Genomic DNA, 115,343 nt, shown 5'->3' with positions numbered 1-115,343 from the left:
CCGCCGGACCACAGCCGGTGGAGGTGCTGGACCTGCTCACCGCGCTCGGCGACCGGGCCTGCTGGGTGGGCGGCAACGGCGAGCGCGAGCTGGTCGAGGCGCGGTCCGGCCGACCCTCCCCGCACGACGTCTCGAACTGGGCGGCGGCGCAGCTCCGCGACGACCAGGTGGCCCGGCTGGCCGCGCTGCCGCTCACCGTCACCCTGCCGGTCGCGGGCCTGGGCGAGGTGCTGTTCTGCCACGCCACGCCCCGGGACGACGAGGAGGTGGTGCTGGTCGACTCCCGGCCGGCCCGCTGGGCGGAGGTCTTCGCCGGGCTGCCGGCCGAGGTCGGCACGGTGGTTTGCGGGCACACCCACATGCCGTTCACCCGGCTCGTCGACCGCCGCCTGGTGGTCAACCCGGGCAGCGTCGGCATGCCGTACGGCGGGGCGGGTGCCTGGTGGGCGCTGCTCGGCCCCGGCGTCCAGCTCCGCCGGACCGGGTACGACGTGGACGCCGCCTGCGCCCGGGTGGCGGCCGAGTCGGCGTTCCCGGACGCCGCCGAGTGGGCTGACGAGTACCTGCGTTCCCGACACAGCGACGCCGACGCCCTCGCCGTGTTCGGCCCGCGTGACGGCCGCTGACCGAGGGCAGTGCCGGGTTGCCGGCCCAACTCCGACCGGACGTGCCCTGCCGGCGGCCGCCGGCCAGCACCCGGACGGTTGGTGGCGGAGCCCATTGGAGCTGAATCGTCTGTGACATCAGCTCCAGAGCGAGCTTCACCTTCTACCACCGGCGCTACCAACCCTGAAAAAGTCAGTCTTGACTGTTTGTTTCGCGCGCGGCACGCTGTCCCCGTGCCCGCCGCATCGACCCGTGTCCCTCAGCAGGAGCGCAGCCGCGCCACCCAGGCCCGGCTGCTGGAGGCGACCGTCGAGTGCCTGGTCGAGCACGGCTGGTCCGGCACCACCACCACCGTCGTCGCGGCCCGGGCGGGCGTCTCCCGGGGCGCCCAGCTGCACCACTACCCGACCAAGGCGGCCCTGGTCACCGCCGCCGTCGCCCATCTCGCCGAGCGCCGGGCCGAGGAGCTGCGCATCGAGGCCGAGGCCCTGCCGGCCGGCCCGCGCCGGCTCGACCGGGTGATCGACCTGCTGGCCGCCGCGTTCACCGGCCCGCTCTTCGTCGCCGCGCTCGAACTCTGGGTCGCCGCCCGCACCGACGCCGAACTACGCGGCGCGCTGGTGCCGCTGGAGGCCCGGGTCGGCCGCGAGATGCACCGGCTCACCGTCGCGCTGCTCGGCGTGGACGAGCGCCGCCCGGGCGTCCGGGAGGCCGTGCAGGCCACCCTCGACCTGCTCCGTGGGCTCGGCGTGGCCAACCTGCTCAACGACGACTCGGCCCGCCGGACCGCCCTGCTGCACACCTGGAAACGCCAGCTCGCCGCGCTGCTCACTCCGGAGACCGACCCGCCGGACCGCGGCACCCCGCAGGCCGGGGCGCCGGGACCCGACCGGCCCTGACCCGCCCACCCTGACCGGCCCACCCGCCCGGAGGCACCATGGTCGACCCGACCGCACTGCTCGCGGATCTCGCCGCCGAGTCCGACCAGCTCGACGCCCTCGTCGCGCCGCTGTCCCCGGGGGACTGGGCGCGACCGACCCCGGCGCCCGGGTGGACGGTCGCCTACCAGATCGCCCACCTGGCCTGGACCGACCACGTGGCCCGGCTCGCCGCCACCGACCCGGCGGCGTTCTTCGCCTCGGTCACCGGCGCGCCCGACCCGGCCCGGTTGGTCGACGACGGGGCCGAGTCGTTCCTCGCCCCGCCCGCCGAGCTGCTGGCCCGCTGGCGGGACGGCCGGACGGCGCTCGCGACGGCCCTCGCCGCCGTGCCGCCCGGGGAGAAGCTGCCCTGGTACGGCACCCGGATGTCGCCCGCGTCCATGGTCACCGCGCGGATCATGGAGACCTGGGCGCACGGCGAGGACGTCGCCGACGCGCTCGGCGTCCTCCGCCCGGCCACCGACCGCCTGCGGCACGTCGCCCACCTCGGCTTCCGTACCCTCGGACACGGCTTCGCCGCCCACGGCCGCCCGGTGCCGACGGCGCCGGTGCGAGTCGAGCTGGCCGCACCCCACGGTGCCACCTGGGTCTTCGGGCCGGCGGACGCCGCCGACCGGGTGACCGGGCCCGCGCGCGACTTCTGCCTGCTGGTCACCCAGCGCCGGCACCGCGCCGACCTGGCCCTGGTCGCCACCGGGTCCACCGCCGACGAGTGGCTCGACGTCGCCCAGGCCTTCGCGGGACCCCCCGGGGCCGGCCGCGAGCCGGCGACCACACCGGCCACCGCCCGCCCGGCCGAGCCGGGCGGGGACGACCACGCCGGCGTGCCGGCATGACCGGCGTACTGCGGGTCGGCAACGCCTCCGGCTTCTACGGTGACCGGTTCGGGGCCTGGCGGGAGATGCTCGACGGCGGCGAGCTGGACGTGCTCACCGGCGACTACCTGGCCGAGCTGACCATGCTGATCCTCGGCCGGGACCGGCTGCGCGACCCCGACCTCGGGTACGCGAAGACCTTCCTCCGCCAGCTCGAAGGCTGCCTCGGCACCGCCCTCGACCGGGGCGTCCGGATCGTCACCAACGCCGGCGGGCTGAACCCGGCCGGCCTGGCCGCGGCGATCGGCGCGCTCGCCGACCGGCTCGGCCTCACCGTCCGGGTCGGATACGTCGAGGGCGACGCGATCCAGCGGCCCGACGCGCTCACCGCGAACGCGTACCTCGGGGCGTTCGGCATCGCCGCCTGCCTCGACGGCGGGGCCGACGTGGTGGTCACCGGCCGGGTCACCGACGCCTCCCTGGTGGTGGGGCCGGCGATCGCCCGCTTCGGCTGGGGGCGGGACGACCTGGACGCGCTGGCCGGGGCGACCGTCGCCGGGCACCTGATCGAGTGCGGGGCGCAGGTCACCGGCGGCAACTTCAGCTTCTTCACCGAGCTGCCCGACGGCGGCCACCGGCCCGGCTTCCCGATCGCGGAGCTCCACTCGGACGGTTCGGCGGTGCTCACCAAGCACCCGGGCACCGGCGGCGCGGTCACCGTCGAGACGGTCACCGCCCAGCTGTTGTACGAGGTGGGCGGGCCGGCGTACCTGGGGCCGGACGTGGTGACCCGACTGGACACGGTCACCCTGGCCGCCGACGGTCCGGACCGGGTACGCGTCTGCGGGGTTCGGGGCACGCCGCCGCCGGACACCCTGAAGCTCGGCGTCAACAACCTGGGCGGCTTCCGGAACTCGATGACGTTCGTGCTCTGCGGGCTCAACATTTCGGCCAAGGCGGCCCTGGTCCGGGGGCAGATCGAGGAGGCGGTCGGCAAGGAAGGGCTGGAGTTCACCCTGGCCCGCACCGACCACCCGGACGCCACCGACACCGAGGCGGCGAGCGCGCTGCTGCACGTACACCTGCGGGACCGGGACAAGGCCCGGGCCGGACGGGCCTTCTCGGCGGCCGCGGTGGAACTGGCGCTGGCCTCCTACCCGGGCTGCACGCTGACCACTCTGCCCGGCGACGCCACCCCGTACGGCGTCTTCACCGCCGACGCCGTGCCGCAGGACGCGGTCGCGCACGTCGCCGTGCTGCCCGACGGGACGCGGGCGCCGATCCCCCCGCCGCTGCGGACGACGGCCGCGCAGGCCGTCGGGGGCGATCCGGAGCCGGCAGCGCTGACCGGGCGGTCGCGCGACACCGGCCCGACCCGCCGCGGTCCGCTCGGCGAACTGGTCGGGGCGCGGTCCGGGGACAAGGGCGGGGACGCGAACCTGGGCGTCTGGGCCCGCACCGACGGGACCTGGTCCTGGCTGCGGGACTGGCTCACCGTCGACCGGCTGGTCGAGCTGCTGCCGGAGACCGCCCCGCTGACCGTGCAGCGGTACGAGCTGCCCAACCTGCGCGCGGTCAACTTCGTGATCCGCGGGCTGCTCGGGCAGGGAGTGGCCGCCTCCACCCGGTTCGACCCGCAGGCCAAGGCGCTCGGCGAACTGCTCCGCTCCCGCGTCGTCGACCTGCCCGAGGAGGAGTGACCGATGACCATCGTGGACAGCCCCGAACGGCGCCAGCTCCGCGAGCTGACCCGGGCCTTCGTGACGCGCGAGGTGCTGCCGCACCTGGACGACTGGGAGCGGGCCGGTGAGGTGCCCCGGTCGCTGCACGAGACCGCCGCGAAGATTGGGCTGCTCGGCATCGGCTTTCCCGAGTCGGTCGGTGGCAGCGGCGGTGACCTGCTCGACTCGATCGTGGTCACCGAGGAGATCATCCGCTCGGGCGGCTCGTCCGGGCTGGTCGCGGCGCTCTTCACGCACGGCATCGCGCTGCCGCACATGGTCGCCGCCGGGAACGACGACCTGATCGACCGGTACGTCCGGCCGACGCTGGCCGGGACGATGATCGGCGCGCTGGCGATCACCGAGCCGGACGGCGGCTCCGACGTGGCGGGCATCCGCACCTTCGCCCTCCTCGACGGCGACCACTACGTGGTGAACGGATCGAAGACCTACATCACCAGCGGGCTCCGGGCCGACTTCGTGACCACCGCCGTCTGCACCGTCCTCCCGGGCTCCGGCGCGCTCAGCCTGCTGGTGATCGAGAAGGGCACCCCCGGCTTCACGGTCGGCCGGCGGCTGGAGAAGCTGGGCTGGCACTGCTCGGACACCGCCGAGCTGTCCTTCGTCGACGTGCGGGTGCCGGTGGCGAACCGGATCGGCCCGGAGGACACCGGCTTCCTGGCGATCATGCAGCAGTTCGCCACCGAGCGGCTCTCCCTGGCCACCCAGGCGTACGCGACCGCGCAGCGCTGCGTGGAGCTGACCACCCGCTGGTGCCGGGACCGGTCCACCTTCGGCCGGCCACTGGCCAGCCGGCAGCTCGTCCAGCACCGGCTGGCCGAGATGCACACCCGGGCCGAGGCCGCCCGGGCGTACGTGCACGACGTGGCCGCCCGGGTCGCTCGACCACTCCAGCTCGGCGCGTCCACCGCCGCGCCACGACCTGGAGCCGTCGCCGGCCAGCCGGTGGTGACCGAGGTGGCGATGGCGAAGAACGTCGCGGTGGCCGCCTGCGACTGGGTGGTCGATCAGGCGTTGCAGTTGCACGGCGGCTTCGGCTACCTGCGCGACGCCGAGGTGGAACGGCACTACCGGGACGCCCGGATCCTCGGCATCGGCGGCGGCACCACCGAGATCATGAACGCGATCATCGCGAAGGGCATGGGCCTGTGACCACACTGGACAGCTCGCTCGACCCGTCCTCGCCGGCCTACCGCGCCAATCGCGAGGCGCTGCTGGACCGCCTCGTCGAGCTGGACGCCGCGCTCGACCGGGCGCGCGCCGGCGGCGGTGAGAAGTACGTGACCCGGCACCACAAGCGGGGCAAGCTGCTGCCCCGGGAGCGGATCGAGCTGCTGCTCGATCCGGACAGCCCGTTCCTGGAGCTGTCCCCGGTGGCCGCGTACGGGACGGACTTCCCGGTTGGGGCCAGCGTGGTCACCGGGATCGGGGTGGTCGAGGGCGTGGAGTGCCTGGTCGTCGCCAACGACCCGACCGTACGCGGCGGCGCGGTCAACCCCTGGTCCCTCGCCAAGACCCGGCGGGCCGGTGAGATCGCCCTGGCCAACCGGCTGCCGATGGTCAACCTGGTCGAGTCGGCCGGCGCGGACCTGCCCACCCAGGCGGAGATCTTCATCCCGGGCGGCCGGGTGTTCCGCGACCTGACCCGGCTCTCCGCGGCGAAGATCCCCACGGTCAGCGTGGTCTTCGGCAACGCCACCGCCGGCGGCGCGTACGTGCCGGGGATGTCCGACTTCACCATCATGATCCGCGAGCGGTCGCAGGTGTACCTGGCCGGCCCGCCGCTGGTGAAGATGGCCACCGGCGAGGTCACCGACGACGAGTCGCTGGGCGGGGCGGCCATGCACGCCACGAGGTCCGGCCTGGCCGACTTCCTGGCCTCGGACGAACGGGACGGCATCCGGCTGGCGCGGCAGTGCGTCCGCCGGCTCAACTGGCGCAAGCAGGGCCCGCCGCCCCGCAACCCGGTCCCGCAGCCCCCCAAGTACGACCCGGAGGAACTGCTCGGCATCGCCAGCGCCGACCTCAAGGTGCCGTTCGACCCGCGCGAGGTGCTGGCCCGGGTGCTGGACGGCAGCGAGTTCGACGAGTTCAAGCCGGGCTACGGCACCGCGCTGGTCACCGGCTGGGGCGAGCTGCACGGCTATCCGGTCGGCGTCCTCGCCAACGCCCGGGGTGTGCTGTTCAGCGAGGAGGCACAGAAGGCGACCCAGTTCATCCAGCTCGCCAACGCCGCCGACACCCCGCTGGTCTTCCTGCAGAACACCACCGGCTACATGGTCGGCACCGAGTACGAGCAGCGCGGCATCATCAAGCACGGCGCCCTGATGATCAACGCGGTGTCGAACTCGACCGTGCCGCACCTGACGGTCAACCTGGGCGCCTCGTACGGCGCCGGCAACTACGGCATGTGCGGCCGGGCGTACGAGCCGAGGTTCCTGTTCACCTGGCCGAACGCCAAGTCGGCGGTGATGGGCCCGGCGCAGCTGGCCGGGGTGCTGTCGATCGTGGCCCGGCAGGCCGCCGCCGCCCGGGGGCGGGATTACGACGAGGACTCCGACGCCGCGATGCGGATGATGGTCGAGCAGCAGATCGAGTCCCAGTCGGGGGCGCTCTTCCTCTCCGGCCGGCTCTACGACGACGGGGTGATCGACCCCCGGGACACCCGTACCGTCCTCGGGCTCTGCCTGTCGGCGATCCACAACGGACCGGTGCAGGGCGCCGACCGCTTCGGCGTCTTCCGGATGTAGCCCGTGAGCGCGAGGAACGCAGCGAAGCGGAGTCCCGCAGTCGCGAACGAAAGGCAGGCTCAGCGTTGATTCGAAAGCTTCTGGTGGCGAACCGGGGGGAGATCGCCCGCCGGGTCTTCGCCACCTGCCGGGCGCTCGGCGTCGAGACGGTGGCCGTGCACTCCGACGCGGACGCCGACGCGCCCTTCGTCGCCGAGGCCGACCAGGCGGTGCGGCTGCCGGGAAACACGCCGGCCGAGACGTACCTGCGGATCGACCTGCTTTTGGGCGCGGCCCGCAAGGCCGGCGCGGACGCCGTCCACCCGGGCTACGGCTTCCTCGCCGAGAACGCCGAGTTCGCCGCGGCGGTGACCGACGCCGGCCTGACCTGGGTCGGCCCGCCGGCCAAGGCGATCGCCGCGATGGGCGACAAGATGGCGGCGAAGGCGCTGCTCGCCGACGCGGGCGTGCCGATGCTGCCCACCTGGACCGACAACTACCAGGTCACCGACTTCCCGGTGCTGGTCAAGGCGTCCGCCGGCGGTGGCGGGCGGGGCATGCGGACCGTCCGGGACGCGGCCGGCCTGGCCGAGGCCGTCGCCTCCGCGCGCCGCGAGGCGGCCGCGGCGTTCGGCGACGGCACGGTCTTCATCGAGCGGTACGTCGAGCGCGGCCGGCACATCGAGGTGCAGATCTTCGGCGACACCCACGGCACCGTGGTGGCCCTCGGCGAGCGAGACTGCTCGATCCAGCGCCGGCACCAGAAGATCGTCGAGGAGGCACCGGCGGTCCTCGACCCGGAGCTGCGGCAGCGGCTGCACGCGGCGGCGGTCGCCGCCGGCCGGGCCGTCGACTACGTGGGCGCGGGGACGGTGGAGTTCCTGCTCGCCCCGACCGGGGAGTTCTTCTTCCTGGAGATGAACACCCGGCTCCAGGTGGAACATCCGGTCACCGAGGCGGTCACCGGCCTGGACCTGGTCCGGCTGCAACTGCTGGTCGCCGAGGGCCAGCCGCTGCCGTCGGCGGCGGCCCCGCCGGCCGACGGGCACGCGATTGAGGTACGCCTCTGCGCCGAGGACCCGGGTCAGGATTTCCGCCCGGCCACCGGCACGCTGCACCGGTTCGCGGTCCCCGGGGTGGTGGGCGCCTTCGCCCCGACGAAGGGGCTGCGACTGGACTCGGGCGTGGTGGACGGCTCGGTGGTGGGCGTGCACTACGACTCGATGCTGGCCAAGGTGATCGCCTGGGCGCCGACCAGGGCCGAGGCCGCCCGGGCCCTCGCGGGCGCGCTGGCCCGGGCCGAGTTCCACGGCGTCACCACCAACCGGGACCTGCTGGTCCGGGTGCTGCGCAGCCGGGAGTTCGCCGCGGTCGAGATGGACACCGGCTTCCTGGAGCGGCACGACGAGGTCTTCGCTCCGCTGTTGCCGGCCGACCAGCTCCCCCTCGCGGCGCTGGCCGCCGGGCTCGCCTCGGCCACCGGCCGTCGCGCCGAGGCGACCGTGCTCGCCGGACTCCCCTCCGGTTGGCGGAACGTGCCGGCGTTCTCGCAGGTCACCCGCTACGCCGGCCCGACGGGCGAGGAAATCGAGGTCCGCTACCGGCTGGACCGGACGGGCGGGCTCGCCGAGTGGTCGGTGACACCGCTCGCCGGTGAAGTCGCGACGGCCGGGGATGCCGGCACCGACGGCGCCGCCGAGTCCCCGACCGTGACCCTGGTCGAGGCGTCCCCGGACCGCGTGGTGCTCGAGGTCGACGGGGTGCGGCGGGTGTTCCGCGTACACCGGGCGGGGTCGGCGGTCTTCGTGGACGGCCCGGACGGGGCGGCGAGCCTGGCGGAGCTGCCGCGTTTCCCGCTGCCCACCGCGGAGCTGGCCGCCGGGTCCCTGCTCGCGCCACTGCCCGGCGCGGTGACCCGGGTGCACGTCGAGGTCGGGCAGCGGGTCGCCGCCGGCGAGCTGCTGCTGACCCTGGAAGCGATGAAGCTGGAACACCCCGTGCTCGCCCCGACCGACGGCGTGGTGGCCGAGCTGCCGGTGCCGGCCGGCGGCCAGGTCGAGACGGGCGCCGTGCTGGCCGTTATCGACAACTCCAGCTCGGCGCGTCTTACGCCGCGCCGCGACCTGGAGCCGTCGAACCCCGAGGAGGCCCCGCAGTGAACTTTGACCTCACCCCTGAGCAGGACCAGCTCCGCGACGCCGTCCGGGCGCTGGGCCGCAGGTACGGCCACGGCTACTTCGTCGAGAAGGCCAAGGCCGGCGAGCACACCACCGAGCTGTGGCACGAGGCCGGCCGGCTCGGCTACCTCGGCGTCAACATCCCGACCGAGTACGGCGGCGGAGGCGGCGGCATCACCGAGCTGGCCCTGGTCTGCGAGGAGCTGGCCGCGGCCGGCTGCCCGCTGCTGCTGCTGGTGGTCTCCCCGGCCATCGCCGCCACCGTGATCGCCCGGCACGGCACGGACGAGCAGCGCAAGCGCCACCTGCCCGGGCTCGCCGACGGCTCCCAGAAGATCGTCTTCGCGATCACCGAGCCGGAGGCGGGCTCGAACTTCCACCGGCTCGGCACGGTGGCCCGGCGCGACGGCGACGACTGGCTGCTGTCCGGCCGCAAGTGCTACATCTCCGGCGTCGACGAGGCGAACCAGGTGCTGGTCGTGGCGCGTACCGAGGACTCGGCGACCGGCAAGCTGAAGCCCGCGCTGTTCATCGTGCCGACCGACGCGCCGGGCCTGACCCGGTCCAAGCTGGACATGGAGATCCTCTCCCCGGAGAACCAGTTCCTGCTCTACCTGGACGACGTGCGGCTGCCCGCCGAAGCCCTGGTCGGCGAGTCGCTGGACGCCGGCCTGCCGGCGCTGTTCGCCGGGCTCAACCCGGAACGGATCACGGTCGCCGCGATGGGCGCCGGCACCGGCCGGTACGCGATCGAGCGAGCGTCGGAGTACACCGCCACCCGCAAGGTCTGGGGCGGCCGGAGCATCGGCTCACACCAGGGCGTCGCCCACCCGCTCGCGCACGCGGCGGTGCAGGTCGAGCTGGCCCGGCTGATGATCCACAAGGCGGCCACCCTGTACGACGCCGGCCGGGACCTGGAGGCCGGCATTTCCGGCAACATGGCCAAGTACGCGGCCGGCGAGGCCGCCGCGCTCGCCGTGGACACCGCGGTGCAGGCCCTCGGCGGGGCCGGCATGACCACCGAGTACGGGGTGGCCACCCTGCTCGGCGCGGTCCGCGCCGGCCGGATCGCCCCGGTCAGCCGGGAGATGATCCTCAACTTCGTCGCCCAGCACGTCCTCGGCCAGGACAAGTCCTACTGAGGTGGGCGGCTGAGGGAGCCTGCTCCTCACAGCGGCCGGTTCAGTCCGACGTGGAGGTGGCCGGCCCATCGGGTCGGCGTCGCCGGGAACTCGTCGCGTACCGCTCGGACCGTGTCGGTGAGCACCCGGGCCGCTGCGGCGGTGTCCGGCGGCTGGGTGCCGCCGTTCGTCAGCCCGGCGTAGAAGGCCTGGGCGATCCGGGCGCTGTCCGTGGTACGCCACATCGTGCCGATCACGCCGCGAAAGCCGGCGAGCTGGAACGCCGCGGCCAAATGCAGCGGTTCGTCGGTGAACCTCGGGTGCGTCTCGGCGGTTCCGCACGCGGAGAGGAAGGCCAGCTCGGCCCGTTGCAGCTGGTAGGAGCCCACCATATGCGGGCTGAGCGAGCCACCTCCGCCGAGGCGCAGGCCGCCGGTCAGCATCGCGGCGATGCCGGCGTCCCCCTCGGCGTGGCAGGCGAAGTGCGCGATCGGGTGCGCCCGCAGCGCTTCCTCGACCGCGGTCGGCGCCACCTCGGTCCCGGTGAGCACGGTCGAGCCGGGGATCAGCCGGGCGACGTGCTCGACCTCGACGCGTACCTGGGACAGCGCCGGCAGGTCCCCTGCGATCGGTACGCCGACGACGGTGGCCGTGGCCGTCGCCGGTGGTCGCGGCCGGTCCGCCGCGGCGTGCGCCAGGGCGGTGAGGGTCGGCGTGTAGGACGACACCGCGCGGTCGAAGACCGTACGCCGGCGGCCCGGCTCGCGGTGATGACCGGCGGCGTGCAGCGGGAGGCGGGCCAGCGCGCCGACCGGGGCCCACCAGATCCGGCGAGCCGGACCGTCGATCGGAGCGATCCGGTCGAGCACCGGCCCGGTGACGGCGTCCCACAGCCAGACCAGCACGCCGTGCAGCTCCTCCTGGGCAGCGGCGCGCCGGTCGAACGGCACCGAGGGGTCGGTCGCGTCGGACACCGCCGCGTACCACCGGGTGACGTGCCGCTGGACGGCGGTCCCGGACAGGTCGGGCAGCCGGACCACCTGCACGGGGCGCTCCTGGTCCGCCGGTACGACCAGCGCGTCGCCCCGGTCGCCGTGGGTGTTGACGACGACCACCGGCATGCCCGCGAGCCGCTGGCGAAGCAGCGGCACCGACGGTGGCCGCAGGAAGTCGACGAACCCGGGCAGCGCACGGATCCGCTCGATCACCCGGTCCCGTTCGGCCGCCAACTTCCGGGTACGGGGAACCCAGACGGCTCGGGGATCCCATTCCGTCGTCGAGCTGTTCACCAGCTCGCCGGCCGCCGTCCGGCGCTCCACCTCGATGGTGAAGGTCCGGACGTGCGTGTACGCGTCCGCCTCCGCCAGCTCCCGGTCGACCCGGTCGAGGTCTGCGGCGAGCCCGGGGCTGACGGTCCGCAGCTCCGCCCGTCCGCCGCGGATGCCCAGGGCCTCATGGAACAGCAGGCCACGACCGCGTTCCAGGAGCTCGACGGCGAGGTCGGGGTGGTCCGCCGCGATCGCGGCCGCCGCGGCCTCCGCCGCCAACCCGCCCAGTTCGGCGACGGCGCCGAGCCGGCGGCGGCCGGCCGACGACCGGCTGATCGAGGTCGGCATCCGCTCCACCGCCCGCTCCAGGGCGGCCAGTCGGGCGGCCGGGTCGCCAGCCTCACGGGCCAGCTCGGCCTGCTGTCGTTCGGCCTTGATCCTGGTCTGCGCGTCCGCCCTCGGCGAGGCGGCGATCGCGGCGTACGTGGCGATCGCTTCGGCCCGGGCCTGGTCGGCGTCCGGCCCTCCCGATCTCGCCAGCTTGGCGGCCGCCCGGGCCAGCAGTCCGGCCCGCAGCGGCCACCAGTGGTGCTCGGGCGGGGTCTCCTCGACCGCCTGCCGGGCCAGCTTCACGGCGTCGGCCAGCACGTCGAGGTCGCCGCCGAGCCGATATCGCTGGTACCGAGTGTCGGCGATAGAGCTGCGGATCCGCGGCTGGTCGGGGTGATCCGGCGGCACCAGGGCGAGCGCCTCCCGGTAGGTGAGTTCGGCCGCGAGCAGGCCGGCCTCGTCCTTCTGCCGGATGGCCTGGACGGTCAGGCTGCTGGCGTGGTTGTACAGGAACCCGACGCGGCGGGGATCCTCCTCGGGCAGAACCTCGGCGGCGCGACCGCTGGCCGCCACGGCTTCGGCGAGGAGCGCGTCATCGGGCACCAGGTCGTCCCGATGGGTCAGCATGGTCGAGAGCCGCATGAGCCGCAACGCGTACGACTCGTGCCCAGCGGGCGTCAGGCTCAGCGCCTCCCGCTGGTGCCGCAGCGCCTCGTTCACGAGGTCGGGATCGCGGGTCAGCGAACCGGCGTCGGCCAACGCACCGGCGAGGACGACGAGTTGGTGAGGACGCTCCTCCGGCTGCTCGTCGGCCAGGTCGAGCGCCGCGCGGGCGGCGGCAACCGCGACCTCGACCAGGTTCTCGTCCCGCCCGTGCAGTCCCGCGTGGGCGGCCGCGCCCGCCAACAGGTTCAACGCGTCCCGCCGCAGCGGATGCGACGGGCCGGTGGCGTCCAGGGCCACCTGCGCCCAGGTCGTCGCCCGCGCCGCACCGTCCAGCTCACCGCCGTGTTGCCACCGGTCGAGCTCGGCCCGGCCGAGCAGGAGCAGCGCCCGCGGCCGAGCCCGATGGAAGCCGGGCACCACGGCGAACAGCAGGACGGCCGACTCGTACCGGTCGGCCAGGGCCGGTGGTGAGGCGTCCACCGCGATCCGGTCGGCGAGTTCCTCGGTCCGCCACAGGAACTGGTCGATCACCTCGGCTCGGCTGGCCGCGGTGGCGATGGTGAGCGCCAGGTCGGGGCCGACCTCCTGGGCCAACAGGTTGGCGACCGTGTTGAGCCGCTCCAGCGCCGAGGCCATCGCGGGCCCGTCCTGCGCGGCGGCGTGGACCGCGTCGCGCCAGGCGGCGGTCGCCTCGAGCAGGACCCTGACCGACGCCAGCTCCGGGATGTCGTGCAGCCGGCACAACGCCGCGCCGAGCCGCGCCACCACCTGCGGATCGGTGGGCTGCCGCTGCCAGCTGAGCTGGGCCGCCCGGCGGTACTCCCCGATGGCCAGTTCGAGCGCCTTCGGGCCGGCGCCCCGGTCGAAGTAGAGCTCCAGCAGGCGGCCGCGGTCGACGAGCCGGTGGAGCCGGTGCGGGTCCCGGTCCGAGGTGGCCGACAGGGCTGCCGAGGCGGCGTCCAGCGCCTCGTCGTACGTCGGCCCCTCTCCGGTCTCCTCCGCCAACGTCACCAGCGCCTCGGCGAGATCGGTCAGCAGGGCGGCACGCAGTAGGACGGTGGCGTCGTCGCGCTCCCCGGCCAGCTGTGGAAGCCATTCCTGGTACAGCTTGACGAGCATCCGGAGGGCCTTCTCGGAACCCGCCCGGTGCCGCTGCCGGAGCCCCGCGATCCGGTCGGCCTGCTGCTGGCTGAGCAGGACGTCGGAGAGTCGCGGCGAACTCGGCCGGTGGGTCTCCCGGCATTCGTCCCGGATCGGCTCGGGCACCAGGTCCGGTTCCCGGCGGCAGCCGCGCCGGAACAGCTCGACCGCCGCCCGACGCTCCCGCAGACCGTCCAGTCCGGACAGATTGAGGTAGCGGTACCAGTGCAGCCGAGCCAGCGCCTGCGCCGCCGTCCGTCCGGTGCCGCGCTCACCGGCCGCAGCGGCGAGGATCTGCTGTTCGCCGGAGAGGTCCGTGCCGAACAGGACGCTCGGCGCGCCCGTGCGTTCGTACTCGGCGGTCACCGCCGTGACCTGCTGCACGGCGCCGGTGGTCCGTTTCGACATCGCTTCTCGATTCCGGTGCGCTGGCGTCGGGCGGCGATCCCCTTGTCCCGTAACGATCCTGCCCGGTCGGGACCGGTCCACGAAAGCGGAAATCCGACCCGCGTCCGGGGACGGGGTGGTGGCTTGCCCGGGTCGCTACTGTGGCAGCGGAAGCGGCCATCCGGTGCACGGGGAGCGACCTTGGAACTCGTTGCGGAGCGCATCGGCCGGCTGTGCAGCCAGGCCGCCGGGGGGCAGCTGCGCGAGCACGCCGAGCGGTACGGCGTCGCCGAGGTGCTCGACCGGATCGTCGACGCGGTCGCCCAGGGACGGCGGGATCGGCCGCTGGCGGAGGACCTCGACCTGCTCGACGCCGCGTTCGCCCGCCACGGCATCGACGGGCTCACCACCGGCGTACGCGGTTTCGAGCCGTGGCTCGGCGGGGGCGGACGTCCGACGGTCGCCGCCTGGGCCTGTCCAGGTCCCGGACCGTGTCCCCGGAAGGTCCCGGTCGACGACGGCGACCCGCCGGTGTGCGGGCTGACCGGTGCGCCCCTCGTGGAGAGCCGGATCACGTTGTGAACGCGTTCCTCGCCGAGCTGGGCAAGCAGCTGGTGACCCGGTGGACGGTCGCGCTGATGCTGCCGGGGGCGCTGTTCGCCGCGGCGGTGGTCCTGGCCCACGTGCTCGGTCAGGGCCACGCCGTGGACCTTGCGGCCCTGCCGGCCTGGCTGGACCGGGTGACCGCCACCCCGGCCGGCGGCCGCGGCGCCACGCTGCTGATCACCGTGGCCGCGTTCCTACTCGGCGCGGCGGCGGCCGGGCTGGTCGCGCAGTCGGTGGGGGTGTTCGTCGCGTGGACCTGGAGCCTGACCGGATCCGCGCCGGTGCTGCGGGGGCTCGCCGGCCGGCGCCGTCGACGGTGGGAGCGGGCGGACGCCGAGGCGGCGGACGCGGAGCGCGAGTTCCTCGCGGACACCGCCGATCCCGCCCGTCGGGCCCGGTCGCGCCGGGCCATCGCCCGTCGCGCGGCGATCTGCCTGGTGGAGCCGGAGCGGCCGACCTGGACCGGTGACCGGCTGCACGCCGCCGACGTGCGGGTACACCGGAGTTACGGCATCGACCTCGCGCCGGTGTGGCCGCGGCTGTGGCTGGTCCTCCCCGAGGAGGTGCGCGGCGAGCTGACCGCCGTGCAGGACCGCTGCGCCGCGGCGGCGCGCCTGGCCGGCTGGGGCGTCCTCTACGCCGTCCTCGGGGCGTTCTGGTGGCCGGCCCTGGTCGTCGGCGTCGCGATCCTGCTCACCGCCCGGTACCGGTCCCGCCTGGCCGTCGCCGTCTACGCCGACCTGGTCGAGGCCGCCGTGGACCTGTACGGCCGAGAGCTGGCGGTCCGGTTGGGACTGGCCTGTCCGGGCCGGCTGACCGGGGAAGTCGGGGAGCAGATCAGCGTGATCATCCGCAAGGACGGCACCGTCCCCCGCGCCCGGCGGGCCGGGTCCGCGCCGCGGCCCCGCGCCTGACGCACCGACCCGGGGTCGTCACGGCGTCCAGGACGGGTTGTGCAGAATGGCCAGGTTCTGCCGGGCGTTGACCGCCAGGGTGTGGCTCCGGTAGCCGTCCGGCAGCGCGTCGAGGACCTCCCAGTACAGCTCGATCGCCCGCTCCCGGTAGCCGGCGAGCGCCAGGGTGGCGGCCAGGTTGTTGCGCCGGCCGATCGTCTCGATGCTGTCCCGCCCGTGGTTCCGCTCGGTGTGCCGGATGTTCTGCTCGTGCAGCTCGATGGCCTGGGCGTACTGGCCGGCGTGCTGGTAGGCGATGGCCAGGTTGTTGCGGACGACCAGGGTGAGTGCGCCGTCGACGCCGTGCAGGTGCTCGGCCACGGCCACGACCTCGCGCAGCACGTCCAGCCCGTCGTCGACCTGCCCGGCATCGAGGTACGCCTGGCCGAGCGCGTTACGGACCTTCAGCGTGTCCTCGTCGACCGGGCCGAAGGCCTGGGCCGCCCCGGCGGCGAGCGGCTCGAGCAGGGCGATCGCCTCGCCGTACCGTCCACACCGGCGGTGGTCCTCGGCGAGGCTCAGCCGGTACGCCAGCGTGCCGCGGTCGGGCAGGGACTCCCGCCCGAGGCCGCCCGCTCGCCACAGGTCGAGGGACATTCGGACCACGTCGAGCGGCCCGCTCGACGCGCGCGGTGGCGGCGGGGGCATCGCCGGCAGCGGCGCGGGCGGGCCCACCGTGTCCCCCACCCACGACGCGAGCCGCTCCCGCAGGTCCGGTGCGGGGACGCCGTGGACGTGGAAGCGGCACACCCCGCGGTCCAGGTGCAGGTGCAGGGACGAGCCGTCGTCGTAGGCCGGAAGGAAGCTGATCGCCAGGCTGAGGAAGCCCGGCGTCCGCACCTCCAGCCCGCGCAGCGCGGCCCAGTCGAAGGTGAGGAACCGGCGGAACGGCCGGCGGAGCAGGATGCCGGAGCGGTCGACGACGGCGGTGAGGCCCCGTGTCTCGTCCGCCCGGTCCGGATGCCCGCCGAGATAGGTCACCTGGGGTATCGACAGCGACGACATGTCGTCATCGTTCCAGCCGGACGCCCGGCTGAGAATGCCCGCGCCGGGCCCGGGGTGCGGCGGGTGCCCGATCACCGCCGCACCCCGGGGGTCCGTCAGCGGACCGTCAGAGTGCCGACCACCGGCAGCGGCGCCACGACCGGCGGGAGCCGCTTCGGCTCACCCCGGCCCGGCTCGCCGGCCCGAGCTAGGGCGCTCTTCGACGCCTCCGCCCGCTCGGCCGCAGGCACCTCGACGAACGGCTGCGCGTCACCGGTGCAGACGGTGCCCGTCGCCGGCAGCGCCACCGTCAGCAGGTACGCGTCGACCGCGCCGGTCACGCAGGCCGAGGTGCCGTACGCGGTGTGCCCCCAGCTGTCGCTGCTGAGCAGCCGGCTGTTCGGCAGCAGCGCCGCCGAGCTGACCGCGCCGTGGTAGTTGGTCGCCGGGTCCCAGTAGTTGCCGACGACCAGCACCGGGGCGCTGGTCCGCTTGTTGAAGGGGCCGGTGTAGGCATCCTCGTCCCGCACCGTCCAGGTGTTGCGGGCGCAGGGCGCGGCGCCCCAGGCCCAGGCCCGACCGAAGTACGGGGCCCGCTTGTCCTCCTTGGCGCTCAGCACCGACCAGGCATCGGCGCTCTTCGGGTGGTACGCGTCGGTGCAGTCCACCGTCAGGAACGTCTCCAGCCCGTTGTCGTACGGGAAGTCGTAGCCGCGCTGCTGGCGGGCCTTCGCGGCGCGGGCGACGACGGCGGTGCGGGCCTCGGCCCGGCGGGCGGCCGACACCGACGCCGGGTCGGTGAGCACCAGCAGCTCGCTGGTCAGGCCGACGACGTCCCGCCAGCCGTACGGGTCGTAGAGCGCGCCGAGGGTGGCGCCGACGAAGTCCGCGTAGCTGACGGTGAACTGGCCCAGCTCGGGATCGTCGACCACCAGCGGCTTCTTCCGCAGCCGCTTCGCCACCAGCTCGTACGCCGCGACCGGGTCACCGGCGGCCAGCGGGCAGGCCTCCTCGCCGGCCTTCGCGCAGCGGACCAGGATCTCGTGCAGCGCCCGGTACGCGCCGTCGGCGCTGCGCAGCCGGCTCTCCTGAAGCTGGTTGCGGGCCTTGCCCTGGCCGACCCAGGCATTCGGGTTGAGCACGCCGTCCACGACGAGGGCGCGGACCCGATCCGGGAACATGTTGGCGTAGTAGTGGCCCAGCGCGGTGCCGTAGCTGAAGCCCAGGTAGCTGAGCTTCTGGTCGCCCACCGCGCGGCGCAGCACGTCCATGTCCCGGGCCACCTCGGCGGTGGACGCCGCCCCGGTCAGCGGCTTGCCGCTGGTCGAGCAGGCCCTCCCGACCGCCTTCGACGACGCGACGTACGCCTTCTCCTCGGCCTTCGTCCACGGGAACGCGACGTTCAGCCCGGCGTACGCCTTCGTCTGGTCCTTCACCGACGGGAAGCACTTGATGTTCTCGCTGGCGGCGACGCCGCGCGGGTCGACGCCGACGATGTCGAACCGGTCGAGCAGGTCGTCGCCGAGGAAGTACGGCGCGGCGAGCGCGATGCTGGTGCCGGAACCACCCGGGCCGCCCGGGTTGAGGAAGAGGCTGCCGATCTTGTGCTGCTGGTCCCGGGCCTTGACCCGGAGCACGGCGACCTCGGTGGTGGCGCCCTTCGGGTTGTCGTAGTCAAGCGGAAGCCGGGCGGTGGCGCACTCGGCGTAGTCGTAGCAGGCGTACCAGTCGAGCTTCGGGGCCGGCACGCGGTCGACCCGGCGGGCCTCGACGGGACTCGTCCGGTCCGAGGTGGACGGCTGGGGCGTCAGCCTCGGCGCCGCGGCGGCGGGCGCGACCGCCGATCCGGCGAGGACGATGCCGGCGATCCCTGTTGCGGTCAGGGACCGCATTGCACCTGGCATGTGGCTGCCTTCCGGTGGGGAACGGGGTCAGTCGAGCAGAGCTCGACCTTCGTCACTCTAGGGATCAGCAGCCACAAAGGCCGCCCGTCAAACGCCCATGAGACCGACAAATTGCCGATTGATGTAACGAATAATTCATGATCGACGCTATTTTGTGCCGCGTGTTGCGGCCAACCGGCCCGCCCGGGAACCGGTGACCAGGTCCCGCGGTTGACACGCGGGTGAGCTGGGCCATGCTTGTCGGGTGAGGTTGTTCCCGAAGCCCGATCCGCGGGTGAACGCGGTCGCCGCGTCGCTGGCCGCGGCCGCTCCCTTGGTGATGCTGGTGATCTGGCGGCCGGAGGGCGTTGTCGCCGTGTTACTGGCGCTGCTCTGCGTGCTGCTCGGGATGGTGGCCGGCGTGGCGGTCACCGCCGCGCGGCAGTCCGGCGGCACCCCGGCTCCGGCCGCGCGGCCGCCGGCCCAGCCCGTCCCCGCCGGCTACGGCGTGGACGCGGACACGCTGGAGGCGCTGGACAGCCGGGCGGTACGCGACAGCCGCGCGCTGTACGCGGACACGCTGGAGGCGCTGGACAGCCGGGCGGTGCAGGGCAGCCGCGCCGCGAACGGGATCAGCGACCGGTGAGCGTCGGCGCGGCCAGCGCGTCCACGCCCCGGCCGGCCAGGCAGCGGTAGGTGCGGTCCGGGCCCGCCTCGGCCGGCGGCAGCACCTCCAGGTTCCACCCGGCCTGGGATCGGATGCCGCTGGTGAGCCGGAACGTGCGGGCGTTGCAGACGCCGCGGACGACCGGGTCGGCGCTGATCGCCGCGTGCCCGACCCCGACCAGGGCGGCCGGCAGGTCTCCCACGGCGTAGGTCTCCCAGGTGTGCCGGCCGTCGCAGGGGATCCGGGTTGCCTCCGCCCGGGTGCCGCGCAGCCGCACCGGCCCGAAACACTCCAACTCGGACGCGCAACGGCCACCTGCGGCCAGTTCCACGCCCGCCGAGCCGATCCGGCAGCCCGGCAGCACCTCCGACCCGCCGCCACCCACGCTGACCCCGGTCGCCACGGGGGTCGGCGGCACCACGGCCGGCGCACCCCCGGCCAGCCACGCGCCGACGCCGGCGGAGGCGCCCAGCGCGAGGACCCCGGCCCCACCGAGGAACCACCGCCGCCACCGCCGCCCCGGCGTCGGCACCGTCGGCTGCGCGTCCTCCGCCGGCGGCCGCTGGGCCGGCTGCCCCGTCCGGCCGACGGTGTACGGGCCGGTGGCGCCGCCACTGACCGGGATGCCCGAGACCGGGGCGCCGGAGACCGGGGCGGCGCCCGGGTCTAGCCGAACCGCGGCGAGCATGCCGCGCAGCTCGACCGCGGACGGGCGCTCCCCCGGATCGTTGGCCATCCCGGCCCGGAGCACGTCGACAAGTTCCTCCGGCACCCCGGGAAGCCCGGGAATGGGCTGGTGGAACATCTCCAGCACGGTGACCAGACTCGGGTTGCGCTCGGACTGCCAGCGCGGCGGCCGGCCGTGCATCACCGCGTAGAGGGTCGCGCAGAGCGCGTACACGTCGACCGCCGGTGAGGGTGGGCTGTGGCTGAACATCTCCGGCGGCGCGTACGCCGGGGTGAGCACCTCCAGGGTGACCGAGGCGTCCCGCACCTCGGCCAGCACCGCCAGCCCGAAGTCGGCCAGCACCGCCGGGTTGAAGTGCGAGTAGAGGATGTTGGCCGGCTTGACGTCCCGGTGCAGCACCCCGGCCGCGTGCGAGTGGGCGAGCGCGTCGGCGATCTTCACACCCAGGTCACGCGTCTCGGCCGGACCGAGCGGCGAGGTCCGCATCCGCTCCGCGTACGACCCGTCGCAGAGCTCCATGATCAGGTACGGGTGCTGGTCGACGGTGACCCCGACGTCGAAGAGGTCGACCACGTGCGGGTGAGACGACATCTTGCCGGCCGCCCGCGCCTCGCGCAGGAAGCGTGCCTGGTCCCGCTCGCTGTCCAGGGTGCGGTTCTCCACCTTGACCGCGACCTCGCGTCCCACCGAGATCTGGGTGGCCCGGTAGACGGTGGCGTAGCCACCCCGCGCGAAGACCTCCAGATCGGTCAGACCGGGCACGATGGGCAGCCGGCGGGCACCGGGCGGGGTGTCGGTCACGGCTCGAAAATACCTGTCTCCACCGTCGGCTCAGTGGACCGGACCAGCCGCCGGGGCGCTACCTGCGGCGTCGTCCGCCGCGACCGAGCCGGCCGGGGCGTCGGCGGCGGTCGTCCCGGCCCGGTCAACCGGATCGATGTCGTCGGCCACCGGCGCGGCACGGCGGGCGTCCCACCAGAGGCCGGCCGCCGTGGCGAGCGCGCCCAGGCCTTCCCAGGCGGCGACCCCGAAGAACCGGTCCGGAGCGATGTCGGAGAGCACCGCGATGCTGAAGACGGTGAACGTGACCAGGCGGAACACCACGGTGAACCGGTAGAACGGCCGCCACTCCGTCGCGGTGGCGAGCAGGTAGTAGACCCCCATGTTGAACGACGCCATCGAGGAGGCGGTGAGGAACGTGCCGGTGTAGTCACCGGGCGCCCGGGTGGCCGGCACCTCGAAGCCGAGCAGCCGCAGCTGCACCTCCGGCCAGATCAGCCCGAGCGCGCCCAGCAGCAGCGCGAGGACGCCGAAGACGGCCATCGTCCAGCCGGCGCCGGAACGCGGCAGCCTCATCCGGTCCTCCCCTACCCGCGGCCACCACCGTGGGCGGCCGTCTCGACCAGACACACGCTAGCCCCCACCCCCGACGCTCACATCCCCGAAACCGCCAGACCTCCCGGTCCCGCGATCTTGGGCGAACCCGGCCCCGAGGGGGCCGTTTCCTCCCGGGATCGCGAGGAGGGGCTGGGCCGGCGAGGGACCGGTCAGGAGAGGGCGAGGCGGGCGCGGAGTGCGTCGGCGACGGCCCGTTCGCTGCGCTGCTCCGTGGCGTACGCCAGCCGTACCGCCTCGTCGGCGCTGGCCAGCGCGTCGGCGGGACGACCACAGGCGGCCAGCGTCTCGGCCAGCACCATCGCGGCGATGACCTGGCTGCGGACGTCCTCGGCCGGGGCGGCGACCGCCCGTTGTGCCCAGTCCAGCGCCTGCTCCCGCTGGCCGTGCGCGAGCAGCGCGGAGGCGTACCGGGCCATCGTCTGGCGGCGGGAGATGAGCAGCGACGGGGTGCTCGCGGCGGTGGTGGCGACGGGGGCGAGCAGCCCCACCGCGGTGGCCGGGTCGCCGGCGGCGAGCCGCGCCATGGCGAGCAGCACCCGGGGCGCGACCTGGGCGGGCGCCTGCGGATTGTGCGGCTCGACGTTGGTCAGCACCGCGCGCGCGTCCCGCTCCGCGATCTCGCAGTCGCCCATGTCCAGCGCGACGAAGCCGCGCAGCGTGCCGGCCATCCCGGTGAGCAGCGGGTGGGACGTCCGGTCGGCGTACGCGAGCGCGTCGGTGAACAGGTCGGCGGCGTGTTCCGGCTCGCCGAGCCCGCGCGCCACCACGCCCCGGACGACCAGGGCGAAGCCCTGCCCCCAGTCGTCGGAGACCTCGGCGAACTCCCGGTACGCCTGCCGCGCCGCCCGGTCCGCCTCGGCCAACTCGCCCAGCTCGGCGGTGGCGTACGCCTCCACCGCGCGCAGCGTGCCGACCGCCCACGCCTCGCCGACCCGCTCCCCGAACGGCAGGAAGACCCGCGCCATCCGGCAGGCTTCCCGCAACCGGCCGGCGAGGAGCCGGGCGAACGCGGTGGTGCCGCGCAGCCAGGCCCGCCCGTACGGGTCCTTCAGCTCGGCGAAGAGCCGGGCGGCCCGGCCGAGCACCGCGTCGGTCCCGGCGAAGTCGCCCCGGGTGGTGGTCACCCAGGCCAGGTTCTGCAGCGACCAGGCCTGCCCGCGCGGGTCCTTCGCGGCGAGGCTGACCTGGTAGGAGGCGGCGAGCCGGCTGCTCGCCTGGCCGAGGCGGCCGGCGATGAAGTCGGCCATGCCCAGCCGACGCATCGCCGAGGCGCGCATCGTCGGCAGCTCACCCGCGGTGGCCACCTGCAACGCCTCCTGCCAGCTGCCCTCCGCCCGGCTCTGGTCGCCGAGGGTCTGGTGCGCCTGCCCGGCGAGCAGCAGCGCGCTGGTCCGGGTGCCGGCGTCGCCGGCGTTGGCGGCGATCTTCTCGGCGAAGGCCAGCGCGTCGGTCGGGCGGCCGATCTGGAGCAGCGCCCGGGCGTGCACCACCCGGTCGGCCAGCGGCACGCCGTCGCGAGCCAGCTCGGCGGCGCGTTCGGCGTACTCGACGGCGAGCATCGGCTCCCCGGCCTGCAACGACCGGCGGGCGGCCCGGCCCAGCGCGGCCACGCCGAGCGGGAGCACCGCGCGGGCCGGCGCGTCCGGACGCAGCTTCACCGCGTCGGCGAGGGCGGCGGCCCGTTCCACGTGCTCGGCGACGAAGTCGTCCCGGGCGGCCTCGGTGAAGCCGCCCGGCGCGCCACCACCCGACGTCCCGGGCGCGGCCCAGCGGGCCAGCGCGGCGTGCCGCTCGGCCAGCTCGGCCTTGCTCACCCCGGCGTACGCGGCCTCCCGCATCAGCGGGGTGGCGAAGGCGTACCCGGCGCGGGTGCGGTGCAGCATCCGGCGTTGCAGCAGCTCCTCCACGGCCCGCTCCAGCTCGACGGCGACCACCGCCGCGGGCCGGCCGTCCCGCCCGGCGCGCTGCTCGCGCAGCGCCTCCAGCGCGCCGATCGGCACGGTGTCGCCGACGACCGCCGCGTCGCGCAGCACGGAGCGGGCGTCCGCCGGCAGCGCGTCGATGCGCGCCGCGAGCACGGCGGCCAGGTCCCGGGAGAGCAACCGGCTGCCCAGCGAGCCGGGGACCAGTCGCCACCCGGCGGGGGTGGCGCGGTCCGCGCCGGCGGTCAGCGCGCCCCGCTCCATCAGCAGGGTGACCAGCTCGGCCAGGTAGAACGGGTTGCCCTGGGCGGTGGCGAGCAGCCGGTCCGCGTCGGGCTGCGGGAGCTTCCCGCCGTTGAGGTAGGTGGTGAGCAGCCGGGCCGCGTCGGCGCCCCGCAGCGGGGGCAGCGCGTGCACCTCGGCGTCCGCGACCCGGGTCAGCGCCCCGGCGGTACGGACCAGCTCGGGCCGGCCGAGCAGCAGCACCAGCACCGGGCCGGTGAGCCGGGACAGGGTCACCCCGAGCGCGTTGATCGTCTCGGCGGTGGCGTCGTGCAGGTCGTCCACGACGATCACCAGCGGCGCCTCGACGGCCAGGGCGCTGAGCAGCCCGGCGACCGCGTTCGGCACCGCCTCGGCGTCCTGCGGCGGGGCGGCGGCGCTCCACTCGCCGTTGTCGGCGCCGGGCAGCTCGGCGTAACCGAGCAGGGCGAGCAGCTGGTCGGTGGCGAGCGGGGGCGGATCACCGGGGAGCCGGCCGAGCCGCTGGCCGAGCCGGCGCAGCCGCTCCTCCACCGCGGGCCGGGTGAGCGCCGTGGCCGCGTCGTTGGGCAGGCCGACCGCCGCCCGGACCAGGTCGGCGAGGGGGGCGAGCCGGCGTCGTTCGCCGAACGCGGCGCACCGCACCGAGAGCACCCGCGCGCCGGTGTGCGCGGCGTACCGGCCGGCGCCGACATCGTAGCCGGCGGCGAGGCGTTCCACCTCGGCGGCGAACCGGGACTTGCCGATCCCGGCCTCGGCGGTCATCAGCAGCACCCGGGGCTCGCCCCGGTCGATCACCTCGGCGAGCCGGCCGGCGACCCGGCCGATCTCGGTCTCCCGGCCGACGAAGGGCGCCTCGTCGCCGAGGCCGGACCGGGTGCCCGGCGCGTCCAGCAGACCCAGCAGCTCGTACGCCTCGACCGGCTCGCGCTTGCCCTTGAGCCGCAGCGGGCGCAGCGCCCGCCAGGAGGCGACGTGCCGGGTGGCGGCGGAGGTGCGGGCGCCGGCGTAGACCGCGCCGACGGCGGCGGCGTCGGCGAGCCGGGCGGCGGTGTTCACCGTGTCGCCGATGACCGTGTACTCGATGGCGGCCTGGATGCCGGCGATCACGTCACCGGTGTTGAGGCCGACCCGCAGGCCGAGCGGAGCACCGCCGCCGCGCTCGTCGTCGAGCACCCGGCGGACCGCCCGCTGCATGGACAGCGCGGCGCGGACGGCGCGCTCGGCGTCGTCCTCGTGGGCGACCGGCGCGCCGAAGACGGCCATGATCCCGTCGCCGGTGAGCTTGTCGACATGGCCGCCGAAGGTCTTGACCGCGCCCGCGAGGGCGGCGAGCACCCGGTCGGTGACCGCGCCGACCCGCTCCGGGTCGAGGTCCTCGGACCAGGAGGTGAAGTCGGAGAGGTCGCCGAAGAGCACGGTGACCACCCGTCGCTCGGCGGCGGGCAGGGTGGCGGCTGCCGGCAGGGCCGCCCCGCAGTTGTGGCAGAACCGCGCGCCGGGCACGGCGACGGTTCCACACACGGGGCAGGTCACGGTTGCTCCAACTCCGCGCCCCCCGCGCCGGATTCCCGGGTGGCGACCCCGAGGTACTCCAACTGGGCCCGGACCGACCATTCGGCGGCCCACCACAGCGACCGGTCGACGTCCGCGTACACCCGCTCGACCACCTCGGGTGCGGTGGTGGCGCCGGCCGCGACCGCGGCCCGGACCTGGTCGAGCCGGGCCCGGCGGTGGGCGAGGTAGAACTCGGCGGCGGCGCCGCAGTCGGCGAGCGCCGGGCCGTGGCCGGGCAGCGCCGGGATTCCCCGGTACGTCGAGAGCAGTTCCAGGCTGGTCAGGTAGTCGCCGAGGTGGCCGTCCGGGTGGGCGACCACGGTGGTGCCGCGCCCGAGGATCGTGTCGCCGGTCAGCACCACCCGCTCGCCAGCGTGCTCCACCAGGAAGCAGACCGAGTCGGCGGTGTGCCCTGGGGTGTCCAACAGGCGGATCTCCAGGCCGAAGCCGCCGAAGTGCTCGCCCGGCTCCGTCAGCGGCTCGCCGCCGATGGTGTGTGCCGGGTCGGCGGCGAGGACGTGCACCCCGCCCAGCCGCTCGCTCAGGCGCGGCGCGCCCTCGGTGTGGTCCGGGTGCCCGTGGGTGATCAGCACCAGCCCGATCGGCGCGTGCGCGGCGATCGCCGCCAGGTGCTCCTCGTCGGCCGGGCCGGGGTCGACGACGACCGCGTGCTCCGCCCCGGGCGCGCGCAGCACCCAGGTGTTGGTGCCGTCGAGGGTCATCGGCCCCGGGTTCGGCGCCCGCAGCAGCGTCACCCATCCCGGGAGCTCGTCGGCGAGTGCCGCCGCCGCCCCCGTCACACGCCCGGTCATGGCTGCGATCGTACGACCCCGCCCGCCGGGTCCCGCGATCTTGCAGTTTCGGCCCCTGATTCGTGCCCGTTCGGGGCTTTCGCCAGGGCACCAAGTGCAAGATCGCGGGTACGGGAGGGGCAGGGGGTCAGGCGACCTCGACGATTACCTCGACCTCTACGGGGGCGTCCAGGGGGAGTTCGGCTACGCCTACCGCGCTGCGGGCGTGGCGGCCGGCCTCGCCGAAGACCGTGCCGAAGAGGTCGGAGGCGCCGTTGATGACACCGGGCTGGCCGGTGAAGCCCGACGCGCTCGCGACGAAGCCGGTCAGCTTCACGATCTTGACGACGTTCTCCAGGCCGACCAGCGAGTCGATCGCGGCCAGGGCGTTCAGCGCGCACCGCTCGGCCAGGTCCTTGGCCTGCTCGGCGGAGACGCCGGCACCCACCTTGCCGGTGGCGAGCAGCTTGCCCTCGGCCATCGGCAGCTGGCCGGAGACATAGACGTGCTGCCCCGACTGGACGGCCGGCACGTAGCTGGCCACCGGCGGCACCACCTCGGGCAGGGTCAGGCCGAGCTCCGCGAGTTTCGCGTGCGGTCCGTTGCTCATGGCCATCAGCCCTTCGGGCGCTTCAGGTAGGCGACGAGCTGCTCCGGGTTCGGGCCGGGAACCACGGAGACCAGCTCCCAGCCGTCCTCGCCCCAGTTGTCGAGGATCTGCTTGGTCGCGTGGACCAGCAGCGGGACCGTGGCGTATTCCCACTTCTGCATCGGGTGAAGGCTCCCTTGCCTGGCATGGACACTTCCAGGCACAGACTACGGTCAGGACGGCGACCTGGGTGCGGGACGCTGCTCGGGCGCCACGGGCAGCTCACCGCAGGGCCCCTCGTGGTCGTAGCGCTGGGGGCACCGGCTCCGGTCGGGCAGCAGCAGGTCGCAGAAGACCCGGTGCCGGTTGTTCTGGTCGTCGGCCGTGGAGACCGTCGTCTCGCCGGCGTCCAGCTCACTGAGGAAGCCCAGCGACGTGGCCACGGTGCCGGCCAGCGCGGTGGCCGCCGCCAGGTCGGGAACCCGGACCGGCAGGTGGATGACGTACCCGGGCTCGTCCTCGTCCCGGCACCGCTCGCCGGGGCGGACCAGCGTGCGGATCACCTCGGCCGGCTCGGCGCAACGGCGGTACGACCGCTCGTTCAACGGCAGGCCGGGAGGCTCGACCTCACCGGGCCGCCGGGCCCGGTCACCCTGTGGAAACTGAGCTCGAGGAATGTTCTCCGCGTCGCGCATGCGCTGCCTCCGGGCGTCGTACCTGATCTGGGTCACCACCGTCGGGCTCGGACTGCTGCCCGGTCCGGCCCCCGCATCGCGACGAACGTAGGGCCGATCGGCAGTCCCGGCAACGGGACGCGCACGGATGATCACCGGCCGTCACATATGCGACACATCGCCGGGTCCAGGTGGTCGACGCCCGGCTCACGTCCGGGATGGTGCGGCGCCGCCGGGCCACGCGGGGCTGGCAAGTCGCCGATCGACCGCTACCCTTCCGGTCGGACGGGCGACCCGCGCTCGCCCGCACGCTCGATCACGCGTCGTCGCCTGGGGCGGCGTCGGCGCCGCACCCCGGGGGAACGACATGACCCAACCACCCATCGGTGGCGCCACCGGCGGCATGCCCGACGGCCCGTACCGCGAGGGGCCGCTGGCCGGGGCCGCGCCGACCCCCGGCACGTTCCCGCCGCCGGGCCCCGGCCCGTTCCCGCCGCCGGCCACCGGCAGCTTCCCGCCGCCGGCTCCCGGCCCGTTCCCGCCGCCGGGCCCCGGCTCCTTCCCACCGCCGGCCCCCGGCACCTTCCCGCCGCCGCCGGGCGCGGGCCACCCGCCGTACCAGAGCCCGCCCCCGCCGAAGAAGCGGCGCGGCCTGCTGATCGCCTCGATCGTGCTGGCCGCGGCCATCCTGCTCTGCGGCGGCGGTGGCACGGCCGCCTTCCTGACCCTGCGGGACACCGAGGAGGGCCAGGGCGCCAAGGAGCCGGCCGTCGCGGTGGACGACTTCCTCACCGCGGTCTACCAGGACCGGGACGCGAAGAAGGCGGCCACCTTCGTCTGCTCCGCCTCCCGGGACGACAAGAAGATCGCCGGCAAGGTCGCCGAGGTGCAGAAGTACGCCACGGAGTACCAGAACCCGCGGTTCCGGTGGACCACCCCGAAGGTGGACAACCAGACCGGCGAGCGGGCCACTGTCACCACCAAGGTCACCATGACCACCTCCGACGAGAAGGTGGCCGACCAGGAGCTGCGCTTCACCGTGGTGCAGAAGTCGGGTTGGTGGGTCTGCGAGGTCGCCTGAGTCGGGCGGCTGGATAGGCTCGACGGGTGCGAGCAGCTGAGCAACGGTCCGACACCTGGCCGGCCCGCCTTCACGTGGTGACCGGCAAGGGCGGCACGGGCAAGACCAGCGTGGCCGCGGCGCTGGCCCTCGGCCTGGCCGCCGGTGGCCGGCGCACGCTGCTGGTCGAGGTCGAGGGGCGGCAGGGCATCGCCCAGCTCTTCGGCACCGAGCCGCTGCCGTACGAGGAGCGGCGGCTCGCCGAGGCCCCCGGCGGCGGCGAGGTGCGGGCCCTGGCCGTGGACGCCGAGGAGGCCCTGCTCGAGTACCTGGACATGTTCTACAAGCTCGGCGCGGCCGGCCGGGCGCTGCGCAAGCTCGGCGCGATCGACTTCGCCACCACCATCGCCCCGGGCCTGCGGGACGTGCTGCTCACCGGCAAGGCGAAGGAGGCGACCACCCGCACCAGCGGGCAGCGCCGGACGTACGACGCGGTGGTCCTGGACGCGCCGCCGACCGGGCGAATCGGCCGCTTCCTCAACGTCACCGCGGAGACCGCCCGGCTGGCCAAGGTCGGCCCGATCAAGACCCAGAGCGAGGGGGTCTCCGCGCTGCTGCGTTCCCCGATGACCGCGGTGCACGTGGTGACCCTGCTCGAGGAGATGCCGGTGCAGGAGACGGTGGACGCGATCGCCGAGCTGACCCAGCTCGGCTTCCCGGTCGGTCGGGTGATCATCAACGGCGCCCGGCCCCCGGTGCCCGCCGGGCGGGTGCTGAGCCAGGCCGAGCTGAAGCGGGGGCTGGTCGCCGCCGGCCTACCGGCCGATCGGGACACCGTGGCCGGGCTGGCCGGGGAGGCCCGGGACCAGCAGGTACGCCGGGAGCTGGAGGATTCGCTCCGGGCCGACCTGATGGAGCTGGACCGGCCGTTGACCGAGTTGCCGCTGTTGCCCGGCGGGGTGGACCGGGCCGGGCTGGAGACGCTGGCCAGCCTGCTCGTCCAGGCGGATTGACTCACACCTGCGGCCGGCACGGAGCAGAGACACCCCTCGGCCCGATACGCTCGATTGGTGCCTTCCGAAGACGCGGCGCCACCGCTGGACGTCGACCAGATCCTCGCCGACCCCGGCGTACGGATCGTGGTCTGCTGCGGGGCGGGCGGAGTGGGCAAGACGACCACCGCGGCGGCGCTGGCGCTGCGCGCGGCCGAGCGGCACGGCCGGCGGACGGTGGTGCTCACCATCGACCCTGCCCGGCGGCTGGCCCAGTCGCTCGGCCTGACCGAGCTGAACAACACCCCACGCCAGGTCAAGGGCATCGACATCGAGGCCAGCGGCGGTGAGCTGCACGCCATGATGCTGGACATGAAGCGCACCTTCGACGACGTGGTGCTCCAGCACACCGACCCGGCGAAGGCGGCGGAGATCTTCGCCAACCCCTTCTACCAGGCGATGAGCTCGACCTTCGCCGGCACGCAGGAATACATGGCGATGGAGAAGCTCGGGCAGCTGCACGCCCGGGGCGAGTGGGACCTGATCGTGGTGGACACCCCGCCGTCCCGCTCGGCGCTGGACTTCCTCGACGCGCCGGCCCGGCTCTCCCGCTTCCTGGACGGGCGGATGCTGCGGCTGCTGCTGGCCCCGGCTCGTAGCGGGGGGCGGAGCATGTTCAGCCTGGTGACCGCCAGCTTCGGGATGTTCTCCAAGGTCGTGCAGAAGGTGATCGGCGCGCAGCTGCTGACCGACCTCTCCGGCTTCGTGGCCGCGCTGGACTCGATGTTCGGCGGCTTCCGCCAGCGGGCCGAGCAGACGTACCGGATCCTGCAGGCGCGGGAGACGGCGTTCCTGTTGGTCGCGACGCCGGAGTCGGACGCGGTCCGGGAGGCGGCCTACTTCGCGGGGCGGCTGCGGCAGGAGCGGATGCCGCTGGCCGGCCTGGTGCTCAACCGGGTGCACCGGCCGGCGGTGACGTCGCTGGACGCGGCGGAGAGCCTGGCGGCCGCGGAGCGGCTGGCCGCCCTCGGCGGCCACGAGGGCACCGTCGACGTGCTGCGGGCACACGCCGCGCTGGCCCAGCTGGCGGTCCGGGAGCAGGACGTGGCGGCCCGGTTCACCGCGGAGTTCCCGGCGGTGCCGGCGGTGTCGGTGACGGCGCAGCCCGCCGACGTGCACGACGTCGACGGGCTGCGGACGATCGGCGAGGCGATCAGCCAGCCGTGAGACCGGCGGTCAGCCGGCGGCGGTGACCAGGACCTTGTCCTTGCCGGCCTTGTCCTTGGCGTTCTTCTTCATGGCCGCCTCGAACATCTTGCGCCAGCTCGTCACCTGCGGGTGGCGGCGCAGCAGCGCCCGCCGTTCGCGTTCGGTCATGCCACCCCACACTCCGAACTCGATCCGGTTGTCGAGCGCGTCGGCCAGGCACTCGTACCGAACTGGGCAACTCCGGCAGATCCTCTTCGCCACGTTCTGTTCGGCGCCCTGTACGAACAACGCGTCCGGGTCCCCGTTCTGACATGCCGCCAGCGACGGCCAGTCAGTGATCATGCCCATGTGTACACGTCCCCCCTTGCAGTACCTACCGACTTCGTGCGACCAGCCGTCGAATTTCCCCCCGGTCGTCCGGCCCGTTCCTTCCCCAAGGAGGCACGGACGACGTGTGGCTCTGTCGCGCCACCATCATGCTCTGTAGTCGCCTGATTACGCAACGTTGTCGGCGAAATCCATCATTCCGGACACACCCGGCTTCCCGGGCCTCGGCCCGCCGTCTACCCGGCCGGAGTCGGTGAAAACGCTGCGCGGGTCCCCCGTTCGGAGGAGACTCATCGGCGGGTTCACGCAACCTCGCACCAGGGTTCGTGCGTTTAGCACAACGAGGTCGGCGCGCGCAGGAAATGGGGAAAGAACGCCCCGGCGCCCCTCGTTCCCTACTCGCGTACCCTGTCGAGGTGACCTGGATGCGGAAACGTGACCACAATGTGCTGACCAACGCCGCATCGCTACTCATCTGTGGCCTGTTGGCCGGCGTGGTGGTCGCGGCGGCGGCCTTCCCCGCAGTGGCGATGTCCGGACTGGCCGCCAAGGCCGGAGCCGAGACCTTCGGTGCACTGCCCACGGAACTGACGGTGGCCCGGTCCCCGCAGATCAGCTACCTGCTGGCTTCCGACGGCAAGACGCCGCTCGCCACGATGTACGACGAGAACCGCAAGGACGTCAAGCTCAAGGACATCTCGCCCTTGATGCAGAAGGCGATCATCGCGGCCGAGGACCACGACTTCTACAAGCACAACGGGGTCGACCTCAACGGCGTCGCCCGGGCGTTCGTCAACAACCAGGCCGGGGCCTCCCGGCAGGGCGCCTCGACCCTGACGATGCAGTACGTCCGGCTGGCCATCTCCTACTCGGCCACCCACCCGGCCGACGTGGTCGCGGCGACCGAGGACACCAGCGCCCGCAAGCTGCGCGAGATGCGCTACGCGCTCCAGATCGACAAGGAACTCAGCAAGGACGAGATCCTGGAGCGCTACCTCAACATCGCCGCCTTCGGCAACGGTGCGTACGGCATCTACGCCGCCAGCCAGGTCTACTTCGGCAAGCTGCCGAGCAAGCTCGACATCCAGGAGTCGGCCTTGCTGGCCGGCATGGTGAAGGCGCCGACCGCGTTCGACCCCACCACCCCGGGCGGCTACCCCCAGGCGGTCGACCGGCGCGACTACGTCATCGACAACATGGTGCTGACCGGGGCGATCACCCAGGCGGAAGCCGACCAGGCCAAGAAGATCAAGCTCCAGGTCAAGGACAAGCGCACCCCGAACGGCTGCGTCGCCACCAACCAGCGGACCTGGGGCTTCTTCTGCGACTACTTCTACCGCTGGTGGATGCAGCAGGAGACGTTCGGTTCGACCTCGTACGACCGGGAGCGCCGGCTCAAGAGCGGCGGCTACACCATCACCACCACGCTCGACGTGCAGGCCCAGAAGGGCGCCGACAGCGCCGTCCGCCGCGGCATAAAAAATGCCGAGAGCTACAAGGCGGCCCGGATGGTGGCGGCGATCGAGCCGGGCACCGGCCGGGTGCGGGCCATCGCGGTGAACCGGAACTTCAAGATCGACGACCCGAAGAATCCGCAGAACAAGATCGCCACCGACCCGAAGAAGGCCAAGAAGAACATCCGGGGCAACTACCCGAACACGGTCAACCCGCTGGTCACCGGCGGCGGCGGCATCACCGGGTACCAGGCCGGCTCGACCTTCAAGATGTTCGCCATGGTGGCGGCGCTGGAGAAGGGCATCCCGCTCAGCTACACCATCAACTCGCAGCCGTTCTTCAGGTCGGAATACGTCATCCAGCCCGGCCCCGCGGCCTGCCCGGGCACGCACTTCTACTGCCCGAAGAACGCCAGCGCCAGCATGACCGGCGTGCACAACATGTGGAGCGCGTTCGGCAAGTCGGTGAACACCTACTTCATCCCGCTCCAGCAGCAGGTCGGCGCGGAGAACGTGGTGAAGGTCGCCCAGCGGCTCGGCATCACCTTCCGCGCGCCGAAGGACGCCGAGTTCGCCGCCACCAAGGAGGCGGCGCACGACTGGGGCGCGTTCAGCCTCGGCGTCTCCCAGACGACCCCGCTGGAGCTGGCCAACGCGTACGCCACGCTGGCGGCCGACGGCAAGTACTGCGAGCCCATCCCGGTCCAGGAGATCCGCGGCCCGGACGGCGACAAGCTGGACATCGCCAACCCGCACTGCGAGCAGCGGTTCAGCACCGAGGTGGCCCGGGCCGCCGTGGACGCAGCCCGCTGCCCGGTCGGTGACCGGTCGAGCACCTCCAAGTGCACCGGCGCCACCGCCGGCAACGTCCGCGGCATCGTGAAGGCGCCGGTCGCCGGCAAGTCCGGCACCACCGACTCGGACAAGACCTCCGCCCTGGTCGCGATGACCAAGCAGTACGCGGTGGCGGGCATCATGGCCGACCCGGACTGGCCACAGACCAACCAGAAGATGGGCCACGACGTCCCGAACGGCATCAACCCGGCGGTCTACCAAACGCTCCGCGACGCGATGAAGGGCAAGGACCGCAAGGACTTCACCCCGCCCAGCGGGAAGATCATCTTGGGTGACCAGCGCTCCATTCCCGACGTGAAGTGCCAGACGATCGACGCCGCCAAGTCGCGGCTGCGCGGCGCCGGGTTCGACCCGGTCGTCTCCACCAGCAAGGTCCCATCGAGCTGCCCGAAGGACACCGCCGCCGGCACCAGCCCGGACGGCCGCACCATCAAGGGCGGCGTGGTCACCATCGAGGTCAGCAGCGGTGGCGGCACCCCGCCAAGCGGCGACGCCACCCCGCCCGGCGGGGTCACACCGACCCGCCCCGGGCGACCACGCGGCTGACCCGTGACACGGACGGGCGGGCACCCCACGAGGGGGTGCCCGCCCGTTTCGCGTACGCCCGACGGGAGCCGGAACGGTCAGAGGCCGAGCTGCCGGCGTACCTCGGCGGCGACCCGGCCACCCTCGGCCTGGCCGGCCACCGCGGCCTGAGCCGCCTTCATGGCCGGGCCCATCTGCGCCTTGCCGGTGAAGCCGCCCGCGGCGAGCGCCCCCGCGACCAGCTCGGTCAACTCCGCCTCGGAGAGCTGCTTCGGCAGGTAGCGCTCCAGCACCTCACCCTCGGCGGTCTCCTTGGTGGCCTGCTCGGCGCGGCCGGCGTCGGCGAAGGCGGTGGCGGCCTCGCGCCGCTTCTTCGCCTCCTTGGTCAGCACCGCGAGCACCTCGTCGTCGGTGAGCTCGCGCTTGGCCTTGCCGGCGACCTCGGCGTTGCCGACGGCCGCGAGGGCCATCCGCAGCGTGGAGGTGGTCAGCTCGTCGCGCGCCTTCAGGGCGGCGCGCATGTCTGCGGTGAGGCGGTCCTTCAGCGTGCTCATGGACGGTCAAACTACCCTGAACGCCATGCGAAAGCGCACACTATTCCGGCTCGCCGCCGGGACCGTCGCCGCGGGCACGGCCACCCTGGCGTACGCGTCGCTCGTCGAACGCAACATGTTCACCCTGCGCCGGTACGACGTGCCGGTGCTTCCGGCCGACGCCGAGCCGCTGCGCGTGCTGCACCTGTCGGACCTGCACATGATGCCCCGCCAGCGGCGCAAGCAGGACTGGGTGGCCTCGCTGGCCGCCCTCGACCCCGACCTGGTGGTGGTCACCGGGGACAACATGGCCCACCCCGACGCCGTCCCCGGCGTGCTGCGGGCCCTGCAACCACTGCTCGACTTCCCCGGCGCCTTCGTCTTCGGCTCCAACGACTACACCGGGCCGGTCTGGAAGAACCCGTTCACCTACTTCCTGCCCGACCGGGAGTACACCGAGGGCGTCGCGCTGCCCTACGAGGAGCTGCGGGACGTCTTCACCGGCGCCGGTTGGGCCGACCTGAACAACGCCCGGACCACCCTCAAGGCCGGCGGCCGCGAGGTCGAACTGGTCGGCGTCGACGACCCGCACATCGAGCGGGACGACTACGCCGCGGTGGCCGGCCCGGCGTCGGCCTCGGCGGACCTCGCCATCGCCCTGGCCCACTCGCCGGAGCCGCCCGTCCTCGACCAGATGGCCGCCGACGGCTTCGGGCTGCTGCTCGCCGGGCACACCCACGGCGGCCAGGTCTGCGTGCCGGGCTACGGCGCGCTGGTGACCAATTGCGGGCTGCCCCGCTCGATGGCGCGTGGGTTGCACCGCTGGCCCGGCTCCGACGCCTGGCTGCACGTTTCCGCCGGGCTGGGCACCCACCCCACCGCCCCGGTGCGCTTCGCCTGCCCGCCGGAGGCGAGCGTCCTCACCCTGATCCCGCGCTGAACGACCCCTCCTCGGGGGGTACCCAGTTTGACCATCGGAGCGGGTGGGCTACTATTTGTCGGCACGCCTCGGGGTGTGGCGCAGCTTGGTAGCGCGCTTCGTTCGGGACGAAGAGGTCGTCGGTTCGAATCCGGCCACCCCGACCAGAGGTAACAGCAGGTCAAGGCCCCTCCACCGAGGGGCCTTGATTCGTTTCCGGCGATCACTGCTCTTCCCAAGGCAGCGAGAAGGCAGCGAACGACGCAAGCACTCTGCGATACCGGCGCGCGGCCCGCTCGCCAGCCACCCGCGATCTTCTTCTAACCCCAGGCCTCGGCCGTGCCCGTGCGTGCCCGTCGGCCGGCGCCGATGGGTGGCTGCTCTGCCGCAGCTGATCTTGACCCCCTGACCCAAGCCGACGCCAACAACGGCCCTCGTCTGAACGCCGGTCACGACCTGGCGGCGAGGCGATTCGGGGGCTGGCGGACACCGGACGCTTCCACGGATCACATGGCTGGCGGGCCATGGATGGGCCACAATCCGGGGTCAACCTAGGCCGCCTTGGACCGAGCCACGCAGCGGAAACGCCGCACCTCGAAGCCAGTCGGGGACCGTGCCGTGTCAGCGGGCAACCGGAACGCCTGTGTGCGTTCGGAGCCACGCAGACGGGGTAACCGCCGACGGCTCCCGAGCGCGTCGGGACCTCAAGGGAAGGGCGGCAATGACCAGAATCGGCATCATCATCGGCAGCACCCGTCCCGGGCGTAACGGCGAAACCGTGGCCCGCTGGGTGCACGACATCGCCAGCAAGCGCGTCGACGCCGAGTACGAACTCGTCGACCTCAAGGACTTCAACCTGCCGCACCTGGACGAAATGACACCCCCGTCGATGGGCCAGTACACCCAGCCACACACCCTGCGGTGGGCCGAAAAGATCGCCTCGTTCGACGGGTACGTCTTCGTGACACCGGAGTACAACCACTCCACATCCGGGGCGCTGAAGAACGCGATCGACTTTATCTACGCCGAGTGGAACAACAAGGCGGCCGGGTTCGTCAGCTACGGCAGCGTCGGCGGCACCCGTGCGGTGGAGCACCTGCGCCTGGTGGTGGCCGAGTTGCAGATCGCGGACGTACGGGCACAGGTGGCACTCTCGCTCTTCACCGACTTCGAGAACTTCAGCGTCTTCAAGCCCGGCCCTCACCAGGTGGATGCCGTGAACACGATGCTCGACCAGTTGGCGGCGTGGAGCGGCGCGTTGGCAACCCTACGGACTGGCACGACGATGGCGACGCCCCAGTCCGGTACGTAGTGGAGCCAAGCGCCGGGCTGTCGGCCCCACACGCCATTCCTCAGCGTGAAGCTGGTTCGGCGAGCTTCCCGCATACCGCGTGATCCCGCCGCGTACGGGGCAGCGGAACTGATGGCCGACTGCCTAAGCTCTGCGCCGTGTCTGCCACCACCGTCTTCGCCGTACCCACGAAGAACCGCCTCGACCACTACCCGGAACTGCGCCCATTGCGCCAGGCCCTGCTGTCGCGGGACTGGCCTGCGGTGACCCGGTTCTTCGCCGAACTCCCCGCCGACCAGGACCCGAGCGTGGCGGTGACGGTGGTCGCTGAGCTGCGGGGCGTGGAGACGTTCCTCGAGGGCGCTGCGGCGTCCTCGACCCTGGCGGCCACCCTGCTCGGCGCCCGCTGGGTGGTGATGGGCTGGGAGGTGCGTACGGCCCTCTACGCGAGCGAGGTGAGCCGGAAGCAGTTCGCGCAGTTCCACGCGTTCCTGGCCCGGGCCGACAACCTGCTCGGCGACGTGGTGATGGCGGAACCGGGCAATGTCGCAGCGTGGACGACGCGGGTACGCATCGCGCGCGGCCTGCAGGTGGGGCTCACCGAGGCGTGGCGGCGCTACAACCAGGCAGCCGAGGCTCAGCCACACCCGTTCACCGCCCAACTCGACCTCGCCCAGCAGCTCTGTCCGAAGTGGGGCGGCTCCTTCCCGCAGCTGCACGCCTTCGCCCAGGTGTGCGCCGCGGAGGCGCCACCCGGCGCGCTGAACGCCGCCGTGGTGGCCGAGGCGCACATCGAACAGGCCCGCGCGGAGCCGTCGGCCTCGCGGTACATGCGGCAGCCGGAGGTACGCGAGCAACTTCGTGACGCGGCGGCCCGGTCGGTGGGCCACCCTGCCTACCGGCCGGTCTACGGTTGGGTGCAGGCGCAGAGCAGCTTCGCGTACGCCTGGTCGCTGGCCGGGGACCGTCGCAGCGCCGCCCCCCACTTCGCCGCCCTCGGCAACCGGTTCACCTCATACCCGTGGGAGTACTACCAGGGCACCGGCGGGGTGACGTACAAGGCTCGGCAGCTCGCCGCGCTGATGACGCGAGGGCACCGCACCCGCGGGTGAGCGCGCCGCGGCTTGCCGAAGGTGTTCACCTCGACCGTCACCGGCCCGTCGACCCGGTCTATGACTATCGGTTCGGTTTGCGTGGGTGGCCACAGTAGACGGTGGAGCCGGGCCGGCGCTGCCCCGCTCGACGAGGTGGCGTCGCTGTCGGGGTGGGAGTTGGCCTGCGGCGCGTGGGCATGACGGCGAGGCCATGATCCGCTACCTCTCCTGGCCGGCGGACCAGTCGGCTCGCCGTCAGGACGAGCTTCCCCGCCGCCCGCCGTGACTAGCATTCGGGGCGATGGAGCTGCTGGAGCGGGCCGGTCCACTCGACGCCCTGGACGAGCTGCTGACGGCCAGTGCCGCCGGTGGCCGCATCGCGCTCGTCGCCGGCGAGGCGGGCGCCGGCAAGTCCGCCCTGCTGAGCGCGTTCACGGCGGCGGTCGGGGCCCGGGCCCGGGTGCTCCAGGGCGGCTGCGACCCGCTGCTCACCCCACGCGCTCTCGGCCCGCTGCACGACATCGGCCGGCAGGTTGGCGGCGCGCTCGCCGCGCGGCTCGCCGACAGCCGGGCCGGCGACGGGCGGGAGGGCGAACGCCGGGGCGCGCTCTTCGACGCCCTCCTCGACGAGCTGGCCGGCCCCCGGCAACGCCGCCGACCGGTGCTGGTGATCGAGGACGCGCACTGGGCGGACGAGGCCACCCTCGACCTGACCGCGTTCCTCGGCCGCCGGCTGGCCGGCTGCTGCGCCCTGCTGGTGCTCACCTACCGCGACGACGAGGTGGGTCCGGAGCACCCCCTGCACGCGGTCCTCGCCGGGCTGCCCCGCGCGCTGGTGCGCCGGCTGCCGCTGCCACCGCTCTCCACCGCCGCCGTCGAGGAACTGGCCCGCCGGGCCGGGCGCTCCCCCGCCGGCCTCTACCAGGCCACCGGGGGCAACCCGCTGCTGGTCACCGAGGTGCTGGCCGCCGCCGGGCCGGGCGTCCCGCCGACCGTACGCGACCTGGTCGCCGCCCGGCTCGCCGCGCTCAGCCCGGCCGCGCGGGAGGCGGCCCGGCTGGTGTCGGTGGTGCCGTCCCGGACCGAGTCGCACCTGCTCGGCGGGGAGCCGCCAGCGGCCGTCGAGGAGTGCCTGGCCGGCGGGCTGCTGGTGCCGGCGGCGGAGGGCGTGCGGTTCCGTCACGAACTGCTCGGCCGGGCGGTCCGGGACGGCCTCTCCCCGATACGCCGCGCGGCCCTGCATGCGGCGGTGCTGGCCCGGCTCGCCGGCCGGTCCGACGTGGACGCCGCCCGGCTGGTGCACCACGCGCACCACGCCGACGACGCGGCGGCCGTGCTGCGGTGGGCACCGCTGGCCGCGCGCCGGGCCGCGGCGGTCGGCGCGCACCGGCAGGCCGTCGCCCACTACGCGGTGGCCCTGCCGCGCGCGGCCGGACTGCCGCCGGCGCGCCGGGCGGAACTCCTGGAGGCGTACTCGTCGGCCGCCTACCTCGCCGGGCTCGGCACGGAGGCCCTCGCCGCCCGACGGGAGGCACTCGCGCTGCGGGAGGCCGACGGCGACACCGTCCCGATCGGCGAGAACCTGCGTTGGCTGTCCCGGCTCTGCTGGTGGAACGGCGACAGCGCGGCCGCCCGCGCGGCGGCCACCCGGGCGGTCCAGGTGCTGGAGTCGGCGCCGGCCGGCCGGGAACTGGCCATGGCGTACAGCGGGATGGCGCAGCTGCTGATGCTGGCCAACCGGGACGACGAGGCGATCGACTGGGGCGGCCGGGCGCTCGCGCTGGCGGCCCGCATCGGGGACCGGGACACCGAGGCGCACGCGCTGGTCAACGTCGGGTCGGCGCGGCTGCAACGCGGCGACCCGGACGGCGTCGAGCTGCTGGAGCAGGCGCACGTCCGGGCCGCGCTCGACGGCCTCGACGACCATGCCGCGCGGGCCCTGGTCAACCTGGCCACCATGTCCGTCGAGCGGTACGACCTGGACGCGGCCGGCGCCCGACTGGACCGCGCGCTGCAGTTCACCACCGGGCGGGACCTCGACGGGTACGCCCGCCACCTGCTGGGCCACCGGGCCGGGCTGCGGCTGCTCCAGGGCGACTGGACCGGCGCGCTGACCGACGCCGAGACCGCTCTCGCCGGCTCCGGGCAGCCCGGCGGCAGCCTGGTGCCGGCGCTGCTCGTCCGCGGCCTGCTCCGCTCCCGGTACGGCGACCCGACCGCGGCGGACGAGCTGGCCAAGGTGGCCGGGTGGGCGTACGGCACGGGCGAGCTCCAGTTCGTCGGCCCCGCGGCGGCGGCCCTCGCCGAGCACCACTGGCTCGACGGCGAGCCGGAGCGGGCGGCCGCCGAGGCCCGGCGCGGCTACGAGCTGGCCGTCGCGGCGGGACAACCGTGGTCCGCCGGGGAGCTGGCGTACTGGCGGTGGCGGGCCGGGGAGCTGACGTCGGCGCCGGCGGTGGCCGCGTCGCCGTACCGGCGGTTGCTCGCCGGCGACTGGGCCGGCGCGGCCGACGAGTGGCGGCGCCTCGGCTGCCCGTACCGCCGGGCGGAGGCCCTGGCCTGCGGGGACGCCCAGGCGGCGGGCGAGGCGCTGCGGATCCTGGACGCCCTGGGCGCGGTGCGGACGGCCCGGCGGCTCCGGGCCGAGCTGCACGGGCGCGGTCTGGCCCGGGTGCCGCGCGGCCCGCGGCCGGCGACGACGGCCAACCGGCCCGGGCTGACCGCCCGGCAGCTGGAGGTGCTGGCGCTGCTCGCCGACGGGCTCAGCGACGCCGAGATCGCCGGGCGGCTGTCGCTCTCGGCGCGCACGGTCGGGCACCACGTCTCCGCGGTCCTCGGCAAGCTGGCCGTGCCCAACCGGGGGCAGGCCGCCGCGGTCGCGCGACGGCAGGGGCTGGTGCCGCCAACATAGGTGGTTTTCCCGATGTCCGGCCGCCGCCGCAGCCCTAGCGTCACCGGCAACCGAACGGAAGGCACTGTCATGACCAGCACGATTGATCTGGCCGCCGTCAAGGCGCGGCAACAGCAGACCTGGGCCAGCGGCGACTACGGCGCCGTCGCCGCCCGCATCCACCTCATCTCCGAGCTGCTCGTCGAGGCGGCCGACCTCGCCGCCGGAGCGACCGTCCTGGACGTGGCGACCGGCACCGGCAACGCCGCGATCGCGGCGGCCCGCTGCGGCTGCCGGGTGACCGGTGTCGACTATGTACCGGAGCTGCTGGAACGCGCGCACGCGCGGGCCGGCGCGGAGCGGCTGCCGGTGACCTTCGCGACCGGTGACGCCGAGCGGCTGGCCTACCCGGACGCCTCGTTCGACGCGGTGCTCTCCTGCGTCGGGGTGATGTTCGCGCCGGACCAGGAGCGGGCGGCCGCCGAGCTGGTCCGGGTCTGCCGGCCCGGCGGCACGGTCGCGCTGGCCGCCTGGACGCCGGAGGGCTTCATCGGCGACCTGTTCCGCACGGTCGGCCGGCACGTCCCGCCGCCCGCAGGGCTGCGCGGGCCGGTCGAGTGGGGTCGCGAGGAGCGGCTGGCCGAGCTCTTCGGCGCGACGCTGCGCGACCTGCGGGCCACCCGGCGGACCTTCGTCTTCCGCTTCACCACCCGGGACGAGTTCGCCGACTTCTTCCGGGTCAACTACGGGCCGACACTGAAGGCGTTCGAGACGCTCGACGAGCCGCGGCGGCCGGCGCTGCACGCCGATCTGGTCGAGCTGGCCCGCCGGTACGACCGCTCCACCGACGGCACCGTCCGCATCCCGGCGGAGTACCTGGAGGTGGTGGCGACTCGGGCCTGACGCCCGGCCGGCCGCCGCGCGACGCCGGCTCAGTCGTGCGGCTCGGTGCGGGCGACCTCGACGAACGCGCTGGCGAGCGGGACCAGCAGCACGTGCGGGTCCACGTCGGGCCGCACAGCGACCTGAGCGGTCATTCCAGCGCGAACGATCCGGTGACCAACTCGCCCGCCGGCTGGTACGTCCCGATCACGACGCCGGTGGTGGAGACCTTGCTGTCGACGAGCTTCAGCGCGGCCGGGACGGCGCCCGCCGAGAACAGGCGCTTGCCCGATCCGAGGACGACGGGGAAGACCCACAGGCGGTACTCGTCGACGAGGTCGTGCCGCAGCAGCGTCTGGATCAGGTTCGCGCTGCCGTGCACCTGCAGCTCCGGCCCGTCCTGCTGCTTGAGCGCCGCGATGCCGTCGGCCGCGTCGCCCTCGATCAGGACCGAGTTGCGCCACTCCAGTGCCGGGCGGCTCCGCGACGCGACGTACTTGGTGGCGTCGTTGAGCGGCTTGGCGGCGTCCTCTTCGGTGGCGCGGGGCCAGTGTGCGGCGAAGATGTCGTAGGTCCGGCGGCCGAGGACGAGGTCGAACGGCTTGCTCATCGCCGCGCCCATGACCTGACCCATCATCTCGTCCCAGTAGTTCACCGACCAGCCGCCGTGCGCGAAGCCGCCGTCGTCGTCCTCGCCGGGTCCGCCCGGGCCCTGCATGACCCCGTCGAGGGTCAGGAACGTGCTCACGATCAGTTTTCTCATCTCGGGTCCTCTCGTCAGCGTGCGACGTCGGCCAACGGTTCGTCGGTCTGCTCCCTGGCCTGAATCCTGTCTCAGTCTCCGGCCCGGATCTGCTCGACACGACCGGCACCACGGCGCCATTCGCCCGGTACGACGACGAGGGCACATCCGGATCGACCGGATGTGCCCGCCACGCACTGGCCGCCACGCGGCGACGGTCGGGCCAACCGGGTGCGCTCACCTGGTGCCCCGCAGGTCGAGCACGAAGCGGTCGTGCTCGGGGCAATCGCACCGTGCGTTCGGCTGTCCGCGGACCTGCCGCTCCAACTCCGGCTAGCCGTCTCCTCTGGGGCGAACGTGTAGGGCGGGTGCCACATCCGTGCCGGCGACCACGGTGACCGGCTCGGCCTCCACCAGCGGATTCGGCGCGAGTCGCACCACGTACGCACCCGGGAAGGCGGGCACGTAGCCGAACTCGCTCTTCGGCACGAAGGTCCCCGCAATCACCAGCGGATACGACGTTCTGGTGTTGGCCGGCAAAGAGGCCCACCCGCGGTGGATCCGCCAGGACTGGCGTACGTAGTCCCGAATGAACTGGAACTCGCGACCGTAGGCGGCGCCGGCGACCTGGTACGTCACCTGCATGGTGGCCCTCAACCGGTTCTTCCCGGGAACGAGTTCCTTGATCTTCAGGTGCTTCGGCGGGGTGTAGTCCTCGTGCTTCAGCGTGCGGTCGTCCAGCAGTACCGTCTCGGTGTCCTCGTCCGGGCCACGGACGAGATACGACCGCGCCTCGTCGGCGTCCCGGTCGGCCAGCGCCTCGAAGTACCGGTACACCACCTGCTCGGGCGTCAACGGATCGCGGAGCACGGCCCAGCTCCCGCCGCCGCAGCACATCGCCACGACGACGATCCCCGCCCACCAGCGCCACGTACGGCCGAAGAACCCCGCAAGCGGGCCGAAGGAGGGAAGCTGGCGGATGGCGCCCGAAGCCGGACTGGCACCGCAGACGGGACAGGAAGACTCTCCGCTCGCTAGCGGTGTCTGGCAGTTGGCGCAGTGCACGAGCGGCCTCCCGGACGTAGCGAAGGGATCGTCGGAGTATCCACCGTGATCGACTTCGCCGCTGCCCCGCGTGCCGGTGCGCCGCCCTACCCGGGGACGAAGGTGAACTCCGGCCCTTGTGCCGCCGGCGTTGTCGCTCTCCCCACGCCGCGTCGCGCCCGCGTCGCCGGTGGGTCAGTCGTGCAGCTCGGTGCGGGCCACCTCGGCGAACGCGGCGGTCAGGTAGCCCTCCAGCGGCCGGCCGGTGACCGCCAGCAGATGGGCGACGAGCAGCGGGGCGTGCCGGGCGATCGCCGCCGGGCCGGGTGGGGCGTCGTCGTCGCCGGGGTCGTAGACGCCGAGGGAACTGGCCAGCAGGACCAGCAGCACATGGGGGTCCACCTCCGCCTGCCACGGCGCCGCGTTTCGCACGCAGCCCTCCAGCACCTGGCGCACGTCGTCGCCGTCCAGCCCGTTTGGGTGGGTCTCCTCCAGCAGCAGCCGGACCACCCCGCCGAGCACCAGGCCGGCCCGGTCGGCGGCGGCGAGTCGGTCGACCGCCGGCTCGTACGCCCCGGCGTCCCGGTCCCGGGCGGCGGCGACGGCCTCCGAGGCGGCCAGCGCGATCTCGCGGGCCGGTGCGGGTAGGTGTCGCCACGTCACGATCACCGGGCCAGCATGGCAGACCGCACCGACAGGGCCACGACGGCTGCGCTCCCGTCGCACCACGTGTGCTTGATCACGCGACGGCCGTCCGTACGCGGAGGCGGCGGTAAACCGGTCGCGGGTCGTCGTACCCGCCGCAGAGAATCCAGCCATGCTGCGCCGCGCCCTACCCGCCCGCCCGGAAGCCCGCCGGATCCTGCTCGGCACCCTGCTCTCGGCCATCGGGCGCGGCCTGACCCTGCCGTTCCTCTTCATCTACCTCACCGACGTGCGCGGGCTGACCGACACCCGGGCCGGCCTGGTGATCGGTTGGTTCGGCGCGGTGACCCTGGCCCTGTCACCGGTCGGCGGCACGCTGATCGACCGGTTCGGGGCCCGCCGGGTGGTGCTGCCCTGCCTGGCGATCTCGGCGGTCGGCACCGGCTCGCTCGCCCTGGTCGACTCGACCGCCACCGCGTTCGCGGTCGCCACGCTGATCGCGGTGGGCGGCTCGGCGCTCTGGTCCGGGCAGACCACCATCCTCGCCTCGCTGACCGGCGAGGCCGAACGGCAGCGGGTCTTCGGCCTCCAGTTCGCGCTGCTCAACCTCGGCATCGGGGTGGGCGGCCTGATTTCCGGCGCGCTCGTCGACGTCGCCCGGCCGGTCACCTTCCAGGCCATTTACCTGCTGGACGCGCTGAGCTACCTGACGCCGGGGCTGATCCTGCTGACCCTGCCGCACGTGGGGCACAGGCCGGCGGCGACCGTGACGGCGGGGGCGACCCGGTCGGCCGGCGGATACCTGACCGTGCTGCGGGACCGGCCGTTCCGGCGGCTGGTCATCTTCGGCCTCGTCCTCACCACTTGCGGGTACGCGCAGATCGAGGTGGGCTTCACCGCGTACTCGGTGCGGGTGGCGGAAGTGACGCCGCGGGTGGTGGCCTGGGCGTTGGCCTGCAACACCGTGATGATCGTGCTCTCCCAACTGGTGATGATCCGGCGGATGGAGGGGCGGAGCCGGACCGGCGCGCTGGCCGCGGTCGGCGCCGTCTTCGCGACCGCCTGGCTGGTCCTCGGCGCCGCCGGCCTGATCGGTCCGGGGAACGCGCTGGTCGCCGCGCTTGGCGTGGTGGCGTGTGCGGCGATCTTCGGCTTCGGCGAGACCATGCTGTCGCCGGTGATGCCGGCGCTCACCAACGCGCTGGCCACCGACGAGCTGCGCGGCCGGTACAACGCGATGAGCTCGATGATCTTCGGGGTCAGCGGGGTCATCGGCCCGATCACCGCCGGCCCGCTGATCGGCGCCGCCGACGGGCGGATCTGGGTGGTCGTGGTGGTCGGCGGCTGCCTGACCGCCTCGGCGCTGGCCCTGTCGCTGCGCCGGTTGCTGACCCCCGGCCAGGACGGCCGCCTCACCCCGGCGCCGGCCCCCGTTCCCGCCCCCGAGCCCGCCTCCCACTGACCTCCCGGCCACCGGCCGGCGGGCGGGCCCGGCAGCGAACGGAACAGCGGACGGGCCCCGGAGCAGCTGCTCCGGGGCCCGTCGTCGTGCCGGTGCGCCCCGTCAGGCGGCGGGCACCTCGGCCGTGGTCTGGATCCGGTCCAGCGCCGGCGCGGAGACCGGCGACTTCGCGGTCAGGTACGCGGTGAAGGCGTCCAGGTCGATCATGCCGGTGACCAGGTTCGTGCCGCCGGTGAGGACGCTGAACCCGTCGCCGCCGCCGGCGAGGAAGTTGTTCACCGTGACCCGGTAGGTCGCGGCGTCGGTGACCGGGGCACCGTTGATGGTGAGGCTGCCCCGGACCACCCGGGTGCCGGTGCACGGCGAGCTGGCCGTGGCGGTGGTGCCGTTCGGGTCGACCACGTAGTGCACGCCCGCGGAGGCGTACAGCACCCGGGCGACCGTGAACTGCTGCTCCAGCATGCAGTAGAGCTGCGCGCCAGTCAGGTCCAGCGTCACCAGGTTGTTGGCGAACGGCTGCACCGTGAACGCCTCGGCGTAGGTGACCGGGCCGGCGTCGAGGTCGGCGCGGACACCACCAGGGTTCATGAACGCGGCAACCGCGTTCTGCTCGTCGTCGGTAGCGGCGAGCTGAGCGTCGGCGATCAGGTTGCCCAGCGGCGACTCACCGGTCTGGTACGTCGGCTTGCCGTTGGCGTCGACGCCGGTCTGGTACAGGTTCTCCTGGGTCTTGGTGATCACGCTGGTGGTCTCGCCGACCACCTTGTCGGCGACCGGGCCGAGCGCGGTCTTGTACCGATTGATCAGGTCGGTGCTCGCCGGGTCCTTCGGGACGGTCCGGGTGACCACCACGTTGTTCGCCTTGGCGGTGAGCACATCGCCGGTGCGACGGTCGATCTGCAGGTTGATGTCGGTGACCAGGCGACCGAACGAGCTGGCGCTGGTGACCAGCTTGCCGTTGATGTTGCAGTTGTACGCGGCGTGGGTGTGCCCGCTGACGATCACGTCGATCGACGGGTCCATCCGGTTGGCGAGGTCGACGATCGGCCCGCTGAAGCCGGTGCAGTCGTTGATCCCGCCGCCGTTCTGTACGCCGCCCTCGTGCAGCAGCACGACGATGGTCTCGACGCCCTGGTACCGCAGGATGCGGGCGTACTTGTTGGCGGTCTCCGCCTCGTCGGCGAAGGTCAGGCCGGCGACGCCCTGCTGGCTGACGATCTGCGGGGTGCCCTCCAGGGTCATCCCGATGAAGCCGACCTTGACGCCGTCGACCTTCTTGATGCCGTACGGCGGCAGCAGCGGCTGGCCGGTGGCGGTGGTGAAGGCGTTGGCGGAGAGGTACTGGAACTTGGCGCCCTCGAACGGGGTGCCGTCGGCGCAGCCGTCGACCGGGTGGCAGCCGCCGTTCTGCATCCGCAGCAGCTCGGTGGAGCCCTCGTCGAACTCGTGGTTGCCCACGCTGGTGAACTCGAGCCCGGCGAGGTTCATCTCCTCGATGGTGGGCTCGTCGTGGAAGGCCGCGGAGAGCAGCGGCGAGGCGCCGATCAGGTCACCGGCGGCGACCGTGATGGTGCGCTCCCGCTCCTCCTCGGTGGTGCCGCGCAACTGGGCGAGCTGGGTCGCCAGGTACTCCGCACCACCCGCCGGCTGGCCGGCGATGGTGCCGCTGGAGCCGGTCGGCGGCTCCAGGTTGCCGTGGAAGTCGTTGATGGCGAGCAGCTTGACGTCGAGCGGCTTGGGGCCGGCCTCTGCCTGATTGGGGTTGACGGCGACCGTGCCGAGCGCGGTCACGGCGAGCGCGGCCAGGCCGACGGCGGCCCGGCGCATCCCGGGGACGGACATGGAACTCCTCGTGAGAATCGGCGCGTGGCTGTCCGGGCGATGGTTCACCCGGCGACCCTGATCCGTGCCGTGACCGGGGTCGATGGGAGGGTGACGGCGGTCGGGAAAGCCGCCCCGCCGATGAAAGCTTGCCATCCGACACGCGATCGGTCGACCGGGGCAGCTCACCAGATCCCCGGATATGGGCGGCGACCTGTACCGGTCTGCCCGACGAGTCGGACATGACGGGCAGGTGAATTCCCGCAGGGCCACCCGTTGTCCGGGGGGTGGGCTAAAAAGTAACCATGACGCTGGAGGGGATCACCTGGACGGTGGACTCGGCCCGATCCGCCGACGGGACCACCATCACGTACGAGACCGCGGGCGGGGGACCGCCGATCGTCCTCGTCGGCGGCGCCTTCAACGACCGGTCGACCACCCGGGCGCTGGCCGCCGCCCTGGCCGGCGACTTCACGACGTACGGCTACGACCGTCGGGGCCGGGGCGACAGTGGCGACACCGCGCCGTACTCGGTGCAGCGCGAGATCGAGGATGTGGCGGCGCTGGTCGGGGCGGCCGGCGGCACGGCGTACCTCTACGGCCTCTCCTCCGGCGCGATCCTCGCCGCGTACGCGGCCGCCGAGCGGCTGCCGATCGCCGGGTTGGCCCTCTTCGAGCCGCCGTTCCAGGTCGGGCCGGAGGGCGGGGCCAAGCCGGAGCTGTCGGAGCGGCTGACCGAACTGGTGACCGAGGGCCGCCGGGGGGACGCGGTGGAGCTTTTCCTGACGGCTGCGGTGGGGGTGCCCGCCGAGGCCGTCGCGGGGATGCGCGGCAGGCCGGAGTGGTCCTGGATGGAGGGGCTGGCGCACACCCTCGCCTACGACTCCACGGTGACCGGTGACGGCGCGCTGCCCACCACCCGGCTGGCGACGATCACCACGCCGACGGTCGTCGTGGACAGCACCGGCAGCCCACAGTGGCTGCGCGACGCGGCGGCCGCCACGGCCGACGCGATCCCCGGTGCCACGCACCGGAGCCTGCCCGGTGGCTTCCACGAGGTGCCACCGGAGGATCTCGCCGCCGAGCTGCGCGCCGCCCTGCTGGGCTGAGCAGTCACGGCTCCCGGTCCGGCGGCTCGGCCTCGCCGGGCGGGGCGGCCTCGCCGATCGCACCCGCCACGCCCAGCGCCACCCCGGCGAGCACGAGCACCGCGCCGGTGATCCGGGCCAGCCGCCATCGGGACATCGCGCCATCCTCGCAGTGCGCCGGGCCGCCCGGGGGCGACGAGCACGGCGCCGGCTCCCAGGGACGGGGAGCCGGCGGAGCCGTTCCGAGCCGGAGTGATCATCACTTCTTTCGCGATCGGCTTCGGAGGCCCGGCCGGCCGGGGCTCAGGGTCCGGCTGGCCGGTTCAGCACTCCGATCTCCTCAGGGACAGCGCCAGACGGTAGGGCGGTTCTGGCCGGCCGGCTCCTCCCGCACCGCTCCGTAAATCGTCCCCAGGTCGTCGATCAACACCGGCTGCGGGCCGTATTCAGGGTGCGCGTTGGGCGGCAGTGGCACCGGTCGCGCCGTTCCGTCCCGTTCCACCATCCGCCAGCCCCCGCCAGGAACGCCCACCAGCAGCCGTCCCTGCGGATCGGTGACCACGGAGTAGTGGTTGCGGGTGTCCAGGCCCTGGTAGACGACGAGCTCCCCGGTACGGACGTTCCACACGGCCGGCGGGGACTTGGCCGTGGTTGCGGGACGGCCCCGCTGCTTCACGGTGGCGCCGGGCACAATCCCGGCCACCCAGTCACCCCGCAACGCCACCTCTCCCCTGGGACTTCCCGGTGCCCAGTCGGCGGGGGCGGTCCGCACCGCGGTGCTGCCGTCGGGCCGCCACAGGCGGAGCTTCTGTTCCGCCTTGACGCCGGCGTGGGGGTCCCGCTCCATGCCGACGATCGTGCCGTCGGCGGTCCACCCGAACATTCGGTACTTCGCGGGTTTCCCGAGCACCTGCGGTGGTCCGTTTCCGGCCGGCCAGATGACCGGCACGCCGACCCGACGCGCGCTGTCATAGGCACCCCCGAGGATGTCACCCCGGTCGTTGACGGCTGAGGACTGGCCACCGTCGTACCCGGACGGCAGCGTCAGGTTCCGCAGCTTCTCGTCCTGGTACGCCCAGGGGAGGCCGGGTTTGCCGTTGCCGGGGTAGCGGACGCCCACCACCAAGCCGCTGGCGTTCACCGCGATCGGCTCGACGCGCACCGCCTTCGGCAGCTCGAAGAGGGACGGATCTCCCTGGTCCCACAGCACGAGGTAAGCCCGGTCCCGGTCGGTTGCCTTGTTGCTCACGCCGGCGGTCCCGACCAGGAAACGGCCGGTGGGGTCCGCCGCCTGCACCGTCGGGAACCACACCTCCTTGGGCACCGGGAATTGCTCGTACACGCACGGCGCCGAGTCCTTGCTCAGCGTGACCGTGACCGGTACGACGGTCGGCGGGGGCAGGACCTCGGGCGACCGTCCGGTGACCGGCAAGCTGCGGTCGTGGTGAACCGAGTCCAGTACCACCGCCGAGCCGCCCCCGACGGCAAGCACCGCCACCGCCGCCAGCGCGACGGTGAGCCGTCGCCGGCGACGCTCCGCCCGGCGCCCGGCCCGCAGCACCGCGCCGACGTCCACCCCGGTCGGCGGCACGGGTGCCAGGGTCAGCGCCCGGCGGACGACCTGACCGGCCTGCTCTTCGTCCCAGGACATGTCATCTCCCCGCTCGGGTGTCGGTACGGGCGTCGAGGTCGAGCCGGCGACGCAGCGCCGCCAGACCCCGCGAGGTGTGGCTCTTGACGTTGCCGGTGGAGCAGTTGAGCAGGCTCGCCACCTCCTCCACCGTGAGGTCGCAGGCGAACCGCAGTGTCAGCACGGTCCGCTGGGTGCGGGGCAGGCCGGCGAGCAGGTCGGTGACCGCCTCCCGCTCCTCGATGCCCGGCGTCCGGGCGGCGGGCCGGTCCGGCGCCTCCGACAGCAACCGGACCCGCGCCCAACCCCCGCGCCGCTCGTCCAGGTAGGTCCGCACGAGCATCCGGCGGACGTACGCGTCGGTGTGGTCCGCGCCGGCCGCCCGGCGCCAGTGCCGGTACAGCTTGGTGAGTGTGGTCTGCACGATGTCGTCGGCCCGGTGGGCGTCGCCGCACAGCAGGTACGCGGTGCGGTGCAGCACGGGTAACCGTGCCGTCACGTACTCCACGTACTCGGTCTCGTCCTCGGCCCGCATGCCGCTCCTCTCCGGGACCCTTCGCACCGATGACGGACCGGCGGCGGGCGCGGGTTGCAGCCGGACAAGTCGGCGGATATCCGTCTCGTCACTCGGCGCGCAGGCCCGCCACCGGCTCCCACCGGCGGACCACCCCGGGCCGCCCGGCGAGGTAACGGACGATCAGGCCGGCGTCCAGCCGTGCGCCTCACCCAGCCCGCGGGCCAGCCTCGCCAGGTAGACCGCCGACGGCGCGGTCCACGGCACGTCGGACGGCGGGCAGGTTCGACCCGTGGGCGACGTACCAGACCTGCTCCACCGCCTCAGAACCAACAGGTCTGCCCGGCGGCGTGGCTGACCTGGACGGTGTGGGTCACGCAGCCGCCGTCGGCGAGTCGGTGCAGCAGGAACGCGGTGGGCTCGGCGACCAGGCCGATCTCCTCGTCCTCGCGCATGGTCAGCGACGCCTGCACCCAGGTGCTCGGCGCGGTGGTCAGCACCGTGCCGGCGAAGGCGGTGGTGATCGCGCGGTGCAGGTGACCGGCGGCGACGCGGACGACGTGGGGATGCCGGCCGATCACCTCGGCGAGCGCGTCGCCGTCGGCGAGCCGGATGGCGTCCGCGGCCGGGACACCGACCGCGACCGGCGGGTGGTGCAGGCACACCACCGCCGGCACCTCCGGCCGGCCCGCCAGCACGCCGTCGAGCCAGGCGAGTTGATCCTCGCCCAGCCGTCCCCCGCTGCCGCCGGGGGTGAGCGAGTCCAGCACCACGACGGTCGCCTCGGGGTGGTCGACGTGGTAGTACGCCGAGAAGCCGCCGCCCAGGTAGGGCGTGCCGCCGAAGGTGTCGAGCAGTGACTCCCGGTCGTCGTGGTTGCCGGTGGCGAGGTGCACCGGCAGCGGGAACCGGCCGATGATCTCGCGCAGCGCCACGTACTCGTCGGTGCGGCCGTGGTTGACCAGATCCCCGGTGATCACCACGCAGTCCGGGCGGGGCCGCAGGGCCAGCACCCGGCCGAGCGCACGGTGCAGGCCCGCCGCCTGCTCGGCGGCGAGCGGGCCGGTGGTCACGTGCGGGTCGCTGAGCTGGGCGATGAGCATCGACGCCTCCTCGGGACCGGGGCCCTCACGGTATCGCCGACGGACCCCGCCGCGCGGCCCGCAACCCACAGGCCGTGTCCACAGCCTGTGGATAGCACATGTGTACGAAGGCCGCCGGGTCCCCCGCTGAGTACGCTTGATCTCGCCCCCCGGCGCCGATCCGGGCCCTTCCGACCAGGAACGACGTGGATCACGAGCGAGTAATCCGAGACGTCACGGTCCGCCTCCCGATGGCGTCGACCGCCCTGGAGGCGTGCCAGTGGACGGTCACCACGCTCGCCCGGTACGCCCCGGCCACCATCTCGATCCTGCTCCAGGTCCACGACCGGCTCCGCTGCGTCGCGGCGACCGGCGCCTGGCAGGTCTTCTCCACGGTGCCGCCGAAAGCCGGCATCGTGGGCCGGGTGTACGCCTCCGGCGAGCCGGCCACCGTCACCGACATCACCACCGACCCCGACTACCTGCCGGTACGCCCCGACGTGACCGCCGAGCTCTGCGTACCGGTGCTGGACCCGGCGGGCCGGCCGATCGGCGTGCTCGACCTGCAGTGGAGTGACCCGGTCGAGCTGGGACCATGGCGGGCGACCGCGGAGCGGCTGGCCGCCCGGCTCGGCACCCGGATCACCGCGCTCGGCGGGCCGCCGGCGGAGAGCCGCAGCGAGAAGCTGCTCCGGCACGCCGCCGCGATGACCTCCGCACCCACCGACTGGGACCTGATGACCGCCGCGATCACCGCGGCCCGGGACGTCTCGACCCTCTCCGCCGCCGTGCTGATCCTCGCCGGCCGCCGGGGGCCCCGCCTCGGCGCGCCCACCAGCGCCCCGGGGGAGCTGGAGGCGCGGATCCGGGCCGAGCTGACCGAGGCCGGCTCCGGCTCGCTCGGCCGGCTGCTCGCCCGGGCCCACCGGGACGGCTCGGCGTACACCCTGGGCGAGGCGGGACACCCGCCGACGGACGACTACCTGCCCCTCGCCCGGGCCGGGGCGCGCACCCTGGTGGCGGTGCCCGTCGGGCCGCCCGACGGCGGCGGCGTGCTGCTGGTCGCCGACGAGCGGCTGCTGCGGCCCGACCCGACCACGGTGAACCTGATGGAGCTGCTGGCCGGCCAGGCGTGGACCTGCCTGGACCGGCTGCGTACCCTCGCCCGGCTGCGCGAGCAGGCCAGTTCCGACCCGCTCACCGGGCTGCGGCACACCGGGCCGTTCGGGCAGCGGATCGCGGCCGCCACGCCGGGGCGTACCGCCCTGCTGGCGATCGACGTGGACGGCTTCAAGAACGTCAACGACACGTACGGCCACCAGGCCGGCGACCGGCTCCTGGTCGGGCTGGCCCGGGCGCTGGAGGGGGCGCTGCGGCACGGCGACGAGCTGTACCGGATCGGCGGCGACGAGTTCGTCGCGGTGATCGAGGTGAACCGCCCCGAGGAGGCGGTCCGGATCGCCGAGCGGCTCACCGAGGCGGCACGCCGTACCGGCCGGACGATCAGCGTCGGCATCGCCCTGCCCCACCCCGGCGAGTCTCCCGAGCTGACCCTGCGCCGCGCCGACCAGGCCCTCTACGCCGTCAAGCGCCACGGCCGCGACGGCGTCCGCCTAGCCGCCGCCTAACCCACTCCCCGCTCCCCGCTCCCCGCTCCCCGCTCCCCGCTCCCCGCTCCCCGCTCCCCGCTCCCCGCTCCCCGCTCCCCGGCGATCATGCACTTTAGGCCCGCGTCTTGCGCCTTTCGCGCCATTCGCCCGGGCACAAACTGCAAGATCGCGGGGAGGGGAGAGGGAGGGGAGGGGGAGGGGGAGGGGGAGGAGGGGGTTAGGGGCGGGTGAGTTCCTTGGCGAGGAGTTCGGCGATCTGGGCGGTGTTGAGGGCGGCGCCCTTGCGGAGGTTGTCGCCGGTGACGAAGAGGTCGAGGGCTCTCGGGTCGTCGACGGCGCGGCGGATGCGGCCGACCCAGGAGGGGTCGGTGCCCACCGCGTCGATCGGCATCGGGAACTCGCCTGCGGCGGGGTCGTCGACCAGGATCACGCCCGGGGCGTTGCGCAACGCCTCGCGGGCGCCCTCGGCGTTCACCTCGGTGGCGAAGACCGCGTGCACCGCTACCGAGTGGCCGGTCACCACCGGCACCCGGACGCAGGTGGCGGAGACCTTCAGGTCGGGCAGCCCGAGGATCTTGCGCGACTCGTTGCGCATCTTCATCTCCTCGGACGACCAGCCGCCGTCGGCGAGCGAGCCGGCCCACGGCACCACGTTCAGCGCCAGCGGGGCGGGGAACGGCCCCAGCTCGTCGCCGACCGCCTGCCGGACGTCGCCCGGCCGGGAGCCGAGCACCCGGTCCCCGGCGATCTTGCCGAGCTGGGCGTGCAGCGTGTCCACGCCGGCCTGCCCCGCCCCGGAAACCGCCTGGTACGAGGCGAGCACCAGCTCGCGCAGGCCGTACTCGCGGTGCAGCGGCGCGATCGCCACGATCATCGTCAGGGTGGTGCAGTTGGCGTTGGCGATGATCCCCTTGGGCCGGTTGCGTACCTGCTCGGGGTTGATCTCCGGAACGACCAGCGGCACGTCCCGGTCCATCCGGAAGGCGCCGGAGTTGTCCACCGCCACCGCACCCCGGCTGACCGCGACCGGCGCCCACTCGGCCGAGACCTCGTCGGGCACGTCGAACATGGCCACGTCGACGCCGTCGAACGCCTCGGGCGTGAGGGCCTGGACGGTCAGCTGCTCGCCACGGCAGGGCACCTGCCGGCCCACCGAGCGCTCGGAGGCGAGCAGCCGGATCTCTCCCCAGACGTTGCGCCGGGAGGAGAGCAGCTGGCACATGACCGTGCCGACGGCACCGGTCGCCCCGACCACGGCGAGGGTGGGCAGCGAGGTCATCGGGTTACCGCCCGGTGCCGGCGTAGACCACGGCCTCGGCGTCGCCGCCCAGCTCGAACTGGTCGTGGATGGCCCGGACCGCCTTGTCGAGGTCGGTGTCCCGGCAGACCACGGAGACCCGGATCTCGGAGGTGGAGATCATCTCGATGTTCACCCCGGCCGCGCCGAGGGCGGCGAAGAAGCCGGCCGCGACGCCCGGGTGCGAGCGCATCCCGGCGCCGATCAGCGAGACCTTGCCGACGTGGTCGTCGTAGAGCAGGCCCTTGAACTTGACCGACTCCTGGATCTTGCTGAGCGCGGCCATCGCGGTCGGGCCGTCGGTCTTGGGCAGGGTGAAGGAGATGTCCGTGCGGCCGGTGCCCTCGGTGGAGACGTTCTGCACGATCATGTCGATGTTGATCTCGGCACCCGCGACGGTGTCGAAGATCTTCGCCGCGGCGCCCGGCTCGTCGGGCACCCCGACAATGGTGATCTTCGCTTCGCTGCGGTCGTGGGCGACCCCGGTAATCAGTGCCTGTTCCACAGGAAGGTCCTCCATCGATCCGGTGACCAGCGTGCCGGTGTTGGTCGAGTATGACGAACGGACGTGGATCGGCAACCCCGCGCGCCGGGCGTACTCCACGCTGCGCAGGTGCAGCACCTTGGCGCCGCAGGCGGCCAGCTCCAGCATCTCCTCGTAGGTGATGTGCTTGATGTGCCGGGCGTTCGGCACGATCCGCGGGTCGGCGCTGAAGATGCCGTCCACGTCGGTGTAGATCTCGCAGACGTCCGCGTCGAGCGCGGCGGCGAGCGCCACGGCGGTGGTGTCCGACCCACCCCGGCCCAGCGTGGTGACGTCCTTGGTGTCCTGCGAGACGCCCTGGAAGCCGGCCACGATGACCACCGCGCCCTCGTCGAGCGCGCCCTTGAGCCGGCCCGGGGTGACGTCGATGATCCGGGCCCTGCCGTGCACCGAGGTGGTGATCACGCCGGCCTGCGAGCCGGTGAACGAGCGGGCCTCGTACCCCAGGTTGTGGATGGCCATGGCGAGCAGCGCCATGGAGATCCGCTCCCCGGCGGTGAGCAGCATGTCGAGCTCGCGGCCGGGCGGCAGCGGGCTGACCTGGTTGGCCAGGTCGAGCAGCTCGTCGGTGGTGTCCCCCATCGCGGAGACCACCACCACGACGTCGTCGCCGGCCTTGCGGGCGGCCACGATGCGCTCGGCCACCCGCTTGATCCGCTCGGCATTGGCGACGGAGGACCCGCCGTACTTCTGCACCACGAGTGCCACGACGGTGCACTCCCTCCCAGCGACCCTGAGCGTGCCGACGCCGCCGGGATCCGGTCCGGCGGCGCGTGTCAGACCTCATCAGGGTATCCGGCGGCGCCCGCGGCCGGGTCGGGTGATCCCACCATCCGGCCCGGCGTCGGGCGGTCCACCAGGCCCGACCCGCCGGCGGCGGCGGCCGGCGCGACACGCCGGGACGGAAGCCGTACGGCCGGCTCCCGGGACCTGTCCCCACCCCGCAGAATGTCCCGGTGCACGCTCATCTCCGCGCGACCCGGCGACTGACCGGCGTCCTGGCGCTCACCCTGCCGGCGCTGCTGGCCGCCTGCGCCACCGACCCGCCGGCGCCGGCCCCGCTCGCCACCGCCGACCCGGTGCCGGCCGGGGTGGACGCCGCGCGCGACGAGCTGGCCGCGCTGGCGGCGGCCGCCCAGGACCGGCACCTAACCGCGCGGTACGCCTTCGGCACGCCGGACGTCCCGGCGCGGACGGTGGTGGTGACCAGCGCGAACGACGGCACCTGGCGGGTCGACGTGCCGGCCTGGGGACTGGGCGGCACGGTGGACGTCTCGCTCGCCGCGACCACGGACGGGCTCTTCCAGTGCGCCCTGCCGTCGCCGGGACGACCGGAGCCGGCCAGCTGCGTACGCCTCGGCGACCCCGACGACGCCGTCCCGCGGCGGCTCGATCCCCGGGTGCAGCACCCGTTCACCGACTGGCTGGAGGTGCTCACCGATCGGCGGGCCCCGCTGGCCGTCTCCCCGGCCACGACCCCGGCCGGCACCACCGGCCGGTGCTACTCGGTCGAGTCGACCTCCGCCTCGCTCAACGCACCGCTGGACGTCGGCATCTACTGCTACCGGCCGGACGGCACCCCGACCGCGGTCCGGGCCGACTTCGGCACCCTCACGCTCGCCGGCGAGCCCGCACCGGCGCCGGGCACCGTGCAGCTCGCCGGCCCGGTGGTGGACGGCGACCCGGTCGGCCGGGCCGCGCCCGCGCCGTCGGACGGCCCGAGCGCGGGAACGTCCTGACCCTGCGTGACGTTACGGGTGCTTTTCGCCACATCTCCGGCACCCACGCCAGGGGGCGAATCACCCATAGGGGACTCTTTCCTCATGGCCGACCTCACCCCGCTGCTCGCCTTCCGCTGGAGCCCCCGGTCCTTCGATCCGAACGCCGAGCTGGCCGCCGACGAGGCGTCCTCGCTGCTGGAGGCCGCCCGCTGGGCCCCGTCGGCCGGGAACGCGCAGCCGTGGCGGTTCGCGCTCGGGCACCGTCAGGACGAGAGCTGGAAGCGGATCCTGGTCAGCCTGCCGGCCGACGACCAGCGCTGGGCCCGGCACGCGTCCGCCCTCGTCGTCGGCGCGCACACCGGCGGTGACCCCGAGCCGGCCGCGTACGACCTGGGCCAGGCGATCGCCCACCTGACCGTGCAGGCCACCGCGCTCGGTCTGCACGTGCGCCAGCTCACCCGCTTCGACCGGGCCGGTCTCGCCGTCGAGCTGGACCTGCCACCGGAGGTCCGGCCGCTGGTGGTGGCCGCCGTCGGGCGACTCGGCGACCCGTCCGCCCTGCCCGAGGAGCTGCGCCGCCGGGAGACCGGACTCCGTCACCGCCGCCCGCTCGCCACCCTCCTCCTCCGCTGACGCAGCTCTGGCAGTTGATGCCGAAGGCGGGGTCCTTGCCGAAGTTCGGGTTCACCCCGTGCGACAGCTCGGGGAACTCCTTGGCGAAGTCTGCCGGTGAGGCGTTGCCGTAGTGCCGGGTCCGGGCCATCACGTCCTGCGCGGCCTTGGTGCCCGGCTTCGCCCCCTTCCGGGCGAGCTTGCCCTCCACCCGCTTGAGCAGCTGCTTGGCCTGGGCGAAGAGCCGCTTCAGCTACCCCTCGACCTTGTGCACCGCCTGTTTGATCAGCTGCCGGCAGGCGACCCGGGCGGCCGCGACCAGGCCCGGGACGGCGGCGGCCGCCGCGCCGAAGGTGGCCGCCGCCGCGGCCAGCGCCTCCGCCACCGGGATCGCCAGCATGATCAGCTGGACCATGAAGGCGATCTTCAACGCCAGCGTCACCGCCGCGAAGATGATCAGCGCACAGCCGATGATCTCGGCGGCGGTGATGTCTTCCAGGAGCCGGCGGCGCGGCCCGTCGTCCCGTTCCCACCAGCGGCGGAACGCGTCGACCGTCTCACCGAAGTTGTACGTCCCGACAGCGTCCGCGGCACCCTCGGCGCCCTGCGCCACCGTCCGCATCGTGCCGGCGAACGCGAGCCACTGCTGGCCGGCGGCGAAGAGCAGCTCCTCGTCGGCCTCCGGCCAGGTCAGCCCGACCCAGCTGAGCGGCTCGGTCAACCAGTCCGGCAGTTCCAGGCCCATCTCAGCGGGTCGCCCCCGCCCGCAGCCGGACGGTCGTGGGGTGGACCGGCACGCCGTACCTCCCAGATGATCCATTTCGGGACGGGCAGAGCCTCGCGGCCCGGAAACGGTCGCGGGGGGCACGAGGTACTGGGATTCGCGTCTCACCTGTCGGACCGACCTACCACGGGCCGCCGTGATCACGTAGGGTCACCCTGTCATGTGGCGCGCGTACCTTCTTCTTGGCTGCCGCGACGAGGCCTGACGGCCGGCACCTCGTCGCGGAGTCGCACCGCGCCGTCCAGCACATCCGAACTTCACCTCGGCACCGCCCGGGCACCGTGGCCCGGCAGCACCCGCCGACACCTTCCGATTGCTGACGCCACATGTTCCCAGGGAGCACTCCGCCATGGCCCAACCCGCCACTGACGCCGAGACTGATCCGATCGCCCGGCAGCGCCCCAGCCGGATGCCGTTCCGCCGCTACCTGCCGTACCACCAGCAGTTCCGGATCGACCTGCCGGACCGCGCCTGGCCGGCCCGCCGGGTCGAGACCGCCCCGCGCTGGTGCGCGGTCGACCTCCGCGACGGCAACCAGGCGCTGATCGACCCGATGTCGCCGGAGCGCAAGCGCCGGATGTTCCAGCTGCTGGTGCAGATGGGCTACAAGGAGATCGAGGTCGGCTTCCCCTCGGCCAGCCAGACCGACTTCGACTTCGTCCGGCAGCTGATCGAGCAGGACCTGATCCCGGAGGACGTCACCATCCAGGTGCTCACCCAGTGCCGGGAGCACCTGATCGAGCGGACCTTCGAGTCGCTGCGCGGCGCCCGCCGGGCCATCGTGCACTTCTACAACTCCACCTCCACGCTGCAGCGGCGGGTGGTCTTCGGCCTGGACCGGGACGGCATCACCGACATCGCCACCGCCGGCGCCCGGCTCTGCCAGAAGTACGCGGAGATCCACACCCCGGACACCGACATCCACTACGAGTACTCCCCCGAGTCCTACACCGGCACCGAGCTGGAGTACGCGCTGGAGGTCTGCGCCAAGGTCATCGAGGTGATCGACCCGACCCCGGACCGGAAGCTGATCATCAACCTGCCGGCCACGGTCGAGATGGCCATGCCGAACGTGTACGCCGACTCGATCGAGTGGATGCACCGGCACCTGCCCCGGCGGGACAGCCTGGTGCTGAGCCTGCACCCGCACAACGACCGGGGCACCGGGGTGGCCGCCGCCGAGCTGGGCCTGCTGGCCGGCGCGGACCGGATCGAGGGCTGCCTGTTCGGCAACGGCGAGCGGACCGGCAACGTCGACCTGGTGACCCTGGGCCTGAACCTGTTCTCGCAGGCCATCGACCCGATGATCGACTTCTCGAACATCGACGAGGTGAAGCGGGCCGTCGAGTACTGCAACCAACTGCCGGTGCACGAGCGCCACCCGTACGCGGGCGACCTGGTCTACACCGCCTTCTCCGGTTCCCACCAGGACGCGATCAAGAAGGGCCTCGAGGCCCTGACGACGGACGCGGCGGTGGCCGGGGTGCCGGTCGACGAGTTCACCTGGGCGGTGCCGTACCTGCCGATCGACCCGAAGGACCTGGGCCGCACCTACGAGGCGGTCATCCGGGTCAACTCGCAGTCCGGCAAGGGCGGCGTCGCGTACATCATGAAGACCGAGCACCAGCTCGACCTGCCGCGCCGCCTCCAGATCGAGTTCTCCGGCGTGGTCCAGCAGCTCACCGACCACGACGGTGGCGAGGTCGACCCGGGCACCATGTGGGAGATCTTCGCCCGCAACTATCTGGTCGACCACCAGGTCGACCCGGTGGTCAGCCTGACCGGCTACGCCATCGGCACCGCCGACGGCAAGGTCGAGATCGAGGCCGAGGTCGCTTTCGGTGGCGGCCACCGCTCGCTCGCCGCGGTCGGCAACGGCCCGATCGACGCGTACGTCAACGCGTTGCAGTCCCTCGGCGTGGCGGTCCGGGTGCTCGACTACCACGAGCACGCGCTCTCCTCCGGCGGGGACGCCCAGGCCGCCGCGTACCTGGAGTGCGAGGTGGACGGCCGCACCGTCTGGGGCGTCGGAACGGACGCCAACATCGTGACCGCCTCGGTGAAGGCGGTCACCAGCGCGGTCAACCGCGCCCGGAGCTGAGCCCTCGGGCGGCGTCCGGCACCCGCCGGACGCCGCCCGCAGGTCCGGCCGGTCAGGCGTCGCTGCGGGGCACACCCTGCCGGGTCAACCGGTTCACCACGGCCCGCTCCTGCTCGGGCCCGCCGATCGGTGCCCGGACCACCACCGGCGACCCCACGTCCCGCACGAGCCGGTCCAGGTAGGACCGGAGCAGCGGGTCCGCGGGACGCAGCGCCACCGCCGCCGGGTCGGTCACCTCGACCACGATCACCGACTGGCCGTACGGGTCCCGCCCGTACCGCCACCCGGTGACGTCGGCCCAGCCCACTGCCGCGTCGTACGCCGGATTGGCCGGCGTGCCGGTGCGCCGCTCGGCGAGGCCCGGCACCCGGTACCGGGCCCGGATGCCGTCGGCCGACAGCTCGGCCATCGGCAGCCCGACGCTGTCGTCGCGGCCGGTGCGTCGGCGCTGCTCCAGCGGTGCCCCGGGCAGCAGGACGAAGAACGTCACGAACAGGAAGGTGCAGGCGGCGCCCCCGATCGCGGCGATCGGCGACCGGGACCAGAGCAGCACCACCACCAGCACCGCCAGCAGCGCCGCCATGCCGAGCCCGGCCGGCACCAGCCAGCCGAAGATCGCGTGGCCGGGCCGGCGCGGCGCGCGAACCACCAGCGTCTCGCCGACGGCACCCGGGTCGGGGGTCAGCCCGATCATCCGGCCAGATCCCGGCGGAGGGCGGACGGGTTCTGCTCGATGTCGGCGGCCCGCTGGGAGAACTGCGCCATGGTCGCCTTCAGTTCGGGGCCGACGCCGAAGTCCCGCAGCAGCTGCTCGGGTCGACCGGCGGGCGGGCGGTCGCCTCCTGGACCGCCTCGGTCCAGTTCGCGGTCGCGGCGCGGATGGCGGCGAGGATCTCCTCCCGCAGGGTGTGGCTGTTCAGCCGCATCGCGCGCGGGTTGATTTCCAGGTCGCGTACCTGGCCACCGGCACCGACCCGGGCGGTGACGAGGCCGTCCGCGCCGGTCCCCTCGCCCTCCGCCTCGGCGAGCAGGGTGCGGTGCTGCTCGAACGCGTCCAGCCGCTGCCGCACCTGCCGCATGGCCTGCTGGATCTGGGCCTCGAAACCGTTCATCGACGCTGCTGCCCCTTCCTCGGTCAGGCGGAATGCCAGGCGATCTTGACCTGCCGCAGGTCCGATGTGCCGTCGCAACGATGTCGCGGTACTCGACCACGCTGGCGTCCACCCAGCCGGCGGTCGCACCGGTGGCGTATTCGTCGAACTTCTTGATGACCGACCCCTCCAGGGTGGCCGCCACCGCACCCAGCTCCCGCGCCGCCTCGATGACGGAGAATCCGTTCGCGACCATGGCCGCCGCGGTGATCGGGGCGGGCAGGTAGTCCGGGGCCATCGCCGCGGTGGCGACCCCGAGGCCGACGAACATGGTCTGGCTGGCGACCGTCAGCGCCTCGGCGGCGCCGTCGCCCAGCCCGTCGATCCCGCCGAGCGGGTCGGTGAAGAGGCGGGGGAAGCCGGCGTCACTGAGACCGCCGAGGTAGCCGTCCGGATCGGCGGCGGCGGGCGCCAGCAGCAGCTCGACATTCGCCTGCTCGGCGGCGTGGTAGTTGGCCACGGTCTGGCGCAGCCCTCCGGCGACCGCCCGGACGACTTCCGCCGCGGTCTCCAGGTTGCGCAGCTGGTAGTCGGCGACGGAGTTGTAATAGCCCTCGGCGAACGACAACAGGGCACCCAGACCGGGCGGGTCCAACCGGTACGAGTCGGCGATCCGCCGCGCCGCCTCCGTCAGGTCCGGCGCGACGAACTCCTCCAGGCCGCGGGCGGCGTTGGTCAACTGGCCCGGATTGATCTCGATCTGGGTCAACGGTCCACCCGGTCGGTCGTCGGGCCGCCCGGCTACGCCCGGTGGCCGCCGCCACACCCTACCGAGCCGACGCCCGCCCGTCAGGCCCCGCGAGGGCGGCGCTCGGCGGGCGGGACCGAGGCGGGCAGCGGCGGGCCGGGCTGGGCACGGGGCGCCTCCCGGGCCGGCGGGTGGATCAGCAGCACGGCCATCGCGGCGCCGGCCAGCAGCAGCCCCACGCACCACAGCATCGCGCCGCGGAAGGCGTCGGTCAGCGTGGCCTGTTGCTCGTATCCCCTGCCGGAGAGGCCGACCAGCAACGGCAGCGCGGCGACGGCCAGCAGGCTCCCGACCCGGGAGGCCGCGTTGTTGAAGCCGCTCGCCACCCCGGCGAACCGGTCGGCGACCGCGGCCAGCACCGATGCGGTCAGCGGCGCGACGACCAGGGTCAAGCCCGCTCCGAAGAGGACCACCCCGGGCAGCACGTCGGTCCAGTACGACGCGCCCGCCCCGACCCGCCTCAGCAGCAGCAGGCCGGCGGCGGCGACCACCGGGCCGACGGTGAGCGGCAGCCGCGGGCCGATCCGGGCCGACAGCGCGCCCGCCCGGGCCGAGCCCACCAGGAGCAGGAGCGTCAGCGGCATGGTGGCCAGGCCGGTGAGCAGCGCGGACCAGCCGACCACGTTCTGCAGGTAGACGGCGAGGAAGAAGCTGAAACCGCCGAGCGCCGCGTACACCAGCACCGTGAAGACGTTGAGCACCGAGAAGAGCCGGCTGGCGAAGAGTGCGGTGGGCAGCATCGCGGTGTCCCCGCGGCGCCGTTCCACCAGCACGAAGACCACCGCGGCGACGACTCCGGCCAGCGCCGACGCCAGCACCGGCAGGGCGCCGGCACCGCGGGCCGGGGCGTCGATCAGGGCGTAGGTGAGACCGCCGAGGCCGAGGGCGCCGAGCAGCGTCCCGGCCAGGTCGAATCGGCGCTGCCCCGCCCCGGTCCGGGACACGCTCTCGTCCCGGCTCTCCGGCACCCAGCGCATCGCGGCGACCAGCACCGCCACCGCCAGCGGCAGATTGATGAAGAAGATCCACCGCCAGGAGAACGCGTCGATCAGCCAGCCGCCCAGGAGCGGGCCGAGGGCGGTGGAGACGCCGGAGAGGCCGGACCAGGTGCCGATCGCCTTCCCCCGGTCGTCGGGATGGAAGCTGGCCTGGAGCACGGAGAGGGAACCGGGGGTGAGCAGCGCACCGCCGGCGCCCTGCAGGAACCGGGCCGCGATCAGCGCGCCGGTGCCCTGGGCCAGGCCGCACAGGACGGAGGCCACGGCGAACCACACCACCCCAAGCAGGAAGATCCGGCGACGGCCGAACCGGTCGCCGAGCGCCCCGCCGAGCAGCACGAACGCGGCCAGCATCAGCAGGTAGCCGTTGACCGTCCACTGCAGACCCGCGACGGTCGCGCCGAGTTCGGCCCCGAGGCGGGGCAGCGCCACGTTGACCACCGTGCTGTCCAGGAACACCATGCCCGAGGCGAGAATGGCGGCGAGCAGGGTGCCCCGCCCGGCCGCGGTGCCGGTCCGGAGCGCGGGTGCGGGTGCGGTCATGGCCACCAATCTGCCGGTGATGCCACTGCGGACGCCACAAATCTCGGAAACCGGCCCGGGGGTACTGTGCGGGATCGCCGGGAGCCCGCAAGCTGGAGAGGTGTCGTCTGTGCGTACCAGATCAGGAGCTCGCGTCGCGGTGGCCGCCGCGCTCGCCGCGGCGATCGCCCTCGGCGCGGCCGGCTGCGAGCTGACCGTTGAGCCGGACACCCCGCCGAGCAGCGCCGGCAACGTCAGCGAGCAACTGGCCGAGCTGACCGTCGCGAGCGCCGGGTCGATGAAGGGCTACAGCCGCTCCCGGTTCCCCCACTGGCGGGACACCGGGAAGAACTGCGACGTCCGGGACAGCGTGCTGCAGCGCGACGGCGAACACATCAAGTTGTCGGGCTGCAACGTGGTGGGCGGCCGCTGGGAGAGCGTCTACGACGGCCGGGTCTTCACCGACCCCGCCGACGTGGACATCGACCACGTGGTGCCGCTGGCCAACGCCTGGCGTTCCGGCGCGGACGAGTGGGACGACTCCAAGCGCGGCGACTTCGCCAACGACCTGACCCGCCCGCAGCTCATCGCGGTTTCCCTGACCTCCAACCGGGCAAAGGGTGACCAGGACCCCGCCCAGTGGAAGCCGGCGAACCGCTCGTACTGGTGCCAGTACGCCGCCGACTGGGTGACGGTCAAGCACTACTGGCGGCTGACGGTGACCAGTGCCGAGAAGGCCGCTCTCACCGACATGTTGGAGGGCTGCACATGGGCGAGCAAGCCGTGACCGGAGCCGGGGCGACGCCCGCCCCGGAGCAGATGCCGGACGCCGGGCGCAAGGACGCCGCGGCGGCCACCGGCGGTGGCACCGGACCGACCACGGCCGGGATGACCGTGGACGGCGCCCCGGCGGCACCCGCGGACGTGTCCGGGGCGGGCATGTCCGCCGACGCCAACCCGGCCGCGCCCGCCGCGCCGGCCAGCCCGGCCGGGGGCGCCACGGCCGGCGGCGGGGCGCAGCAGCGGACCGCGGACATCACGGCCGGGCCGGGCGGGGTGATGACCGACGAGGCGGGCGTGGTGACGGGCGAGCTGACCCTGCGTACCGAGTACGCCGACGGCCAGGTCACCCTGCGGGTGCAGTACAAAGACGCCGACGAGTGGTACGCGGTGACCGGCGCGAAGGTGGCGCTGGCCGACCCGTCCGGGCTGGACGCGGTGCACGGCATCGCGGTCGCCCTGCTCAACCGCCCAAAGGGCTGACCCGGGACCGACGAGGCCCCTTCCCCGATGCGGGGAAGGGGCCTCGTGCCGTCGTCACGGGGTCGGGATCAGCTCACCGGTGTCACCCGGCGCCCCACCGTCGTCCGGGCGGACCAGTTCCGGCTCCACCTCGTGCGGGCGGATCCGGCCGGCCGCGATCTCTTCGGCGTAGTGGCAGGCCACCCGGTGCCCGCCGAGCACGTCGCGCAGCGCCGGCCGCTCGTCGGCGCAGCGGGTCGGCTGGGCCCATGGGCACCGCGTGTGGAAGCGACATCCGGCCGGTGGGTTGGTCGGCGAGGGGAGGTCGCCGGCGAGCAGGATCCGCTCACGGCGGTCCTCCACCAGCGGGTCCGGCACCGGGACCGCCGACATCAACGCTCTCGTGTACGGGTGCATCGGCTCCCGGTAGAGGTCGTCGCTGGACGCCTCCTCCACCAGGCCACCCAGGTACATCACGCCGACCGTGTCGGCGATGTGCCGGACCACCGCCAGGTCGTGCGCGATGATCAGGTACGTCAGCCCGCGCTCGTTCTGCAGGTCCTCCAGCAGGTTGAGCACCTGCGCCTGGATCGACACGTCGAGCGCCGAGACGGGCTCGTCGGCCACGATGAGCTCCGGGTTGAGCACCAGCGCACGGGCGATGCCGATCCGCTGCCGCTGGCCGCCGGAGAACTCGTGCGGGTACTTGCGCAGCGCCGAGGCGGGCAGGCCGACCGCCTCCAGGGTCTCCCGGAGCCGCTTGCCGGTGGCCGCCTTGTCGTCGGCCAGGCCGTGCGCCTTGAGCCCTTCGATTAGCAGGGACTCCACCGACTGCCGGGGGTCCAGGCTGGACAGCGGATCCTGGAAGATCATCTGCATCCGGCGACGGGCCCGGCGCAGCGACTCGCCCTTGAGCGAGCGGACGTCGATGCCGTCGAAGACGATCTCCCCGTCGGTCGGCTCGACCAGCCGCAGCAGGCCGCGTCCCAGCGTGGACTTGCCGCAACCGGACTCGCCGACCAGCCCGTAGGTCTCACCCGCGTTGATCGACAACGAGACGCCGTCGACCGCGTAGACGTACCCCACAGTGCGGTCGACGAGCAGACCGCTCTTGATCGGGAAGTGGACCTTGACGTCGCGCAGTTCGACCAATGGTTCCGTACGTTCAGTCACGGCACCGTCACCTCCACCGGAACGGGGTTGTTGCATCGCAGGTCGCCGCCTGTCGCGGTCGGCTCCAGCGGGGGTGCGCCCTCCAGACAGGCGTCCACCACGTAGTTGCAGCGGGGCGCGAAGGCGCACCCCTCGGTCCACGGGATGTTGTCGGCCACCGAGCCCCGGATGGCGTGCAGCCGCTCACCGCGCACCGAGTCCAGCCTCGGCACGGAGTTCAACAGACCGTGCGTGTACGGATGCCTGGGCCGGGCGAACAGCTCGTGCCGGGCCGCCCGCTCCACCACCTTGCCGCCGTAGAGCACGTTGACGGTGTCGCAGAGGCCGGCCACCACACCGAGGTCGTGCGTGATCATGATGAGCGCGGTGCCGGTCTCGTCGACGAGTTGCTTGAGCAGGGTGAGGATCTGTGCCTGGATGGTCACGTCCAACGCGGTGGTCGGCTCGTCGGCGATCAGCAGCCGTGGCTTGCAGGCCAGTGCGATGGCGATCAGCGCGCGCTGTCGCATCCCGCCGGAGATCTGGTGCGGGTACTCCTTGAGCCGGCGTTCCGGGTCCGGGATGCCGACCGCGTCAAGCAGCTGCCGGGCCTCCCGCAGGGCCTTCCTCCGGTCCATCCCCTGGTGCCGTTCGAGCACCTCGGCGACCTGCACTCCGATCGGGATCACCGGGTTCAGCGAGGAGAGCGGGTCCTGGAAGATCATGCCGATGTCCCGGCCGCGCCGGTCCCGCATGTCGTCCGGACGCAGCTCGAGCAGGTTGGCGCCCTCGAAGAGCACCTCACCGGTGACCTTGTTGCCCCGCTGTGGCAGCAGACCCATGATCGCCAGGCTGGTCACGCTCTTACCGCAGCCGGACTCGCCGACCAGGCCGACGGTCTGCCCCGGCTCCACGCTGAAGCTCACCTTGTCGACCGCGGTGAACGGCCGCTCACCGCGGCGCTGGAACACCACACTCAGATCGCGTACGTCGAGCAGGCTCATTGGTTCACTTCCTCATCATGCTGGTCCTTCGCTCGCGACTGCGGGCCCCGCAAGCTCACTCCGCGCGCTCCCCGCCGGCGTCCGCCGGCCGTGCTGGTCCGTCGCATCGCCGTCACCGTCGGTTCTTCGGGTCGATCGCCTCGCGCATCGCCTCACCGAGCAGGGTGAAGCCGAGCGCCACCACGATGATCGCGAGCGCCGGGTAGTAGGCAAGTTCGGGACGGACCTCGAAATAGCGCTGACCGTCCACACCGAGCATCAGACCCCACTCGGCGCGGTTGATGTCCGGGTCGCCGAGCCCGAGGAAAGAGAGCGAGGCGGCCTCCAGGATGGCGGTGGACAGGGTCAACGTGGCCTGCACGATCACCGCGGTCATCGCGTTGGGCAGCATGTGCCGGAGCACGATGTTGCGTTGCTTCACGCCCAGCGCCCGGGCGGCCAGCACGTGGTCGCTCTCCCGCTGGGCCAGCATCGAACCACGCAGCAGCCGGGCGAAGATCGGCACGTTGACGATGGCCACCGCGAAGATGACCGTCCACTGGCTGGACCGGCTGGCCATGGCCACCAGGCTGATCGCTAGCAGCAGGGCGGGCAGGGCCAGCATCACGTCGGTGAAGCGCATCATGATGTTGTCGACCCAGCCGCCGAAGGCGCCGGAGATCGCCCCGATGAGCACGCCGAGGCTCAGCCCGATCAGGGTGGCGACCACGCCGACGAAGAGGGTCTGCCGGGCCCCGTAGATCATGCGGGAGAAGAAGTCCCGCCCGAGTGGGTCGGATCCGAGCGGGAACTCGCTGCTGGCACCGGGAATGTTGTCGACGGTCAGGTTCTTCGTGAGCTCGTCGAAGCGCTGCGCCGGGTCGTGTGGCGCGAGCAGCGGCGCGAAGATCGCCATCAGGACGAAGAGCGCGACGATCGACGCGCCGACGATGGCAACGGGGTTGCGTCGCAGCCGACGGATCGCGTCTCGGACGAGGCTCACGCCGCCCTTGTCGGCGCTCGCGCGGGCCAGTTCCTCCAGTCGCGCCTTCTTGCGCTCGCCGAGCAGTCCGATGCCGCGCTCGCTCATGCCCGGACGGCGCTCGTCGGTGCCGGGCTGGTCCGCGCCGTCGCGGGGGGCGGCCACGCCGGGCCGGGTGATCGGGTCACTCATCGCACACGCACCCTCGGGTCGATGAAGGCGTAGGAGAGGTCGACCAGGAGGTTGACCACCACGAAGACCAGCGCGGCCAGCAGGATCAGCGCCTGGAGCACCGGGTAGTCGCGACCGCCGCTGATCGAGTCGGTGATCAGCGTGCCCAGACCGCCCCAGTTGTAGACCTTCTCGGTGAGCACCGCGCCGGAGAGCAGCGCGCCGGTCTGCAGGCCGATGATGGTGACCACCGGCAGCAGGGCGTTGCGCAGGATGTGCCGGCCCCGGATGACGCGGTGCCGCAGGCCCTTGGCCTCGGCGGTCCGCACGTAGTCCTCGTTGAGCACGTCCAGCACGCTGGCCCGGGTGATCCGGACGATCACCGCCAGCGGGATGGTGGCCAGGGTGAGCGCCGGCAGGATGAGATGCCACAGCGCGTCGGCGGTGGCGTCGAACTCACGGGTGAGCAGGCCGTCGAGGACGAAGAAGCCGGTCACCTCGGTGTTGTCCACGCCGGTGCTGAGCCGCCCGGAGGGCGGGAACCAGTGGATGTTCTGGGTGAAGACGTCCTTGAGCAGGTAGCCCAGGAAGAAGATGGGGATCGAGATGCCGAGCAGCGTGCCGGCGATGCTCAGGTTGTCCAGCAGCCGGCCGTGGTGCCGGGCGGCGAGGTAGCCGAGCGGCACGCCGAGCCCGATCGCGATGATCATGGCGACCAGGGCCAGCTCGATGGTGGCCGGGAAGGCGCGACCGATCACCTCGGCGACGGGGTCGCCGGTCCGGATCGAGTTGCCGAAGTCGCCGGTCAGGACCCGCTGCATGAACTTGGCGTACTGCACCAGGATCGGCTGGTCGTAGCCGAGCGCCTTGACCAGCAGGGCGCGGCGCTCAGGGGTGGCGCGCTCGCCGAGCAGCGCCTCGATCGGGCCGCCGGGCAGGTTCCGCAACCAGACGAAGATGAGCGCCGACAGGGCTATCAGGGTCACCGCCAGCTGCAGCAGCCGGCGGACGATGACTCGCAACATCTCTCACACACCAGATTCTCGATAACAGCGGTTCGGCCCGGGCCGGGGCGTGTGCCCGGCCCGGGCCGATTCCGCGTACGGCGTCAGCGGATCAGTGTCGTGTTCAGCCGACGCTGACCGTGTTGAACCGCTCGTCGGTCAGCGGGCTGGCGACCAGACCCTTGACGTCCTTGGTCACCACGATGGCCGGCGGGGCGTGCCAGATCGGCACGGCCGGCAGCCACTTGGCGGCAATGTCGCGGTTGACCTGCTCCCAGGCGGCCTTCTTGCCGGCCTCGTCGACGGTGCCGTCGGCCTTGGTGATGGCGTCGAACATCTCGGTCATCGCCTGGTCGCCGAACTCGACCTTGCCGCGACCGAAGAAGGTGCCGACGAAGTTGCCCGGGTCGTTGTAGTCACCGGTCCAGCCGAGGATGTGCAGGTCCTGCTTGCCGAACTGCTGCACGTCGTCCTTGTAGCCACCGTTCCACGGGCGGGCCACACCGTTGACCTTGATGCCCACGGCCTGCAGGTCGTTGGCGAGGACGGTGAAGATCTCCTGCGGGTTCGGCATGTACGGCCGGGAGACGTCGGTCGGGTAGTAGAAGTTGAGCGTCAGGTTCTGCACGCCCGCGTCCTTGAGCAGCTGCTTGGCCTTCTCCGGGTTGTACTCGTACTTCTGCACGTCGGAGGCGTAGCCGAGCACGGTGTCCGGCATGAACTCATCGGCGACCTTGGTGCCACCCGGGCCCTTGGTCTGGACGAGCTGCTGACGGTTGAGGGCGTAGGCGATCGCCTGCCGCACCCGCAGGTCCTTCAGCTTCGGGTTCTTCTGGTTGAAGCCCAGGTAGAGGATGTTGAACGCCGGGCGGTCAAGAACCTGGAAGCCCTCACCGGAGAGCGCCTTGCGGTCGGCCGGGGCCGGGAAGTCGATGCCCTGGACGGTGCCGGCGCGCAGCTCCTGCTTGCGGGTGTTCTCATCCTTGATGACCTTGATGACGAGCTTGTCGACCTTGGCCTTGTCGCCCCAGTAGTCGGGGTTCCGGTTCAGGGTGATCTCACCCTTGGCCTTGTCCCACCCGCCGAAGGAGAACGGGCCGGTGCCGACCGGGTGCTCGTTGGCGAACGCGCTGTACTCGAAGGAGTCGCCGTTCTGCTTCACCGCGTCGGCGTCGTACTTCTTCAGCGCCTCGGGGCTGGCGATCGACAGCGCGGTCAGCGCGAAGGCACCGGGGAAGGCGCCCTTGTACTGGTTCATCGTGACGACGGCGGTGCCGTCGTCCTTGGCCTCGCACTTGTTGTAGACCGGCTTGCCGACGCCCTCGGCCTCGTTCTTGGCGAAGCCGCCGAAGACGTCCGAGTAGTAGATCATCTGGGACTGGGCGGCGGCGCCCTTCATGTTGAACCAGCGGTCGAAGTTGAAGCAGACCGCGGCCGCGTTGAAGGGGGTGCCGTCGTGGAACTTCACGCCCTTGCGGAGCTTGAAGGTCCAGACCTTGCCCTCGGCGTCGTGCTCCCAGCTCTCCGCCAGGGCGCCCTGCAGATCGGCCGTGCCCGGCTTGTTCTGGATGAGGGTGTCGTACATCTGGCGGATCGGCCGGAACGACTCACCGTCGTCGTTGAAGATCGGGTCGAAGTTCTTCGGGTCACCGGCCCCCGCGAAGACGAAGGTGCCACCAGTCTTGGCGCCACCGCCCGCATCGTCGCGCTCGCTCTTGGCGCAGCCGGACGCCCCGACCGCCAGAGCGGCAGCGGCCGCGAGGGCCACGGCCGCTTTAAGCCTGCCTGCCTGCATCTCTCACCTCTGTCATGCGCATGACCACGCCGAGTTGTGGCTCAGTCCGTGAGCGGGAGGCTATGACACGACACACAGAAGCGGAACGCCCGTGAGCCAATCGCTATCAAGCCGACACCAAGTAGCCGGGTCTGACAGCGCCGGATCTCCAGACAAACGGGACTGTCACAGCAGGAGGCCGATCGTGGGATCGGACGGATCGCTACAAACCGCCCAGCTGGCGGACCCGCTGCCCGGCACGTGGCGCTCGGCACTCATCCCACATACCGGGTACGCGGACGAAGCTGGCCGGCACCCTCAGGAGGGTGCCGGCCAGGGCCTACGCGTCGGTCAGACCGCCCGGCGGCCCTCGAACGCCCGGCCCAGGGTGATCTCGTCGGCGTACTCCAGGTCGCCACCGACCGGCAGCCCGCTGGCCAGCCGGGTCACCGAGATTCCCATCGGCTTGACCATCAACGCCAGGTACGTCGCGGTCGCCTCGCCCTCGGTGTTCGGGTCGGTGGCAAGGATCAGCTCCCGCACCGTGCCGCCGCTCAGCCGGGTCATCAGCTCACGGATCCGCAGGTTGTCCGGGCCGATCCCCTCCAGCGGATTGATCGCGCCGCCGAGCACGTGGTAGCGCCCGCGGAACTCACCGGTCCGCTCGATCGCCACCACGTCCTTCGGCTCCTCGACCACGCAGAGCACCTCGTCGGTGCGCCGCGAGTCGCGGCAGATCCGGCACTGCTCCGACTCGGCCACGTTGAAGCAGGTGGTGCAGAACCGCACCAGCTCCTTGACCTTGCGCAGCGCGCCGGCCAGCCGGTTCACGTCGGCCGGATCCGCCGACAGGACGTGGAAGGCGATCCGCTGGGCGCTCTTCGGGCCCACGCCCGGCAGCCGCCCCAACTCGTCGATCAGGTCCTGGATGGCACCCTCGTACATCTGCCGGCTCAGAACCCGGGCAGGCCGAGGCCGCCCATGCCGCCCGTAACCGGGCCCATCTTCTGCTCGGTCAGCTCGCGGGCCGCCTCGGCGGCGTTGTGCACGGCCGCGACGACCAGGTCCTCCAGGGTCTCCACGTCCTCCGGGTCGACCGCCTTCGGGTCAATCTTGATCGACTTCAGCTCACCGGTGCCGGCGACGGTCGCGGTGACCAGGCCACCGCCCGCGGTGCCGGTCAGCTCGGCGTCGGCCAGCTCGGCCTGAGCCTTGGCGATCTGCTGCTGCATCTTCTGCGCCTGCTTCAGCATCTGCTGCATGTTCGGCTGTCCACCTGGGCGCACTGATGGCTCCTTCTCGCACTCGTCTGCTCGGCCGCCGCCCAGCCTAGCCGGGCGGCGGCGCACGTTCTCGGCGGCCGACGCGCGCTCAGCGCGCGTCCACCTCGTCGATCTTCTCGGCCCCGAACGCCTCCCGAAGCAGCTGCACCGCCTGCTCCTCGCTGGACTGCCGAGCGGTCCGCTCGTCGATCACCTCGTCGAGCGGCTCGTCACCCGGGTCGAAGCCCTCGTACGCCGGGGCCGCCGGAGCCGCCACGGCCGGGCGTGCACCGCCGCGGATCGGCCCGTCGTAGTCCGGGTCGTACGGCGGCTCACCGGCCCAGTCCGCGTCCGCGGTCTTCCGGGCCGGCTGCGCGGGCCGCGCCCCCTTGGTGGCACCCGTCCCGGCCGCCGCCGCGGCCGCCCGGGCCGCCGCGATCGCGCTGCTCACCGGGGCCCGGCTCGCCGCCGGCCCGGCCTGGGGAGCGGCCGGCTTCGGTACGACCGGCGCGGCGGTCGTCGCCGCCGGCGCGACGGGGGTGCCCGTCGTCGGTGCGGCTGCCGCGCCACCCGGGCGGGCCGGCTCCGGCCAGTCCACTGCGCCACCGGCGGCTGACGGACCACCGGGTCGGGCGGGCTCCGGCCAGTCCGTATCCCCGCCCGCGCCACCACCGGGACGGGCCGGCTCGGGCCAGTCCTCCTCGACGGTGACTGTCGGAGCACCCGCGGGCGGGCCACTCGACGGCGCGCTCGACGGACCGGGCCCGCCGGGGGTGGCACCGCGCCCGGACTCCGCCGAGGATGCGGGGCCAGGAGCTGCTGACGGCCGGCCACCGGGACCGACGCCATCGGCGGACCCGGATCCGACCGGACCACCGGAGGCCGGCCCGGACCCCGCCGAACCACCGGAAGCTGACCCGGGCCCGGCCGGGCCACCGGAAGTGGACCCGGACCCGACCGGACCACCGGAAGCGCTGGCGGATGCCGATCCGGTCGGGGCGTCGGCGACGGGACCGGACGCGGCGCCGCCGGACGCGGGGCCGCCGGGAGCGGCGCCGGTCGGGGCGCCGGAGGCGGTAGCGGGCCCGGTCGGGCCGCCGGGCGACGCGGGTGGTGGGGTGGCCGGGCGGGCCGGGGCGGTGGAGCGCGGCCCGCCGCCGAGCGACACCCCGCCCCGCTCGCCGGCCACCTCGCAGCGGATCTGCCAGCGGCCGCCGAGTTCCTCGTAGAGCGCGTCGGTGAGCACCGGGGCGTGATCGGACATCATCTTCGCCAGCACCGTCGACTTCACGGTCAGCACCAGCGTGTCGCCGTCCAACTCCCGGACGACCGCGTCGCGCATCAGCGCGGCGATCCGCTTGTTGCTCCGGTTGACCTTGCCGACCACCTCCGGCCAGACCCGGCGTACCGCCACCGCGTCGAGCGCGCCGGACGTGCCGGCACCGGGGCGGGGCGGTTCGGGCGTGGCCGGGTCGGGCAGCACCGCCGCCGGGGGCACCGGGCGGCGAACGGACGTCGGGTCATCGGCGGGGCCCGCCGGGGCGGAGCCGCCCGGGGACGCCTCGGCCAGGTCCGCAACCGGCGTGACCCGGGTCGGACGGGAGCCGGTGGCCGCGGCGGCGGCGCGGGCGGCGGCCACCCCGGACGGGGCGGCGGCAGCCGCCGGCGTGCCGGCGGTCTCCGGGTGGGGCGCGGCGGCAGCCGCGATCGGGGCGGGCGGCTCCTGGCGTACGCCAGCGGCGGGAGCGACCGGCGCGGACCCGGCGGCGGCCGGCGGCAGCTCGCCGCCACCGAGGGTGAGCCGGCGCTCCATCCGTTCCAGGCGCTGGAGCAGGCCGCCGGTGGAGTCGTCCGCGCCGGGCAGCAGCATCCGGGCGCAGATCAGCTCCAGCAGCAGGCGGGGCGCGGTGGTGCCGCGCATCTCCACCAGGCCGTCGTGCACGATGTCGGCGCAGCGGGACAGCGTGCCCGGCCCGAGTTGCGCGGCCTGGGCGGCCATCCGCTCGATCTGGTCGGCGGGGCCGTCGATCAGGCCCTTCGCGGCGGCGTCCGGCACCTGCTGGATCACGATGAGGTCGCGGAGCCGTTCGAGCAGATCTGAGGCGAACCGGCGCATGTCGTGCCCGGCCTCGGCGACCCGGTCGACGGTGGCGTACGCGGCCGCGCCGTCACCGGCGGCCAGCGCGTCGCACATCTCGTCGATCAGCGCGGAGTCGGTGACCCCGAGCAGCGCGACGGCCCGGGCGTAGCTGACCCCCTCCGGGCCGGCGCCGGCGATGAGCTGGTCGAGCACGGAGAGGCTGTCCCGCATGCTGCCGCCTCCGGCGCGCACCACCAGCGGAAAGACCGCCGGCTCGACGGTGACCCCCTCCGCCTCGCAGAGCTGCTCCAGATAGGGGCGGACCACCTTCGGCGGAAACAGCCGGAACGGGTAGTGGTGGGTCCGCGACCGGATCGTGCCGAGGACCTTCTCCGGCTCGGTGGTGGCGAAGATGAACTTGACGTACTCCGGGGGCTCCTCGACCAGCTTGAGCAGGGCGTTGAAGCCCTGGGTCGAGACCATGTGCGCCTCGTCGATGATGTAGATCTTGAAGCGGCTGTTGGCCGGCGCGAAGAAGGCACGCTCGCGCAGCTCGCGGGCGTCGTCGACACCGCCGTGGCTGGCCGCGTCGATCTCGATCACGTCGATCGAGCCGGCACCGTCGGTGGCCAGCGAGCGGCAGGAGTCACACTTGCCGCACGGCTCGGGGGTGGGGCCCTGCTCACAGTTGAGCGAGCGGGCCAGGATCCGGGCGCTGGAGGTCTTGCCGCAGCCACGCGGGCCGGAGAAGAGGTAGGCGTGGTTGAGCCGGCCGCTGCGCAACGCCTGTGACAGCGGCTCGGTGACCTGCTCCTGGCCGATCATCTCGGCGAAGGTACGCGGCCGGTACTTGCGGTAGAGCGCCAGCGTCACGCGTACCGCCTCCTCTCGACCGAGCCATTCTGCGCCGGTCAGGCGCGGGTGACCACCCACCACCCCGTGACCTGACCCGCAGGGACGTTACCCGGACCCGGAGACAGAAAGGCCTCCCGTGCACCCGGCAGAGCTCGCTTATCCTTGCTGCCTTCCGGCCCTGGGGAGGTTCACGAGGTACCGCCGCACGGGAGGTAGCCCAAGCGTACCCGACCCGGCGTGGATCTTCAGGGGGTGGTGGGGTGGCCTGGCCGTCGGGGACCTGTATCCTTGCTCGCGGAGGATTCGCCTAGAGGCCTAGGGCGCACGCTTGGAAAGCGTGTTGGGTTAACACCCTCACGAGTTCGAATCTCGTATCCTCCGCTCATCTGAGCAGGAAAACGACAGGGCCGGCCCCCACGGGGACCGGCCCTGACTCGTCTCTACGCTCGCTCTCGTCTCAGTTGTCGTCTCACCTGCCCTGTTCCGGGCGGTTCGGCGGCGGCTCGGCGATCTCCCCCGGCCGGCGCGGCGGGTCGCCCCGGAGCAGTCCGCCGAGGAGCACTGCCGGGCAGCTTCCGCTCGCACTTCCCGTCGCATCCGTGTCGCCATTTCGGCCGGAAAAGTGCCCCGCGCACGGTCAGCGCCCGGTTGTCCAGATCCACGTCTGACCATTTCAGGCCGAGCGCTTCACCCTGCCGTAGGCCGAGGGCGAGCGCTACCGCCCACCCGGCGCTGTTCCTCCGCGATGCCGACCAGCACCGCTGATGCTGATCGAGGTCAGCGCAGGCCCTGGCGGCGCTGGTGAGACAGGTCCGTGTGGTGGTGCCCGCCGGGGTGGCTGTGCGGGTCGGTGTGCACGGTGGCGCTGGTCAGTCTGGGTACGGCGTGGGTGAGCTGGTGTTCGGCGTCGGCGGCGATCTCATGGGCGGCGAGGAGGCTGAGGTCCGCGTCGACGACCAGCTCGGCTTCGGCGTGCAGCCGGTGGCCGATCCAGCGCAGCCGAACCGCGGCGACATCCCGCACGCCGTCGATATCCCGGAGCGTCATCTCGGCCTGATCGACGATGGCGGGGTCGACGGCGTCCATGAGGCGTCGGTACACCTCGCGGGCGGCGTCCTTGAGCACGAAGGTGATGGCGACGGCGATGACCAGGCCGACGGCGGGGTCGGCCCAGCGCCATCCGAGTGCGGCGCCGCCGGCGGCGGCGAGGACGGCGAGGGAGGTGTAGCCGTCGGTGCGGGCGTGCAGGCCGTCGGCGACCAGTGCGGCGGAGCCGATGCGCCGGCCGACGCGGATGCGGTAGCGGGCGACGAGTTCGTTGCCGGCGAAGCCGACGAGCCCGGCGGCGGCCACCCAGGGCAGGTGGGTCACCTCGGCCGGGTGCAGCAGCCGCGTGACGGCGGTCCAGGCGGCGGCGGCCGCGGAGGCGGCGATGACCGCGACGATGATGATGCCGGCGAGGTCTTCGGCTCGGCCGTAGCCGTAGGTGTAGGCGCGGGTAGCGGCCCGGCGGCCGAGCAGGAAGGCAATGCCGAGGGGTACGGCGGTCAGGGCGTCGGCGACGTTGTGCAGGGTGTCACCGAGCAGCGCGACCGACCCGGACAGCACGACGATGACCGCTTGGGCGACCGCCGTGATCCCGAGGCCGACCAGGGAAATCCACAGGGCCCGTAGCCCTTCCCGGGAGGACTCCAAGGCGGAATCGATCGACTCGCGGGAGTCGTGCGAGTGCGGCACGAGCATGTGACGCAGCCGGCGCCACCACAGAGCGAGGTGGCCGCCGCCGTGGTGGTGGTCGTGTCCGTGGGACTCGCCAGGCCCGTGGCCGTGTCCGTGCTCGTGGTCGCGCATCGGTTCTCCCTACCCCGTCCGGCACGGAAGATCCGGACCGCCTGCCACCGGCGATAATATGTGCCCATGTACGCACGCGACAACCTTGCAGAAGCCAATGACCTGCAACAACGCCTCCCCGCCGACAACAAGGTGGAGGCGGCGACGGAGATGTTGCGGATGTTGGGCGACGGCACCCGGCTGCGGCTGATGTGGCTGCTCGTCGAGGGCGAGCACGACGTGACCGCACTGGTGGCGGCCCTGGGGGTGGCGCGGCCGGCGGTGTCGCAGCACCTGGGCAAGCTGCGGTTGGCCGGGCTGGTGGCGGTACGGCGCGAGGGTCGCCGCGCCCTGTACACCGCCCGAGGCGGGCATGTCCGTCGGCTCGTGACCGAGGTTCTCCACGCGGCCTCGCACCGGGTGGCCGGCATCCCCGAGCACGACTGAACGCAGGTGGACCACTCGGCATGTCGGCCTGGTGACGACCGGAAATGCGGGGGCCGGCTGCGCCGGGGTCCGACCCCTTTCCGGGTACGGAGGGGATTGCGATGATCTGCGGTACGGCGGCCCGGGCAGGCAGCGGCGAATCCGTCGTACACATGTTCCATCCACAGCCTGTGGACGGCGAGAGGATCGGATGAGTTACCAGCTCAGCGCGGTCGTTGCCGACGTCGAGCTGCTCCGCGAGCAGACCGCCGGGCTGGACCACGCGGTGCTCGCCGCGCTCCGGCAGGACTTCGCGCTGCTCCCGGTCACCCCGCAGCTGGTCGAGGAGCTGACCGGCGCGCTGCCGAACTTCGCGACCGGGGAGCCGTCCGCGGCGCAGCCGTTCCACCTCGTCCTCTCGCCCGCGGTGGCGGAGCTGCTGGCCCGCTGGTCGCGGCGGGGGCCGGTGGCCTACCTGGAGGCGGAGTTCGCCGGCGGGCTGGGCCACCAGTCGTCGGTGGTGTGGCTGGGCGGCGAGGTGATCTGGGGGCCACACTTCGACGGCACGCTGGACCGGCCGCGCGCCGAGTGGCCGATCAACGCGGCGCTCGCCCGGCTCGGCGTCGAGCCGGGACCCTGGATCGACCCGTTCGCCGAGCTCGGCCTGCATCTCGAACGCGACACCGCCGGCTGGCTGGCCCACGGCCGGCGCGGGCTGACCGCGGACTACTGGGACGAGCTGGCCGAGGAGTGGGAAGACCGGCAATCCGGCCCGGAGCAGCAACCTGAACGCTCCGGTCCCGTTGGGGACTGGGGGATTCCATGAGACTGCGACAATTTGCTTTTATTGCCACGCTGATGGTGGCTGCCTCGATCGCCGGCAGCGGTCCGCGTCCACCCGGATCCGCGGCGCCGGCCGTCGCCGGCGAGGTGATGGACCTGCGCGGGCTGCGCGACGTCGAGTTCGGCGACAGCGAAGCGGAACTGACCGACCGCGGCATGCTCCGCACCGAGGTCGACGCGTGCGGCCCGACGCTCACCGGGCCCGGCGCGGTCAGTCCGATCTTCGTCGACGACCGCCTGGTGCTGCTCTGGGTCGACGACCAGGTCAGCACGCCCGAGGGGATCACGGTGGGCACGCCGGTCGACCAGGTCTGGGCGAGCTATCCGTCGGTCACCGAGCTGCGCGCTCCACAGGGGACGTACCGCTTCGACGGGCTGCTCGCCCGCACCGGGGACCGCGCCTACCTCTTCCTGCACGACGGACGGACGGTCCGCAAGACCGTCGCCGGGTACGCCGAGTGGGCGCGCCGCCTCTTCGACGAGGGCTACGGCCCCTGCTGACCGGGGTTGACGGCCGCGCCGCTGGACGGAGTGACCGATCACGGGTTGTGGATCGTCCCCAGGGGACGGTAGAGACGACGCATGCGTCGGGTAATCATGGTCGCCCTGTCGGTGATCGTCGTGGCTCTGCTGGGCGTGGCCACGAACGTCGCCACCGGGGCGCTGCCCGAGGGCTCGTCCCCGTACCTCTGGCTGGCCTGGCCGCTGCTCATCCTGCTGGTGGTGGTCCTGGTGGTCATCGAGGCGACCCGGGGCCGCGAACCGCGGCTGGCCGCCACCGCCAGCCCGGCGCGAGCCCGCCGCGTGCTGCTCGAACGCGTCCGCCGCTACTGGATCACCAGCGTCCTGGACCGGTCCCTGTACGAGGAGGCGCGCATCGAGCTCGGCATCGCTGCGACCGCCGACGACCGCCGGCACCCGTGGAGCCTGCGCGCCAGCGGCCGGGACGGCTTCACCGGCGCGCTCGACGACCGGGCGTCGGTGTCGGCGCTCTTCGACCGGCTGGACCGGGCGGTGGTGATCCTCGGCGCGCCGGGTGCCGGCAAGACGACGACACTGCTGGAACTCGCCCGGGACCTGCTCGCCGGGGCCGAGGCCGACCCGGAGGCGCCGGTGCCGGTAGTGGTCAACCTCAGCTCCTGGGCCACCGACCGCCGCCCGCTGGACCGCTGGCTGGTCGACCAGCTCACCGAGCGGTACGGCATCCCGAACGCGCAGGCGGCGGCCTGGGTGGACGGCGGAGAGATCCTCCCGCTGCTCGACGGCCTCGACGAGGTCGCCGAGGAGTACCGGGACGGCTGTGCGGCGGCGATCGCCGCGTTCCACGCCCGGCAGCCACTCACCCCGATCGCCGTCTGCTGCCGCCTTGCCGAGTACGACCGGCTGCACCGGCAGCTGCCGCTCTACGGCACAGTCACCATCCAGCCGCTGACCCGCGCGCAGATCGAGCGCTACCTCGATCGGCCCGGGCTGGCCGGGCTGCGCGCCGCGCTCGCCGCCGACCCGGAGCTGTGGCAGTTCGCCGACTCGCCGCTGCTGCTCAGCATCATGGCCCTGGCGTACGCCGACGGCCCCGACCCGGCGCGCGCCGGCGCCGAGAACCGGCGCGAACGCCTCTTCACCCGGTACGTCGACACCATGCTCCGCCACCGCCCGCACCCGCGCTACCGCCCGGATCGGACCGTCCGGTACCTGTCGGTGCTGGCGGGGCAGCTGCGCGAACGGCGGCAGACCATCTTCCTGCTGGACTCGGTCTCCGACGCGTGGATCCCGCGCGAGCCGGTCGCCGGGACGGATGCGTCCCCGCCGCGCTGGCTCGACAGCGACATCGCCGCCCGGCTGGTGACCTGCGCCGGCCTGACCCTCGCCCTGGCCGCCGCCGGGTACGCCCTGCTCGGCCCGCGCGGCGCGCTGGTCGGCGCGGTCGGCGGCCTGCTCACCGCCGCCGCGACGACCACCTACCGGTACGACGACCTGTTCACCATCGCCTACGCGCTGCGCCTCGGTGACCCGGCCGGACCGCGGACGCAGGGGCTGCGGGAGTACCGCACTCCGTGGATGCGGAAGTCGGTGGATGGTCTGCGGGACCTGGTCAACCCGCGGACCGGCATCGACTGGACGGCGTTGGTGGGCCTGGCACTCGCCGGGCTGACCGTCGGCCTCGCGTTCGGCCTGCCGGGTGGCGTACCGGCCGGCCTGCTCTTCGGGCTGAGCTTTCTGGTGGCGGCCCTGGTCGCGGTCGGCGTCAGCGCGGCGGTGATGTTCCAGCTGTTCGGCGTCCGACCGCCCGGCACCCGGCGGGAGCTGCCCACCGGGCTGCTGCTGCACCGGCTCGCCCTCGCCGGCCGGGCCGCGCTCGTCGTCGGCGCGCTCACCGGCGGCGCCGCCGCCCTCGTCGTCGCCGACCAGGCCACCCCCGCTGACGCCGCCCGGTACGGCCTGCTGGTCGGGCTCACCTGCGCGGCCATGCCGCTGCTCCTGGTCGCCGGAGCGCCGATCACCGAGCAGTGGCTGGTCCGGCGCCGGCTCGCCCGGCTCGACCTGCTGCCCCGCCCGCTGCTGCCGTTCCTCGGCTACGCGGTGCAGTGCCTCTTCCTGCGCGACGTCGGCGACGGCTACCTCTTCGTGCACCGGGAGCTGTTGGAGTTCTTCGCCGACCAGCGGCCCGAACCGGCCGCCGAACCGGCCGAGCGGGGGCAGCTCGCCGGGCCACGCACGTCGCCCGAGCCGGCGGCGCCGGAGCTGCCCGCCGGTCCGCGCGCCGACTCGGCGTAGGCCCGCCGCTCGCGCCGGCCAGGCCCAGGCCCCGGGCTAGCGTGGTTCGGTCAGGTCGCTGTCGCGGGACGCGTGCAGGGCGCCGATCGCGAGCAGTGCCGGCCCGGCGAAGGCCAGTGCCGCCCGGACCGCCTCGGACACGTCCGCCCAGCCGCCTGCCGCCACGGCTGTGCCGATCTGGAGGAAGGCGTCCCGGCTGTGGTCGGCGGCCGTCCGCCACGACGACCAGCCCGCCGTGATGTGCGCGAGGTCGACGGCCGCCGTCACGGCGACCAGCAGCGCCCCGAGGGGCACGAGCGCGCGCCGGTCCGCGCGCCCGGCGGACAGCGCCAGCACCCCCGCCGCGACCAGGGTCGCCAGCAGCGCGGGCCAACCGGCACCGAGCGCGCCGGAGAGCGGCGCGTCGTCGACCGAGTCCCAGACGTGCACGGCGACCACGACCAGCAGCAGCGCGGCGACGATCCGGGCGAGCAGCGTGCGCTTCGGTCGGTGCCGTGCGGGCAGGGCGCGCACCGCGACCGCGAGACAGAGCACCCCGAGCAGAAGTCCCACTCCGGCGATCCGCTCCCGGTCGATCAGCTGACGCCAGTGGTCGAGGATCCCGGGCGGGAGCGGCCGCATGCTCAGCCCCGGCCCGCCGCCGTCGAGGGGCGCGTAGAACGGCTCCATCCAGCCATTCCGCATCGGCTGCTCGGCGAGCCACCCTAGTTGCACGGCCATGACCAGGGCGAACAATCCGACCGCGGTGGCCAGCGCGGACCGTACGCGGGGTGCCGCCCGGCCGGCCAGCAGCACGTACCCGAGGAATGCGGCCGAGGCGACGAGGCCGGACTGGAGGGCGGCCCGCGACTCGGAGACCAGCGTGGCCAGGACCGAGAACGCGGCCGCCGCGGCGGACACCAGCAGCAGGACAAGCGGAGGGCGCACGATCGGCGATCGTGCCACAGCCGGGACCACCACGAGGGGCGCCCGGAAGCGGCGGGAACCCGTCGCCGGCCGCCGCCGAGAGCGCAACTCTGTCCGGGGGAGGCACTACGCTCGCCTTTGTGAGCCCACGCGTCGGTCCGGTGCGTCGTCCCTTGTGGCGGGACCGAGACTTCGGCACGTACTGGATCGCCCAGTCGCTCTCCGCCGTCGGCGACTCGTTCGCCTACCTCGCGATGCCGCTGCTCGTGCTCCAGGCCACCGGGTCGGTCGCGCGGATGGGTCTGCTCACCGCCGTGGCCGGCGTCGCGTCCGTCGGCGCGGGGGTCTTCGGCGGCGTCCTGGTCGACCGGTACGACCGGCGCCGCCTGATGATCACCGCTGACCTGGCCCGGCTGGTGCTCTACAGCCTCGTACCCCTGGCCTGGCTCGCCGGCCCACAGGTCTGGTTGATCTTCATCGTGCTGCCGATCTGCGAAGCGGCCGGGATGGTGTTCCAGGTCGCCGCGGTGACCGCGGTACGCAACCTGGTCGACCGGGACCAGATCACCGAGGCCAACGGGCGGTTGCAGGCGACGTACGCGGCGGCGGCCGTGGGCGGGCCGCTGCTCGCCGGCGTGGTGTCCGCCCGATTCGGCCCGACCGCGGCCATCGCCATCAACGCGGCCAGCTTCGCGCTGTCCGCCGCCGGCCTCTGGCTCGTCCGACTCCGGCAACCGGTCCGAAGCGGCGGCGGTCCGGTCGGAGACGGCGGGGCGGTCGCCGCTGGTGGGGCCATCGGTGCGGCGGGGCGGGAGAGGCCGCTGGCCGAGTTCCTGGCCGGGGCGCGCTTCCTCTGGCGGCAGCCGGCGCTCCGCTCGCTGACCGTCCTGCTCTCCGTCTTCATCTTCCTGACGTTCGGCTTCACCGACGTGCTCATCTACCACGTGAAGCACGATCTCGGCGGCTCCGACCGTACGGTCGGCACCGTGCTCGGGCTGGCGGCGCTGGGTACCATCGCCGGCGCGCTGCTGGCGGCGCCGCTTCGGCGTCGGCGCGGCTTCGGCGTCACCTGGGTCGGCGCGATCTCGCTGTGTGGCCTCGCCATCCTCGGCATCGGCGTCGCGGGGACCGTGCCCGCGGTCACGGCGTTGACCGCGGTGTACCTGTGTGGGGTCAGCGTCGGCGGGATCTGCTCCATGTCACTGCGCCAGGAGATCACCCCGGATCACCTGCTGGGGCGGGTGACGTCCGCCTTCTGGAGCACGCACTACTCGCTGGGGCCGGCCGGCGCCGCGGTGCTGACCTGGGCCACCGGCCGGTACGGCGTCACCCCGGTCGCCCTCGTCGCCGGGGTCGGGTGCCTCCTGATCGCGATCGCCGGGCTGTGCACGCCGATCCGCGGAGCCGGGTCGGTGGCGGCCGTCCACGAGCGGGAGCTTCAGCTGGCGACCGAATCGTGACGGTCACTTCGGGAAGCAGCCGCTGGATCACGGCGCAGCACAACGGGGTCGCTGGCGGCCTCAGCCCATTCGAGGCCACAAGCAGAACGCCCGGCCGATCCGTGCGGATCGTCCGGGCGTGACCACAGTTGTTCGGGCTGGCCAAAGACCGCTGAGTGGCGCCGGCGGCGACGGTCGTGCGCTGTCAACCGCCGGCATGGGCTTCCTGGGCTGGCTTAGCTCTAGCAAGCAGCCACTCAATGGGCCCTGTCAGGCCATGCTGGGGGCGGCGGCGTGCGGAGCGTCCTTCGGGTCGGCACCGTACCGGTTACTTCCCCGAGTGCCGTCCTTCACGAAGAACACGAGCAGGACGATGCCCCCCACGAGAGGCACGAGTCCGATCAACAGCCACCAGCCCGAGCGGTCGGTGTCGTGAAGTCGCCGCACGGCAACGGCCAGGCCCGGCAGCAGCAGGGCCAAGCTGACGATGAGCCCGATGACGCCGGTCGAGCTCGGACCCGACCCGATGTCGGTCCCCAGCGCGCCGTCCAGAATTCCGGCGACGACGCTGAGGATCAGGGTGAAGAGGAAGAACCACCAGTACTCGGACCGGCGAGCTCGACCGCCAAAGCTGGCGTACTGGGAGAGGACGGATTTGATGGCATCAACGGGGGACATACATTCTCCAACGCAGTGAGAGATTGAGTGCGCAAGGTCAACTGCGACGCAGCCAAGCAGACGGCCGGCGGGCGGTCAATGGCCGTTCGGCTGCCCCCGCCCGGCTGGGGCCTGGGACTTGAACCCTGAACCCCTTCCTCGGGTACCAGCACCTCACCACTCAGGTGCGTCGGGACATCGCCCAGCGCGTTGGTGGACTGCTGTGGGACAGTCCGGCAGAGGACCCGAAAAGGGGCTCTTGAGCGCGAACTGAGACCAAAACTGAGACCACAAGCGAAAACGCCCGGCCGATCCTCACGGATCGACCGGGCGTTTTCGCACCTCACGAGCGGTGGCGGCGGGATTTGAACCCGCGGAGGGGTTGCCCCCTCACACGCTTTCGAGGCGTGCTCCTTAGGCCACTCGGACACGCCACCGCCGACGAGGGTACAGGAACCTGGGTTGGGACGCCGAACCGGTATCCCCGCTGCCGGCCTGGCAGGATCTTTGCCATGAGTACGCACATCGGCGCTGAGCCGGGAGAGATCGCCGAGCGGGTCCTGATGCCGGGTGACCCGCTGCGGGCCAAGTGGATCGCGGAGACCTACCTCGAGGGCGCCACCTGCTACTCGACGGTCCGCGGCATGCTGGGCTTCACCGGCCGCTGGAACGGCGTCGAGGTCTCCGTCCAGGGCTCCGGCATGGGCATGCCCTCCGCCTCCATCTACGCCCACGAGTTGATCAACGAGTACGGCGTGAAGACCCTGATCCGGGTCGGTTCCTGCGGCGCCCTCTCCGAGGACCTCCAGCTGCGGGACGTGGTCGCCGCGATCGGCTCGTCCACCGACTCGAACATGAACCGGATGCGCTTCGACGGGCTGATCGACTACGCCCCGGTGGCCGACTTCGGGCTGCTGCGTACCTCGGTCGAGGTGGCCGAGCGGCGCGGCATCAGGATGCACGTCGGGCCGATCCTGGCGGCGGACGCCTTCTACACCGACCGGCCGGACCTCTACGACACCCTCGCCGACTACGGCGTGCTGGCCGTGGAGATGGAGTCCGCGGCGCTCTACACGATCGCCGCGAGGTTCAAGGCCCGCGCGCTGACCATCCTCACGGTCAGCGATCACATCAAGACCGGCGAGAAGACCACCTCCGCCGAGCGCGAGCAGACCTTCAGCCAGATGGTCGAGGTCGCCCTCGACACCGCCATCGCCTGACCCTTCCGGAGCCCTGACCGCCCCGCCACCCCCGGTGGCGGGGCGGCGTGCGTTCCACGTCACAGAAATAGTACGACCGGTCGTGCTTATTTCTGGGTACGCTGCCGGCGTGACCCTGGACGGCCGCGTGGCACGCGGCGAACGCACCCGCACGGCGGCGCTGGACGCCGCGGTGGTTCTGGCCACGGAGGCCGGCCTGGACGGGCTGTCCCTCGCCCAGCTCGCCGACACCCTCGGCGTGAGCAAGTCCGGCCTCTTCGCACACTGGCGGTCCAAGGAGGCCCTCCAGCTCGCCACGGTGGACCGGGCCATGCAGCAGTGGCAGGAGCGGATCATCGGCCCGGCCCTGCGCGCCCAGGTGGGCGTACGGCGACTCTGGGCGCTGCACGACGCCCGGATCGACTTCTACGCCGCCCGGGTGCTCCCCGGGGGCTGCTTCTTCGCCAACACCGAGTTCGAGTACAACGCCCGACCCGGCCCCGTCCGGGACCGGCTGGCCGAGGCGCTCGGCCGCTGGACCGCGTTCCTCGAGCGCCTGGTCCAGGAGGCGGTCGAGCTCGGCGAACTCCCCCACGACGTGGACGTCCAGCAGTTGGCGTACGAGATCGACGCGCTCGGGGTCAACGCCGTGATGCGGTCCCGGTTGCTGGACCCGGACACCGCCTACCGGCACGCCCGCCAAGGCCTGCTGAACCGCCTCCGGGCACTGTGCCCGGATCCGACCCTGCTACCGGAAGGCCTGTCATGAGCCACGCCACCATCGACCAGCCCGCCGTCGAGTTCGGTCACGTCGAGCACGTCACGGTGCACTTCGACGACCTCGACGCCATGGGCATCCTGCACAACGCCCGGTACGCGGTGCTGCTGGAACGGGCCCTGACGCCGTACTGGGCCGATCGCGGCGTCTCCTTCCGCGGCGGGCAACACAGCTCCCCCGACGTCTTCCACGCGGTACGCGAGTTCACCATCACCTACCGGGCACCGATCACCGGCACCGGACCGGTGGCCGTGCGTTTCTGGCTCGAACACTTCGGCACCAGCAGCGCGCGGTACGCCTTCGAGTTCCGCTCCGTGGACGGCGCCACCCTCCACGCCACCGGCAGCCGGGCCATCGTCCGACTCGACCCGGCGACCCTGCGCCCCACCCCGTGGACCGAGGCGGCGCGGGCGGTCGGCGCGACCCTGCTGCGCCCGGCCGCGGTGCCCGCCTGACCGGCGGGCCGGCACCGCAGGACCGGTCAGCGGAAGAAGGCGCGGAGCACGGCGGCGTTCTCCGTCTCCAGCACCCCGCCGTACACCTCGGGGCGGTGGGTGGCCCGGCGGTCACGCAGCACGTCCCAGAGCGAGCCGACCGCCCCGGTCTTGGGCTCCCAGGCGCCGAAGACGACCGTGGAGATCCGGGCCAGCGCGATCGCGCCCGCGCACATGGTGCAGGGTTCCAGCGTCACCACCAGGGTGCAGCCGTCCAGCCGCCAGCGGCCCAGCCGCTCGGCGGCCCGGCGTAGCGCCAGCACCTCGGCGTGCGCGGTCGGGTCCCCGGTCAGCTCCCGCTCGTTGCGGCCGATGGCCAGCTCGGCGCCGTCCGGGCCGTAGACCACCGCGCCGACCGGGATGTCCGCGAGGGCCCCGGCGTCGGCGGGCTCCGCGTCGGTGCCGGCCGGGGCGCCGTCGTCCGGCCCGGTGACGGCGATCTCCAGCGCCCGGCGCATCCAGAGCTCGTGCCGCTGCCGGCGGCCCGCCTCACCCTCGTCGGCGAGTCCCTCGTGCGCGCCCGGGCCGACCCGGCCCACCGAGCCCGGGGTCGGCTGCCCCGGTCGGACGGTCTCCAGCGCCGGGTCGGTGGCGTCGGCCGGCTCCGCGCCGCCGGGCAGCACCGGCCCGGACGGCTCAGACCTCACGCAGTGCCTCGATCTCGTCCACGCAGCCGAGCACCTCGCAGATCTCTGCGGTGACGTCGGCGGGCAGCATCCCCTCGTGTCCGCAGAGGGCGAGCAGCTTCTGGGCGGGAATGCCCAGGTCGGCGAGGATGTCCGCGTCGCCGACCGGGTCGGCCTCCGGATCCACCGCGGGCTGCTCGGCGTCTTCGTCCCCGCCGGTGGCGGCCGGGCGCGGCTCGTCGCCGTCCTCCACGCCGGTGACGGAGGTCTTCAGGTCACCAACCAGCAGGGCACCCAACCGGGACTCCTCGGCGTACGCCGAGTCGGAGCCGAAGATCCGCAGGTCCTCCCCCTCGTCCAGGCGCAGGATCACCAGGTACGCGTCGTCGGCCTCGACGAAGAGCAGGGACAGGTCGGCGTCCGGCTCGACGTCGCGCAACCGGTCGGCTACCTCGTCGATGTCGGTGGCCCCTCGCAGGCTCACCTCGTCGGCGGACCAGCCGCCCTCGACGCGCACTGCGGCAGCAGCGAAGTACGACACGGTCCCCCCAATTTGGCCTCGGCAGCACGCCGACTCGTCACGCGTGCACGTTAACCGGTCGGGTCGGCAGGCGACCGGTCAACGCCCCGAAGGGCCGGTCATTCCGGGAGAAAGTCGGATCAGCCGGCGATGCGGCGGCGGGTGGCGATGAGCTCGCGCAGTCGTTCGGTACGGACCCGCTGCGGCCGTTGGCGCTGCCGTACCGAGCGGGCACCGGCCAACTCGGCGAGGAGCTGCAGGCGGCGGCGGCTCCGCTCGGGATCGAGCCGGGGGGTGGTCCAGGCCATACCGCCGAGGGTGAACCGTCACGGCGCGTACGTCAAGTGGCCTTCGCTGCGCAGCCGCGCCCTCACGCACGGTCACCAGAGCGGCCAGTTGCCGCTCTGCGCCCAGCGGACGGCGACCACGGCGGCGGCGATGCTCCAGCCGCCGGCGGTGACGATGGCGACCCCCGTCGCGACCCCCCGGTCGCCGAACCGCACCAGCACCGCGGCGGCCAGCCAGGCCAGTCCGCCGGCGATCAGCGTCCACCAGGCGTAGCTGGCCACGTCGCGGCCGAGCAGGCCGAAGAGGAGCAGCCAGACCGTCGCGGTGGCGCCGCCGGCGGCGACCCCGGCGCCGGTGACGGGGTACGGCTCACGCCAGCTGGGCCGGGTCGGCGGCCCGGACGGGAAGAGCCCCGACGGGGTACGCGCCGGCGGGGGGCCGACGCTGGGGCCCGGCTCGCCGGGTACGCCGTTCCATCCGGTCATCGCCCCTCCTCCCTTCACGGACCGTAGCTGCCACCCTCGGCGCACCCACGTCACGCAGTGCGACGGCCAGGGCGGGCGGCGGTCTCGGCGTTCGTCCCCACGGTAGTGGTCTGCCAGGATGACCGGATGCGCTCGCCATCGATCGGACGCCGCCCGCGTTTCGCGTGCCCGGTCCTGCTGCTGCTCGCGCCGACGCTCGTCGCCGGCTGCGCGGCCGGCGCCCGGCCCGCCGCGACGCCGTCGAACGTGTGGGACGGGCCGAGCGCGGTGGCCACCGCGGAGCAGTCCGGCGCGCCCGTCCCGACACCCGGGCGCCCGTCGGCCTCGCCGTCGCCCACGCCGACCCGCACCGACCTGCGGCACGTCTTCCCGGTCCGCGCCGGCAACGTCGCCTACCACCCGACGCACTCGGTGTACCCGGGGACGGACATCTTCGCCGACTGCGGTGAGCCGGTCGTCGCGGTCACCGACGGGCGGATCCTCGAGGTGAGCCGGGTTGACCGGTTCGACAAGCGGGGGCCGCTGGGGCCGTACAACGGCGGGCTGTCGGTCTCGCTGCTCGGCGACGACGGGGTGCGCTACTACGGCTCGCACCTGAGCGTCGTCGCGACCGGGGTCGACGCCGGGGTCCGGGTCCGCGCCGGCCAGCAGCTCGGCCGGGTGGGCCGCACCGGCAACGCGAACAACGTGTGCCACCTGCACTTCGGCATCTCGCCAGCGTGCCGTGGCCACGACGACTGGTGGATCCGGCGGGGCGTGATCTGGCCGGCCCGCTACCTGGACTCGTGGCGCAAACAGGGCAACCGCGCGCCGGCTGCCGAGGTGGTGGCGTGGCAGCGCAGGCACGGCTGCCCGAAGGCGCCGACGACGACCTCCGGCGCCGGCTGACGGATCCACTCGCGACACCCGTCGCCGGGCGTCCCGCGCCCACCCGCGCGGGCGCGTAGGTTGCAGGTCATGAGTGCCCGGGATCCCATCGCCGACCTGCGCCGGATCGCGTTCCTGCTGGAACGGGCCAACGAGGCCACCTATCGGGTGCGGGCGTTCCGCGCGGCGGCCAAGACGCTCGCCGCGCTGCCGGCGGAGGAGATCGCCGAGCGGGCCGGCGCCGGCACGCTCACCAAGCTGCCCGGGGTCGGCGACGTCACCGCCCGCTGCGTGGCCGAGTCGGTGGCTGGCGAGGAGCCGGTCTACCTGCGCCGGCTGGTGGCCACCGAGGGCACCGACCTGGACGCCGCGGCGGCGGCCCTGCGGGAGGCGCTGCGGGGCGACTGCCACACCCACTCGGACTGGTCGGACGGCGGATCACCGGTGGAGGAGATGGCGCTCGCGGCGGTCGAGCTGGGGCACGAGTACCTGGTGCTGACCGACCACTCGCCGCGGCTCACGGTGGCCCGGGGGCTCACCGCGGACCGGCTGCGCAAGCAGCTCGACCTGGTGGCGGCGGTGAACGAGGCGCTGCCCGCGGGCTTCCGCATCCTGACCGGGATCGAGGTGGACATCCTCGCCGACGGTTCGCTGGACCAGGAGGAGGAGCTGCTGGCCCGCCTCGACGTGGTGGTCGGCTCGGTGCACAGCGGGCTGAACGACGAGCGGGGCAAGATGACGCGCCGGATGCTGGCCGCCATCGCCAACCCGCACCTGGACATCCTCGGCCACTGCACCGGCCGGATGGTGTCGTCCCGGCCGGTGGGGGTGAAGGGGGCGGGCGACCGGGCGCACCGGCCGCGTACCCGGGCGGAGAGCGACTTCGACGCGGACGCGGTCTTCGCCGCCTGCGCCGAGCACGGCGTGGCGGTCGAGATCAACTCCCGGCCGGAGCGGCAGGACCCGCCGAAGCGGCTGATCCGCCGCGCCCTGGAGGCCGGCTGCCGGTTCGCCATCAACACCGACGCGCACGCCCCCGGCCAGCTGGACTGGCAGGGGTTCGGTTGCGAGCGCGCGGCCCTGTGCGGGGTCCCGGCGAACCGCGTGGTCAACACCTGGAAGGCCGACCGCCTGCTCAAGTGGACCCGCACCCGCCGCTGACCCGCCCACCCGCCGGGCTCCCGGCAGGTCGGCGACCTGACGGGGAGCGGGGCTCAGCGGTGCGCGGCGGGCTCGGCAGTCGGGACGGCTGACACGGTGGGACCGGCCGCGATCCCGGGCCGGCGGCGGCCGAGCAGGCCCTGCGCGATCGCCACCCCGAGCAGGACGATCAGCGCGCCGACCGGCTGGTGCCAGTTCAGCCGCTCGTCGAGCACCAGCGCGCCGACCAGCACCGCGAAGACCGGGATCAGGTAGGTCACCGTGGAGGCGGTGCTCGCCCCGGCCACCCGGATGTTGCGCATGTTGATCACGAACGCCAGCCCGGTGCCGAGCGCGCCGAGCGCGAGCACGCTGGCCACCACGTCACCGGAGAGCGAGGTCGGCACCGGCGGCGCCCCGGCCACCAGCGGCGCGACGACCGCGAGCTGGAGCGCGGCGACCAGCAACTGCCCGGCCGACAGCGACAGGCCCGAGTAGGAGCTGCCGGCGATGAACTTCTTCTGGTACGGGATGGCGACGCCGTAGCAGGCGGCCGCTCCGAGACACATCAGCTGGCCGGTGAAGTGCGCCCCGCCCACGCCCTCCCAGACGCCGAGCACCACCAGTACGCCGAGGAAGCCCAGCCCGAGCCCGACCGCGCGCCGGGTGGTGAGCCGCTCGGTGCGGAACACCAGCACCGCGAGCGGCAGCACGATCAGCGGCGTGGTGGCGTTCCAGATGCCGGCGAGCATGGACTCGATCCGCTGCTCGCCGAAGCCGAAGAGGGTGAACGGCACGGCCACGCCGAACGCGCCGACCACGAACAGGTGTGCCCACACCCGGGGCTCGCGGGGCAGCCGGTCGCGCAGCGCGGCGAGCACCACCAGCAGGGTCAGCGCCCCGGTGGCCACCCGGTAGAGGGTGAGGTGCAGCGGGTGCAGCTCCTCGATGCCGACCTTGATGAACAGGAAGCTCGAGCCCCAGATCGCGGCGAGCGCCAGGAAGCCCGGCAGCCAGCTGCGGAGGGCGACCCGGTCAGGAGTGGTAGCGGCGGTCACCCCTGACACTCTGCCGCAGGGGTACGACGAAGTCCCGCGCTTTTCGGACCTCGTGCGCAGCGCCACATCGACGGGCCGGATCCGGCACCCCGAACACGGCCCGCAGCGCGACACGGGGGCAGCCGGTTCACGTAGGGTCGCAGCGTGGGACGAATCGATGACCTCGCGAACCGGTACGTGACCGACTGGGCCCCGCTCAGCCCGACCGGTGCCACCTACGTCGGCATCGCCGGCTACGACGACCAACTCGACGACCTCTCCCCGGACGGGTACGCGGCCCGCGCCGAGCTGACCCGGCGCACCCTGGCCGACCTCGACGTGACCGAGCCGGACTCGGAGACGGAGCGGACCGCCAAGGAGGCGATGCAGGAGCGCCTCGGTCTGGAGCTCGCCCGGCACGAGGCCGGCGAGACGACCAGCGAGGTCAACGTGATCGCCAGCGGGCTGCACGAGATCCGCATGGTGTTCGACCTGATGCCGACCGAGGGTGCCGACGCCAAGGCGAACTTCGCCGCCCGGCTCAACCTTTTCGCCGGCGCGCTCGAGGGCTACAAGACGACCCTGCGCGAGGCCGCCGCCGCCGGCCGGGTCAGCTCCCGGGTGCAGCTGGTCGAGGTCGCCAAGCAGTGCGACGTCTGGACCGACCCGGAGGGCGACAACTTCTTCCATGGGCTGGTCGAGCGGCTCGGGGCGGACGGCACGCTCGGCGCCGAGCTGCGCAAGGGCGCGGCGGCGGCCACCGCGGCGACCGCCCAGTTCGGCGAGTTCCTCCGCAGCGAGCTGGCCCCGCAGGGCCGGGAGAAGCAGGCCGCCGGCCGGGAGCGGTACGAGCTGGCCTCGCAGTACTTCCTCGGCGCGAAGGTCGACCTGGACGAGACGTACGCCTGGGGTTTCGCGGAGCTGGCCCGGCTGGAGGGTGAGATGCGGGCGGTGGCCGCCCGGATCGCCGGCCCCGGCGCGACCGTCGACGAGGCGGTGGCGGCGCTGGACGCGGACCCGGCCCGGACCATCCAGGGCAAGGAGGCGTTCCGGGACTGGATGCAGGCGCTCGCCGACAAGGCGATCAGCGAGCTGCACGGCACCCACTTCGACATCCCGGAGCAGGTCCGCCGGATCGAGTGCTGCCTCGCCCCGACCAGCGACGGCGCCATCTACTACACCGGCCCGAGCGAGGACTTCTCCCGTCCAGGGCGGATGTGGTGGGCGGTGCCGCAGGGCATCACCGACTTCTCCACCTGGCGCGAGGTGACCACGGTCTACCACGAGGGCGTACCGGGTCACCACCTCCAGGTGGCGCAGACGGCGGTCCGGGCCGAGCTGCTGAACCGTTGGCAGCGGCTGCTCTGCTGGGTCTCCGGGCACGGCGAGGGCTGGGCGCTCTACTCCGAGCGGCTGATGGACGACCTGGGCTACCTGGAGGACCCGGGCGACAAGCTCGGCATGCTGGACGGGCAGGCGTTCCGCGCGGCCCGAGTGATCGTCGACATCGGCATGCACCTGGAGCTGGAGATCCCGAAGGACAACCCGTTCGGCTTCCACCCGGGTGAGCGCTGGACGCCGGAGCTGGGCTGGGAGTTCATGCGGGCGCACTGCCGGGTGCCGGACGAGAACCTGCGCTTCGAGCTGAACCGCTACCTGGGCTGGCCGGGGCAGGCCCCCTCGTACAAGGTGGGCGAGCGGATCTGGTTGCAGGCCCGGGAGGAGGCGAAGGCCCGCAAGGGTGCCGACTTCGACCTCAAGGAGTTCCACCGCCAGGCGCTCGACCTGGGCTCGCTGGGGCTCGACCCGCTGCGCCGGGCGCTGGCCCGGCTCTGACCGCGGAACCGGGGGCGGGCGGGTGCTCGCCCCCGGCCAGCGGTGGTGGGACGAAGGTCAGGAGAGGCTGAGCGCCAGCGAGGGTCGGGCGGTCAGCGTGTCGGAGTCGACAAAGGCCAGATCGATCACCGGGTTGGTGAAGGTGATCGGGATCGGCGAGGTGACCGGGATGCCGTCCGGGAACGGCAGGTCCGGCGTCAGGGTGATCTTGATGCCGAGCAGCCGACCGACGAAGCGGGTGGCGTAGAACGCCACGTCGCCCTGCACGGTCAGCCGGTCCGTCACGTACTGCTGGTTGCGGCCAGCCGGACCGTCCGCCACCAGCTTGAAGTCGTCGGTCACCGCCTTGGCCATGCTGAACTTCAGTGCCTTCAGCGTCCCGTCCGAGGTGGGCAGGTCGACGATCCCCTCGAACCGCAGCCCCGTCATGGTGACCTTCGAACCGGTCAGTTTCGACGGCTGCCGGGCCACCTTCGGCTGCCCCGGCTCGGGAGCGATCTTCGGCATCAGCTGGCCGGGCCGGGCCGTGCCGGGCTTGGCGGGCTTGGCGGGTTTCCCGGCGGGGCAGTCGCTTCCCGACCCGGTGGCCGTCGGCGTCGGCGCGGCGGTCGGCCCGGCCGCCGCGGCACTCGGGGTGGGGGTGGCGCTCGCAGCCGGGGTCGGGGTCGGGCTCGGCTCGGCCTGGCGCCCACCCGTGAGCAGGTCCCCGATGCCGTCCAGGATGTCGGTGAGGATGTTGCCGTCCGAGGTGCCCCCCGCCGACGGGCCCGGGCTGGCCGTCGGCACCGACGACGGGGCGGCGCGGCTGGCGGAGGGGGACGGGGTGCTGACCTTCCCCGGCAGCTTCGGGCAGGCGGTCGTGGCGGGCGACGGCGGGGCCGCCCTTACCGGCTGCGGCTGGGTGGCCACCAGCCCGGCGGCGGAGAGACCGAGCACCAGCAGCGCCACGGCGAAGTACCGGGGTTCGCGGAAGCCGCCGGGCGGCTCGGGCGGGCCGTCCGGACCGGTCGCCGGCGCCGCGTCGCGCGGGCGGCCGTCGCCCGCGTGCTCCCCCGAGGAGTACGCCGGCGTCGCCTCGTCGCGCTGCCGCGGTACGCCCCGGCTGTCGGCCGGCATCAACTCGTCGACCAGGCCCGGGGCGTCGGACCCGGTGGTGGCCGGCGCGTCCGGCGGGGTCCGGACGAACGGCCCGTCGGAGCCGTCGCTGTCCGCGGGGGCCGGCCGGGCGGTCGGCGTCCAGGCAAAACCGAGGGCGCTGCCGACCATGCCGAGCAGCAGGCCGAGGAAGAAGCCGCCGAGGTTGAGCCCCATCAGCGAGTAGATCGTGGTGACCGCCGCGACGATCGAGTAGAACAGCCGCTGAGCGGGGCTGAACCAGAGCAGCAGCCCGCAGGTGAGCAGGATGACCGGGATCAGCAGCGAGTACAGCCCGGTGGATCCGCTGTGAAAGCTCAGGCCGTTGAGCGTCATCCGGGTGGAGGCGAACATCTCCACCCCGGCCAGCGCGGTGAACAGGCCGCCCCAGAACGGCCGGCTCCGCCGCCAGCGGCGGAAGCCCTGCCACGCCCGGCCGACGCCACCGGCGCGGACGTGTTGCGGATCGGCGGTTGTCACGTACTCCTCCTGGCGGAGCGGGGAACGAGGGACAGGGAGGCGGCTCGCGGCGGGCGACCGCCGCGGGCCGCGGCTCAGCTCAGAAGCACTCCTTGCCCTTCGCGGCGTCCCCGACGTTGACCTTCAGCCGCAGCCCCGTCAGGTTAAAGGTAGCGGCGGTGGTGTAGCGGGAGACCTGCTCCAGGTCGCGGATGGTGACGTGCTGGGCGTCCTGACCGAACGACCCGGCCTGCGCCGACGCGTTCAGGTCGGTGGCGTCCCGGCCGATCCGGATGTTGGTGAACGTCGCGTTGCCGCCCAGGCTGTCCATCCCGATCAGCAGGTCCTTGGCGGTCGCTGGCTTGTCATCCCCGGCGTTGATGGTGAGGACCACCGGCAGGCCGGGCAGGTCTGCGCGGACCGACTGGCAGAGCTTGTACAGCTCGGCGCTGCTGATCTCGGAGAGCGCGACCGGGTGGACCTTGCCGTTCTTCTCCTTGACGATGCCGCCGTACTGCTTGAAGCCGTCGCCCTCCAGCCGTTCGGCCCCGATCTTGAAGGTCTGGCCGGAAACGGTGATGTCGGAGGCGATGGCGCCGCTCTGCATGCCGAACAGGATGGCGCCGACCGCGGCCGTCGCGGGCACCATCATCGCGGCGAAGCGCCGCCACCGGGTACGTCCCGGGTTGTCGATCTGATCCTGCACGGATTCCTCCTCGGCGGGGGCTGCTGCTCCTCGGGGTGCCGGTCGGCGGTGGCGGGCCCCGCGCCGGGCCGTGACACCTGTTACCGGCGGGTAACGAACGTGCGTCTGATGGTGCACCGGGTGAGGTGTGGGTCACAAGCCCCCGGCTACCGGTCGGTAATCAGCCGAGCGTGGGGAGGTCGGCTTGCTCACGATGCGTGCGGGACCACAGCGGCCAACGCTCGGGAGGAACCCACCGAATGGGGCGTACCGCGGGGTGCCCTGCTCACAATGAGTACTCATCCATCGACACATTACGATTTCACAACGGACGCTCAGCGTGACGGAACAGACGCGGAGGGCGGGCCGACCACCGGTCGACCCGCCCTCCGCCGTGCCCTACCTCGTCAACGCTTCTCGGTCTCGTCCTCGTCGGCGCCGGGCCGCTGCGTCGGCACCGTCGGCTCCTCCTCGGCGCGCCAGTTCGTCGACGCCGGTGGAATCTCGTCGCTCAACAGGCCACCCTCGCGCTCCACCGCCGGCTGCTCGGCGGTGTCCCGCTCGTCCGGCTCGTCGACCACCGCCAAGGCGGAGCCGCCGGCGGACGCCGCGGCGAGCCGGTGCCGGGCTGCCGAGTCGCCGTTGCTCCGGAGCACCAGCAGCAGCCCCGCGGCCAGAGCGAGCAGTCCCAGCACGCCGGCGCCGATCGGCACGTAGGTCCGGACCATGTCGATCTTCGAGCGGTTGTCCTTGACGGTCTTCACGCTGTTGGCGACGCTGTCGTCCATGGACTTGAAGTCCGCGTCGAGCAGCACGGTGACCGGCCCGTTGTCCGGCTGGAACTCCTTGTGCTGCTGCTCGCGCACGTTGAGGTAGGCCCCGGTGACCGGGTCCACCCAGAGGGTACGGGTGTTGCTGTAGACCACCTTGGCGCTGGTGGCACCCGGCGCGAACCGGCCGATCAGCGTCTTGAGGCTGCTCTCCGGCGTGTTCAGCGTTTCGTTCTCGATCCGCTGCTCGAACCGGTAGGCCTCCAGGCCCCCGACCTTTTCGGTGCCGGTGAACCTGGCTGGCGTGGACCGCTTGAGGTCACGGTCGAAGACCTCGTAGTCCTTCTTCTTGGTGTTGAAGGGGAACTTGTACACCTGACCCTCGTAGGCCACGTTGCCGACGGGCGTCTTGTCCTCGCCGGTCTCGTTCAGCCACTGCTCGTCCCACTCGACGGCGGCACCGCTGATGCGGTCGAGAGCGAGCTCGGTGCTGTACTGGCTGAACACCTCACCGTTTTCGGCGTTTTTAACGGTCTGGTAAACGTCCCAGATGACCGCCTTGCCAGCGAGGTTCTTGGGCAGCCGGTCGGCGGTGTCCTCCGGCTGGGGGATCACCTCGACGTTGGACACCAACGTCGCCTGCGGCACCTCGATGCTGACCGAACCCCCCGAGACCGTGACCTTGAGGGCGCGGGCGTTGACCGCCTCCGCCTTCGACGTCGTCCTGGCGAGGTCATAGGGAAGCTTGGTCACCGCGGGCGCAACGTACAACGGCAGCCCGGCCGCGACAACCAGCAACAAGACGCCGAGCCCAAAGAGCGCGGCGCCCACACGAAGCTTCACTCATCCTCCTGTAACCTGCCGCCCCGACGCCTGTCGTACGGGCCGTCCGATCCCTAACATGGCGGGAGGCTACCGCCCGGTCACTTCCAACGCACCCCCCTGGACGTCCAGATGTCATCAGCCGCCGTGTCATCGGCACCAGAGCCTACGGCCGGCGGTCGGCTGCCCGCACTGGACGCGCTCCGCGCCGTCGGCGCGATCGCCGTCGTAATCCACCACGTCGGTTTTCACACCGGCGCGACCGGCAACGCGCAGTGGGGCGGCTGGTTGGCGCGGATGGACGTCGGGGTCGCCATCTTCTTCACGCTCTCCGGTTTCCTGCTGTTCCGGCCCTGGGCGCTCAGCGTCGCGACCGGCCGGCCCCGGCCGGGCACGGGCCGCTACCTGTGGCGGCGCGCGCTGCGCATCCTGCCGGCGTACTGGCTGACGGTGGCGACCTGCCTGATCGTGCTGCCGCAGAACCGGCCCGCCCCGGGCGCGGACTGGCTGCGCCATTTGACCTTCACCCAGATCTACGGCCCCGGGCTGCTGCGCAACGGACTCAGCCAGACCTGGAGCCTGGCCACCGAGGTCGCGTTCTACCTCATCCTGCCGCTGATCGCGGTGCCCGCCGTGGGCCGCACCTGGCGCCCCGTCCGTACCGTGCTCGCCGCCTGCGGCGGCCTGCTCGTCACGGCGGGCTGGCTGGTGGCGATGGCCGTCGGCTGGCTCGACATGGGGCTGCACACCACCTGGCTGCCCGCGTACGGCGGGTGGTTCGGTGCCGGCATGGCGCTGGCCGCGGCGCACGTAGCGCTGCGGACCGGCACCGCCCCGGCCGCCTTCCGGATCCTCGACGACCTCGCGGCGGCTCCGATCGCCTGCTGGATGGCGGCGGTCGGCCTGCTCGCGATCGCCACCACCCCGGTGGCCGGGCCACGAGACCTCACCGAGCCGTCCCCGGCGGCGTTCGCCGTCAAGCTCACCCTCTACCTGGCGGTCGCGGTGCTGATCCTGGTGCCGGTCGCGTTCGGCCCACCCACCCGAATCCGGGTCGCGCTGGGCGCCGCACCGGCCCGCTGGCTCGGCACCGTGTCGTACGGGCTCTTCCTCTGGCACCCGCTGATGCTCGAACTCATCTACGTGGTGGCGGACCGGCCGCTCTTCACCGGCGGCCTGGTCAGCACGTTCGCGCTCACCATGGCCGGCGGGCTGCTCTACGCCGCGGTCAGCTACTACGGCATCGAACGGCCGCTCCAGCTGCTCGGCAGCCAACGACGGGCGCCGCGACCTGCGACGCCCGTGGCGGACCGGACGGTTCCGGCGGTCGGCACCGCGAACCCTGAACAGGTGGCCCAACGGCCATTGCCGACTCCGGCCATCAACCCCTAGTGTGACGCGGGTCGCTATATTACCTGACGGTAAGGATCGGCGTGGATACTGCCGGCGCTCCCACACACGTGCTCTTCCTCAACTGGCGGGACACCCGTAACCCCGAGGGCGGTGGATCCGAGGTCTACGTCGAGCGGGTCGCCGCCGAGCTCGTTGCCCAGGGGTACCGGGCCACGATCTTCTGCGCCGCACACCGCGCGGCGCCCGCCGAGGAGATCAATGCGGCCGGCGTACGACTGGTACGCCGCGGCGGCCGGCACACGGTCTACGCCTGGGCCGCGCTCTGCTACCTCGCCGGACTCGTCCGCCTCGGTCCGCTCTCGGCGCGGCGGTCCGGCCGCCGCCCGCAGGTGCTGGTCGACGTCTGCAACGGCCTGCCGTTCCTCGCCCCGCTCTGGACCCGCCGGCCGGTGCTCAAACTGGTCCACCACGTGCACCGGGAGCAGTGGCCGGTGGTGCTCGGCCGGTGGGCGGCCCGGTTCGGCTGGTGGGTGGAGTCCTGGCTCGCCATCCGGGTCTACCGGCACTGCCGGTACGTCACCGTCTCCGAGGCCACCCGCAGGGAACTGGCCACCCTCGGGGTGGCCCCGGAAAGCGTCACGGTGGTGCACAACGGCACCCCGGAGCTGCCCCCCACCGACACCGAACGGGCGCCGTACCCGCTGCTCGTGGCGCTGGGCCGGCTGGTCCCGCACAAGCGGGTCGAGGTGGCCCTGCAGACCGTCGCGGCGCTCGCCGGCGAGCTGCCGGGGCTGCGGCTGGTCGTCGCCGGCCAGGGCTGGTGGGAGCCGCACCTGCGCCAGCTCGCCGACGAGCTGGGCATCGCCGACCGGGTGGACTTCCGGGGCTTCGTGACGGAGGACGAGAAGTCGGCCCTGCTCGCCGCCGCCTGGGTGGCCCTCACCCCCTCGCTGAAGGAGGGCTGGGGGCTGACCATCGTGGAGGCCGGCGCCGCGGGCACCCCGACGGTCGCGTTCCGGGACGCCGGAGGTGTCGCCGAGGCGGTGGTCGACGGACGGACCGGGCTGCTGGCCGAGGACGTCGACGACTACGTCGCCAAGGTGCGGGAAGTGCTGCGCGACGACGAGGCGCGGCAGCGGATGGGGGCGGCGGCCCAGCGGCACGCCGCGTCGTTCACCTGGCCGGCGGCCGGTGAACGCTTCGCGGCCCTGGTGACGGCAGGTGCCGTGACCAGGGCCGGAGAGCGGCCGGTGGAGGCCTGTTACCTGGTGCCGTAGATCTCGGGGGTGAAGGGGTCCGGCTTGCCGGCCTTCTGCGCCGCCTCGCGGGCGCTCTTGGCGGCGTCCTTCGCCTCCTCGGCGCTGGAAGTGGCAGCCGCGGCGACCCCACCGAGCGCCAGGACCCCGAGCAGTGCCGCCACCAGGCCTGACACCAGCAGCGTGAGTGCTTTGCGCATGCCAATCCTCCCCTGTCGATTAACCGAGCGGGACGTTACCACGCGGTAGGCCGCCGGCGTAGCGCCGAAAGGGCAGCAAAACCAACCACCAGGAGAGCGCTGCCGAGGGCGGCCACCACCGCCCACCGCGCCGGGTCCGACGGGTCCTCGCGCCACACCGGCGGCGCGGCCGGATCGCGGTAGAGGGTCAGGAACGGCCCGTCGTGGACCTTCTCCAGACCGGCGAGCCAGGCGGGGTCGACCGTGCCCGCGGAGCCGTGCTGCACCACCACCCACCGCACCCCGGTCCCGGCCACCGGCCGGCCGTCCCGGAGCAGCCGCCGCAGCTTCCGGATCCGGCGGTTCTCCCCCGCCACGGTCACGTCGCCGACCCGGAGCGTGTCGTCGGTGAGCACCTCGGCGGAGAGGTACCGGGGCAGCGGGTCCAGCACCACCCGGTCGGGATTCCACGGGTAGGCCCGATAGGCACTCAGCGGCAGGGCCAGGACGACACCCGGGTCCTCCGCCGTGAGCGCCGCGACCCGACGCCAGTCGGCGGGATAACTGACCGGCCGTAACCGGCCGGCACCGCCGAGGGCGAGATCCGGCATCACGGCGACCGGCAGCAGCGCCGCCCCGGCCAGCACCAGCACGGCCAGGTCCCGGTCCCACCGGGCCACCAACCGCTCCACCCCGAGGGCCGCGCAGAGCACGAGCGGCAGGGCGTACCCGGCGAGGAACTTCTGACCGTCGCGGAGCAGCCCGGCGCCCGGCACGTGCAGGACCGCCCAGCGCAGCGCGTCCGCCGTACCCGGCAGCACGCCGAGCGCGGCCAGCAGGAGGCCACCCCCGGCCAGGACCCCCAGCCGCACCGCCACCCCCGCGGGCAGCCGCCGGCGCAGCGGGCCGGCGCCGACCCCGGCCATCACCAGCAGGACCAGCGTCGCCAGCGGGACCAGGAAGCCGGACCGGCTGCCCGGGGTGGCCTGCGCGCTCCAGATGCCGCCGGTACCGGCGAGTGCCGCCAGCGGTCCGGCCCAGTTCTCGGCCCGGGCAGCGAACGCCTCGACGCCTGCCGGGTCGGACGTGCCGCCAGCCCCGGTCACCAGGGCCGCCACCAGCCACGGCGCGTTCAGCACCAGCAGCGCGCCCAGCGCCAGGACCGACGACCGCCGCCGCCCGCGCCCCGGGACCAGCAGGGCCACCGTCGCGAACGCGAGCAGACCGCCGGTCGGGGTGATCGCGGCGGGCGCCGCGGCGAGCACCAGTCGGGGCACCGCCCCGGCCCGCCCCGCGTGCACCCGCAGCGCCGCCCACACGATCCAGGGCAGGGCGGCGTACGCCAGAAGCAGCCCCCACTGGCCGATCAGCAGACGTTCCGCGAGGTACGGCGTCCACGCGTAGCTGACCGCAGCGACCACCCGGGTGGCTCGCCGCTCCGCCGGCACCAGGTAACCGGCGCCGACGGCGGCGAACACCACCGCCCCGACCAGCACCAGCCGCTGTAGCAGCCAGCCCGGCACGAGCTGGGTGACCAGCGAGACGACCGCGTCCATCGGCACGGCCCGGGGCAGGCTGTCCGCCGGCGCGACGAGCTGCCAGCTCAGCGGCTGCCGCGGCACGAACACCATGTCGTACAGCAGGGCGTAGCCCGATGCCGCGAGCGGTGCGAGCACCACCGCGGCGACGGTGGCCGCGACGGCGTACAACATCCACCGCTCGCGCCGGGTCGGAGTGCTGGGGACGGACATGGTGGGAGGCGACACCCGCCGGTCAGCGGGCCGGCACGAGGTCGCCGACGGTGATCACCTTGGTGCAGATCACCACCGACGGGTCGGCGGCGGTCACCTCCACGGCCGGACCGCCCCCCTCGAGCCGGAAGAAGATCTGGTTGAGCCCCCGCCGCACGGCGAACTGGTGGCTGGCCTCCCCGAGCCGGAAGGTGACCGTCGAGTCACCGGAGCTGAGGTAGCCGAAGTAGACGACCCACGGCCATTCCGGCACCGGCCCGTCCAGCAGGATGCGCGCGGTCCGGCCGCCGTCGATCCGGTGCCCGCAGGTCTCGTCCGGGCCCGGGACGTTGCGCCGCCCCTGCACCGCCGCAGGACGGATCCGGCCGGTGTCGTCGAACATCGACGGGCTCTCGGCATCCGTCACGAACCTGGGCTTCAACTCCGCCGGGCGGAAGAAGTGGGACTGGAGGTTGTCCGGCCAGAAGTAGCCGGCCACCACCCGGTCGGGGACGATGTCGTCCAGGAAGACGGTGTCGGGCGGCGCGGCGGCCAGCTCGAACTGGGTGGTCGAGAGGTAGTCCCGCCCGTGCTTCGTGCGCCAGTTGTCCCCGAACCGGGCGGTACTCCAGAGCGTCCCGATGCCGACCGTCGCCAGAACCATGATCATGGCGATCAGGCCGACCGCGAACGCCCCCGGCTCCCGCAGCACCGTCGGCACCGGCCACGACGCGACGTCGTCCTCCTCGGCGTCGGAGCGCCCGAGCAGGGCGACCCCGACGCAGAGCGCGGCGACCACCACCACGTCGGCGACGTACCGGGGGACCAGCCCGGCCAGCGGGCTGAGCACGTTGCCGAGCCGGGTGGCGGCGAAGAGCACGGCGACCATGGCGACGTACGACAGCAGCAGCGTCCAGGCCCGCAGCGCCGACGGCCGCCACCGGACCGTCACGACCACCAAGGTCAGCAGCACCGCCCAGGACAGCCACATGGTCACGTCGTACGGGTCCGCCAGCGGCGGGCCGTCACCGGCGTACGTCCACCGCCACGGGCCGCCGAGCAGGCCCGGGACCAGGGTGGTCCCGACCAGGTCACCGATGAAGGTCAGCACCTCGCCGGGGGAGCGCGGCCCGTTCAGCGCGCCCGCCGGCCGCTTCAGGTAGAGCGCGAGGTAGGCCGCCGACACGGCGGCCAGCATCAGCCAGGCCGGCCAGTACCGGCGGGTGATGGACACCAGACTCCGGGTGGGGCCGCCGGTGGCGAAGAGACAGGCGGTCAGGACGTACAACAGCGGCACGATCAGCAGCGCCTTGGAGTCGAAGGCCAGCCCGAACACGACCCACAGGGCGACCGCGACCAGGTGCCGCGACCGGCCGGTGCGGACGTACCGGACCTGCGCCGCGACGGCCAGCACCATGGCCAGCAGCACCGGTAGCATCAGCAGCCCGACCATCCAGAGCGAGGTCGCCTCCAGAGTCAACGGGCTGAACAGCAGCATGCACAGCGGGATCAGCAGCCCCCACCCGGGCCGGAGCAGGTCGCGCAGCAGTCGGTAGAAGGCCACCCCCACGGCCGCCTGGCCGGCCGCCAGCAGGAGCACCCAGGGCCAGCTGGCGAAGCCGGCGACGCGGACCATCAGCCACGCGACCAGCAGACCCCCCGGGGTGAGGTGGTTGTTGAAGGTGCGCAGGAGGTGGTCGACGGTGAGGTCCGCGGCGCTGGCCTGGGCGGCGATCACGAACTCGTCCTGGGAGAACCAGCCCCGGGTGGCGATGCCCGCGCGCCAGGCCACGGCCACCATGATCAGGACGAACGCGACGGCTCGTACCCGGTCGGCGCGCAGCCACCGCCCCACCGGCCCGCTTCCGTCCCCGCCCGCGCCCACCTCGTCCGGGCGGGTCACCGCCTCAACTTCCGGCATTGACATGGTCGGCAGCCTGCCACACGCTTACACGCCGTGGGCACCGCCGTTCGCCCGATCGCCGACGGCGCCCCGCCCCAGGTCCCCGGTACCCACGGGGCCCGGCTAACCTCTCGCGATCGCGCCCGGCGCCGGCGGGGCGCGTCGGGGTGCCGGAGACAGGGAGCCACATGCGCGCAGCGGCGACAACCGAGACCGAACCGGTGGGCCGTCGCACCCGGCGCACCGCCCGCCGGTTCCGCCACCTCGCCATCTGCATCGTCCTTTCCGCGCTCGCGTTCCAGCAGGACCCCGGGCTGACGGTCCCGGACACCAAGGTCGACCTCAACGTCAACCCCACCGGCTGGCTGCTCCGCACCCTGCACCTGTGGGATCCCACCGGCACCTTCGGCCAGCTCCAGAACCAGGCGTACGGATACCTCTGGCCGATGGGACCGTTCTTCCTGGTCGGATCGGAACTCGGCCTGCCGGCCTGGGTGGTGCAGCGGCTCTGGTGGGCGCTGCTGTTCTGCGTCGCCTACCTGGGGGCCGCCCGGCTGGCCGGGCGGCTCGGCATCGGCACCCCGGCCGCCCGGATGATCGCCGGGGTGGCCTTCGCGCTGTCACCGCGCATCCTCACCCAGCTCGGCTGGTCGTCCGTGGAGTCGTGGCCCAGCGCGGTCGCGCCGTGGGTGCTCATCCCCCTGGTCGGCCTCGCCCGCGGCGGCCCGCTCCGGCGCGCGGTCGCCGGCTCGGCCGTCGCGGTCGCCTGCGCTGGCGGGGTGAACGCGACGGCTGTGTTCGCCGTCGTCCCGCTGGCGCTGCTCTGGCTCGCCACCCTCCGGCCGGTACGCCGCCGGATCACCGCGCTCGCCGCCTGGTGCGGCGCGGTCGCCCTGGCCACCGCCTGGTGGCTGGTCCCGCTGCTGGTACTCGGCCGGTACAGCCCGCCGTTCCTCGACTACATCGAGTCCGCCCGGTTCACCACCAGCGTCACCGACCCGCTGACCGTGCTGCGCGGTGCCTCCTACTGGGTGGCCTACCTCAGCGACCCGTTCGGTCCGACCCTGCCCGCCGGGGCGGAGCTGGCCACCGACCGGGTGCTCGTCGCCGCCACCCTGGCGGTCGCGCTGCTCGGGGTCGTCGGGCTGTCCCGACCCGGGATGCCGCACCGGCGGTTCCTCGTCACCGGCCTCCTCCTCGGCGTCGCGCTCGTCGGCCTCGGGCACGTCGGCAACCTGCCCAACGTCGTCGCCGGCCCGGAGCGGGAGTTCCTCGACGGCGTCGGGGCACCGCTGCGCAACGTGCACAAGTTCGACGTCCTGCTGCGGCTGCCGCTCACCCTCGGCATGGCCCACCTGCTCGGCCTCCTCATCCGGCTGGCGCGGACGGTGCCGGTGCGGCGGCGCCGACGGGCCACCGCGGTCGCCTGGCTCGCCGCGGGCGTCGCCGTCACCGCCGTCGTCGGCGTGGCCAGCCCGGCGCTCGCCGGCGGGCTGGCCACCCCGCGCGGAGTCACCAAGGTGCCCGGCTACTGGTCCGAGGCGGCCGACTGGCTGGACGCGCACACCGGGCGGGGCCGGGTGCTCGTGGTGCCCGGCGCCCGCTTCCCCTCGTACGACTGGGGCAACACCACCGACGAGATCACCCAGCCGTTGCTGAAGGGACGCTGGGCGGTCCGGAACGCCATCCCCTTCACCCCGCCCACCACCATCCGGCTGCTCGACGCGGTCGAGGCGGCGCTGGCCACCGGCGACGGTTCGGCCGGCCTGGCGGACCTGCTCGCCCGCTCCGGCGTCAGCCACGTCCTGTTCCGCGCCGACCTCGACGAGGGACGCTCGGACACGGCCCGACCGGCGGTGGTCCGCCAGGCGCTGCAGCGGTCACCCGGCCTGACCCTGGTCGCCGGCTTCGGTCCGGTCCGCGGCGGCGGCGCGCCGGACGGGGTGTACCGGGACCACGGCCTCGACGTGCCGACCAGGGCGCTGGAGGTGTTCCGGGTCGACCGTCCGGTCGACCCGGTCGTCGCCTACGACGCCGACGATGTGACCACCGTCGTCGGCGGCCCCGAGTCGCTGCTGGAGATGGCCGCCGCCGGGCAGCTCACCGCGGCGCCGACGATGCTCGCCGGGGACGCGCCGGACGCCACCGGCCCGGTCACCATCACCGACGGGCTGCGCCGCCGGGACGTCTCCTTCGGCCGGCTGCGGGACAACACCTCGGCGACGCTCACCGCCTCCGATCCCTTCGACGTGCCCGCTCCGGCGCACGACTACCTGCCCGACTGGGGAGCGGACCAGGCCACCGTCGCCCGGTACGACGGCATCAGCGCCATCCGGGCGTCCAGCTCCCGGTCGCAGGTGGGGGTGCGCGGCGGCGCCCGCCCCGAGCACCAGCCCTTCGCCGCCCTGGACGGCGACCCGGGCACCTCGTGGCAGTCCGCGTCGGACACCTCCGGGGCGGACCAGTGGCTGGAGGTCACCCTCGCCGCCCCCACCCGGATCAGGCAGGTACGGGTGAGGTTCGACCTCGGCGCCGACACGGTGCCGACGAAGGTGGTGGTCACCGCCGGGTACGAGAGCGTGGCGGTCGAGTCGTTCGGCGACAGCATGACCTTCCAACTGCCCGGGGTGCACGCCACCCGGGACCTGCGGATCGCCGTCGAGGCGACCATCGGGCAGCGCCCCGGCTCCGGCACCGTCGGGATCTCCGAGATCGAGATTCCCGGCCTGCGCACCGGGCGTACCCTCGCGATGGCCGCCCCGCCGGCCACCGACCGGCCGGCGACAGTCGTCGTCTCGGCCGCCCCGACAACGCCGGCCTGCTTCTTCGTCGGCGGCGACCCTCGGTGCTCCGCCGACGCCGCCCGCGGCTCGGAGGACGGGCGGTCGATCGACCGGACGTTCACCCTGCCCACGGGCGGGGCGTACACCACCCGGGTGTGGGCCCGCCCGGAGCCCGGCGGCGCTCTCGACGCCGTCCTGGACCGGGAGGTCGCCGCCGCCCAGCCGCTGCGTCTCGCGCCGGCGGTGACCGCCTCGTCCACGGCCGTACCCGACCCGGCCGCCCGCCCGGGGGTGGTCCTCGACGGGGACCCGGCGACCGCCTGGTCACCGGCGCTGAGCGACGGGAACGCGATCCTGCACCTGGCGTGGCCACGCCCGCAGGTGATCAGCGGGTTGCGCTTCACCCTCGACCCGGGCGTCGCCGCCTCCAAGGTCGGCAGCGTGCGGGTGGTCGGCGACGACGGCGTACGCGGCGGGCTGCTGGCGAAGAACGGCCAGCTCACCTTGGATCCGCCGATGCGGACCGACGAGATCACCATCCAGTTCCTCGACAAGCCGTCCGCGTACAGCCAGGACCCGTACGGCGAGAAGGCGCCGCAGCCGCTGCCGGTCGCGGTCGGCGAGGTGAGCGTCCTACCGGCCGGCCCCGCCCGGGTGCCCCTCCTCGACGCCCCGGTGAAGCTCGCCTGCGGCACCGGCCCCACGCTGGAGATAGCCGGCGCCCGGGTCCGGACCTCGCTCACCGCCACCCTGCGGGACCTGCTGGAGGCGCGGGAGGTGCCGGCCGTGCCGTGCGGCGGGCGCAGCGCCGGTCAACTGACGCTCGCGGTCGGCCAGTCCCGGCTGGTCGCCTCCCCCGGCGGGCTGGCCCGCGCGACCCGCGTCGCGCTGGAGCCGCGCCCGGCGCAGCCCCGCGTCGCCCCGCGCCCCTCGACCGTCGAGGTCGCGGACTGGTCAGCCACCGAGCGACGGCTCCGGGTCACCGACCATTCCGTCGACCGGATCCTCGCGGTACGGGAGAACACCAACGCCGGCTGGCGGGCCACCGTCTCCGGCCGGGTGCTCACACCGGTCGTGGTGGACGGCTGGCAGCAGGGCTGGCTGCTGCCCGCCGGGACGTCCGGCGAGGTGCTGCTCCGCTTCGTCCCCGACACGGCGTACCGGGCCGGGCTGTTCCTGGGGGGCGTCCTGCTCATCGGGGTGCTCGCCCTGGCTGTGCTCCCGCAGCGCCGCCGCACCACGCCCTCGGCCGTCGGCCGTCCGGCCCGACGGCGGGGACGGGGTTCGGTGCCGCTGCTGGTGACCGGGGCCATCGCCGTGGTCCTGTCCGGTGGCCTCCTCGGCGTCCTGCTCGTGGCGGTCGGGCTGGCGCTGGCCCTGGCGGGCCCGATCCGGCTTCCCTGGCCCCGCGACCCCCGCTACGCCCAACGGGTCACCCGGCTCGCTGTGGCCTGGCTACCGGCCACCCTGCTGCTGCTCGCCGGCTGGCTGTACCTCACCGACGCGGAGCGCCACCTGGCCGCCGGCCCGCAGCTCGCCGCGCTGCTCGCCGTGGGTTGCCTCTGGCTGACCACGACCGTCCGGCGGCGACCGGTACGCCCCGCCGATCCGCCGACCGTCGACCCGACCCCGGTGGCGGACGGACCGGCCAGCCCGTCGCGCGGCGTCGACCTCTCCTCGACAGCTCGCCAGCACCACCAGGGTGACGACCAGTCAGACCCCGGCGAGCATCCACCTCTCTCGCAGGGTTGACCTCCTCATTACGCTGGCCGGGCGAGGGCGCCGGCGTGGCGACGCTGTATACGCGCCCGCTGAGGCCCGGCGGAGCCGGCGACGGGGCGGTCATGGGGAGAGAGTCGGACGGGCGGAGCGGGGCGGGCGGGCTGGGCACCGCCGGTTTCGCGGTGACGCTGGCGGGCGTCTTCGTCAACGGGTTGGCGTACGTGGTGCCGGTGCTCGGCGCCCGCCACCTCGACGCGGCGGAACTGAGCGCGCTGGCCACGCTGCTCGCGCTCGGCTCGATCGGCGGCGTGGCCAGCACCGGCCTGCAGATCGCGGTCGCGGTACACCGGGCCCGGCACGGGCGGGCGCCCACGGGTCGGCCGACCCTGATGACGGTGGCCGTCACCGCCGCGCTGCTCGCCGTGGGGCTGCCGGTGGCCGCGGTGCAGCTCCGGCTGACCGCCACGGCGGTACTGCTGCTCGGCGTGCTCACCGTCGCCGTGGTGGCGGCCGGCCGGTGGCTCGGCGAGTTGCAGGGGGACCAGCGCTTCCTGCGCCTGGCCGGCGGCATGGCCCTGCTGGCCGCAGGCCGGTACGGCGGCATGGTCGCCGGGCTCGCGCTGGGCGGCGGGCTCAGCGGCTCGCTGCTGGCTGGGGCGGTCACCTCGGTGCTGGTGCTGGCCCTGCTGGTCCGGCTCAACCGGGGTGCCGGCATCGATCCGGTCGCCCCGAAACTCGCCACCCGTACGGTGCTGACCGCCGGCGCCGCCACCTTGGCGATGCTGGTCGTCTCGTACGCCGACCTTTTACTGGCCCGGCGCTTCCTGCCGGCCGACGCCTCCGGCGCGTACGCGGTCGGCACGGTGCTGACCAAGGGTGCCTTGTGGGCGCCGCAGGTGGTGACCGTGATCGCGCTGCCCCGGCTGGCCCGGGGCGACCGCCGGACCCTGGTCGCCGCGCTGACCCTGGTCGCCGCGTCGGGTGCGGCACTGGTACTGGCCGCCACGCTCGCCGGCGGGCTGGCGTTCCGGCTGGCCGGTGGCCCCGCCTACGCCGACGAGGGCCGGCACGCGGTGCTGTTCGCCGGCGCCGGTGCGCTCTACGCGCTCGTCTTCGTGCTGATCAACGCCCGGGTCGCCGCCGCCGCCCGGTGGCCGTCGGCACCATTGTGGAGCTCCACGGTTGCCTTCGTGCTCGCCGTCGCCACCGTCGTGCCGCACACCCTGCCGGGCATCGCCGGGGCCGCCCTGGTCACCTCGGCGGTCACCGCGCTGATCACCGGGATGCTGGTGTTCCTCCAGAAACCGCCACCGCGCTCGGCTTCTACCCGTTTGGCGGCTACCGTCACGGCCCCGGGGAATGGCACGCTGCGGACCGAGTAACCAGTAGACGGGGGTTTCTGGTGACCAACTCCGCCACCGGTCGGCGGGCCACCGGTGGGCGGCCGCCCGCCCGTTGGCTGCTCGCACTCCACACCGCCGTGCTGCTGGCGGTCGGCCCCGCGGTCGTCCCCGACCGACCGGGGGACGAACCCAGCATCTCCGCCGACCGGCTCACCGCCCTCTTCGACAGGTACGGCGACACCTCGGGGCAGTGGAGCGGCGGCGACCGGACCGCCTCGGTCACCCTCCCCGACGGACGGACGCTCTGGCTGTTCTCCGACACCTTCCTCGGCCCGATGCAGCCGGACGGCTCCCGGCCGCGTACCGCGCCGTTCATCCACAACTCCGCGGTGGTGCAGCAGGACGGCGAGCTGCGGCAGACGGTGCACGGCGGCTCGGCCTGGCGTCCGGCCTCGCTGGTGCCGCCGCCCGCCGCCGCCCAGTTCTACTGGATCGGCGACGCCACGGTCGCCGGGCAGAGCCTCCAGGTGCTGGTCAACCGCTACCGACGGACCGGCTCGGAACCGCTGGACCACGCGCTGCTCGGCACCGCGCTGGCGACCTTCGCGCTACCCGCGCTGACCCCGACCGGACTCCGGCCGCTGCCCGTCGGATCTCGGATCTCCTGGGGCTCGGAGGTACTCCACGACGGCCACCACACCTACGTGTACGGGACGGAAGCAGCCGGCGAGGCCCGGTTCGCACACGTCGCCCGGGTCGCCGGCGATGACCTGACCGCCCCGTGGGAGTTCTGGACGGACGCCGGGTGGTCGCCGTCCGAGGACAGGTCGGCGCGCCTGCTCAGCGGCGTCGGCACCGCGTACGGGGTGCAGCGGGTCGGCGCCCGGTACGTCCTGGTGACGCAGCAGAACAACCTCATCTTCAGCCCCGACCTGGTGGCGTACACGGCGCATTCGCCGACCGGACCGTTCGAGGGGCCGGACTACCTCTACCGCGCCCCGGAGAACGAGGCCGGCCACATCGTCTACGACGCCGACCTGCACCCCGACCTCGCGCGCCCCGGCCGGCTGCTGATCTCCTACAACGTCAACGATCTGGACGACGACGTCACGTACGCCGACGCGGGTGTCTACCGGCCGCGCTTCCTCGAGGTGGCCTGGCCCCGCCGCCGGTCCGACCCGGGAGACCTGCCCCCGCCCCCGGCCGACCTGACCGCCGTGGCCGATGCCGGCGGGCACGCCCGCCTGGCCTGGCGGGCGCCCGGGGCCGACGACGAGCTGCGCTACCAGGTGCACCGGCGGGACGTCACCGCCGGCCAGACCCACTTCGTCCGGGTGGGTGAACTGGTCACCGACCCCGGATACTCGGCCGACTTCCTGGTGAACGGCCACGACTACGAGTTCCGGGTAACCACGGTCAGTGGCCGGGGGGAGAGCCGGCCATCGGCGGCGGCCCGGATGACCGCTCGAGTGCCACCACCCCCGCCGCCCGGGGGCGTACGGGCGGTGGCCGGAGTCGCCGGTGACGTAATGCTCCACTGGGACCCGGTGCCGTTCGTGCAGCTGTTCCGGGTCGAGCAGCGCAACCTGACCACGGGGGAGCGGAGCCGGTCGCTGGTCCTTACGCACACCGGCACCAGCGCCAGCTTCGGCTCGCTACGGCACGGCGAGACGTACGAGTTCACCGTGGTGGCGGTCGGCGGGGGCGGCGACAGCCCGCCGTCGGTCCCGGTCCGAGCCACCGCCTTCGTCGCCCCGCCACCCGCGCCGAGCGGGCTCACCGCGGCGCCCCGCCCCGACGGCACCATCGCGCTGACCTGGACGACCCTCGGCCCGGGCGTCTCCTACCAGGTCCAGCGGCGAGACGTCACGGCCGGCGAGCGCCGGCTCGGGCGGCCGTCCCCGGAAGGCGGAGCCGAGCACACCGCCCGTTACCTGACCCACGACCACGAGTACGAGTTCACCGTCACCGCGGTGAACAGCGGCGGTGCGGGGCCGATGTCCGCCCCGGTGCGCGCCCGCGCCCGCTACACACCGCCGACCATGACCCCGACCGGGCTGCGCGCCGAGCCGGGCCCGGGATCGGTGGAGTTGACCTGGCGGTCGGCGAACCCCGGCGGGTGGTACGAGGTCTACCGGCGGGACCTGACCGCCGGGCAGCGGGACTTCACCGCGGAGGAGGTGCGGGTCAACGGGACCGGGGCGACGGTCATCCAGCTGCGCAACGGCCACGAGTACGAGTTCGCGGTGGCCGCCGTCAACGAGGCCGGCGCCGGACCGCTGAGCGAGCCGGTCCGGGCCACGCCGCAGCTGCCCACCCCGACCGGGCTGACCGCCACCGCGATGGGCAACGGCGAGGTCCGGCTGAGCTGGCGGTCGGCCGGACCGAGCCTCTTCTACCGGTTGTATCTACGGGACACGACCCGGGGTGAGACGTGGCGACCGGACCCGTACCCGGTGCAGGACACGAGTCACACCGCCGTGCTGCTGACCCGCGGGCACCGGTACGAGTTCCGGGTCGTCGCCGCCGACGGCACCGCCGAGAGCCGACCGAGCCACCCGGTCGCGGTCGACGTCCGGTGAGCGCCGGCTCAGTCGCCGGCGGCGAGCCAGCTACCGAGCAGGTGCTGGTCGATGGAGTCGACCCGGCCCAGCGGCCGTCCCCGCGCCACCCGCTCGCGCAGCTCGTCCCGGGTGAACCAGCGCGCCGCCAGCAGCTCCTCGCCGTCCACCCGCACCTCCGTCGAGGCCACGGTGGCCCGGAAACCCACCATCAACCCGGCCGGGAAGGGCCAGGCCTGCGAACCCTGGTACGCCAGGTCGACCACGGTCACCCCGGCCTCCTCGGCCATCTCCCGCCGGACGGCGTCCTCCAGGCTCTCGCCCACCTCGACGAAGCCGGCCAGCGTCGACCACGAGTCCTCCGCCGCACCCCGGTGACGGGCCAGCAGGCACCGCCCGGGCTCGCCCGGCGCCTCCACCAGCACGATGATCGCCGGCTCGATCCGGGGAAAGAGCAGCTTCCCGCAGCCGGACCCGGTGCAGGAGCGGGTGTGCCCGCCGTTGCCGGCGACCGTGGGGCTGCCACAGGCGCCGCAGTACCGCTGCCCCCGGTGCCAGTGCAGCAGGCCGCGGGCGTACGCCTGCACCGCCGCCTCCGCGGGTCCCAACCCGCCCACCAGGGCCCGGACGTCCACCGTCTCGGCCGCGCCCGCCAGCTCCCGCGCCTCCCGCTCGGTGCGGGCGGAGAGATCCACGGCGAAGACCGCCGCGCCGGCGTCCAGGCCGAGGAAGACCGTCTCGTCGGCGGCGGCGAGCAGCCCGGCAGCGTCGGCGACGCCGCGCCGGACCGGTGCCCGGTCCGGCCCGACCAGGCAGCGGTCCCGCCAGAGCGGCAGCACCACGCTGCCCCGGCCGGCCAGCCGGCTGGCGATCCACCCCGGGTCCGCCCGGAGCGCCCCCGCCCGGTCCAGCCAGCCACCGCCGTACGCCATGATCCGATCGTCGGTCCGCACCCGGACACCGTCCCACGGCCCGCCCGGCCGGTGGGGACCGGCGGTGGGTGATCGTCACGACACCCTGCGCCGGCTGGCCGACCCGCGGCGCGGAGATGCCCGGTGGGACACTCCCGGCCGGCTCGCGCGTTGGTTACCGTAGTTGTCTTCCGGGTGGGGGAAGCCCTCCCCACGTGGTACTTCCGATCGAGGTAGCTGTGACGCTGTACGGCGAAAAACCCCCACCCACCGACGACCGGCCCACGGTGCAGGTCACCGCGGTGAGCTGGCCGGGCGACGAGCAGGCACCGGTACCGCCGGTGGCCGGCCGGCCCGGCGGCGGGTCGCGCTTCCGGCGCGGCCGGCTGCTCCTCGCCGGCGGGGTGGCCGCGGCCGTCCTGGCCGGGGTGGCGGGTGCCGGCGCCTACGCGTACGCCGGAGACGTCCCGCGCGGCACCACGGTGCTCGGGGCCGAACTGGGTGGCCGCAGCCGGGCGGAGGCGGCCCGTGAGCTACGGGTGGCGCTGGAGCGCCGTGCGGCGGAGCTGAGCGCCCCGGTCCGCGTCACGGTGGGGGAGACGGCCAGCGAGATCAAGCCCGCCGACGTCGGCCTCGCGGTGGACGTGGACGCGACCGTGGCGGCCGCCGCGGCCGCCGACGCGCACCCGGTCAGCCGGCTCGTCGGCTCCCGCACGGTCGACCCGGTGGTCACCGTCGACGTCGACCGGCTCGACGCCGCGCTCCGCGCCGTGGTGGGCAGCCAGGGCCGGGAGATGACCCTCCCGACCATCATCTTCACCGGCACCACACCCAAGCCGGTCTACCCCAAGCCCAGCCTCACCCTGGACCCGGCGCGTTCCGCCGAAGTGGTCAAGGCGGCCTGGCTCGACCGTCAGGCGGCGACCGTTCCGCTGGTGGAGAAGCACCCGGCCACGACCCGGGAAGAGGTGGACCGGCTGGTCGACGAGCTGGCGAAGCCCGCCGTCGCCGCCCCGGTCACGTTGACCACCGACAAGGGCTCCGTCACCATCCCGCCGACCGCGATCGCCCGCAGCCTGCGCTTCTCGGCCGACGAGGCGGGGAAGCTGGTTCCCCGGGTGGACGTCAAGCGGCTGCGGACCGCGCTCGGCGACCGGCTGACGAAGATCGAGGTGGCGCCGAAGGACGCCGGGCTGACCATCGCCGGCGGCAAGCCGAAGGTCGTGCCCGGGCGGCCCGGCCAGCAGCTGGACGCCACCGCGCTCAGCCGGGACCTGCTGGCCGTCCTGCCCAAGGCGGACGGCCGGACGGTCACCGGTGAGCTCAAGCTGGCGGAGCCCAAGCTGACTGAGGCGAAGCTGGCCGATCTCGGCATCAAGGAGCGGGTCTCCACCTTCACCACCCGGTTCCCCGGCGGCCTCTCCTCGCCGCGCAGCCAGAACATCGTGCAGGCCGCGAAGGACGTCGACGGCACGATCGTGAAGCCGGGTGAGACGTTCTCGCTCAACGGGCACACCGGCGAGCGCGGCTACGACCAGGGCTACCAGGACGCGCCGACGATCGTCGACGGCAAGCTCGTTCCCGGGGTCGGCGGCGGTGTCTCGCAGTTCACCACGACCCTGTTCAACGCGACGTACTACGCCGGGCTCGAGGACGTCGAGCACAAGCCACACTCGTTCTACTTCAGCCGGTACCCCGCGGTGATCGAGTCGACGATCTACTACCCCGCTCTGGACTTCAAGTTCCGCAACAACAGCCCGCACGGGGTCCTGATCGACACCTCGTACACCTCCAGCACGATCACCGTGTCGATCTGGAGCACGAAGATCTACGACAGCGTCAAGACGGAGTACGGCCCTCGCCGCAACATCACCCAGCCGAAGACGGTCCACCTGGAGGCCGGCCCCGACTGCATCGAAGCCGCGGGCAGCGAGGGGTTCGCCCAGGACGCCTACCGGGTCATCACGAAAAACGGCAAGGTGATCAAGCGGGAGAAGTTCAGCTGGACGTACCAGGCCGAGCCCCGCTTCATCTGCGGCCCGAAGCCCCCCGCCTGACGCCCGTCGAGGTCAGGCACGACGAAGCCCCGCCGGCTGGATCGCCGGCGGGGCTTCTTCTTCTCGTACGATCTCAGGGACGCGCCGCTGCCAGCCCCTCCCGTACGCCGTCCGCGTCGCGGTCGGTGCCGTAGACGGGGGTGTCGGGCTGCTGCCGCCAGCTCTCGTCCAGCGTGCCGGCGTCCACCGGGTCGAAGCCCAACTCCTCCACCAGCTCCATCACCACCTGCTTGGCCTGGGCGTCGTCGCCGGCCACCGGCAGGGCGATCCGGTCGGGCGAGCCCGCCGGCATGCCCTTCTCCATCAGGTGCAGCGCCTGGATGTTGTTGAACGCCTTCACGACCCGGGCGCCCTTCAGGTGCTCCGCGGTCCAGCGGCTGGAGCTGAGGCTCCGGTCGAGCAGCTCGGCGATGTCCCCGTCCCGCTCGGGGTAGTAGTTGTCGGCGTCGACGACCAGCTTCCCGTCGAAGAGCTCCGCCGTCAGGGTCGGCACGGCCTTCACCGGAACGGCGACGACCACCAGCTCCGCCCCCTGCACCGCCTCCTCGAGCATGCCGGCGGTGGCACCGGTCTCCGCGGCCAGTTCGGTGAGACTCTGCGGACCCCGCGAGTTGGTCACGGTCACGTCGTGCCCCAGCGCCTGCAGCCGACGGGTGAGGGTGCCACCGATGTGCCCCGACCCGACAATTCCGATCTTCATGACCACTCCTGCCTCCGCCAACGCCTGGCGGTCAGTTCCGGCCGAACCATCAGCAGGTACCCCGACCGGTCCGCCCCGATAGCGGACGAGGCGTACGCCACGTCCCGTTTCCGCCACCACGGCGGGGACCCGTCCGCGGGCGGTCCCGCATCGACGGTACGAGACGGGACGGCTCGCTCGGGCGGGATTCACGGAAGGCCGCTGGCACCCGTCGGGCGAGTCGTGGAATGGAGCCGGAAACGCAGATGAGGTCACCCCGAAGGGTGACCTCATCTGGAAAGA

At 73.4% G+C, this 115,343-nt stretch carries 96 protein-coding genes, 3 tRNA genes and 1 other RNA gene (1 of these 100 running past the window's edge); 48 read left to right on the top strand and 52 right to left on the bottom strand.

What is annotated here, in order from left to right; genetic code table 11:
• The 8 genes from I8N68_RS13100 to I8N68_RS13065 all read left to right on the top strand — a co-directional run.
• Positions 1-626 carry the 3' portion of a metallophosphoesterase family protein gene (locus I8N68_RS13100; RefSeq protein ID WP_200210206.1) on the top strand. It extends 118 nt beyond the left edge of the window, so only the last 626 of its 744 coding nucleotides appear in the window; its start codon lies off the left edge, out of view; it ends in the stop codon at positions 624-626.
• A gap of 213 nt (positions 627-839) precedes the next feature.
• Complete coding sequence (locus I8N68_RS13095) at positions 840-1,505, top strand: TetR/AcrR family transcriptional regulator (protein WP_200210205.1); 666 nt, start codon at positions 840-842, stop codon at positions 1,503-1,505.
• Between the two features lie 38 nt (positions 1,506-1,543).
• A complete protein-coding gene (locus I8N68_RS13090; RefSeq protein ID WP_200210204.1) occupies positions 1,544-2,383 on the top strand; it encodes a TIGR03084 family metal-binding protein in 840 nt (279 codons plus the stop codon).
• Positions 2,380-4,062 carry an acyclic terpene utilization AtuA family protein gene (locus I8N68_RS13085; RefSeq protein WP_200210203.1) on the top strand — a complete coding sequence of 561 codons (1,683 nt, stop codon included), beginning with the start codon at positions 2,380-2,382 and terminating at the stop codon, positions 4,060-4,062. Before I8N68_RS13090 ends, I8N68_RS13085 begins: the two co-directional genes overlap by 4 nt.
• A gap of 3 nt (positions 4,063-4,065) precedes the next feature.
• Positions 4,066-5,256 (top strand): acyl-CoA dehydrogenase family protein, encoded by a 1,191-nt coding sequence (locus I8N68_RS13080; protein ID WP_200210202.1) that lies wholly within the window; start codon positions 4,066-4,068, stop codon positions 5,254-5,256.
• On the top strand, positions 5,253-6,854 hold the full coding sequence (locus I8N68_RS13075) for an acyl-CoA carboxylase subunit beta (protein WP_200210201.1): 1,602 nt from the start codon (positions 5,253-5,255) through the stop codon (positions 6,852-6,854). The genes I8N68_RS13080 and I8N68_RS13075 overlap by 4 nt, the downstream gene beginning before the upstream one ends.
• 65 nt (positions 6,855-6,919) lie before the next feature.
• On the top strand, positions 6,920-8,992 hold the full coding sequence (locus I8N68_RS13070) for an ATP-binding protein (protein ID WP_200210200.1): 2,073 nt from the start codon (positions 6,920-6,922) through the stop codon (positions 8,990-8,992).
• On the top strand, positions 8,989-10,152 hold the full coding sequence (locus I8N68_RS13065; protein WP_200210199.1) for an acyl-CoA dehydrogenase family protein: 1,164 nt from the start codon (positions 8,989-8,991) through the stop codon (positions 10,150-10,152). The genes I8N68_RS13070 and I8N68_RS13065 overlap by 4 nt, the downstream gene beginning before the upstream one ends.
• 26 nt (positions 10,153-10,178) lie before the next feature.
• On the opposite strand, the gene I8N68_RS13060 is transcribed toward I8N68_RS13065, so the two are convergent.
• Complete coding sequence (locus I8N68_RS13060; protein WP_200210198.1) at positions 10,179-13,943, bottom strand: CHAT domain-containing protein; 3,765 nt, start codon at positions 13,941-13,943, stop codon at positions 10,179-10,181.
• 180 nt (positions 13,944-14,123) lie between these two features.
• Between I8N68_RS13060 and I8N68_RS13055 the strand changes: the two genes are divergently transcribed.
• Both I8N68_RS13055 and I8N68_RS13050 read left to right on the top strand, forming a co-directional pair.
• Positions 14,124-14,504 (top strand): 3'-5' exonuclease family protein, encoded by a 381-nt coding sequence (locus I8N68_RS13055; RefSeq protein ID WP_200210197.1) that lies wholly within the window; start codon positions 14,124-14,126, stop codon positions 14,502-14,504.
• The gene (locus I8N68_RS13050) at positions 14,501-15,442 is read left to right on the top strand and encodes a hypothetical protein (protein ID WP_200210196.1); all 942 of its coding nucleotides are present in this window, start codon (positions 14,501-14,503) and stop codon (positions 15,440-15,442) included. The genes I8N68_RS13055 and I8N68_RS13050 overlap by 4 nt, the downstream gene beginning before the upstream one ends.
• A gap of 18 nt (positions 15,443-15,460) precedes the next feature.
• Here I8N68_RS13050 and I8N68_RS33895 read toward each other — a convergent pair whose 3' ends face one another.
• Together I8N68_RS33895 and I8N68_RS13040 are read right to left on the bottom strand one after the other, a co-directional pair.
• Positions 15,461-16,561 (bottom strand): tetratricopeptide repeat protein, encoded by a 1,101-nt coding sequence (locus tag I8N68_RS33895; protein ID WP_200210195.1) that lies wholly within the window; start codon positions 16,559-16,561, stop codon positions 15,461-15,463.
• A gap of 20 nt (positions 16,562-16,581) precedes the next feature.
• Positions 16,582-18,369, bottom strand: coding sequence for an alpha/beta hydrolase (locus tag I8N68_RS13040; RefSeq protein ID WP_200210194.1), 1,788 nt, complete (start codon positions 18,367-18,369; stop codon positions 16,582-16,584).
• 244 nt (positions 18,370-18,613) lie between these two features.
• On the opposite strand from I8N68_RS13040, the gene I8N68_RS13035 reads away from it, so the two are divergent.
• On the top strand, positions 18,614-18,994 hold the full coding sequence (locus I8N68_RS13035) for a hypothetical protein (protein ID WP_200210193.1): 381 nt from the start codon (positions 18,614-18,616) through the stop codon (positions 18,992-18,994).
• Here I8N68_RS13035 and I8N68_RS13030 read toward each other — a convergent pair.
• The 7 genes from I8N68_RS13030 to I8N68_RS13000 form a co-directional block, all read right to left on the bottom strand.
• Positions 18,981-20,504 carry a serine/threonine-protein kinase gene (locus I8N68_RS13030; protein ID WP_200210192.1) on the bottom strand — a complete coding sequence of 508 codons (1,524 nt, stop codon included), beginning with the start codon at positions 20,502-20,504 and terminating at the stop codon, positions 18,981-18,983. The genes I8N68_RS13035 and I8N68_RS13030 overlap by 14 nt on opposite strands.
• Before the next feature lie 30 nt (positions 20,505-20,534).
• Positions 20,535-21,059, bottom strand: a complete 525-nt coding sequence (locus I8N68_RS13025; RefSeq protein WP_234039567.1) for a hypothetical protein — start codon at positions 21,057-21,059, stop codon at positions 20,535-20,537.
• Positions 21,060-21,250: 191 nt separating this feature from the next.
• Positions 21,251-24,820, bottom strand: coding sequence for an adenylate/guanylate cyclase domain-containing protein (locus I8N68_RS13020; protein ID WP_200210191.1), 3,570 nt, complete (start codon positions 24,818-24,820; stop codon positions 21,251-21,253).
• Positions 24,817-25,653: an MBL fold metallo-hydrolase gene (locus tag I8N68_RS13015; RefSeq protein WP_200210190.1), complete on the bottom strand. Its 837-nt coding sequence runs from the start codon at positions 25,651-25,653 to the stop codon at positions 24,817-24,819. Before I8N68_RS13015 ends, I8N68_RS13020 begins: the two co-directional genes overlap by 4 nt.
• A gap of 127 nt (positions 25,654-25,780) precedes the next feature.
• On the bottom strand, positions 25,781-26,242 hold the full coding sequence (locus tag I8N68_RS13010) for a RidA family protein (RefSeq protein ID WP_200210189.1): 462 nt from the start codon (positions 26,240-26,242) through the stop codon (positions 25,781-25,783).
• 5 nt (positions 26,243-26,247) lie between these two features.
• Positions 26,248-26,403 carry a Sp36 family protein gene (gene sp36, locus I8N68_RS13005; RefSeq protein WP_013289021.1) on the bottom strand — a complete coding sequence of 52 codons (156 nt, stop codon included), beginning with the start codon at positions 26,401-26,403 and terminating at the stop codon, positions 26,248-26,250.
• A gap of 51 nt (positions 26,404-26,454) precedes the next feature.
• Positions 26,455-26,916 carry a hypothetical protein gene (locus I8N68_RS13000; protein ID WP_200210188.1) on the bottom strand — a complete coding sequence of 154 codons (462 nt, stop codon included), beginning with the start codon at positions 26,914-26,916 and terminating at the stop codon, positions 26,455-26,457.
• Between the two features lie 346 nt (positions 26,917-27,262).
• Here I8N68_RS13000 and I8N68_RS12995 point away from each other — a divergent pair, with 346 nt between their 5' ends.
• The 3 genes from I8N68_RS12995 to bagB are packed head-to-tail and all read left to right on the top strand — an operon-like array spanning position 27,263 to position 30,174.
• The gene (locus I8N68_RS12995) at positions 27,263-27,976 is read left to right on the top strand and encodes an Rv0361 family membrane protein (RefSeq protein WP_200210187.1); all 714 of its coding nucleotides are present in this window, start codon (positions 27,263-27,265) and stop codon (positions 27,974-27,976) included.
• Between the two features lie 26 nt (positions 27,977-28,002).
• Positions 28,003-28,968 carry an ATPase BagA gene (gene bagA / locus I8N68_RS12990; RefSeq protein WP_200210186.1) on the top strand — a complete coding sequence of 322 codons (966 nt, stop codon included), beginning with the start codon at positions 28,003-28,005 and terminating at the stop codon, positions 28,966-28,968.
• A 54-nt stretch (positions 28,969-29,022) separates the two neighbouring features.
• On the top strand, positions 29,023-30,174 hold the full coding sequence (gene bagB / locus I8N68_RS12985) for an ArsA family ATPase (RefSeq protein WP_200210185.1): 1,152 nt from the start codon (positions 29,023-29,025) through the stop codon (positions 30,172-30,174).
• A 9-nt stretch (positions 30,175-30,183) separates the two neighbouring features.
• On the opposite strand, the gene I8N68_RS12980 is transcribed toward bagB, so the two are convergent.
• Positions 30,184-30,504 (bottom strand): WhiB family transcriptional regulator, encoded by a 321-nt coding sequence (locus I8N68_RS12980; RefSeq protein ID WP_200210184.1) that lies wholly within the window; start codon positions 30,502-30,504, stop codon positions 30,184-30,186.
• Positions 30,505-30,908: 404 nt separating this feature from the next.
• Here I8N68_RS12980 and I8N68_RS12975 point away from each other — a divergent pair, with 404 nt between their 5' ends.
• Complete coding sequence (locus I8N68_RS12975) at positions 30,909-33,338, top strand: penicillin-binding protein (RefSeq protein WP_200210183.1); 2,430 nt, start codon at positions 30,909-30,911, stop codon at positions 33,336-33,338.
• A 77-nt stretch (positions 33,339-33,415) separates the two neighbouring features.
• On the opposite strand, the gene I8N68_RS12970 is transcribed toward I8N68_RS12975, so the two are convergent.
• Positions 33,416-33,871, bottom strand: coding sequence for a GatB/YqeY domain-containing protein (locus I8N68_RS12970; protein ID WP_200210182.1), 456 nt, complete (start codon positions 33,869-33,871; stop codon positions 33,416-33,418).
• A gap of 25 nt (positions 33,872-33,896) precedes the next feature.
• Between I8N68_RS12970 and I8N68_RS12965 the strand changes: the two genes are divergently transcribed.
• The 6 genes from I8N68_RS12965 to I8N68_RS12940 all read left to right on the top strand — a co-directional run bounded on the left by I8N68_RS12965 (position 33,897) and on the right by I8N68_RS12940 (position 40,947).
• Entirely contained in the window at positions 33,897-34,790 is an 894-nt protein-coding gene (locus I8N68_RS12965) for a metallophosphoesterase (RefSeq protein WP_200210181.1), read from the top strand.
• 69 nt (positions 34,791-34,859) lie between these two features.
• Positions 34,860-34,936: transfer RNA gene (locus I8N68_RS12960), tRNA-Pro, on the top strand.
• A gap of 554 nt (positions 34,937-35,490) precedes the next feature.
• Complete coding sequence (locus I8N68_RS12955) at positions 35,491-36,081, top strand: NADPH-dependent FMN reductase (protein WP_200210180.1); 591 nt, start codon at positions 35,491-35,493, stop codon at positions 36,079-36,081.
• A 137-nt stretch (positions 36,082-36,218) separates the two neighbouring features.
• Positions 36,219-37,172, top strand: coding sequence for a hypothetical protein (locus tag I8N68_RS12950; protein WP_200210179.1), 954 nt, complete (start codon positions 36,219-36,221; stop codon positions 37,170-37,172).
• Positions 37,173-37,455: 283 nt separating this feature from the next.
• Positions 37,456-40,065, top strand: a complete 2,610-nt coding sequence (locus I8N68_RS12945; RefSeq protein ID WP_200210178.1) for an ATP-binding protein — start codon at positions 37,456-37,458, stop codon at positions 40,063-40,065.
• 69 nt (positions 40,066-40,134) lie between these two features.
• Positions 40,135-40,947, top strand: coding sequence for a class I SAM-dependent methyltransferase (locus I8N68_RS12940; protein WP_200210177.1), 813 nt, complete (start codon positions 40,135-40,137; stop codon positions 40,945-40,947).
• Positions 40,948-41,077: 130 nt separating this feature from the next.
• Here I8N68_RS12940 and I8N68_RS12935 read toward each other — a convergent pair whose 3' ends face one another.
• The 3 genes from I8N68_RS12935 to I8N68_RS12925 form a co-directional block, all read right to left on the bottom strand.
• The gene (locus tag I8N68_RS12935; RefSeq protein WP_200210176.1) at positions 41,078-41,689 is read right to left on the bottom strand and encodes a dihydrofolate reductase family protein; all 612 of its coding nucleotides are present in this window, start codon (positions 41,687-41,689) and stop codon (positions 41,078-41,080) included.
• A gap of 312 nt (positions 41,690-42,001) precedes the next feature.
• Positions 42,002-42,538, bottom strand: a complete 537-nt coding sequence (locus I8N68_RS12930) for a hypothetical protein (RefSeq protein ID WP_200210175.1) — start codon at positions 42,536-42,538, stop codon at positions 42,002-42,004.
• A 369-nt stretch (positions 42,539-42,907) separates the two neighbouring features.
• Positions 42,908-43,381: a hypothetical protein gene (locus I8N68_RS12925; protein ID WP_200210174.1), complete on the bottom strand. Its 474-nt coding sequence runs from the start codon at positions 43,379-43,381 to the stop codon at positions 42,908-42,910.
• 148 nt (positions 43,382-43,529) lie between these two features.
• Here I8N68_RS12925 and I8N68_RS12920 point away from each other — a divergent pair, with 148 nt between their 5' ends.
• On the top strand, positions 43,530-44,819 hold the full coding sequence (locus I8N68_RS12920; RefSeq protein WP_200210173.1) for an MFS transporter: 1,290 nt from the start codon (positions 43,530-43,532) through the stop codon (positions 44,817-44,819).
• Between the two features lie 102 nt (positions 44,820-44,921).
• On the opposite strand, the gene I8N68_RS12915 is transcribed toward I8N68_RS12920, so the two are convergent.
• The gene (locus I8N68_RS12915) at positions 44,922-46,661 is read right to left on the bottom strand and encodes a bifunctional metallophosphatase/5'-nucleotidase (RefSeq protein ID WP_200210172.1); all 1,740 of its coding nucleotides are present in this window, start codon (positions 46,659-46,661) and stop codon (positions 44,922-44,924) included.
• A gap of 284 nt (positions 46,662-46,945) precedes the next feature.
• Between I8N68_RS12915 and I8N68_RS12910 the strand changes: the two genes are divergently transcribed.
• Positions 46,946-47,749 carry an alpha/beta fold hydrolase gene (locus tag I8N68_RS12910; protein WP_200210171.1) on the top strand — a complete coding sequence of 268 codons (804 nt, stop codon included), beginning with the start codon at positions 46,946-46,948 and terminating at the stop codon, positions 47,747-47,749.
• A 4-nt stretch (positions 47,750-47,753) separates the two neighbouring features.
• Here I8N68_RS12910 and I8N68_RS33605 read toward each other — a convergent pair whose 3' ends face one another.
• The 4 genes from I8N68_RS33605 to I8N68_RS12895 form a co-directional block, all read right to left on the bottom strand.
• Positions 47,754-47,885 carry a hypothetical protein gene (locus I8N68_RS33605; protein WP_267909571.1) on the bottom strand — a complete coding sequence of 44 codons (132 nt, stop codon included), beginning with the start codon at positions 47,883-47,885 and terminating at the stop codon, positions 47,754-47,756.
• Between the two features lie 183 nt (positions 47,886-48,068).
• Complete coding sequence (locus I8N68_RS12905) at positions 48,069-49,379, bottom strand: hypothetical protein (protein ID WP_200210170.1); 1,311 nt, start codon at positions 49,377-49,379, stop codon at positions 48,069-48,071.
• A gap of 1 nt (position 49,380) precedes the next feature.
• The gene (locus I8N68_RS12900; protein WP_200210169.1) at positions 49,381-49,893 is read right to left on the bottom strand and encodes a SigE family RNA polymerase sigma factor; all 513 of its coding nucleotides are present in this window, start codon (positions 49,891-49,893) and stop codon (positions 49,381-49,383) included.
• A gap of 302 nt (positions 49,894-50,195) precedes the next feature.
• Positions 50,196-50,975 (bottom strand): phosphodiesterase, encoded by a 780-nt coding sequence (locus tag I8N68_RS12895; protein ID WP_200210168.1) that lies wholly within the window; start codon positions 50,973-50,975, stop codon positions 50,196-50,198.
• Between the two features lie 230 nt (positions 50,976-51,205).
• Between I8N68_RS12895 and I8N68_RS12890 the strand changes: the two genes are divergently transcribed.
• A complete protein-coding gene (locus I8N68_RS12890) occupies positions 51,206-52,582 on the top strand; it encodes a sensor domain-containing diguanylate cyclase (RefSeq protein WP_234039566.1) in 1,377 nt (458 codons plus the stop codon).
• Positions 52,583-52,781: 199 nt separating this feature from the next.
• Here I8N68_RS12890 and I8N68_RS12885 read toward each other — a convergent pair whose 3' ends face one another.
• Positions 52,782-53,843 (bottom strand): aspartate-semialdehyde dehydrogenase, encoded by a 1,062-nt coding sequence (locus I8N68_RS12885; protein WP_200210166.1) that lies wholly within the window; start codon positions 53,841-53,843, stop codon positions 52,782-52,784.
• Between the two features lie 4 nt (positions 53,844-53,847).
• Positions 53,848-55,113, bottom strand: coding sequence for an aspartate kinase (locus I8N68_RS12880; protein ID WP_200210165.1), 1,266 nt, complete (start codon positions 55,111-55,113; stop codon positions 53,848-53,850).
• A 248-nt stretch (positions 55,114-55,361) separates the two neighbouring features.
• Here I8N68_RS12880 and I8N68_RS12875 point away from each other — a divergent pair, with 248 nt between their 5' ends.
• On the top strand, positions 55,362-56,144 hold the full coding sequence (locus I8N68_RS12875; protein WP_307812809.1) for a hypothetical protein: 783 nt from the start codon (positions 55,362-55,364) through the stop codon (positions 56,142-56,144).
• Positions 56,145-56,228: 84 nt separating this feature from the next.
• The gene (locus I8N68_RS12870; RefSeq protein ID WP_200210164.1) at positions 56,229-56,759 is read left to right on the top strand and encodes a nitroreductase family protein; all 531 of its coding nucleotides are present in this window, start codon (positions 56,229-56,231) and stop codon (positions 56,757-56,759) included.
• 232 nt (positions 56,760-56,991) lie between these two features.
• Here the strand turns inward: I8N68_RS12870 and I8N68_RS12865 are convergent, their stop codons facing one another.
• Complete coding sequence (locus tag I8N68_RS12865) at positions 56,992-57,483, bottom strand: WXG100-like domain-containing protein (protein ID WP_200210163.1); 492 nt, start codon at positions 57,481-57,483, stop codon at positions 56,992-56,994.
• Positions 57,484-57,871: 388 nt separating this feature from the next.
• Between I8N68_RS12865 and leuA the strand changes: the two genes are divergently transcribed.
• Positions 57,872-59,623: a 2-isopropylmalate synthase gene (gene leuA / locus I8N68_RS12860; protein WP_200210162.1), complete on the top strand. Its 1,752-nt coding sequence runs from the start codon at positions 57,872-57,874 to the stop codon at positions 59,621-59,623.
• 52 nt (positions 59,624-59,675) lie between these two features.
• On the opposite strand, the gene I8N68_RS12855 is transcribed toward leuA, so the two are convergent.
• A complete protein-coding gene (locus tag I8N68_RS12855; RefSeq protein ID WP_200210161.1) occupies positions 59,676-60,317 on the bottom strand; it encodes a hypothetical protein in 642 nt (213 codons plus the stop codon).
• 79 nt (positions 60,318-60,396) lie between these two features.
• Complete coding sequence (locus I8N68_RS34210) at positions 60,397-60,702, bottom strand: YbaB/EbfC family nucleoid-associated protein (RefSeq protein WP_372433713.1); 306 nt, start codon at positions 60,700-60,702, stop codon at positions 60,397-60,399.
• 113 nt (positions 60,703-60,815) lie between these two features.
• Between I8N68_RS34210 and I8N68_RS34205 the strand changes: the two genes are divergently transcribed.
• A complete protein-coding gene (locus I8N68_RS34205; protein WP_200210159.1) occupies positions 60,816-61,001 on the top strand; it encodes a hypothetical protein in 186 nt (61 codons plus the stop codon).
• A 562-nt stretch (positions 61,002-61,563) separates the two neighbouring features.
• Here the strand turns inward: I8N68_RS34205 and I8N68_RS12840 are convergent.
• Positions 61,564-63,063, bottom strand: coding sequence for an MFS transporter (locus tag I8N68_RS12840; RefSeq protein WP_200210158.1), 1,500 nt, complete (start codon positions 63,061-63,063; stop codon positions 61,564-61,566).
• 109 nt (positions 63,064-63,172) lie between these two features.
• Between I8N68_RS12840 and I8N68_RS12835 the strand changes: the two genes are divergently transcribed.
• Positions 63,173-63,829, top strand: coding sequence for an HNH endonuclease family protein (locus I8N68_RS12835; protein WP_307812807.1), 657 nt, complete (start codon positions 63,173-63,175; stop codon positions 63,827-63,829).
• Complete coding sequence (locus I8N68_RS12830; RefSeq protein WP_200210157.1) at positions 63,811-64,305, top strand: hypothetical protein; 495 nt, start codon at positions 63,811-63,813, stop codon at positions 64,303-64,305. Before I8N68_RS12835 ends, I8N68_RS12830 begins: the two co-directional genes overlap by 19 nt.
• A gap of 54 nt (positions 64,306-64,359) precedes the next feature.
• Here the strand turns inward: I8N68_RS12830 and I8N68_RS12825 are convergent, their stop codons facing one another.
• The 9 genes from I8N68_RS12825 to ffs form a co-directional block, all read right to left on the bottom strand.
• The gene (locus I8N68_RS12825) at positions 64,360-65,493 is read right to left on the bottom strand and encodes an ABC transporter ATP-binding protein (protein WP_200210156.1); all 1,134 of its coding nucleotides are present in this window, start codon (positions 65,491-65,493) and stop codon (positions 64,360-64,362) included.
• Positions 65,454-66,440 carry an ABC transporter ATP-binding protein gene (locus I8N68_RS12820; RefSeq protein WP_200210155.1) on the bottom strand — a complete coding sequence of 329 codons (987 nt, stop codon included), beginning with the start codon at positions 66,438-66,440 and terminating at the stop codon, positions 65,454-65,456. Before I8N68_RS12820 ends, I8N68_RS12825 begins: the two co-directional genes overlap by 40 nt.
• A gap of 112 nt (positions 66,441-66,552) precedes the next feature.
• Positions 66,553-67,509: an ABC transporter permease gene (locus I8N68_RS12815; RefSeq protein WP_234039591.1), complete on the bottom strand. Its 957-nt coding sequence runs from the start codon at positions 67,507-67,509 to the stop codon at positions 66,553-66,555.
• 80 nt (positions 67,510-67,589) lie between these two features.
• Positions 67,590-68,597: an ABC transporter permease gene (locus I8N68_RS12810; protein ID WP_200210153.1), complete on the bottom strand. Its 1,008-nt coding sequence runs from the start codon at positions 68,595-68,597 to the stop codon at positions 67,590-67,592.
• Between the two features lie 103 nt (positions 68,598-68,700).
• Positions 68,701-70,371: an ABC transporter substrate-binding protein gene (locus I8N68_RS12805; protein WP_200210152.1), complete on the bottom strand. Its 1,671-nt coding sequence runs from the start codon at positions 70,369-70,371 to the stop codon at positions 68,701-68,703.
• Between the two features lie 330 nt (positions 70,372-70,701).
• Complete coding sequence (recR, locus tag I8N68_RS12800; RefSeq protein ID WP_200210151.1) at positions 70,702-71,295, bottom strand: recombination mediator RecR; 594 nt, start codon at positions 71,293-71,295, stop codon at positions 70,702-70,704.
• An 8-nt stretch (positions 71,296-71,303) separates the two neighbouring features.
• Positions 71,304-71,612, bottom strand: coding sequence for a YbaB/EbfC family nucleoid-associated protein (locus I8N68_RS12795; protein ID WP_234039590.1), 309 nt, complete (start codon positions 71,610-71,612; stop codon positions 71,304-71,306).
• A 109-nt stretch (positions 71,613-71,721) separates the two neighbouring features.
• The gene (locus tag I8N68_RS12790) at positions 71,722-74,565 is read right to left on the bottom strand and encodes a DNA polymerase III subunit gamma and tau (RefSeq protein ID WP_200210149.1); all 2,844 of its coding nucleotides are present in this window, start codon (positions 74,563-74,565) and stop codon (positions 71,722-71,724) included.
• Positions 74,566-74,672: 107 nt separating this feature from the next.
• An RNA gene (gene ffs / locus I8N68_RS12785) (signal recognition particle sRNA small type) lies at positions 74,673-74,762 on the bottom strand.
• A gap of 81 nt (positions 74,763-74,843) precedes the next feature.
• On the opposite strand from ffs, the gene I8N68_RS12780 reads away from it, so the two are divergent.
• Positions 74,844-74,928: transfer RNA gene (locus I8N68_RS12780), tRNA-Ser, on the top strand.
• A 396-nt stretch (positions 74,929-75,324) separates the two neighbouring features.
• Here I8N68_RS12780 and I8N68_RS12775 read toward each other — a convergent pair.
• The gene (locus I8N68_RS12775) at positions 75,325-76,398 is read right to left on the bottom strand and encodes a cation diffusion facilitator family transporter (RefSeq protein ID WP_200210148.1); all 1,074 of its coding nucleotides are present in this window, start codon (positions 76,396-76,398) and stop codon (positions 75,325-75,327) included.
• A 66-nt stretch (positions 76,399-76,464) separates the two neighbouring features.
• Here I8N68_RS12775 and I8N68_RS12770 point away from each other — a divergent pair, with 66 nt between their 5' ends.
• The 4 genes from I8N68_RS12770 (at position 76,465) to I8N68_RS12755 (ending at position 80,421) form a co-directional block, all read left to right on the top strand.
• A complete protein-coding gene (locus I8N68_RS12770; RefSeq protein WP_200210147.1) occupies positions 76,465-76,824 on the top strand; it encodes an ArsR/SmtB family transcription factor in 360 nt (119 codons plus the stop codon).
• A gap of 190 nt (positions 76,825-77,014) precedes the next feature.
• Positions 77,015-77,629, top strand: a complete 615-nt coding sequence (locus I8N68_RS12765) for a hypothetical protein (RefSeq protein WP_200210146.1) — start codon at positions 77,015-77,017, stop codon at positions 77,627-77,629.
• 32 nt (positions 77,630-77,661) lie between these two features.
• Positions 77,662-78,147 carry a hypothetical protein gene (locus tag I8N68_RS12760; RefSeq protein ID WP_200210321.1) on the top strand — a complete coding sequence of 162 codons (486 nt, stop codon included), beginning with the start codon at positions 77,662-77,664 and terminating at the stop codon, positions 78,145-78,147.
• Positions 78,148-78,228: 81 nt separating this feature from the next.
• Positions 78,229-80,421 carry an NACHT domain-containing protein gene (locus I8N68_RS12755; RefSeq protein ID WP_200210145.1) on the top strand — a complete coding sequence of 731 codons (2,193 nt, stop codon included), beginning with the start codon at positions 78,229-78,231 and terminating at the stop codon, positions 80,419-80,421.
• Positions 80,422-80,457: 36 nt separating this feature from the next.
• Here the strand turns inward: I8N68_RS12755 and I8N68_RS12750 are convergent, their stop codons facing one another.
• Positions 80,458-81,348, bottom strand: coding sequence for a hypothetical protein (locus I8N68_RS12750; protein WP_200210144.1), 891 nt, complete (start codon positions 81,346-81,348; stop codon positions 80,458-80,460).
• Between the two features lie 119 nt (positions 81,349-81,467).
• Here I8N68_RS12750 and I8N68_RS12745 point away from each other — a divergent pair, with 119 nt between their 5' ends.
• Positions 81,468-82,787, top strand: a complete 1,320-nt coding sequence (locus I8N68_RS12745) for an MFS transporter (RefSeq protein ID WP_200210143.1) — start codon at positions 81,468-81,470, stop codon at positions 82,785-82,787.
• Between the two features lie 249 nt (positions 82,788-83,036).
• Here I8N68_RS12745 and I8N68_RS12740 read toward each other — a convergent pair whose 3' ends face one another.
• On the bottom strand, positions 83,037-83,444 hold the full coding sequence (locus I8N68_RS12740; protein ID WP_200210142.1) for a DUF805 domain-containing protein: 408 nt from the start codon (positions 83,442-83,444) through the stop codon (positions 83,037-83,039).
• Positions 83,445-83,773: 329 nt separating this feature from the next.
• Positions 83,774-83,860: transfer RNA gene (locus I8N68_RS12735), tRNA-Ser, on the bottom strand.
• 75 nt (positions 83,861-83,935) lie between these two features.
• Between I8N68_RS12735 and deoD the strand changes: the two genes are divergently transcribed.
• The 3 genes from deoD (at position 83,936) to I8N68_RS12720 (ending at position 85,855) form a co-directional block, all read left to right on the top strand.
• Positions 83,936-84,643 (top strand): purine-nucleoside phosphorylase, encoded by a 708-nt coding sequence (deoD, locus tag I8N68_RS12730; protein ID WP_200210141.1) that lies wholly within the window; start codon positions 83,936-83,938, stop codon positions 84,641-84,643.
• Between the two features lie 109 nt (positions 84,644-84,752).
• Positions 84,753-85,391, top strand: coding sequence for a TetR/AcrR family transcriptional regulator (locus I8N68_RS12725; RefSeq protein ID WP_200210140.1), 639 nt, complete (start codon positions 84,753-84,755; stop codon positions 85,389-85,391).
• Complete coding sequence (locus I8N68_RS12720) at positions 85,388-85,855, top strand: acyl-CoA thioesterase (protein WP_200210139.1); 468 nt, start codon at positions 85,388-85,390, stop codon at positions 85,853-85,855. Before I8N68_RS12725 ends, I8N68_RS12720 begins: the two co-directional genes overlap by 4 nt.
• A gap of 26 nt (positions 85,856-85,881) precedes the next feature.
• On the opposite strand, the gene I8N68_RS12715 is transcribed toward I8N68_RS12720, so the two are convergent.
• From I8N68_RS12715 to I8N68_RS12700, 4 genes are all read right to left on the bottom strand, one after another.
• Complete coding sequence (locus I8N68_RS12715; RefSeq protein WP_200210138.1) at positions 85,882-86,541, bottom strand: nucleoside deaminase; 660 nt, start codon at positions 86,539-86,541, stop codon at positions 85,882-85,884.
• The gene (locus I8N68_RS12710; RefSeq protein ID WP_200210137.1) at positions 86,531-87,061 is read right to left on the bottom strand and encodes a tRNA adenosine deaminase-associated protein; all 531 of its coding nucleotides are present in this window, start codon (positions 87,059-87,061) and stop codon (positions 86,531-86,533) included. Before I8N68_RS12710 ends, I8N68_RS12715 begins: the two co-directional genes overlap by 11 nt.
• Before the next feature lie 119 nt (positions 87,062-87,180).
• Entirely contained in the window at positions 87,181-87,348 is a 168-nt protein-coding gene (locus I8N68_RS12705; protein WP_200210136.1) for a hypothetical protein, read from the bottom strand.
• A gap of 72 nt (positions 87,349-87,420) precedes the next feature.
• Positions 87,421-87,813: a hypothetical protein gene (locus I8N68_RS12700; protein WP_200210135.1), complete on the bottom strand. Its 393-nt coding sequence runs from the start codon at positions 87,811-87,813 to the stop codon at positions 87,421-87,423.
• A gap of 126 nt (positions 87,814-87,939) precedes the next feature.
• Between I8N68_RS12700 and I8N68_RS12695 the strand changes: the two genes are divergently transcribed.
• Together I8N68_RS12695 and I8N68_RS12690 are read left to right on the top strand one after the other, a co-directional pair.
• Complete coding sequence (locus I8N68_RS12695) at positions 87,940-88,701, top strand: M23 family metallopeptidase (protein WP_200210134.1); 762 nt, start codon at positions 87,940-87,942, stop codon at positions 88,699-88,701.
• A gap of 69 nt (positions 88,702-88,770) precedes the next feature.
• The gene (locus I8N68_RS12690) at positions 88,771-89,841 is read left to right on the top strand and encodes a PHP domain-containing protein (RefSeq protein WP_200210133.1); all 1,071 of its coding nucleotides are present in this window, start codon (positions 88,771-88,773) and stop codon (positions 89,839-89,841) included.
• Positions 89,842-89,894: 53 nt separating this feature from the next.
• Here I8N68_RS12690 and I8N68_RS12685 read toward each other — a convergent pair whose 3' ends face one another.
• Positions 89,895-90,878 (bottom strand): DMT family transporter, encoded by a 984-nt coding sequence (locus tag I8N68_RS12685; protein ID WP_200210132.1) that lies wholly within the window; start codon positions 90,876-90,878, stop codon positions 89,895-89,897.
• 144 nt (positions 90,879-91,022) lie between these two features.
• Between I8N68_RS12685 and I8N68_RS12680 the strand changes: the two genes are divergently transcribed.
• Positions 91,023-92,693: a DUF885 domain-containing protein gene (locus I8N68_RS12680; RefSeq protein WP_200210131.1), complete on the top strand. Its 1,671-nt coding sequence runs from the start codon at positions 91,023-91,025 to the stop codon at positions 92,691-92,693.
• Between the two features lie 57 nt (positions 92,694-92,750).
• On the opposite strand, the gene I8N68_RS12675 is transcribed toward I8N68_RS12680, so the two are convergent.
• From I8N68_RS12675 to pgfA, 3 genes are all read right to left on the bottom strand, one after another.
• A complete protein-coding gene (locus tag I8N68_RS12675; RefSeq protein ID WP_200210130.1) occupies positions 92,751-94,307 on the bottom strand; it encodes a DUF6114 domain-containing protein in 1,557 nt (518 codons plus the stop codon).
• Between the two features lie 79 nt (positions 94,308-94,386).
• Positions 94,387-94,992 (bottom strand): DUF6230 family protein, encoded by a 606-nt coding sequence (locus I8N68_RS12670; RefSeq protein WP_200210129.1) that lies wholly within the window; start codon positions 94,990-94,992, stop codon positions 94,387-94,389.
• A 386-nt stretch (positions 94,993-95,378) separates the two neighbouring features.
• Complete coding sequence (gene pgfA, locus I8N68_RS12665; protein ID WP_200210128.1) at positions 95,379-96,584, bottom strand: cell envelope lipid trafficking protein PgfA; 1,206 nt, start codon at positions 96,582-96,584, stop codon at positions 95,379-95,381.
• Between the two features lie 111 nt (positions 96,585-96,695).
• On the opposite strand from pgfA, the gene I8N68_RS12660 reads away from it, so the two are divergent.
• Together I8N68_RS12660 and I8N68_RS12655 are read left to right on the top strand one after the other, a co-directional pair.
• Complete coding sequence (locus I8N68_RS12660; RefSeq protein WP_200210127.1) at positions 96,696-97,955, top strand: acyltransferase family protein; 1,260 nt, start codon at positions 96,696-96,698, stop codon at positions 97,953-97,955.
• Between the two features lie 41 nt (positions 97,956-97,996).
• Positions 97,997-99,193 (top strand): glycosyltransferase family 4 protein, encoded by a 1,197-nt coding sequence (locus I8N68_RS12655; RefSeq protein ID WP_200210126.1) that lies wholly within the window; start codon positions 97,997-97,999, stop codon positions 99,191-99,193.
• On the opposite strand, the gene I8N68_RS12650 is transcribed toward I8N68_RS12655, so the two are convergent.
• The 3 genes from I8N68_RS12650 to I8N68_RS12640 are packed head-to-tail and all read right to left on the bottom strand — an operon-like array spanning position 99,178 to position 103,002.
• The gene (locus I8N68_RS12650; RefSeq protein ID WP_200210125.1) at positions 99,178-99,372 is read right to left on the bottom strand and encodes a hypothetical protein; all 195 of its coding nucleotides are present in this window, start codon (positions 99,370-99,372) and stop codon (positions 99,178-99,180) included. The two genes, I8N68_RS12655 and I8N68_RS12650, sit on opposite strands and share 16 nt — an antisense overlap.
• 35 nt (positions 99,373-99,407) lie before the next feature.
• Positions 99,408-101,102: an MmpA family trehalose lipid delivery protein gene (locus I8N68_RS12645; protein WP_200210124.1), complete on the bottom strand. Its 1,695-nt coding sequence runs from the start codon at positions 101,100-101,102 to the stop codon at positions 99,408-99,410.
• A 22-nt stretch (positions 101,103-101,124) separates the two neighbouring features.
• Positions 101,125-103,002 (bottom strand): hypothetical protein, encoded by a 1,878-nt coding sequence (locus I8N68_RS12640; protein ID WP_372433712.1) that lies wholly within the window; start codon positions 103,000-103,002, stop codon positions 101,125-101,127.
• A 170-nt stretch (positions 103,003-103,172) separates the two neighbouring features.
• Here I8N68_RS12640 and I8N68_RS12635 point away from each other — a divergent pair, with 170 nt between their 5' ends.
• The 3 genes from I8N68_RS12635 (at position 103,173) to I8N68_RS12625 (ending at position 111,414) form a co-directional block, all read left to right on the top strand.
• Positions 103,173-107,519 (top strand): alpha-(1->3)-arabinofuranosyltransferase, encoded by a 4,347-nt coding sequence (locus I8N68_RS12635; protein WP_200210123.1) that lies wholly within the window; start codon positions 103,173-103,175, stop codon positions 107,517-107,519.
• A 92-nt stretch (positions 107,520-107,611) separates the two neighbouring features.
• Entirely contained in the window at positions 107,612-108,871 is a 1,260-nt protein-coding gene (locus I8N68_RS12630; RefSeq protein WP_200210122.1) for a polysaccharide biosynthesis protein, read from the top strand.
• 20 nt (positions 108,872-108,891) lie between these two features.
• Complete coding sequence (locus I8N68_RS12625) at positions 108,892-111,414, top strand: DUF5005 domain-containing protein (RefSeq protein ID WP_200210121.1); 2,523 nt, start codon at positions 108,892-108,894, stop codon at positions 111,412-111,414.
• An 8-nt stretch (positions 111,415-111,422) separates the two neighbouring features.
• Here the strand turns inward: I8N68_RS12625 and nudC are convergent, their stop codons facing one another.
• Positions 111,423-112,346: an NAD(+) diphosphatase gene (gene nudC / locus I8N68_RS12620; RefSeq protein WP_307812804.1), complete on the bottom strand. Its 924-nt coding sequence runs from the start codon at positions 112,344-112,346 to the stop codon at positions 111,423-111,425.
• 197 nt (positions 112,347-112,543) lie between these two features.
• On the opposite strand from nudC, the gene I8N68_RS12615 reads away from it, so the two are divergent.
• A complete protein-coding gene (locus I8N68_RS12615; protein WP_307812803.1) occupies positions 112,544-114,361 on the top strand; it encodes a VanW family protein in 1,818 nt (605 codons plus the stop codon).
• 73 nt (positions 114,362-114,434) lie between these two features.
• On the opposite strand, the gene I8N68_RS12610 is transcribed toward I8N68_RS12615, so the two are convergent.
• A complete protein-coding gene (locus I8N68_RS12610) occupies positions 114,435-115,061 on the bottom strand; it encodes an NADPH-dependent F420 reductase (protein ID WP_200210120.1) in 627 nt (208 codons plus the stop codon).
• Positions 115,062-115,343: the final 282 nt, after the last annotated feature.

Source organism: Micromonospora coerulea (assembly GCF_016598485.1).
Taxonomy (GTDB): Bacteria; Actinomycetota; Actinomycetes; order Mycobacteriales; family Micromonosporaceae; genus Micromonospora; species Micromonospora coerulea.
Note: the sequence above shows the minus strand (reverse complement) of the source record. Positions and strands in the feature narration are given on the sequence as shown.

Coding starts and splice junctions, on each gene's coding strand:
- I8N68_RS12805 (WP_200210152.1), bottom strand. CDS start 70,371: ATGCAGGCAGGCAGGCTTAAAGCGGCCGTGGCCCTCGCGGCCGCTGCC.
- I8N68_RS12740 (WP_200210142.1), bottom strand. CDS start 83,444: ATGTCCCCCGTTGATGCCATCAAATCCGTCCTCTCCCAGTACGCCAGC.
- I8N68_RS12820 (WP_200210155.1), bottom strand. CDS start 66,440: ATGAGCCTGCTCGACGTACGCGATCTGAGTGTGGTGTTCCAGCGCCGC.
- I8N68_RS12970 (WP_200210182.1), bottom strand. CDS start 33,871: ATGAGCACGCTGAAGGACCGCCTCACCGCAGACATGCGCGCCGCCCTG.
- I8N68_RS12935 (WP_200210176.1), bottom strand. CDS start 41,689: ATGAGAAAACTGATCGTGAGCACGTTCCTGACCCTCGACGGGGTCATG.
- I8N68_RS12690 (WP_200210133.1), top strand. CDS start 88,771: ATGAGTGCCCGGGATCCCATCGCCGACCTGCGCCGGATCGCGTTCCTG.
- I8N68_RS12865 (WP_200210163.1), bottom strand. CDS start 57,483: ATGGGCCTGGAACTGCCGGACTGGTTGACCGAGCCGCTCAGCTGGGTC.
- I8N68_RS12650 (WP_200210125.1), bottom strand. CDS start 99,372: ATGCGCAAAGCACTCACGCTGCTGGTGTCAGGCCTGGTGGCGGCACTG.
- I8N68_RS12645 (WP_200210124.1), bottom strand. CDS start 101,102: ATGTCCGTCCCCAGCACTCCGACCCGGCGCGAGCGGTGGATGTTGTAC.
- I8N68_RS13085 (WP_200210203.1), top strand. CDS start 2,380: ATGACCGGCGTACTGCGGGTCGGCAACGCCTCCGGCTTCTACGGTGAC.
- I8N68_RS12995 (WP_200210187.1), top strand. CDS start 27,263: ATGACCCAACCACCCATCGGTGGCGCCACCGGCGGCATGCCCGACGGC.
- I8N68_RS34205 (WP_200210159.1), top strand. CDS start 60,816: ATGTCGCGGTACTCGACCACGCTGGCGTCCACCCAGCCGGCGGTCGCA.
- I8N68_RS12920 (WP_200210173.1), top strand. CDS start 43,530: ATGCTGCGCCGCGCCCTACCCGCCCGCCCGGAAGCCCGCCGGATCCTG.
- I8N68_RS12870 (WP_200210164.1), top strand. CDS start 56,229: ATGGCCGACCTCACCCCGCTGCTCGCCTTCCGCTGGAGCCCCCGGTCC.
- I8N68_RS12975 (WP_200210183.1), top strand. CDS start 30,909: ATGCGGAAACGTGACCACAATGTGCTGACCAACGCCGCATCGCTACTC.
- I8N68_RS12760 (WP_200210321.1), top strand. CDS start 77,662: ATGGTGGCTGCCTCGATCGCCGGCAGCGGTCCGCGTCCACCCGGATCC.
- I8N68_RS12635 (WP_200210123.1), top strand. CDS start 103,173: ATGCGCGCAGCGGCGACAACCGAGACCGAACCGGTGGGCCGTCGCACC.
- sp36 (WP_013289021.1), bottom strand. CDS start 26,403: ATGCAGAAGTGGGAATACGCCACGGTCCCGCTGCTGGTCCACGCGACC.
- I8N68_RS12720 (WP_200210139.1), top strand. CDS start 85,388: ATGAGCCACGCCACCATCGACCAGCCCGCCGTCGAGTTCGGTCACGTC.
- I8N68_RS12910 (WP_200210171.1), top strand. CDS start 46,946: ATGACGCTGGAGGGGATCACCTGGACGGTGGACTCGGCCCGATCCGCC.
- I8N68_RS12765 (WP_200210146.1), top strand. CDS start 77,015: ATGAGTTACCAGCTCAGCGCGGTCGTTGCCGACGTCGAGCTGCTCCGC.
- I8N68_RS12980 (WP_200210184.1), bottom strand. CDS start 30,504: ATGGGCATGATCACTGACTGGCCGTCGCTGGCGGCATGTCAGAACGGG.
- I8N68_RS12965 (WP_200210181.1), top strand. CDS start 33,897: ATGCGAAAGCGCACACTATTCCGGCTCGCCGCCGGGACCGTCGCCGCG.
- I8N68_RS13060 (WP_200210198.1), bottom strand. CDS start 13,943: ATGTCGAAACGGACCACCGGCGCCGTGCAGCAGGTCACGGCGGTGACC.
- I8N68_RS12895 (WP_200210168.1), bottom strand. CDS start 50,975: ATGCTCATCGCCCAGCTCAGCGACCCGCACGTGACCACCGGCCCGCTC.
- I8N68_RS12940 (WP_200210177.1), top strand. CDS start 40,135: ATGACCAGCACGATTGATCTGGCCGCCGTCAAGGCGCGGCAACAGCAG.
- I8N68_RS12755 (WP_200210145.1), top strand. CDS start 78,229: ATGCGTCGGGTAATCATGGTCGCCCTGTCGGTGATCGTCGTGGCTCTG.
- I8N68_RS12955 (WP_200210180.1), top strand. CDS start 35,491: ATGACCAGAATCGGCATCATCATCGGCAGCACCCGTCCCGGGCGTAAC.
- I8N68_RS12840 (WP_200210158.1), bottom strand. CDS start 63,063: ATGACCGCACCCGCACCCGCGCTCCGGACCGGCACCGCGGCCGGGCGG.
- I8N68_RS12775 (WP_200210148.1), bottom strand. CDS start 76,398: ATGCGCGACCACGAGCACGGACACGGCCACGGGCCTGGCGAGTCCCAC.
- I8N68_RS12705 (WP_200210136.1), bottom strand. CDS start 87,348: ATGGCCTGGACCACCCCCCGGCTCGATCCCGAGCGGAGCCGCCGCCGC.
- I8N68_RS12890 (WP_234039566.1), top strand. CDS start 51,206: ATGGCGTCGACCGCCCTGGAGGCGTGCCAGTGGACGGTCACCACGCTC.
- I8N68_RS13000 (WP_200210188.1), bottom strand. CDS start 26,916: ATGCGCGACGCGGAGAACATTCCTCGAGCTCAGTTTCCACAGGGTGAC.
- I8N68_RS12700 (WP_200210135.1), bottom strand. CDS start 87,813: ATGACCGGATGGAACGGCGTACCCGGCGAGCCGGGCCCCAGCGTCGGC.
- I8N68_RS12770 (WP_200210147.1), top strand. CDS start 76,465: ATGTACGCACGCGACAACCTTGCAGAAGCCAATGACCTGCAACAACGC.
- I8N68_RS33605 (WP_267909571.1), bottom strand. CDS start 47,885: ATGTCCCGATGGCGGCTGGCCCGGATCACCGGCGCGGTGCTCGTGCTC.
- I8N68_RS12900 (WP_200210169.1), bottom strand. CDS start 49,893: ATGCGGGCCGAGGACGAGACCGAGTACGTGGAGTACGTGACGGCACGG.
- I8N68_RS12815 (WP_234039591.1), bottom strand. CDS start 67,509: ATGAGCGAGCGCGGCATCGGACTGCTCGGCGAGCGCAAGAAGGCGCGA.
- I8N68_RS12695 (WP_200210134.1), top strand. CDS start 87,940: ATGCGCTCGCCATCGATCGGACGCCGCCCGCGTTTCGCGTGCCCGGTC.
- I8N68_RS12660 (WP_200210127.1), top strand. CDS start 96,696: ATGTCATCAGCCGCCGTGTCATCGGCACCAGAGCCTACGGCCGGCGGT.
- deoD (WP_200210141.1), top strand. CDS start 83,936: ATGAGTACGCACATCGGCGCTGAGCCGGGAGAGATCGCCGAGCGGGTC.
- I8N68_RS13040 (WP_200210194.1), bottom strand. CDS start 18,369: ATGCCAGGTGCAATGCGGTCCCTGACCGCAACAGGGATCGCCGGCATC.
- I8N68_RS13080 (WP_200210202.1), top strand. CDS start 4,066: ATGACCATCGTGGACAGCCCCGAACGGCGCCAGCTCCGCGAGCTGACC.
- I8N68_RS12885 (WP_200210166.1), bottom strand. CDS start 53,843: ATGACCTCGCTGCCCACCCTCGCCGTGGTCGGGGCGACCGGTGCCGTC.
- I8N68_RS12915 (WP_200210172.1), bottom strand. CDS start 46,661: ATGTCCGTCCCCGGGATGCGCCGGGCCGCCGTCGGCCTGGCCGCGCTC.
- I8N68_RS12640 (WP_372433712.1), bottom strand. CDS start 103,002: ATGCCGGAAGTTGAGGCGGTGACCCGCCCGGACGAGGTGGGCGCGGGC.
- I8N68_RS13010 (WP_200210189.1), bottom strand. CDS start 26,242: ATGAGCAACGGACCGCACGCGAAACTCGCGGAGCTCGGCCTGACCCTG.
- I8N68_RS34210 (WP_372433713.1), bottom strand. CDS start 60,702: ATGCGGCAGGTGCGGCAGCGGCTGGACGCGTTCGAGCAGCACCGCACC.
- I8N68_RS12905 (WP_200210170.1), bottom strand. CDS start 49,379: ATGTCCTGGGACGAAGAGCAGGCCGGTCAGGTCGTCCGCCGGGCGCTG.
- I8N68_RS12630 (WP_200210122.1), top strand. CDS start 107,612: ATGGGGAGAGAGTCGGACGGGCGGAGCGGGGCGGGCGGGCTGGGCACC.
- I8N68_RS12610 (WP_200210120.1), bottom strand. CDS start 115,061: ATGAAGATCGGAATTGTCGGGTCGGGGCACATCGGTGGCACCCTCACC.
- I8N68_RS13015 (WP_200210190.1), bottom strand. CDS start 25,653: ATGACCGGGCGTGTGACGGGGGCGGCGGCGGCACTCGCCGACGAGCTC.
- I8N68_RS12945 (WP_200210178.1), top strand. CDS start 37,456: ATGGAGCTGCTGGAGCGGGCCGGTCCACTCGACGCCCTGGACGAGCTG.
- leuA (WP_200210162.1), top strand. CDS start 57,872: ATGGCCCAACCCGCCACTGACGCCGAGACTGATCCGATCGCCCGGCAG.
- I8N68_RS12825 (WP_200210156.1), bottom strand. CDS start 65,493: ATGCAACAACCCCGTTCCGGTGGAGGTGACGGTGCCGTGACTGAACGT.
- I8N68_RS12795 (WP_234039590.1), bottom strand. CDS start 71,612: ATGCAGCAGATGCTGAAGCAGGCGCAGAAGATGCAGCAGCAGATCGCC.
- I8N68_RS13025 (WP_234039567.1), bottom strand. CDS start 21,059: ATGAGGCTGCCGCGTTCCGGCGCCGGCTGGACGATGGCCGTCTTCGGC.
- I8N68_RS12855 (WP_200210161.1), bottom strand. CDS start 60,317: ATGATCGGGCTGACCCCCGACCCGGGTGCCGTCGGCGAGACGCTGGTG.
- I8N68_RS13090 (WP_200210204.1), top strand. CDS start 1,544: ATGGTCGACCCGACCGCACTGCTCGCGGATCTCGCCGCCGAGTCCGAC.
- recR (WP_200210151.1), bottom strand. CDS start 71,295: ATGTACGAGGGTGCCATCCAGGACCTGATCGACGAGTTGGGGCGGCTG.
- I8N68_RS12830 (WP_200210157.1), top strand. CDS start 63,811: ATGGGCGAGCAAGCCGTGACCGGAGCCGGGGCGACGCCCGCCCCGGAG.
- I8N68_RS12810 (WP_200210153.1), bottom strand. CDS start 68,597: ATGTTGCGAGTCATCGTCCGCCGGCTGCTGCAGCTGGCGGTGACCCTG.